Below are 107,038 nucleotides of genomic sequence, written 5' to 3' on the forward strand. Positions count from 1 at the left end.
TAGCTTTTTTTACAACAAACTGGAAATCAAACCGTTTTTTTTATAATAATAATCTTTCATCAGACAAACATTCATTAAATCGGGAAAAAAATGATTACACGATACCCTAATCATTGAGCCATTCAATGTTCTTTTTTAATCGCTTATGTTCTAAATCTCATAATTTCATGTTAGGTTTGTAAATACTATGAGCAATTTTTTGCCTTCTAAGCTTATCACAGCATTAAAGAAAGACTTCCAAATTGACGAGGAGGAATTCCGTCGTATACATCGGCAGCAGGAACAGATCACCTCGATACGCCTCAATCCGACAAAATGGACGAAAGCTTTTGAAAACAAAGATCACATCCCTTGGTGTCCTACAGGTTATTATTTGAATGAACGCCCTATATTTACATTAGATCCGCTATTTCACGCAGGCACATATTATGTTCAAGAAGCTTCATCTATGTTTATCGACCATATTATTCGCTCGCTCAATATAGATAAGAAAGCCTCTTTAGCACTCGATCTATGTGCTGCACCTGGTGGAAAAAGTACTTTATTAAATAGCGTATTACACCCTGATAGTTTATTAGTCTCAAACGAAATTATAAAAACCAGGGTTAACGTTCTGGCAGATAATTTGACAAAATGGGGAAATTTCAATGTTGTGGTTACTAATAATGATCCACAGTCTTTTAACAGGTTACCTGGTTTCTTCGACCTCATGCTGGTTGACGCTCCATGTTCAGGTTCCGGCATGTTCCGGAAAGACGAACAAACCATCAGTGAGTGGTCTGAGGAAACAGTAAATTTGTGCAGTCAAAGGCAACAGCGAATTCTATCAGATAGTCTTTCCACTCTTAAGGAAGATGGCATATTGATTTATTCCACTTGTTCCTATTCTATAGAAGAAAACGAAGAGATCGCAGATTGGTTGGTTGCCAATCATGATATGCAATCCATTCCAATCCCCCATGATCTTGCTTGGCAAATAGAGGAAACACGATCTCCAAAGTTTCAATGTCATGGTTATCGCTTTTATCCACACAAAGTGAGAGGCGAAGGTTTTTACGTCGCCTGTTTCCGTAAGAAAAAAAATCAGCCCACTTTTAATACGAAAAAAATTAAAATCGAAAAGACTCAATTAGATAAAGCATATTTAAAGAATTGGATAAAAACCGAAACCGAATTTACCGGACTCCTTTTTAAGGACGATATACTTATTATTCCGACACAACACGAACTAAATGTAAAAGCACTTCAACATGTTTTGTATCTGAAAAAGGCTGGAACAAACGTAGGAAGGCTTACAAAAAAAGAATTACTTCCACATCACGAGCTTGCCTTAAGTACAGCTATTAGTAATCAAATACCTCGCATTGAGCTTTCTTTAGAAACCGCCTTGCAATATTTAAGAAAAGCAGATATTCAGTTAACAACAGAAGTGAAGGGCTGGGTTTTAGCCTGCTATGACGGACATCCCTTGGGATGGATGAAAATACTACCGAATCGGGTAAACAACTATTACCCAAAAGAATGGCGAATTATTAACCTATAATCAGCTAGGATAATCACTATTATGACTTTACGAGATATAGCCAAAGCGTTGAACTTATCTACTTCAACCGTCTCTAAGGCGCTCCGAGACAGTTACGAAATCGGGGAAGACACAAAAAAGAGGGTGATAGCCTACGCCGAGCAGGTTGGCTATCAACCTAATACGCTCGCCAAAAGCCTTAAAGAGGGAAAAAGTCGCACCATAGGAGTAGTAATATGTGCCATTGACAACAGTTTTGTATCCCAAATGCTCAATGGTATTGACCGTGCCTGCAATGAACGGGGCTACAGTATCATGATCATGCAAAGTAAGGAATCGCACGTACAAGAAATAAAATGTACTGAGGTACTCTATGGTCGCTCGATTGACGGTTTACTCATTTCGCCAGCTTGCGAAACGCCTAATGTCGACCACTTAAAAAAATTTCAGCAATTAGGATTACCTATTGTCTTATTTGATCGATATAGCGATGAACTGGACGTTCCAAGAGTCAGTATCAATAACCTGGACGCCGCTTACCAAGCAACCGAACATCTTATAAAAAATGGCTATACGCGAATTGCCGTATTACATAGTAACACAAGTCTAAATATTAATATTCAACGCTTGGAAGGTTATAAAAAAGCATTACGTGACCATAGGATTGAATTGATGGATGAATATATACAACCCTGTAATTTACAGACTACAGCCCTATTAGAAGAGAGTATTCACCAAGCGATGCAAAAACTCAGCGCTTTAACTGTCCCGCCGACAGCGCTTCTTACCTTAAGCGACCAAATCAGCACTTCCAGCATTTCTATACTTCAGGAAATGGGTTATCAAATCCCACAAGATATGGCACTCATTGGGTTCACCAATACAAGCCTTGCAAATTCATTACACCCACCCCTCAGCACTATTTATCAACCCGCAATTGCAATAGGTGAAGCCGCCGCTAACCGATTAATTGATATTATCGAAGGTACAGACGAGGAGGAAAAGCAAACCGTTTACCTGGCTGCCCAACTTCATGAGCGGGCTTCCAGCAGGCGATTGGTATAACAAAGATGAAGAGGTCGGCGGAAAACCTCTTTATCTTGTGTCCTATAGAGGGAAATAATTTTTGGCATTATAATAACAGATGTCCTTAATAATTTTACCGATCCAATTGATATCTTTTGGCAGTAAGCCATTGTTTATATCGGAGGCAAACAGATTACAAAGTAAGCGGCGAAAATACTCATGTCGTGAATATGATAGAAAGCTTCTTGAATCTGTCAACATACCGATAAAACAAGCAATCAAACCGATATTTGATAAACTATTCATTTGATTCGTCATTCCTTCTAATTGATCTAAAAACCACCAGCCTGAACCAAACTGTATCTTACCAATAATGCCTCCTGATTGAAAATTGCCCGTCATAGATGCAAATACCTCATTATCAGAAGGGTTTAAATTATATAAAATAGTCTTTGTTAACTGGTTTTCGCTCTCAAGTAAATTCAAAAAGGCAGAAAGATTAGATGCTTGCTGAAAATCACCTATTGAATCATATCCGGTGTCGGGTCCCAGCTCTTTAAGTAATCGTGTATTGTTGTTCCGTAAAGCACCCAGATGAAACTGCTGTACCCATTCTTGTTGATGGTACATTTTACACAAAGCTTGAAGCACACATCCTGTAAAGGCGTCCTGACTAGCCAACGCTTTCGAATCGTTTCCTTGTAAAACTTCTTTGAAGACCTTTTCCAACTCAGCTTTGTTAAAGTGAATCGTTGGCATATGAGCCAAGCCATGATCAGCTATGCGGCAACCCTTGTCATGAAAATAAAACACCCGCTTCTGCAAGGCTTCTAACAACGAGTCGATATCTTTAATCACCACATCCGAAACTTCTGCTAACGAGGAAATGTACTGTCTGAACGTATCACCACCACTTAAATTGAATACCTTATCAGGACGAAAAGAGGGTAATATTCGGGTAGCGAAATCAGATGCAGCAATTTGCTCATGTTCAGTCAAATTAGCGAGCGGATCGTCCGTTGTTCCTACCATCTCCACATTAAAATGTGTAAGTAAGCCGCGTGGTGTAAACGCCGGATCTTGTAATTTATTGCCAGTTACTTCGTATATCCGATCAGCATTCTCTGTTGTTAGTATTTCTTGAACACCGAAAGGGTTTTTTAGTTCCATATGCGTCCAGTGATAAAGTGGATTTCTCACCGTGTAGGGCACACATGCAGCCCATTTTTTAAATTTCTCCTGATCGGACGCATTTCCTGTAATATATTTTTCATCGATTCCCAAAACCCGCTGTGCTCGCCACTTGTAATGATCACCCGCCAACCATATTTGCGTGATATTCGAAAAGTGTTGATTAGCAGCAATAACATCCGGGGGTAAATGGGAATGATAATCAATAATGGGTAAGTCTTTCGCGTACTCATTATATAAACGCACCGCCAGATCCGACTGTAACAAAAAGTCTTCGTCAAGAAATTCTTTCATATTCCCTACTTAATATCAATAATAAAATGATTAGCTAATCTATCACAATAGCCAATTAACTTCCGAGTATCCCTAATTCTAAACCACGTAATTCAGCCAAGCCACGTAACCTTCCGATGGCAGAATAACCAGGGTTCGAGGTCTTATGTAAATCATCAAGCATTTGATGTCCATGATCGGGCCTAAAGGGAATGGGCAGCTCACGCTTTTGATTTTCCTCTGTAAGAATCTTCATAACCGCGTACATATCCACATCTCCATCTAAATGGTCTGCTTCATAAAAATTACCTTCCTCGTCTTTTTTCACATTCCGCAAATGCGCGAAATGAACTCGGTTTTTGACCGATTCTAAAATGTCAGGGATGTTATTGCTTATACCGGCTCCCAAAGAACCGGTACAGAAACAAAGGCCATTAAATTCCCGAGGCTCTTCCTTCATCAAAAACAATAAATCATCCTTATTACTAACTACACGCGGCAAGCCCAAGATGGGATAAGGAGGATCGTCCGGATGGATGGTCATATGAATTCCATGCTTCTCGCATACTTGCGAAATAGCCGCTAAAAATTTAAGCAGATTTTTACGTAGGCCATCCGTACCAATCTCTTTATAAATTTCGATACTCTTTTGTAGATCACCTAAGCCGATTGGGTCTTCGGAAGGAATGCCCATCAAAACAACTTCACTCAACTTCGCTAATACATCCTGATTGGTTGTACTATACCGCTCCTTCGCCTTCTCCAATATCGATGTTGGGTAATTATGCTCCGCCCCTTTCCGTCTCAAAATAAACAAGTCAAACACCGCTAAATCTGTCCAATCAAAATATAAAGCCTTTGACCCATCCTTCATTACTAAATCCAACTGGGTACGGGTCCAGTCGAGCACGGGCATAAAATTATAACATATGGTTTTAATACCGCAGACTGCAAGATTTTCTAAGCTTTGTATGTAGTTTTTCAGGTATTTTTCTGCGTCCTCCCGATCAGTTTTGATGGCTTCATGTACCGGAACGCTTTCTACTACGGCCCAGGTAAGTCCCGCTGCTTCAATAATCCGCTTGCGTTCCTTAATATCCTCTAGCGGCCATACCTCTCCATGTGGAATATGATGAAGAGCCGTTACAATCGCTGTAGCACCTGCCTGCTTTACATCTTGTAAGGACACCAGATCATTTGGTCCATACCAACGCCAACTTTGTAATAACTTCATAGTTCTTTTTAGATTAAATTAAATGATATGACTATTAGGCGGAAACTTAAACTATAAACCGCTGTTACAGCTATCCAACGACTGATAGCCAACAGTGATTTCCAGAGCCCGCGCCTAAAGACTAAATACCCGGAATTTAAACGCCACAATAGGTGTTGAAACCACCATCAACTAAAATACTTGTTCCGCTCACAAAAGCAGAAGCATCGCTTAATAAATATACCAGGGTTCCTTTCAACTCTTCGGGATTACCCAATCGGCCAAAAGGAGTTCCATTTACGAATCGATTTGCTCTATCTGTATACGATCCGTCGGCATTGGTTAGTAAAGTTCTATTTTGCTCCGTGAGGAAAACACCCGGCGATATCGCATTCACACGCACACCATCACCATAACGTTGTGCTAACTCTACAGACATCCATTTCGTAAAACCTTCAATGGCAGTTTTGGCCATTGTATATCCCAATACACGGGTTATAGGTCGATGTGCCGAAAGAGAGGAGATATTCACAATAGAACCCCTTCCCTTCTCTGCAATTACTCTCCCGAATATAAACGTAGGTATCACTGTACCAAAAAGATTTAAATCAACTGCTTTTTTTGTATCAGCTATCTTGGCATCAAAAAGATTCTGATCAGGCGATATAGTCGCCCCTGGAATATTACCACCTGCAGCATTCACTAAACCATCGATGGTTCCGAAATGCTGCAAAATCTGCTCTTTGGCAAGAAGCACTTGATCCTCATCCATCGCATCTGCTAAAACAGCAATTGCTTCACCACCAACACCCTTAATTTGCTCAACTACCGCATCGGCGCGTTCTTTATTTCTACCCATGACAACCACCTTTGCTCCAGCTTCGGCTACGGCTAAAGAAAAGTGTTTACCCAACACACCGGTTGCACCGGTAATAACAATAACTTTATTTTCTAAAGAAAAAGGTGAAGTTTTATTCATTGCTTAGCTTTTTATATCAACTCATCAAAAAGATGCCTTGCAAAGAATTTAACAGCTTATAAAGGGCTCAGTTGTCTTTGGCAAGAATCAATAATGAACTATTAAGATTCAATTTTAGCAAATTAAAATCGATTTCAATTATTTTGCGAAAAGATTTTACGATATCGATTGCGTAGTTTTAAAAGGAATGGATATTTTTATACACGGGAATAATAACTATTTTCGACAAAAAAACTAGCCACTCTTGACAAGACACAACAGCTATGCTTTCCAGCAAGATACTTGTCATGATCTATTATCATTAGGCTTGCCTTAAAAAATTTAATTCATGAGTTTAAACGAAGGTAATCGGATAGCCGTCTTTGGCGAATTTCTTCTAAGGGTCAGCACACAGACCGGTCATTTTATCAATGCAAGCGAAGGCATTTCTATTTACGCTGGCGGGTCGGAAGCAAATGTAGCTTCTTCTTTAGCCTGTATGCATGCGCAAGTCTCGTACATAAGTTGTGTGCCCGACAATCAGTTGGCAAACCAAGCTCTTAACAGTCTAAAGGAGCGAGGCGTAAACATTAGCCAATGCCGATTTGCAGGTGATCGGCTAGGCCTTTATTTCCTTTTGTCGGCCAATGGGCTTAGCAAAGGAGAAGTGGTCTACGATCGGAAATATTCTTCATTCAGCGCGCTTAAAACTGGAGACATTGATTGGGACAATGTATTGGAAGGCCACAACTGGTTCCATTGGACGGCCCTTACTCCAGCCTTAAATGAAAACATGATCGCCGTTTGCGAAGAGGCTCTACAAGCCGCCAAGAAAAAGGGGCTTATTATATCGGTTGATCTGAATTACAGAAATAGACTGTGGAACTATGGCAAGTCCCCTATCGACGTAATGCCTTCCTTAGTCGATTATTGCGATGTCATTATGGGTAACATCTGGGCAGCCAACACCATGTTGGGCACTTCCATAGATCCCGACCTTGATCGTAACACTACGAAAGAAACTTATGTGGAACATGCCAATCAATCGGCCCAAGAAGTGTTCAAGCGATTCGAAAACTGTAAGCACATAGCCTATACTTTCCGATTCATGGATAACCCGTCCCACAATCTTTTCTATGGCACCTATCATACTCAAAAGGGGCATTATGTATCACAAACACTAGAGACGAATGAAGTGATCGATCGGATTGGAAGCGGGGACGCCTTTATGGGCGGACTCATTCGCGCGCTTACTACAGGAAAAGAAAACCAGGAGGTAATTGACATAGCAACTTCTGCCGGCTTTAAAAAGTTATTCGTTAAAGGTGATTTAGGAGACGGCAGTTATTAGTTATTGGTTATTGGTTATTGGTTATTGGTTGTTAGTTGTTAGTTGTTAGTTGTTAGTGTTAGTTGTTAGTTGTTAGTTGTTAGTGAAATTTACTTTTTACTTTTTACTTTTTACTTTTTACTTTTTACTTTTTACTTTTTACTTTTTACTTTTTACTTTTTACTTTTTACTTTTTACTTTATCCAAATGAAAACAATTGAAGAAAGTATTGTACAAATAAAAAAATATCCAGTCATTCCGGTTTATTACCATGATGACCTGCAAACATGTTTAGATACCGTGAAAGCATGTTATGATGGCGGTATTCGCGTCTTTGAATTTGTTAACAGAGGTGGTCAAGCCTTGGTAAATTTTAAAGAATTGAAAGCTTTTCGCGACGCGCAATTACCGGAATTACACCTAGGCATAGGCACCATTAAGTCGGCGAAACAGGCTGAAGACTACCTTTCCTTGGGAGCTGATTTTATCGTAAGTCCAATTGTGAAGCCGGAAATTGCTGCAATTACATTGGACGTAGACGTTCTATGGATACCCGGATGCATGACTCCTACAGAAATCAATACCGCAGAAGTTCTAGGAGCACCCCTGGTAAAATTGTTTCCGGGAAGCAGTTTAGGCCCAGACTTTCTAAAAGCTATTAAACCGCTTTTTCCTGACATGCTTTTTATGCCTACAGGTGGAGTTAATCCTGATGAAAATAGTATTTCCAAATGGTTTGCAGCAGGTGTTAGTGCGGTAGGTATGGGCTCCAAATTATTTGAAAAGCCAGCTGAGGCAGCCGGCTTTCAATGGCTAACTGACAAATGCAGAGAAGTTATGAACTTTGCTTCTGTCTAATTTGACTTGGATCCCAATGGACGATCCGCTTTTCGTTATAACTGATATTCGCCGCTAAAGCTGGTCCTGCGGTTCGCATGGCAAACTCAGGACCTTCTATGGCAACACCTTTAGTCCGTATAGCATTAAACCAGTCATCAAAGTGGTCCACGCGCATATCGTAACCCTTGGGCGCCTGAAAAATATTTTCGCCTACTGATAATACCTGTGGTCTGATGCCCTGATATTTCTCATTGTATTGAGACACAAATTCCTGTTGCACTTTCTCGGGAAAAGTTTCAAAAGTGTCCCAACCTCCGTAACCAGGTGCTTGTGGAAGCTTTTTATTTCGAATACTGACACTATTTCCATCCAAAACCATTTCTCCTTCATTACCTACAAGGCGCATGCTATCACCCCCTCCGGAACCATCCACAAAGTTAACGCGTAAAGAAAGGTTGAAAGCGGGATGCTGCTGCGTTTCAGGATAATCAAATAACCCCAACATCAAGTCCGCCACGTCACGTCCGTCTTTCCAATAATTCAGCCCTCCGGTTGCATAAATTCTCTCCGGCCCCAACGAGCCTGTAATGGTATGCAAGCGAGTAAACAAGTGCACAAATAAATCACCTGCCATGCCTGTACCATAGGCTTGATAATTTCTCCATCGGAAAAAACGTACCGGATCAAAAGGAAGCGCCGTTGCTCCGCCTTGAAACGTTCTCCAGTCGCATGTAGTTTCTGAAGCATTCGGTGGAATGGAATATTGCCAAGCGCCCTTTGCATCGAATCTATCGGTATAAACTTCCACAAAATTCAGCTTTCCGATGGCTCCTTGTTGGTATAACTCTTTTGCCTTATGAATAACAATAGAACTTGCCCATTGACTTCCTACCTGAAAGGCTACTTTTGTATTCCGATGTTCCCGAATCAAAGCTTCGCCTTCTTCAATTTTATGCACCAACGGCTTTTCACAGTATACAGCCTTCCCTTTTTTCATCGCAGCGATCGCTTGCCGGGCGTGCCAATGATCCGGTGTAGAAATGATCACCGCATCAATTCCCGGGTCATCTAAAATCTCCTCGTAGTGACGCGTTGTTTTAACATGGCTACCATACAACTCATTTAACTTTTGTAAATGTCCGTCATAGCAGTCGGCCCCGCTAACTAGCTCAATCCCCTCTCTGCTTAGTGCCGCTTTTAGGTTGCCAAACCCCATAATACCCAAACCTATTGCTGCAATATTAATCCGGTCATTAGCAGGTACTCTCCCCCGCTTCTTTAAGATTTGAACGTGCTTATCGGCAAAATTCGTTGCTGCACTTAATAAACTCGGACTTGCTGCTGCCAGCACAGCAGAACCACCCAATTTTTTCAGAAACTTTCTTCGGGAATTGTTATTGTCGGTTTTATTCATTGTTTAGCTTGCTTAAAATATCGACTAAAATAGATCAGGATATTCTTCGTCCTTGTTATTTAGCTGATTTTGTATTGAACGAGATACTTATCAGCCTACTAGAAGTGTTAAAGCTAAAATAAATATTTAAGCGAAACAAAAATTTCCCTCCATTTGCAACATCAATTTTACCAATCTTTACTTTACCTTTCAGGCTCCCGATGTTTTAGTTGCCCTTTAATTAGCCATATTTCCGTTTGACCTTTACCAAAGGCATTGGTGGCCGTCAGGGCAACAACAGTACCATCGGAGGTAACTGCTAGGCTATTCCATAAAGCCGATTTATCTGGAGGAATAAGAAAAGGCGTCGTGCAATGCTCAAAATTAGCAGCAAACCGATCTCCGACCACTACTTTCATGTCAGCATATTTCATTTTATTTTTTCGCCCTTCGGTCCCTTGGTAGGAAAGCAGCGTTAGCCCGTTTTGTGTTCGGCACAAATATGGGGCACCTGCATAAATCGTATCTGCCAGCTTATGCTTTAAGGCATAAGCACGATTCGAATCCTTAGCCAGCACCGGATAAGCTCGATCATTCTTTGCATTCCCATAAATTATATAGGGCTTGAATTGCTGCATTCCATTATCTTCGATTGCAATTGCCAACCTATGATCGTCAATTAGTAAGGGTACCGGCATACCATCACGAAAACCAGCTCTAAAACTTACAATCGTTGGCACTTTAGACCAAGTTAAGCCATTATCAAAGGATGTAAATCGCGAGATATTCTGTTCATCGCTGCTTAAGTACAAACCTTCGTTAGCAAAAAACAGTTGGATTGCTCCGTCTGGCAATTGTATAGCAGCTGGTTCCCAACAGCCGTTTTTAAATTCATTTCCCGCTTGATAAACTAAACGTTCATCATGCCAGGTTAATCCCAGATCGTTGCTTTTTTTTGTTCTGATCTCAAAGTGATGTTCCGTATTATTCTTTGTTGGTCTTGGGTTGTACATAGCTAAAAGTGAACCATCTTTCAGCTGAATCATGCTCGGAACGCACATATTCACGCTCGGTTTACGTTCTGCTACAATACTGATTCTTTTCCACGAATTGCCTTTGTCCACGCTTTCAGCGCATACGATATTCCCATCCGATTCGTAAATGCATAGCCAAGATTGATCCTGCAGCTCAATCATTCTAGGATAACTCGTGTAATGCTTGGCCGGGGCCGATACTTTTCGCATCGAGCCCCGATCCCAAACAATAGGCTGTCCATATATCTGCGTTGCACAAAAGCAAAATAGAAACACTAGAAGAAAGGCACCTCTCATTGATTTGATCGCTGATTAATATCCCGAATTCTGCTTTAAGTTAGGATTATTTAACACCTCGATTTGCGGAATTGGCAGACGAATATGTTTACCAACCACGAAATTCTTAAAATCCGGATCCCGCTCGGCAACAGCTGCCACCTTCTCTTGCGTTTCCAAATCACCCCAACGCTTCAAATCTGCCCAGCGCACACTTTCTCCACATAGTTCCAATTCCCGCTCCATCTTCAGTCGTTCTCTAAAAGCATTGGCATCTTGTGTTGCAGCGGCATGATTAACCGCCAAGTTTGGTAATCCTACACGGCTCCGCACCTGATCAACATAGGTAATCGCCTCGCTTGTACTTCCCAACTCATTCAAGACCTCTGCATAGAGCAACAAGATATCAGCATAACGTACCATACGGAAATTATTTTGCGCATAGTAATCCTCGTTATCGCGAAAGTAATCTCGGGCATATTTACGAAACCAAGCTTCATTCGCGTCCCATTGCCAACTTCTGCCATATACTTTATCGCCAAAATCCGCTTCCAAAGCGGGATAGAATAGGGTATAACGCAGTCGAGGATCAATGTTTCCGTCGACTGTTTTTTCCTTCTTAAACTCATCTACAATCCAGTAACGCGCCTGACCATCTGACCAACCGATACTCCTTGGCGCGAAGAATTGTGCACGCTGACTGCTCATCATTTGGCCGGGGCCATCGGCATCCTCCGGTGTTTTGTTTACGTCCGAAAATTGAATTTCAAATACAGACTCGCTATTATTTTCATTAGTGTGGGTAAAATTGTCCTGAAAATCGCTTACCAAGCTATATTTACCATTACCTTCACCGGTAAAGAAATAATCCAAGGCTTGTTTAGCTTCTGCCCATTTATGCTGTTGCATATATGCCCTTGCCAAATAAGCGTTGACAGCACCCTTTGTCGGCCGTCCGACATTATTGTCATCCCATTCAACCGGGAGCACTTCCAGGGCCTCTTTTAAATCCTTTTCAACCTGCGCCCAAACTTCTGCCAAGGTGCTTTGAAGAGGCAAATCATCAGGCTTAGAAGTTTTGAGAACCAGCGGAGCATTCTCCCATAATAAAGCCGCGTAATAATAATGTAATGCTCTTAAAAACTTAGCCTGCCCTAATATTCTGTCTTTTTTTACCTGGTCGGCAAAAGTGATATTTGGCACATTATCTAATACTTGATTGCATCGAAAGATAGCCTTGTACGTATCCTTCCAAGTGAAGACATTTCCTTCGCCGAAATTGTAATTCACATATTGAAATCGCGTCCAATCGCCTAACTCTATCCAAGGACTTTTGCTAAATCCTTCGTCAGAAGTAAGATCCAATCGAAAGTATATCCATCTCGACCACAAAGCCGGTTTATAAAACATAGCATAAATAGAGTTGACACCTCTCTGGGCATCCTCCTCCGTTTTCCAGAACACGTCCGTCGTCGGTGTGTTCGGGTTTTCTATATTCAATAGATCCTTTTTACAACTTCCACAAAGCGTTAAAAGGGAGATAAAGAGCAATATATATAAGCCTTTCATGATGTATCCTAATTAAATTTAAAATCCAAATTGCAAACCCAGCGAATAGGTCTTGAGATTTGGATAACTAAAATTGTCAAACCCGCGTTCGTATATATTCGTATTGTTAAACTCGGGGTCGAGCCCCTTATAGCCGGTAAAGGTCAGCAGGTTTTGTCCCGAAAGTGTTACCTGTCCGCTTTGGAAGCCAATGCGTTTCAACCAGCTTTCAGGAAGTGTATATGATAAACTGATGTATTTAAGACGCATAAAATTACCGCTTTCAAGCCAGCGGTCGGTGTCTCCGCGCGAGTTCAACGTAGAACCGTAGTACATTCTTGGCACATCTGTATTAGGATTTTCAGGCGTCCAGGGTTGTATGCCGGCGCGATAATTGGAGTTATCATCAAAACGATCTACTAAGCTGTGATAACCGTTGTAAACCGTAGCGCCGAAAGCACCGAACCAGTTCATGGTAAGAGAAAGGTTCTTATAAGAAGCACCTAGATTAATTCCCAGTTCAACATCTGCCCAAGGAGATCCTAGCACCAATTTATCATCATTTGTAATCTGTCCATCACCATTGTGGTCTTTGAACCGTATATCACCTGGTTTGGCCGAAGGTTGTATAACTCTTCCCTCTGCATTCTTATAATTGTCTACCTCCTCTTGGGATTGGAAAAGCCCATCCGTTTCCAGCACATACCACATACCGGCAGATTGCCCGACTTGCGTGACGGTATTCCCCACAAAAATGTTGTTCCGACCATACCCTAAGCTTGTCACTTTGTTTTTGAGCGTCGTAATATTGGTGTTTACATAATACTTAAACTCTCGGCTGCTTTCATTATAACCCAAAGAAAGTTCAAAACCGGTATTTTTTAGACTTGCAGCATTGGCTATTGGTGGTCTTCCATCATGGCCTGTTGTCAATGCAATAGGCATGGCCGTTAAGACATCCTTCGTATCGGCAATAAAATATTCGGCTGTTAACGTAATTTTATTATTGAATAACGTAGCGTCGACACCGAAATTCTTTTGCGTCAAGGTTTCCCAGCGAAGGTCAGGGTTAACCAGCGCGACCTGGGTAGCACCGGGATAAATCAACTGATCACGACCCATGGCGATAGTCGAAAATGTGTTGATAACCGCTAAGTAATCCCAATAATTGGCACTACTATTTCCAGCTAGGTCTGTACTCGTCGTGCTATTTCCAAGCCGTCCATAACTAGCCCTTAACTTTAAATCGTTAACCCATTCTTTCTGAAAGAATTTTTCATTACTGATTCGCCAAGCTCCTGATATGGAGGGAAAATTTCCCCATTGATTGGATCGACCCAAACGAGAACTTCCGTCGCGACGGATAACACCATTTAATAAATAACGATTATCGTAGTTATATTCAATACGCCCTAAGTAAGATAAAATAATAGCTTCTTGCCGATACCCCCCTGCTTGCGGCTCATTTCCCTGATCGAGCTCACTGTAATAGCCGCCCTTTCCATCAGGGACTAAATTCCTTTTCATCCCGGAGATACGTGCATATAAATCCCGTTGATAGGTTTGACCAACTACCGCGTTGACCGAATGTTTACCAAAGTCTTTATTAAATGCTAGCGTATTTTCTACTAATATCGATTGAAAGCGAGCACGATATTCATCGGCGATGGAAGGTTGAAATTCTTGATTTAAGGACCAGTTACCCTGCTTTCGTAAATGGGCATAATGATCGCTGCTAGTTTCGTAACCTAAGTTAAACCGATACTTTAGAAATTCAACCGGCTTCAACTCAGACCAGACATTTCCGCGAATGCGTAGATTTTCGTTATACCGATCATCCAAATCAGCAATCGCCACGGGATTGCTACCAAAGGTCCGCGCCCTCCGTTCATCACCATATCCATATCCTCCCGGGTTATTCGGGTTATATACCGGAATGGTGGGCAAAAGCCGTACGACATCTGCAATAGGGTTGCCCGACATTTCATCAGCTTTTGCATTGCTGATTGCTAGGTTCTCACCGATACTAAAAATACCCTTTGTACCTTGTGTATTTACGCGAAAGCTTATGCGATCAAACCCGGTGCTGATTACGGTTCCATCATTTTTGAAATAATTCCCCGATACCAGGTAATTACCACTCTCTCCACCGCCCGAAAAAGTGAGATTCAAATCTTGCATGTTCCCTGTGCGGAAAGCCGCATCCTGCCAGTCGGTATTTTGACTTAAATCTAAATCTTGTCTAGTAGCTCCTGCATTGTCATAGGCCATATAATTAAGTCTGGCAAACTCTTCTGTTTGCGCCAACTTGTAGCGAGGTGTAGTTTGCGCACTCGTTGTTCCCGAGAACTGTACCTTCATCGGCCCTTTGGCTCCCTTTTTTGTTGTGATGATGATTACACCGTTAGCAGCGCGCGAACCGTAAATTGCCGCAGCAGAAGCATCTTTCAAAATTTGTACGGACTCGATGTCGTTGGGATTAAAATCCCGATTGGCGGTTGTAATCATTCCATCAATCACGTAGAGTGGATTGGTACCGCTTAAATTTTTCAAACCACGAATTTCCACTCTGGCTTCCGCTCCAGGCCGTCCCGCTCCGCGCACTTTAACACCCGACGCCAGTCCCTGAAGCGCTTCTCCCATGGTTGTTACTTGCCTTTTTGTCAATTCAGACGTTTTTACCACCGAAACGGCGCCCGTTAAATCCCGTTTCTGTTGTGTACCATATCCTACTACTACTACCTCATCAAGCGAATTTTCTTCAGGCAAGAGGGTTACATTTATTTCCTCCTTTCCCTGTAAGGCAACCTCTTGTGTGGTATAGCTAACATAGGAAAAAACCAAAACGGCTTGTTGATTGGGAACTTCAATACGGTATCGCCCCTCTTGATTGGTTGAAACACCCGTATTTGTATTCTTAACCTTTACACTTACGGCGGCTAAAGGTGCGCCTGATTCGTCCCGGACTAAGCCGGTGATGGTGGTTTGCGCCCACAGGCAAACCGAAAGGCAGATGAAGAAAATCAGTAAAAAGAATACCTTCATTACACTGCCCTTTCCATTTAACAATTGACTAGTATGCATACGTTCTCATTGGTTAGTAAAAAAGGAGCGAAGAACTCCCTCGTCGATAACCAAAGGTAGGTGCTGCATGCTTGTTAATGCTAAACGAAGCGTATCAATATTTCAGCATATTGTGTCAATTTAGCTGTATCAAGAAGCTTCCAAATACCCATTCAATTGCACTCAGACGAATCTTAAGCAATCAACATACTGACAAGTTCCTACAAGAAAAAAAAACGGTTAGTTTCGCTGTTTAAGATTCTCTACATATTCTGAAGGAGAAACGCCGAATTGCTTGTGAAAATTCCTACCGAAATGGGTCTGCGAACTATATCCTACCATTTCAGCTATCTCATATATTTTCAATCCGCCTTCAGCCAACAATTCCGCAGCCCGCTTAAGTCGAGCAACATTAATCAGTTCATTCGGGGTTAAGTTAGATATTGCTTTAATTTTCCGATATAAGGTAGGCCTGCTCATACACATTAAGTCGGCTAAATGCTCCACGTCTAGATTTGGATTTTCCAATCGCTGATGAATCAAATCGTTTAATTTCTCGAGAAACAATTCATCTGACTTCGAATGGGCCATCGTTTTTATGTGTACCAATGGAGAGGATGCAAAGTACTCGCGCAACTTATTCCGATTGGCCAGCAAATTGGCAATTTGAACTTGCAGGTACTCTGGAGAAAACGGTTTTTCGACATAAGCATCCGCACCCAGTTCCAGCCCTTGTATCTTGGATTGCAACGTATTTTTTGCTGTTAGTAGAATAACGGGAATATGACAGTATTCAACGGTAGATTTGACGGTCTCACATAAAGCATAGCCATCCATTACGGGCATCATAATATCACTGATGATGAGCTGTACACTTTCATCCGCTAAAAAGTTCAAAGCCTCTCGTCCATCATTAGCGGTAAATACTTGATAATGTTCCTGCAGATCATCTGCTAAAAAATCCAAGATCTCACGGTGATCATCTACCAGCAGCAAAGCAGGTTTGTTTGTAGTGGTTTGTAGGGTATTTATCATAGATCAGATTCTTTATGGTTAAGTGGTAGCGATAATACAAATGTATTAAAGTTTTCGTTATTCTTAATATCTAAAATCAAGCTGCCTCGATGCATTTCGGCAAGCGAACGCGCTAAAGCTAGGCCCAGACCACTACCAACAGATTTCGTATTCCCTTTGATCCGGTAGAAGGGCTCAAAAATTTTCTCTTGTAGATGGGGAGGTATTCGTTCTCCATCGCTAGCGATAATGACTCGAAAAAAGAGTTCTTCCTTTTGTAAACGAATAACAATTTTACTAGCCGCATATTTAAGGGCATTATTTAATAAGTTGCTTAACATTTTGTCTAAGGCTTCTACATCAACATATACCCATAATTCCTCCTTTAACACTTCTAACTTAATCTTTATACGCAACTCCATCGCTGTTGGACCGAGCCTTTCTACTTGATCTTTTAGAAATTGTGTTACCTCAAGATGTTGATAAGTGAGCACAAAGGCTTGTTCCTCGGTTTTCCTAAAATCTAACAGTTGCCCCGATAGCTCCAACAAACGATTGGTATTCTTTTCCATTATCAACAAATTCTTTCGAATAGTCGGCACTTCGTCCACTTGTTTAATAATTTTCTCCATAGGTCCCTTTATAAGGGTCAAGGGTGTTCTTATTTCATGTGCAACTTGCGTGAAGAATTCTATTTTTGCGCGATACATTTCCTCTTCTTTTTTATGTGCAAGCTGTTCCAATTTTAACCTATTCTTTTCCCGCAGACGGCGGTGATAGGAGCCTACGATATAATAGATTAATACTATAATCAATACGGTATATAAAAGATAAGCCGCTTTACTAGCCCAAAATGGCGGTAAAATATGAATGGATAAGATTGCCTCCTTCCCGATACGGGCCCCTAAACTATTGATTGTACTAACCCGAAAAATGTATTCGCCGGGTGGTAATTCAGTAAAGTAAGCCTTTCGGTTTGCCTGAAGGTGGGTCCAGTCGGGATCCAAGCCATCCATCTTGTAAACATATTCTGTCATTTCAGGAGATGTATAGCTAAGCGCAGCGAAGTCGATACTAAAGGTAGATTGGTTATGTCTTAAAATGATGGTATCGGTAAACGTAATCGACTTTTTCAAGGGCGAGCCGTTTTCACCAATCGTCAGGTCTTTATTATAAACCTGAAATCCGGTAAAATAAACGGGTGGTACAAAGGATTTGTCTTGCAATCGCCGCGGATTGAAACGAATTAAACCCTTTACGGTACCAAAGTATAACATACCATTTTGTGCTTTATAAACGGAATTATAGTTAAATTGATCGCTTAAAAGCCCGTTTGCAACTCCAAAAAAACGACTGGTATTTGCGCGCGGATTAAAACGGATCAAGCCTTTTGATGTACTGATCCAAAGGTCCCCATGATTATCTTCTTGTACTGTACATACCAATAGGCTTTGCATAGATTGAGGAAATTGATACTGCTTAAACTTTCCCAACGACTTGTCCAGGCGACAGAGCCCTTCCTCGGTAGCGACCCAGAGCTGTCGGTCTTTTGTTTCCGTAATGTAAGTCACACGATTACTTGTCAACGTAGCGATATTGCCCGGTTGATGACTATACCTTCCTCTATTACCTGTTTTAGGATTGTAAAAGTATAAGCCATCTCGCCAAGAGCCCGCCCAAATCGTACCTTCCCGGTCTTCAAAAAGCGATGTATAAAAAATATTCGACGGAAAATTACGTACAAGTTGAAACCCCTCTCTTTCATATAAATATTCATAGATTCCTCTGTCTGTCGCCAATAGTACTTCGCCGGAACGGAGGCGTAACATGGTATAAATGAAATTACTTCCCAAATGGAATGGCGCATTGGAAGCAGTATACTGTTTAAAAACTTCGCCGGTGGATATACGCATAAGGTTTAAGCCTTGGTGAAAGGTTCCCACCCATAAAGTATCCCCAGTCGCTAATAAGCCATGAATATTGGAAGAAGATAGTTCTTGAGGTTTACCTTGAACCGAAAAATGTTCAAATCTTCCGCTTGTCAGCGACAATTTGTTTAATCCACCATTTTCCGTTCCGATCCATAAATTTCCATAGCTGTCTGCCGTTATTTCACGAACAGCACTTCCTATAAGACTATTCTCTCCTTTTTGCGGGAAAAATTTCTCAAAGAAAGTATGCTGCTTATGATAATAACTGACACCTCCAAACCAAGAGCCAACCCAAATACCGCCTTCGGTATCACGACAAATAGTATAAACAGCGTTATCACTGATGGACCATTGATTATTATCTTCCTTTTTTAAATGTACAAAGCGTTTGTGTCGATCTTCGTAGATGAAAACGCCCAGCTCAGTAGCTGCCATATATTGCCCCTCATCCGTCCTTTTGATATCATGCACATAAATGGGCAGTTGATTTTCACTTTTTTTTAATAGATCCTGATAGGATCCGTCTAGCGGGTATAATAACTTTAGTCCTTCCTTAGCCGTGCCGATCCAGAGCCTTTCTTTGTTCTCGTCCCATAAAAGACATGTAACCGGTCTCGAACCGATGGACGATTGTTTTCCGAAAACTTCAAAGCGTTTTGTCTTTTCCCATTTAGGTTCAAGCAGCTTAATTTCACCATTGCTAGAGCCGACCCATACACCCGTTTTACTTACTGACACTGCATCTACTGAACTCATTCCTAGCTTTCCGAAGTTCTTAATTTGCCCTGTTTGGGTCTGGTATCGGACTAAGGATGAAAAGGCCGTATACCAGATATTACCTTCCTCGTCTGCTTGAATATGAGCGATCGCCGCGTCTTGATGATGAACAAAGTGGCTGAATTTCTCCGTAAGTGGATCATAGATATAGATTCCTAAGTCGGTCCCAACCCAAATATTCCCGAGGCGATCTTCAAACAGGCTGTGTATAAAGTTATTTCCTAAGCTAAGTGAATCCTGTGGATTGTGGTTAAAGACCTTAAAGGTGTAACCATCGAATCGATTGAGACCATCGCGTGTACCAAACCACATAAAACCTTTACTATCCTGCATGCTGCAAATAACCGCATTATTAGAAAGGCCGTTTTCAACCTGATAATGCTTGAAGTAATAAGGTTGACAATACAGTAGTTTTACGAACAGGCAAAACAGGAATACGCTGATTAGTTTTTTTATCATGGCTAATTCAAACTTAATATTTCTTTTCATTTCGAACAAGGTCGCATCTGACTTTTAGTATGAATGACTATCAATAAAACAGGACTTTAGTCAGCTTTTATTCGGACCTTGTTCGGATCTCATTCGGATACAGACAAATAAGGTCTTATTTATATTCAAATAAATTAATAATTGGTTAAGTGGTGATATGCTCGTTGATAGTACCCGTTCTTAACGCTTCTATGCTACCTGGCCTGGGCGAGACATGTAGCGAAAGATAATTTGTCGAAAGTTTGATACAATCGGATGAGCCACTTTTCCTTTCATTTTACGTTATTTGAGGTCTAATAACCAATTATTACATGAGGCGCTTTATTTTTTCGATTCTATCGATTTTGTTCATCCATTATTCGTTCGGGCAGGCCATCAAGAACCCGATCATCAATAAAGATTTTCCTGATCCAACCATTATTTACACTGAAGGATTTTATTACGCTTATGCAACCAATAGCAATATCGATGATAAACTAGCCCATATCCAGGTGGCCCGTTCCAAAGATCTTCAAAATTGGACTATTTTAGGCGACGCTCTCCCCGAAAAACCAAGCTGGGCGGATCGCGATTTTTGGGCTCCTCACGTGCTATTTGATAGTGCCATAAATCAGTTTGTGCTTTTTTATTCCGGCGAATCGGGGAACGGAAAATGCCTAGGTGTCGCTTACGCTAAACACCCCGCTGGACCGTTTAAGGATTCGGGCAAACCTTTGTTATGTGGAGAAGGGTTTGTGAATATCGATCCTATGGCCTTTATAGACCCTAAAACCAAAAAGAAACTACTTTATTGGGGGTCAGGTCATGCGCCGATTAAGGTGCAAGAAATGACGGATGATTGGTCAGCATTTCGTGAGGGCTCAAAATCGATTGACGTTATGCATCCGGAACAAGAAGCACAATACGATAAATTAATTGAAGGAGCATGGGTAGATTACCACCAAGGCTATTATTATCTTTATTATTCAGGTGATAATTGCTGTGGGCCTCAAGCCAGTTATGCGGTGATGATCGCTCGTGCAAGAAACCCCTTCGGGCCCTTCGAACGATTGGGTTCCAACAATCATTCGAATAGAAGCGTTTTGCTTGAAAAGGATAGTTTATGGCTGGCTCCGGGGCATAATTCCATTTTCCGCGATCCGAAGGGCAATATCTTTATCGCTTATCATGCCATTCCCATCAATCCCAACACGGGCAAACCAGATGGCTACGGACGTGTAGCCCTTATCAAGCGAATCCATTATCGGGAGGGCTGGCCTAAGATCGAAGATGCGAGCACCCATTCCGCACCGCTTACTTTAGCTGATCCTCACATTTTCTATGACAATGGCACCTACTACTTGTACGGTACTGGAGCACCTGATGGTTTTCAAGTATATAGCTCCGTAGACCTCGAAAACTGGACAGGTCCTGTTGGTCGCGATCGTAACGGTTACGCTTTGCATAAAGACCATACATTCGGCACGATGGGCTTCTGGGCGCCGCAGGTCTTTAAATATAAAAACAGGTTTTACATGGCTTATACTGCTAACGAACAAATTGCGATCGCTAGCAGCGATAGCCCACTTGGTCCTTTTACGCAAGACACAAAACGCGCCCTCAATGGACCTACCAAACAAATCGATCCGTTTATATTTTTTGATAAAAACAAAGCCTATCTCTATTTTGTGCGCTTACATGACGGCAATCGAATCTACTGTGCGGAATTGTCAAATGATTTAAGTCAAATTAAAGAGGAAACTGCCAGCGAATGCCTTCGTGCTGATGAACCTTGGGAAAACACATCCGACGCGCGCTGGCCTGTTACGGAGGGACCTACCGTTATTAAACATGCCGGACTTTATTATCTTCTTTATTCAGCCAATGATTTTCGAAACCCCGATTATGCCGTTGGTTATGCCACTTCATCGCATCCCATGGGACCGTGGAAAAAGCATCGAGGCAATCCCATTATAAGTAGAAGATTAATTGGGGAAGATGGCACCGGCCATGGAGACCTTATTCAAGACAAGCAGGGTAACTTGCATTATGTATTTCATACCCATTTCAAAAATGAGCAGGTTGCACCTCGAAAAACAGCATTTATTGATCTTAAATTCGAGCATAGCGGAAATCCGCCCATCCTTCAAGTCGATTCGAATTCCTTTAGGTTTTTAACAGTAGGAATAAAATAAGGTAAATAGCTGTTAAAACAGCACGAGAAAGAGTTATTTAAATACAGGAGCCCTTTGTTTGACAGAAGAAGTTCCTTGCCCTTTTATTTCAGGCCAACCATCTTTCCAAAACAAAGGTTCCATAAGTAGAACTCGACGATCCGTACCATTGCTTAACTTTCCTTTCCGGGCATTGAAACCATGATACAAGAACCAGTCCTGCCCATTGTCATCGCGAATAAGACGGGCATTATGCCCTGTTCCTACAAACCGGTCATTCCCTTGAATCAGTAAAGTACCTCGTCCTCTTTCAGTAATTGGGTACCCCTCTTTATCTAGATAAGGTCCTAGTAAATGCTTTGATCTTCCAACAAGCACATGGTATTTGCTGTTTAAGCCTTCACAGCAAGAGCCCTTTGAACCGAAGAAGTAGTAGTAATCACCCTCCTTATGAATCATAACCGCTTCCCAATCGCCAGCTGCTATTTTTGTTTTTTTGTGGATATCAGCAACCGATCTACCATCTTCGCTAAGTTCAATGGCATAAGTTCCTTGTGTTGGTAAATCACTGAAACTTCCCCAAAAAAGGTATTTTTTACCTCGATCTTCAAAGAAGCATGGATCGATAGAATTTGGCACATCCACCTCTGCGCTGAGAAATATTTTTCCTTGATCTATAAAATCTCCATTTAAGGAGTCAGCAATTGCCAAACCGATACCGGGGTTAGGATCTCCCCAAGTAGAAAATGCGTAGTACATGTAATATTTCCCATTTACTCGATTTACATCCGGTGCCCAAACACCTCCTTTTTCTTTCCATTGCGGTTTTTGCCGCAAGGCATTTTTCACGTAACGCCATTGGGTTAAATTCTTTGATTGCAACATGGGTACCCATCGCGGCCCTTTTCCATCTCCCCAGTCGTCAGCGGTGCCGAATGCATAGAACAAACCCGTCTTTGGATCCCTTATGACGGATGGATCTGCCAGTACAGGTTCGAATACCGGATTGCTATATCGATCAGGCTCTTGAGCAGCACATTCGAGCGCAAAACAGAGCAGCGAAAAAAGGAGGAACTTACGCATTCTACACCCTATTTAGTAACGGAAAAGACGTACTCCGAAGTCGTTTTGTAGACCTTGCCCGGGTCCAGAATGATCGACGGAAAGTCCGGTTGATTTACGGCATCCGGAAAATGCTGAGTCTCTAGAGCAAAAGATGTTCGATAGTCATCCTTCACGCCGCTTTTCAGGGTATTTTGTCCCTTCATAAAATTGCCTCCATAAAACTGCAATCCCGGTTCGTCGGTAAAGATCTGCATAACAATGCCACTCTTATCACCCGTAACAGTAGCTGCTAAACCATACTTATTCCCTTTGTTGAGTACAAAATTATGATCGTACCCACCTCCGAATTTTAATTGCTCATTGTCCTGATCTACGCGGCTACCAATGGCTTGCGCTGTTGTGAAGTCAAAGGGCGTATTCTTGACAGAAGCTAAATTACCCAGCGGAATCAGGGTGCTGTCAACTGGTGTATATCTATTTGCGTTTATTTGTAAAAGATGATTATTAATGGTGCCCGAGCCTTCCCCGTTCAGATTAAAGAAAGCATGGTTCGTAAGATTAACGGGCGTGCGTTTATCAGTAGTTGCCTCGTAATCAAACCGCAATCCATTATTGGCGGTGGCGGTATAGGTTATTTTAACTTCTAAGTTTCCTGGAAAATTTTCCTCACCATCGGGTGAACGGTATCGCAAAACAAGTGAAGAGTCGCTTGCTTGTTCTGCATCCCACACTACATCCTGAAACCCTTTTTTTCCGCCATGCAAGGTGTTTTGCCCATTATTGGTAAAGATACTATATGCCTTTCCATCCAATTCAAATTTCCCTTTCGCTATCCGATTCCCTACACGGCCGATCGTAGCACCATAATATGGCTCTGAAGAGGCCTTGTATTCCGCCGCTGTCGCAAAACCTAAAACGACGTCGACAGGCTTACCATCTTTATCCGGTACGGTTAAACTGACAACTCTGCCACCATAATTCGTGAGTGTTGCGGTTAATCCCTTTCCATTGCTGATTGTATAAAGCTTCGCTTCTTTACCATCGATTTGGCTATCAAACGCTGTTGTTTCTTTTACGCTGTGCTCATTTGCGTTGTTTTCTCTTGCGGGGTTATTACACGAAAGGGCTATACAGCCCAAAATGTAATAAACATAGTATTTTATCTTCATATCTGTCTTCATGAGGTGGGACTAAATTTGATTCTTCATCTCGATTTAGTCCCATTTTCAATATAACCCTTATTGTATAGACTGTTGATAGAGCGTCTGATGCAGTTGATTCAACTGTGTTTCAGGAATCTTGATCACTTCACGATCATAAGTCATCATTCCGTTCGTTTCAACCTCCACATCCGTTGTTTGAGTATATACACCAGCCGATAATCCTAATGGGATCAATCGTTTTAAGTCTTCGATCAGTTTAGTATAACGCTTTAAAAGCTCCTCTTTATTTTTAAAGCTTTGGTATCCCCAGTTATTTTTTTCCTGCCAGGTATGACCTTCTATTGGCAAACCTAAACCACCAAATTCGCCCAGTACCAATACTTGTTTTTCGCCAAATAATGCTGGGTCGGGCATCGAAGGATCAGGATAGTTGTGAATATCCAAAATATGTCCTGTCTTCAAGAAATTGCCTCCGCTGGCACTATTAACCAAACGTGACGGATCGTATTGGATAGTCCATTCGGTAATCTCCTTGGTCTTAAATTGTCCCCAAGCTTCATTAAATGGAACCCACACAACGATACTGGGGAAGTTATGCAAAGCGTCCATGATAGCTTTCCACTCTTTCTTGTGATAGGCTTCTGATTCAGCGGAACGTTCTTTATCCAAGTTATACCCTGAGAGCTGCCCTGGATGATTGTCCCAACGGTTACCGCCTAAATCGCCACTTGGCATATCCTGCCATACCAGCAAACCAAGACTGTCGCAGTAACGGTACCAACGAGCAGGTTCTACCTTAATGTGTTTACGGATCATATTAAAGCCCATTTCTTTTGTCTTTACAATATCAAACAATAGCGCTTCGTCGGTTGGGGCCGTGTACAAACCGTCGGGCCACCACCCTTGATCCAATGGGCCATACTGGAATACGAACTCGTTATTTAACATTAACCGCTGAATACCTTTACCATCCTTGGCCATGGATATTTTACGCATGGCGAAATAGCTTGTCGTCTCATCTATTACCCTTCCTTTCCGAAGAACCGATACGCGTAGATCGTAAAGTTTAGGGTTCGATGGCGACCATAACTCTACGCCGGGGACCGATAAATTTGCTTCTGCCCCTGCCGTTACAGTCTGTTCAGCCAGAACTTTATCACCATCCAGTGCAAGCACTTTAACCTGATCACCGCTTTGGCTGCCCTCTACTTGCGCGTAGAATGTTAGCGATTTTTTGTCGACATCCGGAGTTTGCTTTGTATGAGCTATATAGGTTTTTGGAACGTTTTCCAGCCAAACAGTTTGCCATATACCGGTAACGGGCGTATACCAAATACCTTCCGGATTTTTCACCTGCTTACCACGTGGTTGAGGCCCTTCATCCGTTGGATCCCACACTCGGATCGCTATCTCTTGTGTCTTTCCTTTTTTAAGGTATTTGCTGATATTAAAATAAAATGGATCGAAACCACCTTGATGACTACCCACTTGTTGGCCATTTACGTATACTTCACATTGCCAATCTACTGCTCCGAAATGCAACAGTACATCTTCCTTGCTATTTACGGCTTCTAATTTAATGGTGTTTTTGTACCATAAAGCTTGATCTTTACCAACCGTTTTTCCAACGCCTGATAAAGCAGATTCAACGGCAAAAGGGACAAGAATCTGTCCTTGGAAATTACTTGGTATATTTTGTTCTGTTTTCGAAGTTATGGCGTATTGCCAAAGGCCGTTCAAGTTTTGCCAGCCCTTCCGTACAAGCTGCGGCCTTGGATATTCTTGTAGCGTTTCTTTCGGATTTACTTTCTCTGCCCAAGGCGACATGATTTTATCGCCAACAGGCTTCCAATTTGCGTCTTGCGCCACAGCGAACTGCGAACTAATTAAAAGTAAGGATCCAAAAATCAAGTTACGTGTCATGCGTTCTTTTATATGTGAATAAAATATTAATTTGTTGCTTTAGTAAGCGATTTGATGAAGGCAACCTCCTCTTTACTATAAGGTGTGCCATCTTTTCTTAAAATGTCGTGAAACCAAACCTTAGGCGGCGCGTCGTAAGACTTAGACCAGCTATCCCATGCATAAATGGTTTGTGTTTTCCCATCGACAAAACCCCAATTGTAAGCCCCTACATTATATTTCTTTGCAATGGGCAAACTACCTTCAAAAGTACTCTTGTTTGGCCGGGCCATGTATTCTGTACATAATATAGGCCGCCCGTACTTTTCCAACTGCTTAATGCGCGCCTCAAAAGATGCGGGATCTTCATAATTGTGGAAGCTAATAATGTCTGACGCTTCCAATTGCAAACGCTGTATTTCGGTCAGTGCCGTTGAATCAGACCAGTCGCCGCCATCCCATAAACCAGACGTTAGGGGCTGGCTTGGCTGACTAGCACGCGCCCAATCGAAGGTTTTTTTGAGCAACTCGTAAACATACTTGTCCTTATTCTCTAATTCTACTTTTCCGTAAGAACTTTTATTGGGATTATTGGGCTCATTCCAAACATCCCAACCTAAAATGCGATTGTCTTGGGCGAAATGCGTCACAACCCCTTTAATATAGCGTTCCAATTTAGGGTATTGGGTACTATCTTTTAACACTTCCGAACCAGGACTTTGCACCCATCCCGAGTTGTGGACATGTGGTTTTGGGGCGCGTTGCTTTCCTAATTTTGGAAAAGGGTCCCAGCAAGAGTCGAAAAATACAAAAAGTGGTTTGATATGATGCTTATCGGCAATTGCCAGAAAAGTTTCCATTCTATTCAAGAAGCCCGCACTGTCTTGCTCATAAAGTAAATCATGAAGATATACGCGAACTGTGTTAAAGCCTAGATCCGCCGCCCAGCCTAATTCCTTATTGATAGTCAAGGTATCAAAACTATCCGCTTGCCACATTTCCAGCTGATTAATCGCCGTACTTGGACTAAAATTGCAGCCCACAAGCCAAGCTTGCTTTTCATACCATTCGTTGGCGTCTTCTGTCGACCAGCGCGTTTCCGCAGCTTCCTCGGTATGTTCATTTTCTTTTTTATTATTGGTTGACGAGCAGCCCGTCAGCCATCCTCCGGCGAGAATAAATGAAATACCTAGTAATAATGTTGATAGCTTCATATCGATTTGCTAATTGGTTTGTCGTTTGATAAAAAATCTTCCAACCAAAGGAAATGATTATCGTACGATAAACCAATTAGCACTGTGTCAATTTTTCTTTATATTGTCTCAATTTAGCTGTCAGACTTCAGCAATCAGCTTTCAGATTTAATTTATTTTAAGAGTTAAAACTTCGTTTCAAACGGACTGTCGACTGCTGTTTACTTTTTCAACATTTCCTTCTCTAGCATCTTCACAAAATAGCCGCCTACCACCGATCGTGCACGAAAACCAACTGACTTACCATCGGTTGTTTCATGCCAATCGCTCAAGGGGATACGGTCCGGTGTTTCATTCACAAATTTCCACACCGGGCTTACGAACGTCTCAAAATCCGTATCATCCGCTAAGGTAGCGGTCCATAAAATCCAGTCAGATTTTGTATAGGTTTTTCGACTATCTAAGGGCAAACCATATGTTTGCTGTTTTGTCTTGTAATAAGCAATTTCCTTTTCTACCACTTCCTTAGGGAATATATCCAATTTCAACAGCTTATCCCAAATGAGGTTGTACTTTTGACTCCAAGTATCCTTTTGGCCAAAAGCAAGGGTATAATGATTACCGTTGTCGGCCAATTTCATCCACTGGGCGGCCATTTGTTTCGCTAATTCGAAATGCTTTTTTGCTACGTCCTCTTTTTTTAGCATCTCTGCTAGTTTCGCATAAGAAGCGATTCCCATAATCGCTTTCACAGATAAGTTAGCATTGCGCGCGAGATGTCCTGCAAAGTCATCGGTACAGAGCTGATTTGCCGGGTCGAGTCCTTCTTTCTTTAAAAATTCAGTCCAAGTGGTCAGGGTTTCCCAATGTTTCTCCGCAAAATTCGTATTGCCATCCCGCAAAGCTATAGCGGCGGTAAGGGTAATCATATTACCTGCCTCTTCCACCGGCATATCTTCTCCATAGGTTTGACCATTGGCTAAAGGATACGTTCCGACATCATGGGCAGGGAACGGCTTCTTCCATCTACCACTTTCCGAATATTCAAAAATAAAACGTAACAAACCTTTCGCAAGCTCCGTATTATACAAAATAAAAAGCGGCGCAGAAGGATAGGTAACATCCACCGTTCCGATGGAACCGTTTGAAAAGTTTTCTTTCGAGAAAAACAACAATTCCCCATTGGTATTTGCTACTACTTTATGCGCAGCGATTGCTTGTCGATAGGCAAGGTTACATAAGTCGGCATATTGCTCACCGCCTACCTTTTGAGCATCGGCCGATAATTTTTCATCGAAAGATTGACAGGCCTGCATTAAACGATCATAGTCTTTCTCCGCAGCTTGAATCATATCTAGGGCATTTGTCTTATTATCCCGACGCCACCACGGGCGCAAATTCTTTCCGAAATATTGTACCGAGTATTCATCGTCATAAGCAATCACCAAATGTTCTGAGATTGCATCCGTTATTTGCCCTAAGGTCATCTCCACACCGATCAGCATATCGGATGCAGCGCCAATTTTTGCTTCAGAAGAAGCACCCTTTTTTGCAATATCTGCGACAAAACCCTGCAAGCTGTTTGGAGTTGATTTAATAGAAGCCTTTTTCGTGGTCGCGATATATGCTTTTCCCCAATCAATCCGAACATTATCTCCTTTTTTACCTAATATTTGCTGACTCGTTGTCCCCACCGATTGTACCAGTAGTTGATCATGATCTTCTATAGCTGCTTTCACTTCCTGTTTAGCTTTATCAGCGCTCACTTTTCCCGATAATGCAAACCAGATTTTTACATCGTGGGCTTTCCCGTCTTTCGACACTGATTTAAAAGTTAGATAGGATGCGGGTCTAGCCAATACTTCCAATTGATCCATCAATAAAGGCGAAGTAAAAGTTAAATCAATGGCTACGCCGCCGGCATCAAAGGAGTATTCAGTCTGTGTCGCCGTTAGATGCACAGACGTCTGTTTTGCCAATTCGGTATCCAACAGTTTCCGTTCCTGTACCAAACCGACATCGATAAAGGCGCCACCCCGATCATTACGACAATGTACAGCTAAAGTGTTTTTACCTTGCTTCAGTGCTTTTATACTCGCGGGCGAAAGAGCTCTTTGTCCATAATCTAGAATAAAATTCGGGTCTTCATAAGCCAATACGCCATTGATAAAAACTTGCACCGCGTCGTCATGGCTAATCAGTAACTTCGGATCATTTGGAAGCTTGTCCAAAGTAAATTCCCTTTTATACCAAATTTCCTTATCATAACGTGATGCGGCTTTCATCGGATTATCCACGGAATTATCGCCAAAAGGTGCTGTTCCGGCCTCCCAAGACTGATTGACAAAATCAGTTGCTTCCCAACCCGTTCCCGGATTTGCATAGGTGTAGTGAACTTCATAAGGTTTTTTCTGTGCGGTAGGCACTACATCTTCCAAAAGCGAAATTGCTTTGCCCACTAATTGATATACTTTGCCATCCACCTGAGCCAGTACTACAAGTGGTTGATCCTCGCCCGTCCAGTGTTTAGTTGACTGTGCATTCAGCGTATCTCCGAAAGACCAGATACTAAAGTAAGGATCATGCGTAATCAAGGGATAAGCAGGTGCCCTTAAACCTTGTTTCTTTTCCGCTGAGGCCTGTTTATCTGCACCACTTCCACAACTTGACAGGAGGCCTAAGCTGATCATTAACGCACTAAAAATGATGTTTTTTTCATCTTCTATTGTATTGTTTGTTTTAGTATATCCATTGTTAGCTATTAGCTAATCCCTTAAAACTAATACTTAATCACCGGAAAAGCACTAATCCGCAACCTTGCTGCCCCCATGGGTATAAGTTCTAGCTCTTCTGCCTCCGTATTCACCTGTACCGGACTGGCTGGTAATACATCCGTTAACCCATATTGATCGATTTTCCACTCCGGAATTTGTTTACCTTTAACTTTTAATCTTACCGGGACATGGTCAGGCGTAAAAGGAAAGTTATCCTCCGGCCACTCGCTTTTTATTACTTCTATTATTTCTCCTGGTTTCTGGCCAGCATACACGATTCCGTAGTTCCAAGGCGAGTTAGGCAGTATCTCAAAAGATGGCCATTTTTCAGGATCTGCATTATCTTGCCATTTAGAATCCCCAATGGCAGAGGCCTTGCTGTCTTTTTTGATATATTGCTCTTGGATTTTTAAAGAATAAGTGAGCGGTCCTCTGTTAATACTGATACTTCCCTTATTCTCTTTCCATTTTGTAATAGAAAGTTCCATGGGCAATGTTAAGGTAATTTTATCGCCATCATTCCATGTTCGCTCGATCTTAACATAAGAACCCGCTTTAAAGGCTTGTTGCACCTTTTTACCATTAACCAGTACACTGGCTTGATTACACCAATTTGGAATCCGTATATAGTAGGGGAAACTTACCCCATTTGCTGTATGTACGGTAAAGGAAATCTGATCATCAAAAGGATAATGCCCGGCCGATTCAATGCTAATCTCCTGTCCATTTGCCACTTTTGCTGTCACAACAGCTTCCGCAAAAAGCAGGGCCGCCAAACCGTTATCCGGTGTGGCCATAAAAATATGCTCGGCAAAATAAGGCCATCCTTGTGCATGGTTGTGTTGACAGCATCGCGAACTGAAAGGGTTCATCATTAAAAAGGGGCCTTTATTATCAATGCCCGGATGATGGTTCTTGCTATCACTGATGGACATATTCGGACTCGTAATATAACGTAAAGCCTTGAAATCAGGCATTACGGCCGCAGGATAGGTATTAAAAGCAACCTCTTCGGCATGATCTGCCCAAAAGGATCACCGGTTATTCCCATTAATATTTCATCGGAGGCCATTTGTTCGACCATGCCGCAGGTCTCAACTCCTTGTCGTGGATCCGCATAGCCTTCCCGCGCATTTTCATCTGCGCCGAACATGCCCCCTGGTACATTGCCGAAACGTTCGCGGATAATATCAAAATTACGATAACTAGCTTCGAGATCACTCGGATCGCCAGTTTGCAAATAATAAGTAGCGGGTTCACGGAAGCATTGCGCAATATTCACATTATGCCAATTCGGAAGGTTATGTTGCTGCTTCCAATCGGCCGTATTTCGGTGGATTTTCTTTGCCAAGTCCAACAACCATTCCTTTCCCTGTGTTCGGTTATAAAGCCAATAAATGCTATAGAGATTATCCCCTCCCCGACTGTTCTCCCAGTAATCCTTGAGTAGCTTCTCCTCCGGAAGTTGATTTTGCCAGGCAAAATACTTTTCCATAAAAGATAGCACCCGCTCGTCACGACTATACTCGTAGTACGATTGTAAACACCACAGCATAATCATATTGCCCCAGAGGTCGGGTTTGCCATCTTTTAAAATCAATGGACCGAAGTAACCGTCTTCTCGCTGGCTTTCCAACGCGGCGTTAAGCCAGATCCTCGCTTCCTGAATAATCCGTTCGTCCTTTAAAATATAGCCAAGATTAGCATAACCTTTCAACCAATAAGGAACTTCTTCCCAGCCATGATCCCCACTTCCATCTTTACTTAACCAGGCATTATTTTTCTTTGCTAGCCAAGCACTGATTTCCCCGAGATGTCCCGTCAATCCGTCACGCTGTAATTCCAGGTATTTCCGAAGCCAACCTTTTGGTTGGATAGAACCCACAGGCAATTTAACGAAATAAGCAGATCGCAGCGGTTTCCGATTGGATACGTAATGCTTATTAGATGCACTTGTATCGGGGCGGCTTACATTGGTAACCTCCTCAATAGCCTTCGTCGGATTTAGGATCGATAGACTTAAACAGGATGCGACAATTAAGGATTTATAGAACATCATTGCAATTTTTATCTAAGGCGAACAACTGGTGAGTAAATTCCTTGATCAGAACCACTTGGCCAAACGCATATCCGCCCGAAGAGCGCACGTCCATTGACCGCGTCAGGCTCGTCTGAAAAATCCACATTTAAAGCCATCTGTCCGACCTGAACATCATCACCCGTATATTCGGCTCGTACAACGTTAGCCACTTCGTCAACGAAGGTGGTCGTATTGAGGAGCAGCATTACCCGATCGATCTGCGCGGCATCCACAATTTGATTAATCGTAAAAGAGGTATTCATCACATTACCGCTCAAGGAGATCGATGAATTAGAGATGGTGAAGTAAGGCGTTACTTCCAAATCCACGGAAGCCGTCCCTCTTAATTCCACTTCCGTGGTATCGCGGGTATTAAGCCAGGGACCATTACCGTCTCTGGTAACCAATTTATAGTGTCCGTCAAATAATTTAGCGGAAAAGCTGCCATCTTGGGAGACGAAAACGTCCAATGGCGTCCGAAAGTCGTAACCATCCTGAAATAACTGAACGCGTACGCTCTCATTAGTCCCTTTCAATTGCAAAGGTTCTCCCTGATAAACGATTCGACCCGTTAATGTAGAGGTGGGTTCATCATAATTGTCTTTTCCACAACCCGCAAGGAGCGTCACGAAAATTAATAAGCTATATATACAATACTTTTTCATATTCTTTAGTTAAACTATGTTACTGATAGGGGTTTCTTACCAGTTTCGGGTTGTTATTTAACCAACCGTTATCCAATTCACTGTAATAATGACGCAGTTCAAAATACAAAGGATTTGGATAAATAAAATCCATATTCCGTACCTCGAATGCCCACTTGCCATTGTTAGGATCCCCTGATGCGACAACCCGATAAGGCCACAAGCCTCTTCTGCCGGCTTGTTCATTACGTGGATTCCCGTTCCAAACAATATGCGCACGCCGCCAGCGTAACAGATCCCAATAGCGATGATCTTCGAATGCGAACTCGACGCGCCGTTCATGTACGATATTTTCAAAAGTAAGTACTGTCAATGGCTGTACACCCGCACGTGCACGCACGGCATTGATATTCGACAAGGCGACGGCATTACTACCACCATTTAATTCAAAGGCCGCTTCAGCTGCAATCAGGTAAGCTTCTGCCATGCGGAAACGGGGTTCCCACATTTCTGACCCTCTACCAATGGTTCCGGCAGCAGGCGTTTCATCTAAAAATTTGCGGATACCAAAACCAGTCTTATTAACTAGCCGAAGGGCAGAATTGAAAATCGGCCCATTTTCGGAAGTCAGCAACTGACCATTCGCCGTACTATTGGCAGCACCTTCTCGTTTCATCCACGCGTTGCCCTCTCTATTCAATTGCCCGGCCTGATAAACTACCTCGGCGCCTGCGAATGTAGACCCCGGATATAATACCGTCCCCGCTAACCGTGGATCCCGACTCTCGAATAATTCACTTGCCGTTTCGAAAAACTGCGGCGTTCCGCCGAAACTACCGACCTCAAATTTACTACCTTGGCCAGGCGTTGTTGTATTAATAGGTTCGAACTCCTCGACCAAATTTAAAAGGATGGACAAATAGCTGGTATTGGCATCCTGTGCCATCGATGTGGGGAGATTCGCTCCTGTAAAACCATGTGTTTGCCCAGGAAAAATATAGTCACGCGCCCAAATAACTTCGGTATTGGCCTCTTTAACGCATACTGCTTCATAAAAATTGAGCGCCTTGTCTTCCGGCCTCCGGTCTTGAAGTTCGTATGGGCTTTGTTCGATCACCTCTGTAGCTTCTGCAAGAGCCGTTTCATAATAACCATTAGCCCTTGCCGATTCAATTCCCACCTCTCTACCAGCTGTTTGTATAGGCGCCGGCATCATGTTGTTGTATTTCGCTAAGGAACCAGCATATAGAGCTGCCCGAGCTGCCAACATTTTTGCCGTCCATTTATTGGCGCGTGCATTATTAGTTGTTTTGTCTCCGCTCATCAGTTCAGCGCTCTCCTGGCACTCACTGATAATATAATCGTACATTTCCGCTTCCGTCGCTCTTGGAAATTGTAAAGCGGTAACGTCTACACCAGGCACATAATCAAAAACTTCATCGCCTACTATGGGCATGCCACCCAATGTTCGACACGTATTGAAATAGCACCAGGCACGTAATAATCGTACTTCTCCAATCAAGGGCGCTTTCTCGGTATCGGTCAGGGCATCTGTTTCGTTCAATCCTTGTAAAAACTGATTAAAACTTCGGATGAGCCCATAGTCGTAAACGCGCCAACGGTTACGGTCAAAACTATTAAACTGGTCGAAATCATACTTAATCGCTTCATCTAATACGGTATAATCATATTGTCCTCCTCCAGGCCGTTGCCCCCAGCTGATGCGATCGTAAAAATCTGCGAGTGCTGAACGAATTAAGTTGGGATCACCAAAAACCTGGTCGTTTGTTAATATGGTATCGGGTTTTTGATCAAGAAAATCCTGGCAGCTGCTATTTAGTAAAGCGCCCGCGAGGATTGCTATATAAAAACATCTTTTTTTCATGTGTTAGAATTGAAGGTTTAAACCGAAATTATACATACGCATGGTCGGATAGCCCAAGCCATTCTGATCTTGCTGCTCGGGATCGACCCCTTGCACATTTGTCAGGGCAAAGAGATTCTGCCCCATCATATATACACGGATGCCTGAAATTTTTGCTTTGCTTAACCACGTTTTGGGCAGGTTATAGCCGAGCTCAATATTTCGTAACTTCACGTAGACTACATTACTTTTCCAAAATGTACTACCCCAATAATTGCTATGGTCGCCTTGATTCAAACGTACCAAAGGGTATTTACCGGGAATTAATTCACTGTTGGGATCCCAAACATCAGCCAAATGCCAGGCGTCGTCAAAAATAAAAGTCGGATTATTACCATTGTTTTGGAATGGCACAGCTTGTTCCCAACGTTGATACCAAGAAGAGAATGCCGTACCCGAGAAGTCGAAGGCCAGGTCGAATCCTTTGTAGTTAAAAGCGAAATTCAAACCAAAATTCAAAATCGGTGTAGCATCTTCGCGGTAACCAATTGGACGTTCATCCATATTGTTAATTACCCCGTCACCATTGAGATCCGCGTATTTAATATCTCCTGGCATGAGGGTCGTGTTTCCGCGCCGATCATTGTCGATCGGATAATTGGCAATCTCTTCCCAACTCTGGAACTGTCCAATGGCTTCCAATCCCCAGTTAAGGTATCCGTAACGCTTGTATATGCTGTTTCGGTACATATCCCACGAGTTGCTTCTCCTATTGTCGTATTGCTCCCAATCGTAGAAGCGCGCATAGGTAAAGTTACCGCCAATACTATAATTAAAGTCGTTGATGTTGTCCGCCCAGCGCAACATCCCATCTACTCCTCTAATAACATCTGAATTTAAGTTTTCATTAGGTAACCCAAAGCCGAGCTCGGAAGGCAGTTGCACATCATAGCGCGCTGCGGGAATGCCCGTCGTTAAGCGATTAAAATAAGAAAACGTAGCCGTCATCCGATTTTTTAAGGTTTCCATTTCGAAACCTACGTCTAAGATGTGGGATCGTGTCCACGATAAAGTAGTCACCGGTAAGCCTCTTGGACGCGAACCGATCACATATTGGCCGTCTATTACTGAAGCACCGGCACCATTTCTGAAATTATATCCTGCAAGGAAATCAAAGGCACTGTAGCCGTTGACGTCATCGTTTCCAACCGTACCATAGGAACCTCTGATTTTCAAATTATTGATCACATCATGAATGCCGTGACCTTTCCAAAATTCCTCCTCTGAAATCCGCCATCCAGCTGAGGCCGATGGGAAAAAACCCCAGCGGTGTCCTGGAGGGTATTTCCAGGAACCATCATAGCGACCCGATAATTCCAGCAAATACTTACCTCTAAAATCATAATTGAAACGTCCCATAATTCCCATACGTGCTTGCGTATTCCTCCCTCTGTCGTTGAATGTCCGCAATTCATCAAAACTAATCAGGTTCAAACTGTTAGCTGTTGGTCTGCTGACAATCTGGCCTTGTGGGTCACTGCGCTGAATGGTTTCGAATCCCACGATTGTATTGATGTTATGGTCTCCAAAAGTTTTCTTATAATCCAATTGGACATTCGATGTAATCTCTTCGATCTCTTCATAAATTCGTTCACGATAAGGGTCGTCCATGGAATAATCCACGGGATAGCTGTCTGTCGCAGGATCATAGCGGTAAAGCTGATAGGTATACTCTTGGTTGTCAAATTTACGATTCCCATAATAATAGCCACCCAGCATTCTTGCCGTAAGACCATCCATGATTTCGTATTCGGCGTTAGCCTGCAATTGAATATGCCTCCAGTTCTCTGTCATTCGACCAGACCGCTCGTAGTTCAGAACAGCAAAATTTGTCTGCGGATCGTCGCCGGGACGTTGTGGATATAGTGGATTATCGTTTGCATAAGGACGGCGCGTAGGTAAATTACGAAGAACAGCAAATCGAGGCAACCAGTAGTCGTCTCCCCCCGGAACACCAGGGTTCACCCGTTCTTCCAGACGGCCATTCATACGAAAACCAACCTTAAAGCGATCATTAATTCTGCTGTCCAAGTTCATTTGCAGGTTGGTCCGTTCAAAACCACCGTAATTTTTGATAGTGGCATCTTGCTGCAAGCGTCCAATAGAAACATAATAATTTGATTTGTCCGTTCCACCACTAAAATTAGCATTCAAGTAATACTGGGGAGCACTTTCCCAAATAAAATCGAGCCAATTGAAACCTTGGTAACCTACCTCCGTTCCTGCCATCCACTTATCGTATTCTTCGCGGGAATATTGTCTATCGGTGCCGCGTAACGTTTCACCTTGTACATAATTGTGCACATAGGTTTTGGAGTCAGCAGGATCAACAAATTTAAAATTATCCTGCATACCAAAGTAGCTATTTATAGATACCGTGTTTTTTGAGTTATTAGCACCTTTTTTAGTAGTCACAACTATTACGCCATTAGCCGCTCGTACGCCGTAAATAGAAGCAGAAGCGTCTTTTAATACCGATATAGATTCAATATCGTTAAAATCTAAATTATTGAATTGCCCTTGATCTGACTGCATACCATCGATCACATAAAGGGGATTTCCCATATTCCGAATTCGTATTTGTGTACCCGAACCAGGTCTACCATCAGTTTGCCTCGTATTCAACCCAGCAACTTTTCCGACGAGCGCACCAGAAACGTTGGGCGCTGAAGAACGTGCAATATCTTTTGAACCGATCGTCGAAATCGCTCCCGTTACCGAGGCTTTCTTTTGTGATAATCCAAAGCCCGTAACCACCACCTCTTCTAAAGATTGGGCATCGGGTTTTAACATAATTCGTATTTCTTTATCATCACCGATATTTATAGTTTGGGACATATAGCCAACGAATGAAATCTCAATGACGTTACTTTTCTGTAGTATCAAACGGAAAGCCCCTTTTTCATCAGTAGATGTACCATTACTTGTTCCTTGCTCCTTCACACTTACACCGGGCAATGGTAAATCAGATTCGTCTACTACACTGCCAATAATCTCCCGCTGCTGTGCTTCTAAGTGTGAATTTGGCGGTGCAAAGAACGTTGATTTTGCATAAGTATTCTTCCAAGGAAAGCAAAGAATACAAATGATTGAGCACAAAAAATAGCTGCTCGGTTTTTTTAATAGAAATGGTGGATGCAGTGTTTTCATCAAAGGCAATTTGATGAGCAGCCACTCAGAATAAAAGCGCGTATTCCTCCTCATAAGAAATTGTTTAAGTTTATTGGCACATTAATTTTGTTCAGTTAGCATTAATAATTTAAAACGGTTTAGCACGGCTAGTGTCTGAATCACGCTTATTTGCATAAACATGACTCAGGATTCAAAGAAAACGATTTAGCAATTCTTTAAATACTCTATTTGTATCAATAATTCGCCAATTTGTCTTATAGAAGATTGAAGAAGGGGGAATGGTAAAAGACGATATAAGGGGCAAAAAAAAAAGCGACCTTTTGGTCGCATTTTTTTATTCGAGGATCAATTCGATAACCGGGATCTCCACATTCGGTTTCACCACCGGTAAGTCCACAATGAGATCGTTTTCACCGGCTGTTGCTGTTGTGTGTGCACCGGACGCGGCAGACGAACGCGAGGTGTACTTAATTTCGGAGCCGTCGTGCAGAAACTGCGCATATTTTACCTTGCCCTTATAGTCGGGTAAATACAGTGTTTTAAACGGCCATTGTAATAGGTGGACGTACAAACGCTTGGTATCCGGATTGTAGGTCAGAAAACAGTTATCAGGTTTTTTAAATGCTTCAGGGGCGGCCGTACATCCATAGATGGACCGGCTATTGTATTTCATCCATTTGCCCATACCAGCCAACCGATCAGTAGCCCGATCATCGAAATACCCTCTGGCAGTTGGCCCTACATTTAACAATAGATTTCCGCCTTTGCTTACGACTTCAATCAGCATAGCAATCAGCTGGTTGGTGCTTTTCCACGTATTTTCGTCGCGGTGATAGCCCCACGAACCGGAAAACGTTTGGCAGGTTTCCCACGGCACTCTTTTACCATTCACCTCCGGCCATTTGCTTGGCATAAACTGCTCCGGTGTTTTGTAATCCCAGCCCCAATCCGTATCGTTTATATCTAATCGGTCGTTCACGATAATTTCGGGTTGTAGCTTGCGGGTCAGCTTTAAAATCCCTTCGCTGTCCCAGTCATCATGTCCCTTACCATCCGGACCTGGATAGGAGAAATCATAGAACAAAAGATCGATCTTTCCATAGTTAGTAAGCAGCTCGGTAATCTGGTCTTTCATAAATTGCCGATACTTACTCATATCGCGCTTACTGTTGCTCTCGCGGGCTTCCTTTTTATTGCGCAAAGCATGCGTACCGTCTACCTTAAAATCCGGATGGTGCCAATCGATTAGCGAATAGTAAAAGCCAACCTTTAAGCCGGCCTCGCGACAAGCCTCGACGAAAGGTTTCAAAAGATCTCTTTTTGCAGGCGTGTTCGGTGCTTTGTAATCACTTACCTTGGTATCCCATAAACTAAAACCCTCATGATGCCTTGCGGTGAGTACAATATATTTCATCCCAGCCTCTTTTGCATACGCTGCCCACTCTTTTGGGTTGTATAAATCCGGATCGAATATATTGAAGTACTTGTCCTTATATTCTTCAGTACTCCGTTGTTCTATCTGCTGTACCCACTCATGTCTTGCCGATACAGCATATAATCCCCAATGGATGAACATCCCAAAGCGATCGTGCCTCCACCAAGCCAGACGCTGATCTTTATGCTCTTGGCTTTCCTTCGCCCATGGGGGCGTTTCAGTGCTGCCTTGTCCGCTCGCAATCGAAACTCCAAGATATCCAATGAATAGTAGATTTAATAGAAGGGTTCTCATAATATAATTTTTGGTTTATGCATAAATACACATCCCAAAGCAGATTCAATCAAACTATATTAGCATAGTATTGAGTTATTTTAGCACCCGCTTACGATCGGCACTTTTGCGTATCCACTTTTTGACAAGACTCCCTTTCCAAAGCCAGAATCCCGAAAGAATAATGATGGGTAAGAATACAAACTTTACGGCTAAAGCCGGATATGTTAGTGCTGCCACCGGCCCGTAAATGTAGCCGAGTATTGGAATACTTAATATAATGTGTATCCAACGTATGATTTTTCTTTCTATGTGAGCCTTCATGTTACTCCTCCTTTTGTTTATGACGAGGCCGCTTATTGAGTCGTCAATTTCCTGATCACAAGCTAAATTAGTAAGCTTCGTAAGCATTTAGCGAAGAAGTAGATGTAGCCGAAGAATTTGGAGACCAATCCCTAAACTTTTGAGACCTATCACTTGGCACTTGACTTTTTAATAACAAAATCAGAGGCTAAAGAAACCTGTTCTTCCTCTTTTTCCGGATTATTAATCTTCTTGAGTAAAATATTGACAGCCTGTTGTCCTACCTCTACTAAAGGCTGTTTCACATAAGTTAGCGGACAATAAAAAAAATCAAATGCGTCACACTCGTCAAAGCAGACCACGGCCACATCGTCCGGTACTCTTAGCTTTTTGCGGTTTAAATATTTCAGGCCATGAATGGAAAGTGTGTTGGTAGCAAAAAACAACGCATCAATTTTTTGCTTTCCGTTAATTAATTCGTCAATTTTATCCTGTATTTCGCCTTCACCCATTTCATAAGTAACTTCTTTTAATAAGGCTTTTCCATATGCAGCATCTTTAACTGCCTGTTTATATCCCCTTACCCGTTCTTTCATATGAATAAGCCCATTTTTATAAGCTATCATACCGATCCGTTCGAAACCGGCATCAATTAAATGCTTTGTTGCCCTGTAGGCAGCTCCAAAATTATCGGTAATCACATAATTGGTTTGAATTTTGGGAAAATACCGGTCAATCAAGACAAAAGGGATATTGGCTTTTTTTAAGCTCTCTATCTGTGACTCCGTTCGTTCTGTGGGTGCTATAATAAACCCATCAACTTGCCTTTCAATCAATACTTCAATTAAATCTCGGGATTTTTCAGCATTTTCATCTGAGCTACCGAAGATAACGGTATAATTATATTTTTTTGCCTCATCTTCTATAGTGCGGGCGATATTTGCAAAAAAGGGGTTGGAAATATCCGCCAATATCAATCCGATCGTAAATGACTTTCCACTCTTCAAGCTTTTCGCCAACTGATTTGGTTGATAATTCATTTCCATTGCCTTTTTACGAATCACTTCGGCTATTTCTTTGCCTACTCTCGCTTCTTTTTCCTTATTATTAAGTACATAAGAAACTAAAGCGGTAGAAACTCCTACAGCCTTGGCAATGTCCTTTAACGAAACTTTTTTATTCATATAATGGCGTGAATAATGATTTAGCTTAAAGAATCTTATCAGAAGATTTAGTTCGCAAGTTACTGTTTAAACGATTAAATCTCAAATTCCAATTAATTATTGTCTTCAATAACGGGACTAAAACCTGTCCAAAATTTCCTGAGGTGTGCGTTCTGATATTCCAAAAAATATCTTTTGACCGGATTGATAAGGTTGGCGCAGTTCAAAATTTTCAAAGGCTGCCCCTCCTGGGATTTTCATGTAATGGGTAGAATCCCGACTTCCACCGCTCCAATAACGATACCTGCCGTTCACTCTTACCATTAAACGATTATCACTTCCATTGTTTTGTTCGCTACGCCAGTATTGCGTAAACTTCAGGGGTGGGCGATACCTCCAGCCCAATTTGCTTTTCGCCAAGGAATCAACCGGCCAAGCTTTTAAGGCTTGTATATCTTCATTACCGGTTGCAAATGCGAAATAACTTCCGTCAAGACTACGGAGCATGCTGCTCGCTGGATAGCTTTCCTTTTCGATAAAATCTATTCCATTATAGCCTTTATAGAGCACTCGGGAATCAATCGCGCCTTCTTTTAAATGTAGCGATCGTAGTCGTGCATAGTTTCCCATCGTCGCTGTGATATTGCAATAATCCATTTGCTTACTATCCTCCCGATTGAATAACTGAATAGCCAATTCATCCGGTCGATCACTTCGAATCGAGAGTTTTAAGTAGGGATGCGCCCCCGAGTGATATTTTTCCAGGAATACATAAATAGACAATTCCTCCAACTCGGGACGAGCGTCATCAGGGTGACTAATAACACCACGGCAATTAGCCGTTGGATAAAATGCAGTGGGATTGGGGTGATCGCTTGCCCACATTATCTTCCCCCAGCGGTTATCAACTGATGAAGGCGATATTTCGCTAAATTCGATCTTTCCATCTACAAGTGGTTCAATAGCTAAAAAATTAAGTAGATAAATTTTTCCACTTCGCTCAACGCCAACACGTATCAATCCCCTAGGACCACCACCGTAAATCGCATGCGCATCTTCGAGACCGTAGGGCCATAAACTGAAAACAATGCCTTGCCGGATTCCCCATTTCGCCACATCGTGTACATCATTCGGTCTAATCCAACGATCTTGCGCATTTAATGAAATATGCAGCAAACAGAAAAACGTAAGGAAAAAAATAAAAGACTTCATTATTTTATGATTTATAGCAAACACAGTCTTCGTCGCAGTTGACTAGTTTCTCATGCAGGCCGCTTGCAATTTCCGCCTTATTAGCTAAGCGGACCGTATCGATAATCACTTCCAGCTCAAAACTATCATCAAGACCTTTCCCTACATTCTTTTCGAGCGTAATTTTCTTTTGATCTCCTTTTTGTAAACCCGCCAGCTCCTGCTCTAATTGTGGATCAATCTTTCCATCTCCATAGAGATATTCAATGGCCGGGCCATTCATCAAATCTTCAAGAATTTCACCCTTGCTATTTGACATTCTATAGCGCAAGCTCACCACCGTATTTCTTTTTATCTTCATAAGGATTTCTTACTAATCAATAATGATCTAGGTAATGATTCGATGTGTAGGTCTGGGATATCCAGGAACAAATATACTTGTCTTCAGCAAGGCTATTTTTACACCGTTCTGTTTTGCAACCCGCTGTAAAGCTTTATCGACAATACCTTGTAACGATTTAGGCCGACATTGGACGCGTGCATTTATAAGCATCCGAAGCTTGTCAAGCTTGCCTGATAGTTGTATACGAAAATCCGCTGTTTCCATGGTAGTAAAACTTAATTTCTGACTCTCTTCTCCGCCTTCGATTAAAAATTTCAGGTGTCCTATAGGCAAATTGCGCTCGCGAATCATCCTGTTTAACATGCTAATCAATAGCTCAGCAGCGTGGCCCGCACGCCCTTCCGAAGAAACCAGCTCCAAGTTGTAATCAAGCCAAGTTAGGGCTGCCTCACCTTTCCCATATATATCATAATCAATAAAAAGTGATCTTCTTTCCTTAAAATGCTCATATGTTTCCGTTTTCTGCAACCAATTCAGAATAGATTCACGCTGTAAGGAGCTTTGAAAGACCACCTGCTTATCGGGAAATTCTTTTTTGATCAACGAATCCAAAACAGCTAATTCGGTTGGCTCTAAAAGGTCTACTTTGTTGATGATCAGCAAGTCGGCCTCCTCCAGTTGACGCTTATAAATGTAATTTACACTATCTTTAAAAATTCGGGAATGTCCCAAAGCTATAGGCAAAAGCTTCGCATCGGCGAAAACAGATAAGGTTATTTTGATTTCACCATAATATCGACGTAAAGGATTAAGAATCGTCGAAATCAAATCCGTGCAAGAACCAACCGACTCCGCAAAAATCAAATCAACCTGATGCTGCTCAAGCAGCTGATTCATATTACGAGTAAACGACTCGAAGTTGCAACAGAAGCAGCTTCCCGTCACTTCCTCAGTGAGGATGCCTTCTCGAGCCATAAATTGGGTGTCTACTAATTCCGTTCCCTGATCGTTTGTAATAACACCTACTCTAAATCCTTGCATCTGCAATAATTTGCATGCATGGTTAATAGCCGTAGTTTTCCCACTGCCCAAAAAACCGCTTAAAAGATTTAAATGCATATGCCTTTATTTTAACCAAGTCTCACTTTTTTACCTGATAGTGAAATTTCTTTCGCTGGTATTTCACCATAAACAACGTCCAACTTTGCCTGACCATTTTTTAAACTCACCAATCCAAAGCCTTTGTCTGTAGACAAGAAAGAAGAGAAATCACCGATTTTGGAATCAATATAAAGCACTTTGTCCACTGCATCGTAGCGCACTCCCGTCATTGCCTGTAAACAAGCATAACTAGCCATTGCTCTGGCATACCAACTTCCACATTCGTATTCATTAAATGGGTTTCTTATACGTCCATCATACCGCTTTCTGCAAGCGCTGATAATCTCAAGTCCTTTATCAGTTTCACCGATCTGCATCAAGTGCGAAGCTACTTGATACTCGATACCTGTCCACACCTCATTACTATACACGAAAGGCAGCGAAAGCATGCCTCCTTTAGGCCAAGTACAGAGCAACAAACCACCTTCATGTCCCATCGCATAAGTCGGTCGCTGTGGGTTGATATGATCTGTTAAATCGTTTTTGAGATTGTATTGATGCACCGCACGTAAATGGCTGTTTACCTTTTCTTGGTCTAACGGATTTTCCAATCCGCACATCGCCGCCATCCAAGCACCGATTACACCATCCGAAAGACAGCCTGTACCATATTGATACTTTGGCCCCTCTTTTTTCAATATTTCGATGGCCTCGGGTGTATACTGTGTATGAAAGGATTGCGCTTTGGTTGGATCCGGGGCCTTCAAACCTGTCCACTGTATCTTTTGAATAAAATATTCGCCATTATACAGCTGATCTTCCATATAGGCCCTTCCGCGATCATACAAAGTCTCGTAACGTTTCATATTTTTCCTTTGATAGCGCCCCATTTCGATCAGTGCCTTCAGTGCTCCTAAATAAAAGCTTGTGCACATACCATTTGGGCCCCAAAATTCGATATCATAGGTATTATGATGCGGTTCTTCCAAGATCCCTTTGCCGTTGGGATCCCAAGTTTGAATGCAATAATCCAAACTCTTTTGTACCATCGGGTAAAGCTTTTTCATCCACTCATCATCACCCGATATTCGCCAATCTCGATAAACTTTCATAATCCCGCCCAATTGGCCATCAGCCGCAGCGTGAAAATCGTGTTTCAACGGACTGATCGGCAAATTAGCTCGAAAGCCCTGATGCCCTTCTGCATTTTGATTTTCACAAAATTCCGTGAGTCGTAAGCTTCTTTCCAAGGAGGGGAACAGATGAGGCAATGCTTGCGCATAGTTCCATACATGCGTACAAGACCCGTCACAGCAACCGTTATGCGGAAAGATTCCCTCGTAGGCCCAAAGACGACCGTCGTGCTGTCTTCTTACGGTCGGCGTTTTCAAAATGCTTAAATTAGCAGCTACTGCCTCCAATACTTCAGGCGGTAAAGTGGAAGCATAAAAGGTATCCCGAAATAAGGCCGTGTTTTTATAAAGTGTTGTGTAATTGGTTTTCCAATAGTCAACCAGCTCCTCCATATGCTTAAATCTTTGGCTATACCAAGGTTTATAATTTGTAGGAATCGGCTTATCTTCCCCCATACCTAAGGCGGCCGGTGTAGTGCAACAAGCTTCTTTGCCTGTTTTGTCGTCTGGCATGGCTTGCCCTGCTTTCTCATTTGATTCGGGCACATACCATGCCATAAGGATTCGGATTTCCTTCTCTTCATTCGCCCCTAATTGAAAAGGAATAAAGAGGGAAGCTCCAGGTGCATCCTTGTCAATAGGATCTACCGCTTTTACATTGGCATCCTTAATGGTATTCCACACCATGGTTAGGGGATCAAACCAGCCTCCTCTGAACCAGCAATAATCAACAATTACCTCGTCCCTGGTATCTGCAAAAATGGCAAAGTCGGTCGCTAAATTATTTTTACCCTCTGTTTTAGCCTGCGATAGGAGGAAGCCTTTTTGTATTTTCTTTATCGATCCCTCTCCTTCCGGTTGAACTACAAAGTTTCGGCTGTTGAAAGAAAAAACAGCCTCGAGGTTTTCTTGTGAAGTATTAATGAATCGGTACGTTAAAGCACCAACCGGCAGGCTGGAATTATCGGCATCAGAAGGAACGAAAGGACTCCACGCCTCCAGTCGTACTTGTAACGGAAACTTATCATCACGTAGCTGGATCTCCGCAAAAGGAAACCGTGCTAAAAATTCAGCTTGCTCGAAGTGAGGTAGGCCATAAGTTGTACCACCACTACCGCCACCATAATCCTTATAACCGAAAAGCTTCCAGTCCGGCACCGGTCCTTCCAACACTTTCGCACTGTTTGCTCGACCTTTAATGGCTACAGCGCCAAAATGGTAGGTTCATGAAACAGCTCCGGTTTATGACGGATGGAGACGTGCGAAATTGCGCCGGAGCCTTCCAAACAGAACATACCGGCACCGATTCCACCAATGGGAAAAGCAATCTTATCGAGGTGATGACCAACATATGGTCCGTTGAATACTCGGTCATGCTCCTCCTTCGTGAATTGTCTACAGCTTTGCTGTTCCTTTTCTATAGGGCTTTCATTGGTAGAGGCAAAGAGCGTTGAAGGTGCCGCACCTACGGCAACTCCTCCCAATGCGAGATTACGAAGAAAGTTCCGCCGATCTTTTTTCTGTTGCATAATTCATATTTTTAGGTTTAAAACTGGCTGTTAAGCCTTTTCTATACAAACGCCTAACTGATTATATCGCTGATAACGCTTTTCGTACAATTCGGTATATGTTATATTCGGATGGTAGACACGATCAAATCCTGGCCCCATCGCTTCCATCGCTTTTTCCACAGAAGGATAAATATCCGCTACGGTCGCCGCGAACATAGCAGCGCCAAGTGCACAGGTTTGCTCCGATCGATGCACTTTAAGTGGCATTCCTAGAATATCAGCTAACATTTGCATAATGAAGGGCGATTTTTGAGCGATCCCCCCTACACCAATTAGCCCCTTTACCGGAATGCCTTCTTCTTGAAATCGTTCTACTATCTTACGTGCACCAAAACAGGTTGCTTCAACCAATGAACGATATATACTAGGGGCGCTGCTTCCTAAAGTTAAGCCACTAACAAGACCTTTCAATTGCTGATTTGCGTCCGGTGTCCTTCGCCCATTTAACCAGTCAACCGCCAATTCGCTCGATTCGTCGAAAGTTAGTTTAGCAGCTTCATTTGCAAGTCCGTCCAATAATTGGTCCTGTAAACGAGCATACAGCTGGCGCGTTAAGATTGGGTCTGCAGAATTGGAGTTGGACAAATGTTGTACAGGCCATAAAAGCAGTTGTTTAAACCAAGCATATACATCCCCAAAAGCAGATTGTCCGGCCTCCAAGCCAATCATCCCCGGGATGATCGAGCCGTTTACCTGTCCGCAGATTCCTCTTACAACCCGATGTCCCAATTCATGGGGCGGCACGATTAACATATCACAAGTAGAAGTTCCCATCACCTTACTTAGAAAATAAGGTTCTATCTGCCCTCCTACAGCCCCCATATGCGCATCCATGGCCCCAATACCGATTAAAACCTGTGTGGATAAACCCAGACGATCAGCCCATTCCTCACTTAGGCTTCCGGCCAGTTGGTCAGCAGTATAAACCCTTTTGGGATAAGTTTTTACCACCTTCATCAAACGAGGATCAAGTGTCGCAAAAAAATCATCAGAAGGTAATCCATCATACTCACTTGACCAGAGCCCTTTATGTCCCGCTGTGCAGATCCCTCTTTTGATTTGATCAGCGTGCTTTCCACCTGTTAGTAAAAAAGGCATCCAATCGCAATGTTCAACCCAAGTATAACATGCCTTATACACCGCTTCATCGGACTTCACTACATGGAGTAGTTTAGCCCAAAACCATTCAGAGGAATATATTCCACCCACATACTTCAAATAATCGATATTAAATTTTTTTGCTAAAGCATTTATAGCAGCAGCCTCCTCTACCGCGGTATGATCCTTCCAAAGAACAAACATGGCATTGGGATTATCGGCAAAGCCCGGCAAAAGGGCTAGCGGCGTACCGGCAGCGTCCACTGCAACAGGTGTCGACCCTGTCGTGTCTACCGAAATGGCCCGAATATTAGCACGCACCACGCTGCCCGCCTGTTTCAGACAAGCCTTAATAGTTTGTTCTACGCCTTCTATATAATCTTTGGGATGTTGACGAAATTGATTACGAATAGGATTGCAATACAAACCGTCTCGCCAACGCGGATAGGGGTGTACGGCGGCAGCTATCTCTTCCCCGGAATGCGCATCAACAATGAGCGCGCGCACGGAATCCGTGCCAAAATCTACACCTATACAGTAATTGGAATTCATTTCTTCAGCTTTATGCCATAAGCAGTAAGCTATAGGCCATTGGTTATTTGTTGTTCGTTATTGGTGATTAGTTACCGGTTATTCGTTGTGCCTTTCAGACAGGAGTTGTTGAACAGTTGGTCGACTATTTAACCACTCAACTATTTAACTACTTAACGTATTAATGATGATGCAAGATAATCTCATTATCATGTTCTATTTTGCCGACCCCCCAGATCGCGTACCAAGCAATGAACGCAAAACATAGCATCGGAATGAAAAACGCTACAGACATACTTGAATGATCGGCAACTACGCCCATAATAGGTGGACAAAAGGCTCCTCCTGCTACTGCCATAACAAGAAAAGAGGATGCTTTTTTTGTAAGCGACCCCAAGCCGTGGATTCCTAAAGCAAAAATAGTTGGGAACATGACAGACATAAAGAAGTAGCAGCTAAATAAGGCGATAACAGAGCCCCAACCTAATGCTAACTGTACGAAAACCATTAAGGCTGTATTAATAAGCGCATAAATAGCCAGCAATTTTTTAGGTTTTAGAAATTTCATGAGATACGCCCCGGATATTCTCCCTATCCAGAATAAGCCCATGCCTCCGATTGCAAGAATTACGGAGGCTGCCTGCTCTGCATTCTTCGGCATAAAGACCTCTCCAAAATAACCTAAGTGTTGCATCATGTTAGCGACCGGGCCTGTTACGTTTGGAATTTCTTCCGTTACGTAGTTAATGAAGAAAGAATTAACACCAGTTTGGGCGGCCACATAAAGAAACTGAGCAATTACTGCAGCAATAAAGGCAGGATGTTTTAACAGTCGGCCCATTTTCGGGTTCTCTTCAGACTCTTCCTCGCTTTTTTCCTCAATATCGGGTAATTTAATCAACATAAAAATAACAGCGACCACTACAACCACACAGCCGATGCCCATATACGGTTTTACCAGCGAATCAAATTTTTCGGCGCCGTCCTGTTGTTCGGCACCGAAAATAAACAAACCACCCATCAAAGGTCCTAAAATCCACCCCAGTCCGTTGAACGACTGGGAAATATTGATACGCCGTGCTGCAAACTCCTCCTCTTGCGAGCCTAACACGGTAGAATAGGGATTCGCGGCTGTTTCCAAACAGGCCAGTCCGCAAGCAATTACAAATAAGGCTAGCAAAAAGGGAATAAAAGCTTCAAATTTTGCTGCCGGATAAAACAAAAACGCTCCTATCCCAAAAAGGGTTAGTCCCAGAATAATTCCCTTTTGATATCCGTAACGTTTCATAAAAATGCCCGCAGGGATGGCCATTGCCAAGTAACCGATATAAAGGGAAAATTGGACAAATCCGGATTGCGCCTTAGAAACCTGTAGCGTATCCTGAAAGTGCTTATCCAACACGTCCAATAAACCATGAGCAAAGCCCCATAGCAAAAAAAGACTGCAGATAAACATAAAAGGAACGAGGTAGTTTATACCATCCTTGGTTCGGAAAAGCGACCCTGTTGTTTTTTTATTCATAAACATGGCTTATTTATATAGTGGTCCATAACTGGCACAGGCGCGGTAATCAGCACCTTCATGGTCCATACCAAAGGCATTCCAGGCGCTGGGTCTAAAAATGCGAGGGGATTCAACGTTATGCATACAAACAGGGATCCGAAGCATGGATGCCAGCGTCAATAGATCGGCACCGATATGTCCATGACTAATAGCGCCGTGGTTGGAGCCCCAAGCAGCCATTACACTATAAACGTCACGAAACGCGCCTTCTCCTGTGGTTTTCGGTACAAACCAAGTAGTTGGCCATGTGCGATCCGTTCGTTCATCCAGTAACCTATTCACATTTTCCGGAAGCTCGACAGTCCACCCTTCGGCCAGTTGCAATACCGGTCCTACACCTTTCACCAGATTTAAACGACACATCGTAACCGGCATACCGCCCTCTGTCAAAAATTTGGACGAATAGCCGCCTCCTCTAAAATAATCGAGATTTGCCGGATGCCAAGTGGTCGCTGCTAAGCAAGCTTCCACTTCTTCATCGCTAATTTCCCAATGTGGTTTCATCACAGGCTCTCCTTCGTATTTCTGTTTACCGGTGCCATCCAGCGTAGCGGCTCCGGAGTTAATTAAATGGATAAAGCCATGTTGAGCAACACCTGTAGGCCGCCAACCCGAAACACGCTCAACCGCATCCGGGCTCCAAAAGGTTCGGACATCGGCAAAAATCTGCGCTTTATTCGTCAATAAGTAATTAAACAGCATGGACACCCCGTTCAACGAATCGTTTTCGGTAGCTACTATAAAGGGGGCACGTTTGCCATTCCAATCGAAGGAAGAATTCAGCAATGCTTCTGAAAAATCGCCGTTCGGCAGGAAATCGGTCCATTGGCGTTGCCCTTGGAAGCCCGATACCAAGGCATGATGCCCGTGTGCTTCTTCAGCATAGCCCATATCCTTTAACTTTTTGTTCCCGATCATGAGGTCGCGGATAATAAGGGTCATTTTCACTACAAATTCCCAATCGTTATCTTTTTCGGCGCGCGATTTTACTTTATGAGATTGATTAAAATCCTCACCTTCTTTACAGTATTTTTTTGTCCAAGCTAGCGCCCGTTCATATTCATCCTGATCAAACAAATTCAGTTGAATTCTGCGTAGCACTTCTGACGAATCAACGTATTCATTACGCATGCCTAAATAATTCTGAAAAAAGTCAGCATCAACGATTGATCCCACTATGCCCATAGAAACCGAACCAATGGCTAAATACGATTTTCCGCGCATGATGGCTACTGCTAAACCCGCGCGTGCAAAGCTCAACAGTTTTTCTTTTACATCATCCGGAATAAAGCGATCTCCCATATCTTGTACATCCTCGCCATAGATACCAAAAGCTGGAAGTCCCTTTTGGTTGTGGGCCGCAAGGGTAGCTGCCAAATACACCGCACCAGGGCGTTCTGTCCCATTGAAACCCCAAATTGCTTTCGGCAACAAGGGATTCATATCCATTGTTTCTGAACCATAACACCAGCAAGGTGTTACAGACAAAGAAACACCGACATTTTCGGCTTCGAACTTTTGTGCACAATCGGCGGCCTCCCTTACGCCGCCGATACAAGTATCGGCAATCACACATTGCACCGGACTTCCGTCAGGGTAACGCAACTCTGACTGAAATAAAGCAGCCACATCCTGCGCCATATTCATAGTCGTTTCTTCCAATGATTCGCGGATACCTCCTAAGCGGCCGTCGATAATGGGCCTAATTCCTATTTTGGGATAGTTGTTCATTTATTAATCGTGTTAAATTCAAAAGTCAAAAGTCAAAATTCAAAACCCTGTCAGTACGTGCTACTGCCACTCTTATAATCCAGTTGCCACTGCCACAACTCACTCATGACTCCTCATTCCAATCTACCGGCAGACAGGCATCCACTACTTAACTATTTTCCTACTCAACCATTTTACGATTTCCTACTCAATTTTCGCTTCCTTCAACGATATTCCGAGCACCTTTTGCGCAATGGTGTCTAAGTCCTCTTCCTCGCCGGTAAAATGAAAGACATAATGGTGATGTGTCAATTCTTCTTTAGGCTTTAAAAAAGCAGCCGGTGATACGCTTTCAATTTCATAAAAAGGCCCCATCTGACTGCCGTCTGCTAACGGACCATCATTATAAGCATTCATTGCATCGCCGGTAAAGGGGTCCTTATCCGGTGTCCACTCTTGGTTGAGATAAGTTGCTTTCGGGTGAATATCGAAATAAGTGATGGTTAACACTTTCGTGTCCGCAGCATAGCTGCCTGCAATTGGCTTAACGCGTTGAGGAGGTATGCCGAGCTTCCCTCGCGATTTTCCATCAGCCTTAAACAACAGCACGCTATCCTTTGCGATCAGTCTGTCCTTTGATATCTCTCCGAAATAATCCGTAGTAGCAATTTTACCCTTAACTTCCTTCTCAAACGGAATTATAATGACGGTTTTAGGCGTCGGAGTGAACATATCTAAGCTCCATAGACAAGGTGCGCCACTTTGCTTATCCCAAGCTTTGTCACCTTGATTAAGGATTTTATTAGTTGTTCGAAAACCTACTGTTTTTATGCTTTCACTCCAAGAAAGTCCCAGTACTTGCTCGATATCCTTTTTTTCAAGAATTTCGATGTTTCTCGAAAGTTGGATTTGTAGCTCAGTACCGGCATAATTCGTAATCGCAGTCTGCTTATGAAGCGTTACCTCTCTATCATTGGAAGCGCTGACTTCCCAAGGCTCTGTATCTACTGCCGACGGAGTATGCCAATTAGCAAACTCCATTGTGCTTTTCGGTTCAAAGAACAAAGAGAACTTCCCGCCTTCCGGCCCTAACCATAACCTATCTTCGCCTCCGTAAGCATTCATGTGCTCATCTTTCTTATCAAAAGCAGCGTAGTTGATCCAGCCAAAACTTCTACCCCTTTCTCCATCTGCCGTACTGGTAAATACCTTTGCTTGATATTTGGGCGAGACTACCACCTGCGCATCTCCGTGCACATCTTTAAGCACAATAACACTATCCCGTTTAGATAAAAAGGCAATATCATAACCGAACGAGCCGGGTTTATAGGTGGTCATTTCTTTAGAGGCTATCGTTGCTTGTTTATCTGATTTTTTTGACGATTGACTGCAAGCAACACTAAAAAGAGCCAGTATGCTTGAGACAATAATACGCTGCTTCATTCTTTTCATCTTAGTTAACTTCCAAATCGTTTTTCGCCGGTAATTTCGGAAAACGAGCATGGGGCTCGCGTTGATACCAGAAAGCAACGGTAATAATATCCGATTTTTGCGGTAAATATCGTCCCTCGGAACGCCATCCTAAGTCTTGAATCGTCACCTTCAGATCACTATCGAAGCGGATTGGGTCCATAATGTGCCAGCGATACATGCCAAAGCGTTGTTGCGCTTGATAGACACCGTCTGGACGGATCACCTGATGCAAACCGGCGAAGGGCGTGCAGTATTCCTGATATTGATGTGTTTTCTTATTTTCAAAATTGTAAGAACCGCAGAAGTAATCCTCGGTACCCGTACCTACAATAGTAGCGAAGTCTTTATCGCCATCCATAAAGAACTTAATCTCGCCTTCACCCCACCAGCCGTTATTGTTTACGCCTACGCCCATGTAGGTACCTACATAATGACCTTTTCCTTTGACGCCATCTAAAATGGTGTGAAGCGAAGTTGAATTTGGATTTGAACGGCGGTATTGTGCATGTAAATAAGCCTCCTCTTCCCCTACATCTGTTAACGTATAATCTACCTGATAATACAGGTTCATGGGTTCGCTGTTAATATTTTCAACCGTAATTCTACATTTTTTTCGGAACGGCATCTTCCAATAACAATTAAAGGCACTACCCGGATTCACCGTGACTGCCATAGAGCTCAACGGAGCGAATTCGTTCCAAGCCATTCCGAAAAAAGCACCAAACCGGAGCTTCAATAGAAGGCTCCGTTTCATCATCCCAATAGAAACGGATAATAGAGTAACTCCAATTGCCTGTAGGTGTCATCCAGATATGCTGCACCGCCCCTGGGCCTTCCATTTCAGCAATCGTGAAGGTCTCGCCTCCATTGATAGTAATATAAGGATTCACTTTCCAACCAAGACCTAAGTCACGTGCCTGAGAGGCGGAATTCGCTACATTTCGCTGACCTGCCTGCTTAACCGGATCTGCCATACCGCCCTTTCCTTTAGCACCGGAAAAATTTTCGGGACTAATTGAACGGGTTTTGGCATCCGATAACTTGGACAGCGTGCCCATGTTCATGTCGAGACCATTGAATGCGCCCTGTTGCTGTGCGTACGTAAATGAATAAATGAAAAGACCGATTAGCGCTGCCAGAAATTTTTTCATCATATTTTTCTTAAGGTTCATAAAAGCATTAGTTTAATAATTGGAAACCGATTGCCGGTTATCTTCATTTTGGTTTTACAATAGTAAGCTTAATCGTTTAAACAAACAAATAAAAGCCATTTATTTTTTATCATTTCTTCAACAATCCGTCTCACTGACCTTCGGCAATAACCGCCGTTTGGCCTAAAGAATAGATATTACTTGAATAGTTTACATCTTTTACTTTTGTCGAACCGTTTAGCTTAATGGTTATATGGTAAGTTTTAGCAATATCGGGAATTTCATAAATGAATTCTGAAGGTGCGTTTGACAATGTCGTATTGAAAACAGGAAGCGTTTTAGTCACGTTAACGATTTCCTTAACTTCAACAAAAACGTTGACCGGTAGTTCTATCTCGTTTGGAATATTGTCTGGAATATTCCATGTTAAGCGAACATGCTTATCATCTACTCGCTGCATAGTTAATCCCTCAACGGCAGGTAAACTTACTCCATCTTTTCTTTCCAGCATATCGCGATCGTTACAACCGGTAAAAAAGAGCGCGGACAGCGAGAATATATATATAAGTACTATTTTCATAATATGATAGTTTAATAGCCGGGATTTTGTTTATAACTACCTTTAGACCAATTCATCTGCGCTTGGGGGATCGGCAAAAATTCATCTCTACCTGCGGTAAAGCGCCCTTGATTATACCAATCAAATCGCGTTTTCTCTTTATTAATAAAAGCATTCATAACAGGTTCTAACTGTCCCCATCGCATCAAATCAAAAAAGCGTCGCCCCTCCATGGAAAATTCCAATCTGTTTTCCCACATCAAAGCCTGCCAAGCGAACTCTTTTGTCCAGGTCACGTTTACCCCAGGTTTATACGTTTCCACTTTATAATCCATCCACAAAGAACCATCCGGTTTATGCAAGCGCTGTGTACTGTTCGCGGCTCGTTGGCGTATACGATTAATCAATGGCAATGCTTCATTAAAGCGATCGAGCTGGATAAGTACCTCGGCCTTCCACAGTAAAACTTCGGAGTAGCGGATAACTTTTTCATTCATCGAATTCATTACATAAAATGGCCGAAAAATACAGTCGCAATCGGGATGAACCTGTTCTTTCATGGAGTTGAAGTAGCCATATTGGAAAGGAGCGCGTGACCCTGATTCTTGATACAATAAATTATTATCGTATTTCCAGGGATAGCCTGGTATAGCAGCTGTATGACTTAATCGTGGATCAAATTCATGACTTTTAAAAAATTCAACATAGGTATTGCCTTTCATTTCCGTATTGTTGTAGTTCTGGAAATCAGGCAAACCCGTTTCGTCTGTTTTAAAAGCATTGATCATTGTATGTGAAACTTTATTGAAGTCGCAGCAGGTAAAGTATGGCGCCCACCAGGGAGCATTGAGCTCATTACCTCGATTGATATGACCATCCGTTGTGCCGTCATCAATGGAATATTGTATCTCCCAAAGCGCCTCCTTGGTAGCGTTATCGAATTCAATCATAAAATTATCTCCAAAGTCCGCTTGTAAATCATAAACAGCCCCGTCTACGGCCATAATTGCATCTAAGTGGTCCAATGCTCTCTGCAGCGTTTCCTTGTTAATGTTAATCACTTGATGCCGATCGTTTTGTTCGTATGCTCTAAAAAGCAAGGCCTTTGCAGCTAGCGCGTGTGCCGCATATTTTGTTGGTCGACCTTTTTCAGCTTGGGTCTCAGGCAAAATAGCTGCCGCATCTTCGAAATTTTGAATAATCCAATCCCATAAAGGCAAATCATTCGCCATGCCATCCGGTCGATTCGAAATACCTTCTACCACTACTGCGTCAGAAGGTGTGTTCTCGTCAATTATGGGCACATATTTCCATCTTAGTTTCATACCAAGGTAGATCCATCCGCGTAGAAATTTCATTTCTGCGATTCGCTGATCCTTCTTTGGAAACGTGGACGCATCTACCGCATTCAGTAAACGCAAAGCAATGTTTGCTCGGCTAATCCCAACATAACCGCGGTACCAAGGACCGTCGTTATTGCCGACGTTTGGTGTTACACCGGTAAAGGTTTCCATTTCGTACCACGGTGTTTGATCACTCAAACCACCACCTCCCTTATAAGCGTCATCTGAACGAACAGATTGAATCCAGGGATTGTGTGTGTCTGCAAATCCCAACGAAGACATGTGTGAATAGGCGGCCACTACAAAACTTTCTATTTGAGCAGGGTCTTCTGCTTGACTTTGCGATAAAACACCCTTGGTGTCGACCTCTAAAAATTTCTGACACCCCGCTGATAAGATCAGTAAAGTCAGGGTTATATACAATTGAACTGTTTTCATCATAATAAGATTAGAATGTCACATTAACTCCTACAAATAATGTTCTTGGCATTGGGTAACCAAAACCCGGATTTTCGGGATCTCCCCCTGTAAACCGGTCATCTCCCCAAGTTTTCTTCAGCGTAAACAAGTTTTGACCTGATACGTAAAGTCGAAGTCTGCTTAAGTGCCAAGAATCCATCCACTTTTGAGGGAATGTATAGCCGATATCTAATGTTCGCAACTTGATATAAGATCCGTTTTCAATAAAGTAGGTTGATAACCTTTTTTCTCCATTTGCATCACGCCTAGATAAAGCAGGGATGTCTGAGTCCGGGTTATGAGGTGTCCACGCGTCTAGTATGCGACTGGGATGATTCCGGTCATTCTGAACTCCGATATTCCAGAAATCGCTTAGTTCTTTCCACGTATTACGAACATCATTCCCAAATACGCCTTGAAGGAAAAAGGTTATATCGAAATTTTTGTAACGCGCCTCGAAATTTAAGCCTGCCATTAAATCAGGATCGGTAATCGCAATCCATGTACGATCATAAATTTCGTTAATCACGCCGTCACCATCGAGATCCTTATAGCGAATCCTACCGACCCCTTTTCCTTGCTGTTGTGGCGCATTATCAACTTCTTCCTGGGTTTTGAAAATACCATCGGCTACCAATCCGTATAACGAGTTTAACGGCCGACCAATAATATCATCCGTTAAGCCATTTCCACCATAAGCAAAGCGAACATTTGCTGGTACATCGTGCACTTCATTTTTATAGGCCGAAAAATTCCCTGTGATCGTGTATGAAAAGTCATTTCTTGATTCCCCCCAGCTGAGCAAAAATTCGAAACCTTTGTTGGTCATATTGGCTCCATTCACCCACCGGTAACCTCCTTCTCCCAAGGCTGCAATGTAAGGCGGTTCAAAAAGCATATCCGTGGTCTTTTTGGTAAACCAATCAAAGGACCCCGATAAGCGATTATCAAGAAACGCATAGTCGACCCCTATATTGGTCTGCGTTGTTGTTTCCCATTTGAGGTCAGGATTCCCCAAACTACTCCTTCTGTAACCAGATGGAATATTACCTGAGGGATTCCCGCCTATTGCATAGGAGGTGCCATTCACATCCGGAACATAAATATCGGTGAATCTCCCCGTTAAAACAGGTTGTGAGTTACCATTTTTACCCCAGCTGGCGCGGAGTTTCAAATCTGATAAAAAATCAGCTTGTTTCAAAAATGCTTCATCTTTTAATCTCCATCCCGCTGAAAAAGCCGGGAAGTTACCATATCGATTATTCTCTCCAAAAACGGAGGCGCCATCACGTCTAAAAGTGGCCGACAGCAGATATTTGGATTTATAAGCATAGTTGATTTTTCCAAAGAAGGACAAAATACGCCGTTCGTTTCCCCCTCCCGCGAGGTCCCTTCTTTCTCCCGTAGCAGTAGATAGATAGGCATAAGCTCGGTCTTCCAGCAGAATCCCTTCGCGATATACATTTACACTTTCATTGGTAAATTTATAGGTTTCAATACCTCCTAAGATATCGAAGCGATTGTTATTCAACTCCAAGTTATAGACTAAGGTATTGGTCCAGGTTTGACCGATATCGTGCCAGTTGTTTTGTCTAACCCCATTTAAACTGCTGCTTTTGCCCCCTGCCTCTTCCCACTTCCGCTGGATATTTCGATCATACCACATACTGTAATCGACACCATATTGTGTTTTAAAGTTCAGGTTATCTAATATTTTCACATTAGCATAGGCAGTTCCCAAAACCTTCATAAAATTTCCAATGTTATCTTTATTAAGCATTAGGTCACGGATTGGGTTATTAAAGTCATCCATGCCTAACGGCATAGCTACACCACCCCAAGCTCCGTTGTTATCGTACACCGGAATGTTCGGAGGCATAACTAAAAATTCGTAAGTTCGGCTGACATCCCGAAAACGCAGATGGGTAAGCGTTAAATTTTCGCCGATCGTCACTCGTCCGTTGAGTAATTGGTATTCGTTATTAAAGCGTCCTGCCAAACGTTTAAAATATGAAGTAAGCTGTGTACCTTCGTTGTTATAATAATTCAAAGAAAAGAGGCTAGTCGATTTTTCACCTCCCCCCGTTATTGTCAACTGGTGATTGGTTTGAATCCCCTCCCTCGTCCCTTCCTTAAACCAATTTGTGTTTGATGAAGGCATTGTTTGAGCCGCATTTAACCACGGAATTGGTGTTACACTGTTTAGTACCGGGACACCATTGTTATCATAGTTCCAATCGTAATCATAAATCCGTATCGCAGTAGACGGATCATCCCCATCATTAACAGTAGCTTGCCATAGGCCACGCCCATAACCAACGGCATCGAGCATTTTTGGTACACCGGTAATCTTAGATGTTCCGACATAACCTTCATAGGTGATCTGTGTACCTCCTTTTTGTCCTTTCCTTGTGTTTACCAGAATAACACCCCCAGCTGCACGCGCACCATAAATAGAAGCGGATGACGCGTCTTTCAAGATCTGAATCGATTCAATATCATTAGGATTGATATCCCGAAGATTGATATTTACCGGTTGTCCATCAAGTACGATCAACGCCGGCGCAGAATTGAAGGAAGTAACTCCGCGAACCTGGATACCTACGTTTTCGGCCGGGTTACCATCGGTTGTGATCCGGACGCCCGGAATTTTACCTTGGAGGGATCGCATCACATTGGCGCTGGGTGTTTTCGTAAAATCTGCTCTTTTTATCAAGCTGACAGCTCCTGTTAAATCCGCTTTCTTTTGGGTCATGTAACCAGTTGAAACAACCACCTCTTCGAGTGCTTGCGCATCATCGCTTAAGGTAACCGTATACTCACGAACACTCGTCAACGTTAATTCTAAAACCTCTTTTCCGACATATGTAAATAGCAAATGCGTTGTGTTAATGGGCACATCCATTTCAAAACGTCCCAAGGAATCGGTTTGCGTGCTGGCGGCGATGCCCTTTACGGACACACTAACACCGGCCAACCGTTCCCCCGCTTCATCTAGTACACGACCAATGATTTTTCGGGTTTGCTGACGGGCATGCGCTTCGAAAGTTTGTGCACCGATCAGGTAAATGAGCAATGTGCCTACACATAACGCTCGTATAAAAGGTATAGGCAAAAGAGTCTCTCCTCTACAGCGCCATGCTGCGAGTCGTTGTAAAAAATTCATTAGCATAATGAGTTAAGTTTTCTAATTGGTTCGTTATTCGCTCCTATCGGGCGCAAGCTCAAACTTTCGATAGGAGCTTAACCTGAATTGAATGATTGTTTCATAAGTTTTTCATTAGCTTAATCGATTAAACAAATGTGTTTTAAATATCCCCGTTTCTAATTCTGTTTATCGTAATTTTATTAGCAAGTCTCTCTTTAAACGTTTAAGCAAACTGCTTCTGTGACCGTATCAAGGAGATTAGTAAGAAGAAAAATATTTGGCTTATAATGATACAATATTAAGCTTAATCGGTTAAGCAAGCAAATTTATTGTTCTACAAATTGTATCAATGATTCGTCTATTTGTCTCAAATAGAATAAATAGCAGAGAAGTAATAAAATAGTAAAGGGAGCGGTTAACCACTCCCCAATTACCAATTTCCTCATTTCCTATTTCAGTAAAAGCGATCTTTAAATTCCGGCGCCTACGGCGCGATCGAGATGCACATAACCGCCGTCTACATGGATTAATTGCCCCGTTGTATGGGAAGACTGGGGCGATAATAAAAACACGGCCATGGCTGCAATTTCTTCAGACGTAGTCATTCGATTTTCCAGTGGGATTCTGCTTGTTATTTGTCTAAGCGTTTCCTCTGGATTGTCTAAGGTTTGTATCCAGCTATCATATTGAGGTGTGGCACATTCTGCTACGACGATGGCGTTGACTCGAATATGATAAGGCAATAGTTCGACAGCCCATTCCCGCGTCAGTGCATTCCTTGCTCCATTGGAAGCTGCATAGGCGGATGTTCCTCCCTGTCCGGTTTCGGCCGTTTTTGAGCTAATGTTCAGAATCACCCCTTTATGCTCTTTGAGTGAAGGTAGCGCATAATGCGCCATAAGATAATAATGTACTAAACTATTATGAAGTCCTTTCAAAAACAACTCGTAATTTCCACTCTCTAAACTGACTCCATCGTTCAGTCCGGCATTGTTTACCAGCCCATCAATTCTACCGAACTTCCTTAAGGTCTGCTCCACAGCATTCTTACAGGCCTCTGCTTGGGTTAATTCGGCTTCCACACCGAAAGCCCGTCCACCCTGCGCAATAATTTCATCCACAACGGTATCATTGTCGGGCTTTTTTCTACCAATAATAACCGGTACAGCCCCTTCCTTTGCTAAGGTCACCGCTATACTTCGGCCAATACCTTTCGCTCCCCCTGTTACAATGATGATTTTATCTTTAAGTTTTAAATCCATTTGTTGTAGCTTTGAGCTATCAGCTTTCGGTTTTCAGCTTTCTGCTCAGCGAAATTAGCTGATGGCTGATATCCGATAGCCGACAGCTAATTAAAGTCTGTAAAATTCCTCTGCGTTTTTATACCATATCGCTTCTTGCTCCGCTAATGTTAGCGATCCGAGATGCTTATCTAACAAACTTACAACCTGTTCATATTGGGCCGCCACCAGGCAAACCGGCCAATCGGAACCGAACATAAGTCTGGAAGGGCCAAACGTATCCAAGAGATGATTGATATAAAATGAAAAATCATCCATCTTCCAGTGCTTCCAATTCGCTTCGGTCACCATGCCCGACAGCTTGCAATATAAGTTGTTATGACGCGCTAATAGGGCCATCTCGGTTGCCCAAGGTTCTGTCTTTTTAGCAGCGATGTAAGGCTTAGCTAAGTGATCGATTACAAAGCGTTGTTCACTATCGAAATGCGTAAGGAACTTAATGACAGCAGGTAATTGCTTAGGTTTAACCAATATATCATAACTAAATCCAAATTTGTGCAATGCTGCCACACCTCGGATAAAGGATGGACTCAACATAAAGTGAGGGTCGGGCTCTCCTTGCAAAATATGCCTGAATCCTTTCAATTTGGGAAACAGACTATAATGAGCCAAACGCTCTTCGATATGTGCAGTTTTCAAATCGACCCAGCCCACTACGCCTTTAATGAACGAGAATTGTTTTGCCAGATTCAGCAAAAAGTTAGTCTCCTGTTCAGACTGATCAGCTTGTACAGCTACGCAAGCATCGACTTCATTGGCTTGCAAAAGGCCCTCCAAATCCGTAGGTAAAAAGTCATGCTGGATAGCGGCCATGTCGTCTGTTATCCAAGCATCTTTCACAGCATTATAATTCCAAAAATGTTGATGCGAATCAATGCGCTTCATAAGCTTTTACTACTTGTTTAGAGGTGCCTAGACCTTCAGCTCCCAACTCCACTATATCCCCAGGCTTTAAGTATACGGGTGGATTAAATCCGAGACCCACTCCTGCCGGTGTTCCTGTAGAGATAACATCTCCAGGCAATAAGGTCATAAACTGGCTAATATACGAAACAATGAATGGTACTTTAAAAATTAGATTCTTAGTATTGCCATCTTGAACAACTTTACCATTAACACTGAGCCATAAACGGACATTATTTATATCGCTTATCTCATCTTGGGTCGCCAAAAAAGGACCTATAGGAGCAAAGGTATCGCATCCTTTTCCCTTATCCCATGTTCCGCCGCGCTCTAATTGATATTCTCTTTCAGAGACATCATTATGTAATACATAACCAGCAACATAATCCATGGCTGCTGTCTCTTCTACGTAACTCGCTTTCTTTCCAATGACAATACCAAATTCGACCTCCCAGTCCGTTTTAGTAGAACCTTTCGGTATAACGATCGCATCATTTGGTCCAACCATTGAAGTGGTCGATTTCATAAATATGATGGGTTCGGCAGGAATCTTCGCATTGGTTTCTTCTGCATGATCGCGATAGTTCAAACCAATACAGACAATTTTTGATGGCCTGGCAATCGGGCTGCCCAGTCGCGTTCCTTCGGGGACCTCCACTAAGGTTTCCTTATTTGCCTTTATAAACTCTTCTAAGCGAGCCAATCCATTTTCTTGGAAGAACTGCTCGTTAAAATCACCGCCGAAAGCGGATACATCGTAATTTTTTTCTTCTATCTGTACACCTATTTTTTCACGGCTAGGCTCACCGTAACGGATTAGTTTCATATTATTATTAGCTTTTAGCTTTTAGCTATCAGGCATCGGCCTTCAGCTTTAATTCGTTTTCAATTGGCCGAAAGCTGACTTCTGAAAGCAGAAAGCTGTTAATTATTCAACTTAATAAAGCCTCCATCAATTGGATAGTCATTGCCCGTAATGAAATCAGCTTCGTCAGAACATAGATAAAGTGCTAACGAGGCTATTTCCTCCGGTTTAGCCATCCGTCCAATGGGCTGGCTAGCGGCTAATTTAGCAAACATTTCTTCTTCTTTGCCCGGATAATTTTTAGCAATAAAGCCGTCCACAAAAGGTGTATGTACTCTTGCCGGCGAAATACTATTACAGCGTATCCCATAATCAATATAATCACGAGCAACCGACAATGTCATCGCAGCAATAGCACCTTTGCTCATGGAATAGGCAAATCGATCAGTAATACCAACCTGTGAGGCAATTGATGCCAAATTCAGAATGGCACCCTTTTTTCGCTCTTTCATCAAGGGGATAACACTAAACAAAGCATTATAAGCTCCTTTGACATTCACACTGTAAACACGTTCGAAATCTTCCACTTTACAGTTTTCTAAATTGCCGACATGAGCAATACCGGCATTATTCACCAAAATATCCACCGCTCCGATTCCCTGCACAACCGCTAGCATTTCGCTTTGATCGCTCACATTCACAGCGTGAGAGAAAGCCTTCCCACCGGCTTCCTTAATCTCGTCTCTAACAGCCGAAGCCGCTGACTCATTAAGTTCTAATATATGCACTTCAGCCCCCTGCTTTCCAAACAACAAGCTGATTGCTCTTCCGATACCACTTCCCCCTCCTGTAATAATCGCTTTTTTTCCAGTTAAATCAAACATCATATTTTATTTTTAGCTATCGGCCTTCAGCATTCAGCTTTCAGCCCCTTTATACCTCTCACCTTACACCTTATAAAGACACCCCCCGTCTCCAAGGGATAAAATCGTCTTGCCCTAATTTCACCGCTTTAGGCACTTGTTTCCCACTGGCCACCTCTATTACAAAATCCAAAATTCGTTCGGCAGCCTGCTCGATGGTTTCTGTACCTTCGATGATCGTGCCGCAGTTAATATCGATAATGTCTGGCATCTTTTCGAAGGTCTTTGTATTGGTCGACAACTTAACGACGGGCGCAATTGGATTGCCCGTAGGTGTACCTAAACCCGTCGTGAACAGTACAACATTCGCCCCTGCTGCCACCTCGGCCGTGGTACTCTCTACGTCGTTTCCCGGCGTACACAAAAGGTTCAATCCAGGTGTGTTGGCTAATTCCGGATAATCGATCACCGCTTGCACCGGCGAAGTTCCTCCTTTTTTTGCTGCGCCTGCGGATTTAATCGCATCGGTTATCAGACCATCACGAATATTTCCAGGTGAAGGATTGGCATAAAAACCACTGCCATCTTGCTCTGCCTTCGCATTGTAAGTTTTCATCAATTCCATGAACCGAAGGGCTGTTTCCTCGTCTTTACAGCGATCGCTAAGCTCCTGCTCTACTCCGCAAAGCTCCGGAAATTCGGAAAGTATAACAGATCCGCCTAAGGTTACCAGCATATCGGATAGATAACCAAGCGCAGGATTCGCTGAAATACCGGAAAACCCGTCGGATCCACCGCACTCTAAACCGATACACAGCTTATCTAAACCTGCCGGCCTTCTTTCTTGTTGATTAGCTTGAATCAGACCCGTGAAAGTATGCTTCAAGGCCTCCTGAAGCAGCACACTTTCAGATCCGATTTTCTGTTGCTCAAAAACATATAAGGGTCTATCAAAATGTGGATCACGTTTTGCAATCTCGGCTCTCAAAATACTCGCCTGCGCATGTTGGCAGCCTAAGCTTAGGACGGTGGCACCTGCTACATTAGGATGCGTTATATAACCTGCTAGCAGACCGCACAAAGCATCTGAATCCATGCGCGTTCCACCACAACCCATATCATGATTTAAAAATTTAATGCCATCTACATTCGGAAAAAGCTTGTGATGCCGGTGCGATTCCTTTACATCCCGCAGATCCACCGACAATAACTGCTCGATGGAGGCACCGGTCTTATAGAGCGAGATCAATTGCTCTACTTCCGGTTCATAACTTTTGGCTTTTTTAAAGCCAAGCTTTTCCTCAAAAGCTTCCTTCATTACCAATACGTTCCGATTTTCACAGAAAACTAAGGGGATAACCAACCAATAATTTCCTGTTCCAACTGTTCCGTTGCTACGATGATAGCCAAGAAAGCTACGGTTTGAAAAGCGGGAAACATCCGGTTTATGCCAGTCTAGTTTTCGTTTCCCTAGTTTAAAATCGTTTGCTGCGTGATAAATGTTTTCGGTGGTAATTGCCTCTCCTTTGCCGATTGCTCTATTCGTTTTTCCTACCAGAACGCCGTACATATGTATTTCCTGCTCCGGTGCCATCTCCTCTATCGTGAATTTATGCTTTGCAGCTACCGCGCCAGGTAGCACGAAACTATCACCATTAAAGTGAATTGATTCACCGGCAGGCAGGTCCTGCAACGCCACCAGTACATTATCCGATGGATGTATTTGCAAATATTTTCGTATTGTTGTCATTTCCAGTGATCAGCTGTCAGCCTTGGGCGATCAGCTTTTTGTTTCGATTTATTTTTGCCAATATGCCTATAGCATAAAGCCTTATAATTTAAAAATTTCCTCCATCAACAACCACTTTTCACCTTCTTTTGCTTGTGGCAACGGTTGTTGGTATTTCCACATTAAAGCTTCCCATTCCTGTACTTTCGGATTGTTTGCGTCCATCTCCGCTTTTTTATCAAAGCTAAAATCATCCGTAACCTCCATGATCATAAACAAACGGTTAGCCAATCGGTATATGCGCATATCGATGACTCCCGCTGTTAAAATCGACTCCCTGATCTCAGGCCAAATAGCCCGATGATGCTGCTCATATTCTTTTATTAGATGATCATCTTCTTTGAGATCAAGTGCCAATGCGTATGTTTTCATTTTGCAAAGTCAAAATTCAAAAGTAAAAATTCAAAAGCCTGCCTCCCGGAGGGATGGTAAAAAGGCCCATTCACTCATTCAACGCTCATCATTCCTCACTCATCACTCATCACTATTTAACTACTTCCCTACTCAACCATTTAACTGCTATTGAACTACCTAGATCCTATACCCTTTCCATCCATAGTAAAAGACAACCAAAAAACATATTAACGGAACCAGATAAGCAATTTGTATACTGTTTGCCGCAACGGAGACGAGCCCCATCAACAAAGGAACAACAGCCCCACCAATGATTGACATCACCAAAAAGGAAGAAGCAATCTTTGTTTCTTCACTTGTAAGATTTTGTATACCGAGTGAAAAGATGGTTGGATACATAATGGACATAAAAAAAGGAACGGCAACAAGTGCATACAAAGCCACGGTGCCTGAACTAAACACGGCCACCAACAATAGCAAAGTGCATAACAAACCATAAGCCGCCAATAAACTAGCCGGTTTAATATAACGCATTAAGAAAGTGCCGCTGAAGCGACCTAACATGAAACCAACCATCGCTACTGATCCAAACAAATAGGCCGCATTTTTTTCTCCCATATCGGTCACATGATTAGCATAGCGTATAAAAAAACTACCGACGCCCACTTGTGCACCCACGTAGAAAAATTGGCTGACAACTGCCCATAAAAAATGCTTATGCTTAAATATCTTCAATGAAAAATTCGTCCCAACAGTGTGCGTACCATCCGATTCCTCCTCTTGACTTTCCGGAAGCTTGGTGACAACGAATAAGAGTAAAAGGGCGACTACAATACCGGCGATAACAAGATAGGGTACTTTCACCGTATCGGCTTCCGACTGTAAATACGAATTCAACGACTCGGGGCTCATAGCGGCTAATTTTTCGGGACTATGTTCGATCCCTGAAAGAATGAATCTACCACCTAAAATAGGTGCTACCACGGCGCCCAAACCATTAAACGATTGAGCAAAATTTAGCCGTTGTGTGGCGGTTTCCTTATCACCTAGTACGGCTATATACGGGTTAGCCACCGTTTCCAGAAAGGTTGCCCCTGCTGCAATGACGAAAATAGCCGACAGAAAAAAGATATAGTTCCTTTCAGAGGCCGCAGGAATAACCAGGAGTGCTCCTATCGCGTAAAGAATCAATCCAAGTAAAACTCCCTTTTTATAACCGAACCGTTGCATATATAAACCCGCCGGAATAGCTACTACGAAATAGCTTATGTAAGCAGATGTGTCGATCAATGAAGACTGTAGATCGTCTAAGGCAAAGGCCTTTCTCAAGTGTGGAATTAATATGGGATTTAAGTTATGAAGCAGGGCCCATAGAAAGAACAATGAAGTAACTAAAATGATGGGTATCAGCACACCTTTTTTCGACATAAAATAATATTAGGTTCAGTTTTAATCAAAATAATTTATCCTTATTGGTAAAGCCAACTACAAATTAAGGAATTTCACTTTTTAAATCCCTTGCTCATTTTAGCCAATCATTAAGCTATTTTAGCATATTTGTTTTATATTTGCCTGATTAGCTGACCATACAACTGAATAGATTGGATATTGTTTCGCATTAAGCAGTTGACGTTAATCACCTAATATGTAAAATAATGAAACCTCAATTACTCAAGCTAAGTACGGCACCTACGCAATCTTTCAGCGTCCGCCAGGACTTTGTTCCCTATATTAATAATAGATGGCATTATCATGCGGAGGTAGAACTCATTCATTTTTACCGAGGAAAAGGAACACAGTTTATTGGAGATCAAATCAATCACTTTCATTCAGGGGATATCGTTTTGGTTGGATCTCAGCTACCCCACTATTGGCGATTTGACGATCACTATTTTGATGAGCAAAATGAGGATCGGGCCGATGTTCGAGTCGCTCATTTCAATGAACACTTCTGGGGTCGCGACTTTTTGGAACTTCCCGAAAACATAGCCATTAAGCAGTTGCTCGAAAAGGCACGAAGGGGCATTCAGGTAACAGGGCAAGCTAAACAGAAAGTAAGTACCTTGTTAGAACAAATGCTTCATTCGGAAGGAACCCGACGGATTATTTTATTAATGGAGGCCCTACATGCAATTGCTTCCGATTCCTCTTATCGGTTGATTTCATCCATTGGCTTTCATCCAAACTTGCAAGATGAAGAGAAAAAAAGAATCAACAGCATATTTGACTACACCTTAGCTAACTTTCGTCAAAAGATTAGCTTAGAAGATATATCAGCTATCGCCGGCATTAGTTCTAACTCTTTTTGTAGGTATTTTAAAGCAAAAACAGGTAAAACCTATTCTCGCTTTCTCTTGGAAATCCGCGTTGGCCATGCCTGTAAATTACTGATTGAGAATAAAATGAGTGTCAAACAATTATGTTACGAAAGTGGATTCAACAACTTCGCAAGTTTTCACAAATACTTTAAACAGATAACAGAAAAAAGCCCTTTGGCTTATCAAAAGGCTTTTTTGGAGAAAGCTTAGTTTTGCTGTAGGCAGTAAGCTGTAAGCGGTCGGCTATAGGCTTGTGCTGCTGCTACTACTTAACTACTCTCCTACTTAACTACAAACTAATTAAAGCCATTCATCGCTCATCATTCATAATTCAACACTAATAAAACCCTACTTAACGACTCAACTACTTAACTACTTAACGACTCTCCTACTTAACTACGAGCTCACCTTAACGTGTTCCATCACAGGCACCCCGGAAATAACCAACGGATTCGGCTATACCAGCTAATGGATCTTTCATATCTTTTTCATACTCCAAGCTACAAGAGCCTGTGTAGTTTACTTTTCGTAACATTTTCACATAAGCGGGGATATCAATCACCCCACGCCCCAGCTCGCAGGTTTTACCGTCCTTTGTTGCTGCGGTGACATTTTTTAAATGCATATCAAAAATGCGCTTGCTGTATTTTTGCAGGTCCGCTACCGAATCGCGACCGTCCCGTTTGTTGTGTCCCATATCAAAGCAGATGCCCAATCGTGGATCCAAATTCTTTATCAAATCATAAATTACCGATGCATTTGGGTAAAGCTTATCTTCCGGTCCATGATTGTGAATGGCATAGCGAATGTCATATTCCTTTGTTTTTTCGGCGACATACGCCAGATCTTCATGATTAGGGATACCGATAATTAAGTTTACACCAACCCGTTTAGCATAATCAAAACCTTTATCAATCTCTTCTCTGGTTTTCATATAAATAGGTCCTACCGCGTAACCGGTAACATCAAAGCTTTTCAGTTTCGCATGAAAAGTCGCTATTTGCTCGGCTGTACTATTATATGGTAAATGAAAATCCTTGATGCACAAATAGTGTACATCTACTTTCTTCATCATCTCCAGCGATTGATCTAAGTTAAAATTAACGAAACTATAACCTGCAATTCCAAGTTTGAAAGGTTCGTCTTTCGCATGCGCTCCTCCAAGTGGTTTAGCTTCGACACTATTATATACGCCGTCTACAAGTGTTGCACTTACTGCTCCTATTATACTTTTCTTTAAAAAATTTCTTCTCGGGTTCATTATCTAGATTTATTTCTTCTTGGCCAATTCCAAGGCCTTTGTGGTTACATAATATTTGGCGATCATATTAGGCACTTCCCAGTCGGGCAGTTTACCTTCTTTCAAATAACTTAGGTAGTTACTGGTCACTTGCCCAAAATGCTCCTCGTGATTAGTCTTTAACACTTCCGGTATATTAATCTTATAATAACCTGCTTTCAATTTTTCAGCAGCTACACCGGTGTATTGCTTAGCAATTTGCGCAACCGCTTCCTGTACAATTTTCTCGAAGTCCGCTTGCTCTTCCCCTACTGCTTCCAGATAGAGAACGGGCTTATAATTTTCTTCCTTACCTTGCTTAATGATCAAGTTCGCTTTTGATCCACGCATAATAGAATAGTGGGTATCGCCGGTACCTTCAGGAGCTTCAAAATTCCATTTCACCACCACTTTTGCATGCACATTCTTAATCGTATAGTTAATTTCGCCGTTAGCAAAAACCCCCAACTCGCCTTTCTCATTCATGTTACCTTTCAGCATATCGGGAAACTCTTCTTGCGTTGCTTTCTTGAATTGTGCGGCACCTAACCAGGTTGGCCAACGTTTAGCATTTAACAGCTTAATATCTTTTTTATAATCAATTACCTGTTCCGGAAATCCTTCCCATTGAACTAAATCGACCAAATGCGTAGTCACGTCCACAATACCCTCTCCCTGTTGATTCACATCAAAGAACCATGTAGGGCGGATGAGGGGCTTACCCGATACATTCTTGAAAAAATGATGCACACTTTCTTTGGTTATGGCCGGTTCGTCAAGCGTACCCCTTTGCAATTCGCCAAATAGCGCTGAAATTTGAGAGAACTCTTTTTGCAGGGTAGCTGTAATCTCAAAGCGTTCGGTCATAATATCATAAAGCAAGACCTTCTTCTCTTTAGCTGAGGCAAAAGCTTTTTCCAGTTTCTCAAAACCTGCTACATCGATGGCCATCGGTTTATCGGCCAGCACGTTCAATCCGGCGTCAATAGATTGGGTAATGTAATCTATTTTCTTTTGGTTATTTCCGGCGAGCACTACTACATTACCTTTTTTATCTGCTATCATTTTTTGAAGATAGTCCGTACCGGTATAAACTTCCTCTTTCCAATGAGTTGGATCTTCCATTCGCGTATTATAACTCTCAATTAGAGCTAAGTGCGCTTTTAGATCTTTACCATCTTCCGGTGCGTATACATGCACCACACTGTCAACATTCGGATACATAGACTTTTGCACCAGGGCGGCATGGAAATGTCCGGGATCCAGTGTAATTAAGCGGATGGCATTCGCATCGCTCTCTTGTTTTTCTTTACTCGACTGGTTATTACAGGCAACCATTGCTCCACCCAGTAGCAGCAGTCCCGCAGCCTTCATAAATTTGTTTTTAAACATTTGAATTTCCTATTTTAGCAAGTATTTGTTTTTCCTTTTAAAGCGTCGCGCTTTTTGCTTTTGAATTATTGATGCTTTGTTAGTTTTTTAAGGTATCAATGAGCCCTTCGGGGTTATTGATGCTTTGTTAGTTTTTTAAGGTATCAATGAGCCCTTCGGCATTTTTACCATCCCTCCGGGAGGCAGGCTTTTGAATTTTTAATTTTGAATTTTTACTTCTGAATTTATTCACCCTTTCACATAATTAGTTCCATAAGGAAAACGCTGCGGTCTAGCGAAGGTTGCATTCGCCTTTTCGTCACCAATAAAACGTTCTGTTTTATTATCCCAGGTTAACTTCTTGCCCAGTTTCATGGCTGTGTGTGCCACGATACAAGCCGAGCCAACACGTTGCGCCACCTCTACCGGGCTAATTGTCTCTTTACCATTTTTAATGCATTCGAGCCAATTGGTATGTTGTTCAGGACTTTCATAAAGATGTATCTCATTAGGTCCTATTTTCGAAGTTAATATTTTTTTGTCACTTGCGTAGAAAGCTTTATTTTCTTCACCGCTGGCGGAAGCGGTAGGATCGGTGGCGGTAACACCAACGTTTCCACGGGAAACGAAAATCCACCCATCCGTCCCTTCGAAACGAACCCCATTCGGAAAAGTATCACGCACTTCCACTTGCACCTTATTGGGATAAAGCGCATGAATCTCATATTTACCATGTACGTCCCACAGACCACTTGTCGGAAACTCCGCCTTTCCCTCAACTTCAAGTGGACCTCCGAGTTCCTGGTCCATGCCCCAATGTGCTATATCGAAGTGATGAACGCCCCAACCGGTAATCATGCCGGCACAGAACTGCTCGCAGCGCAACCAGCCCGGCCGTTCGCCGTCAATTTCCGTTTGAGAATGGACGCGATCTTTGGTATAATATACATAAGGAGTCGATCCCAACCACTTGTCATAATCTAAATTTGGGGGAACCGGCATTTGCGCTGTGTTGCCTCCGGCAGGATCGATGGGCAATCCGATTTGGATTCGCTTAAGTTCACCGATACGGCCATTTCTAACTAATTCGCAGGTCCGTTTAAATTGAGGCCAAGGGTTCATGGACCGTTGTTGCGTTCCAAGTTGAAAGACTACCCCTGATTTTTTCACCGCATCGGCCATGGTTCTACCTTCGGCAATGGTTAAAGCCGTTGGCTTCTGTAAATAAATATGTTTACCTGCCAGCGCGGCTTCCATAGCCGGTTGTGCATGCCAGTGATCGGGAGTACTAATGACAACAGCATCTATATCCTTTGCAGCAATTAAGTCTTTGTAATCATCATAGGTCTTTACATCAATAGATTTTCCAAATTTGTCCGTATGCTTCTTTTCTATCCAGGCTTTACCTTGCTTCAGTCGATTGCTATCAAAATCAGCAACAGCCACTACATGTACATAATCATGTTTCATTACTTCCGGCAGATCATGCGTCATACCTATTCTACCAAAGCCTATTTGGCCTATATGAATGCGATTACTAGGCGCATTTTTTCCAAAAACAGAAGCTGGTACAATTGTTGGAAACGCCGTTGCTGCAAGTAATACAGCAGAACCTTTCGCCGATTTTTTAATGAATGAACGACGGTTTAATTGGTTTTTGTTCATATCTTATCATATTTAGTTCTATAATTCGATTGGCTTTTTCATCTTTCCATCACTTAGCAAGCTGGTTAATCGCTCTTTCAACACGTTGAGCCTTAGCTTTACTGTAGTCTCGCTCCCTTTGTTCGCCTATAGCCCATTGGATGCCTCCCAAAATATGCTTCCGAAAGGCAGCATCATCATAATCTTCCTTCTGATGTCCTAATGACGTATACCAAGCCCGTCCACCGTCAAATTCATGACACCAAACGGATGGAAACTTATTACCGAAGGTGATAGGTCTTCGTTCGCGCACTTTATCTATTGTGTTGAGGTCATTAACCGCAATCACTTGCAGATTCACCTCCATTTCCTTTAAATAATAACATTCATCTTTTGCTCGCTTCCATCTAACAGGCAAATGCGATACAGAAGGGTGATCCTGCTGGATAAGCAGTACATCAAAGGCTTGTCCGGGTTCGTGCCAGTCGAAAGTCCCACCTAGCAAGCGTTTAAACCAGGGCCAGTTACGCTCGGTTCCAGATGCAGAATGAATGCCGACAAAAGCACCACCCGCCTGAATGTAGCGCATCAAGGCAAGCCGTTGCTTGTCGTTATCGAAAACGTCATTATTTGTGTTAGAGAAGATTAATACATCATACTGTTTTAATCTCTCATCCGTAAAATCTGCCGGATTCTCGCTAAAATCAACCTTGAAGCCTGTAGAGGCTGCTATCTCCTGTAGGGCTTTTTTGGAGTTTTCGATATTGTCGTGAACAAAGCCCTTACCGTTTTTGGTATAAACCAGCACTTTTACATCCTTCCAAACGATGGTCTGCATCGCTTTCAAGAATGTTGGTAAACACAAGAAGAGGAACAAATGAATACTTATTAGCCTTTTCATAAATATAGTACAATTTACATTGGTTTCATTTTTGATAGTCTATGTTTGGCTTAACACGAGGCTAGACGAAGATAGCCATGAACATCCTCCATGATCCACAATATTAAGTATAGCCGAACGGTTTTACACCACGGATGTCATTAAAAATTAACGATAACGATGTCGTAAAAAAGAGATTACCGAAATTAAGCGTTTCCAAAACATATATATTTCTTTGCGTCAACTTTAAATTTCTAGTCATGCCTAATAAACCTGCTACGATTAAAGATATCGCTAAAGCACTTAAGGTATCCATATCGACGGTATCAAAGGCCCTGCATAATCATCCAAATATAGGAGCCATTACCAAAGAGCGTGTGTTGGCCATGGCAAAGCAGCTTGATTATACGCCAAACATTACAGCCATTCAATTTAAGCAGCAAAAAACATTTACTTTGGGCATTATCGTTCCCACATTGCTCGATCATTTCTACATACATGCCGTAAATGGCTTTGAGGAAGTTGCATCCAAAGCGCACTACACTGTACTGATAGGCCAAAATCAGGAAAGCCTCCAGCGCGAAAAAGAACTCGTGTCAGTGATGCAGGGCAACCGCATTGATGGATTGTTAATTGCCATGTCGAAAGAGACAAGCAACCTCGATCATTTGCGAAAACTGGAACGTGCGGGGATACCCGTCATGTTTTTTGCACGAAAACCTGTCAATGAAACCTATAGCTGTGTAAGTAGCGATGTATACCACGCCGCTAAAGACGCCGTAGACCTTTTTGTATCGAGAGGCCATCAGCGTATTGCCATTATTAACGGACCATCACATTGGACAACCAGTCGGGATCGATACCTCGGCTATCGTGACGGATTACTTAAAAATGGTCTATCTCCTGATCAAGAATTGATATGCGAAAGCGATCTAACAACAACCGATAACTATAAGGTCTTACGAAAGCTTATGCGACTAACGGATCCACCAACAGCGATGCTATTGTTTAAAGACTACCTGATGCTCGATATTATGACCTGCCTACGTACAGAATTCCCCAATCGATATCTTATAACAGAACTGATCGGCTATGGTGCATTGCCTCTTTTTAGCCATTTCGAAAGACCACCGCTTGCCTCCTTAAAAGAACAACCTTTCCAGATTGGCGTCAAAGCAGGTTCGCTACTTCTTGATATGATCAAAAATCCGCATCAGTCCCGCAAGCCAAAGCTTATCTCACTCCCTTGTAAACTCCATTATTTTAAAGAACTCTAAGTAGCTTCAGCTTTTAAAGCTGTAGGCTATAAGCAATAAGCTTTAAGCACGACTTAACGATCAACCTAAACCAGCTAATTGGCTCATTATCACATCTGCTCATTAACTCATCGGCTAACCGACCGTAGGGAGCCCCATGAGTACCGAAAAAGCAAACACTTACGAATAATTAACGAGCTTTCAGTCGCGCTAGCCTCTCATTATCACATTGGCTCATCGGCTAATTAACTCATCGGCTCATTAACTATTCCCTACTCCCTACTAACTCCAATTAACTATTTTCTACTGCCCCGTAAATTTTTTCCAAAATTTCTCCGCTTCTGTCGGTTCCATTTCACCATCAAATACAATCATTCGATAACGGAGTATGTATTTCTTCCCGGGAACTAGCACCCAATCTTTATTTTTAGTTGGTGAAAAATTTACAAACACATCCCCTCTCCCTTTATTCTCTTGTTCCGGCCATACACGAATGGGCTCCGGATGATTATAATTCTCAGGAGAAGACAAGAAAAGGAGCCCTGCAGATGATCCATCAAGATCTCCTTCAGCGATTACCCAACGTGCTAAAGAGCCATCGGCTGTTTTACGGTCGTTTCCCTCTGAAGTAATGATTTTACTGTTCTTATTAGTCCACTGCTCACTTGCGCGAAAGCCAAGGCCAGCATAACGATATGCCTTTAACACGACGGTGTCTTGTCCAACGACTTGGAGTGTTGACGTCAAATCGCAGCTATACCTTTTATCATCAATAGGTGAAATGTGCGCCTCCCAGCTTTCGTCCAAAATCTGCACTTCTTTTTCTGACTGTGGGAATATAATATGCGCGTGTTTGGCTTTGAACCCAATCGTCTTCCCTTTACTTTTTATTTCCTCCACCCCTTGAGATCTGATGGTCCCCTGTTTATCTCCAATATTCCATAAATCGTACACCTTGCCTTTATAAGCAATTCGTGTCCAAGGATTCCATAATCCAAAATGATGGTAATGATCGGATGGCTGAATGCGTGTCAATGTTTTTCCGGACAAAGTATTAAGAGGATGGATAAAACCAGCTCGCTTGAACGCCGCGTCAACTCCGGGGGGAGGGCTTAAGATTTCATACTGATAGCCCAGTAAATAGTGTCCCTTTGCATCCATTAACTTCAGCACACCATCTTTCCTAACGGCCTGCTGTGCGAAACCGTAAGTAAAACAGCATAATAAATACGTCAATAAAAGATAATTTTTCATCACTGCTTGGTTAGTTTTCTCTTTAAATATAGGTCTTTCTTCATAAAATCAACTATATGACATCCACTAATTATTTCCTTCAGCCGGGATTTCCTCCAAAGGTGGAATATTGCTTTCCGAGCCCGCATAACCTTGATTTTGATTGATATGCCCCATTGGATTGGCGTTAATAGCGCTAATCGGAATAGGCCATAATACGTGATACGGACTAATTTTATAAGTAATCCCCAAATTGGTAGTTACGCCCTTATTATAAAAATCGCTCTTGGCCAAAATACGATCATAAAAGTAATTGTCTGTTGAAAAAGCCTGCAAGGTATATGACTTCCCATTCTCTGCCACTTTTCCGGTCATCGCAAAGATATAAGCAATGCGTGTCAATTCTGTCTTCCGCGGTTCTTCATAATACAATTCGCGTGCACGTTCGTCCAAGATGGTTCCTATATTGACGTCTGCTACCGAAATGGGAGCGGCTTGCGCCCGTATACGTACTTTGTTAATATCGTTAGCGGCACTTGCCAAATCACCTTTCCAAAAATAGGCTTCCGCACGTAGCAGATAAGTCTCTGCTAACCGAAAGACATACCAATCCGTATTTCCGCCGGCAGGTTGTACGCGATTCGGATCTTCTATGTACAGTTTGTAATGGGGCCATCCAAACCATTGGCGAATCGTGTCGCTCGACAATAACTTCCCGGCTTCGTTACGCAGCTGAAGATGCTTCCCATAATAAGGGTCATTATCTCGTTTCAAATTGGGGTGATTGTAAACGAGGTCTTCCATATCCATCCAATTACCGGGTGCATGTCGAAGATCGTTCGCGTCTGTCCAAAGCCCCTTTTGACTATAATAAGTTGGACGTAAACGGCCGATTCCTCTTCCATAGGCTGTTACCTGGTCAATTTCGATCCCCTTTGTATCCGAAGTACCACCACGGCCACTTGGCGTAACAATTCCTGAATTGGCCCAAAAAGGAACCGTGTTTCGCATGGTTTGACTACCCCCATCAAAATTTCCGTCGATATTCAGACGGTCAATAACAAGCATAAGCGCTTCGGTATTAGAAGCTAACGATTTATTCTCAGGTCGATGTAAATCCCATATCACATTTTTGGTAGGATCACCGGCGTCGGTACCGAAGCGATCGGTCATAAGCCGATACCGACCGCCATCAATAACGCGACTGGCTGAAGCAATGGCATCATCAAATAAGCCTAAAGCCAAGTTTACTTTCGTTAATAAATGACTCACCGCTCCCTTGGTAACTTGTCCTTTGTTCACGTCATCAGGCACCCATTCTTGTGCAAATTCAAGATCTTGCTTCATTTTGTGAAGAATGACTTCTCGTTTGGTACTGTAGAAATCCAATTTAGGTTCATCCAATACATTAAGAATCAAAGGAACATCCCCAAATTGTTGCGTTAATCGATAATATCGAGCGGCTCGATGAAAATAAGCAGCCCCTAAGAGATGGTTGCGTTCCGCTTCCGAGGCGTAGTCCGTCGGTTTATCAATATTCACAATGGCCGTATTGGCATAGCGAATACCACGATATCCTTCATTCCAGTACCAACCGATTTTATTATAGTCGGTATGGTTCAACTCAGCATCCGGCGTAATAGCCAAATCGAGATTTTGCGCCGGGCCCGGCTTATCGGTTGTACCCTCTACTGCTATTTCCGAAAAGATACCTTCGGTAACGATTGGAGGCGCATCGCCAAAAAACTCAATACGCATATTTCGCTCGCAAGAAACTAAGGTTGCCCACAAACCTTGCGCTGATTTAAAGGTTTCTTCCGGTGTAAAGAATGACAGTGGCCTAGGCTCTAAAAACTCTTTCTTACATGCTTGCGGTAGCATGCAGGCAAATAGGCTAACAACAATATATAAAGGTTTAATACGATTTTTCATTTCATCTAGTTTTGTTAAATCTCCAACTCTTCTAATCTCTTGATTGATCAAAGGCAATTTTATAACGTTACATCGAGTCCAAAAGTGAAGGTACGTGGAGTTGGCCCTGCACCATCGTTTGGATCCCACTCCGGATCCCAGAATTGCCATTCTTTGGTATATAGAGCAGCATTACGCACATTTAGATAAAGCCTTAAGTTTCGTATCTTGTATTTCTCAGTCCAGGCACTGGGCACGTTATAGGCTAGCGACACATTATCCAAGCGGATGAAAGACCGATCGCGATAGACATTGAAACCCGTTGCGCTGCCTTCGTTAGAACCGATACGGGCCCATTCCGTTGATTGATTTTCAGGCGTCCAGTAAGGATAATCATAGGAGTTCATCCGATCTGGAAAGCCATTTCTATTCTTCAACCAATTAAAAGAAGTTTTGTGCCCCCACAGCGAATACATCATGAAGGAGAAAGAGAAATTCTTATAAATCTGAAATTCATTTCGAAGTGACCATCTAAATCGGGGTTCGGTATACCCCAAAAACTGTCGATCTGCATTCGTAAATCGTCCATCGTCATCCACATCTTCTAGGCGGTAGTCTCCGGGTACCAAAGAATACCTCGCTGCAAGCTCCTCTTGTCCTAGCTGGTAAACCCCAAGCGCTTTCCAATCCCAAATGGCATCAATAGCATGCCCAATAAACCATTTATTGGCGATATCATCTACCTCCTTACCATTGCTATCGAAGTTGCGATAGATGTGTAAAATTTTATTTCTATTTAATTGGAAATTGAATGTAGTACGCCATGTAAAGTTGTCTCTCTGCATATTATTCGAGTTGAGGGTAATTTCGAAACCACGATTCTGCACTTCTCCTAGATTATCCATCACCCAGTCGAAACCGGAAACATTAGGCAAGGTTCTTCTAACCAATAAATCCGTTGAATTCATTTGATAAGCTTCAATCGTACCGTCCAATACATTATTAAACAAAGCAAAATCAAGCCCCACGTTATAGGACGTATTCCGTTCCCATCGCAAATTTTTATTTTGCATCCTATTCACCCAAAGCTGACTTGCCTGAATAACTGTTCCATCAGGCAAAACATATAAGTACTTTCCAGTGGTTAAATCAGCGATCGCATTATATAAGCCGTCTTCTCCCAGATCACGATTACCATTACTACCCCATGAGAAGCGTAATTTCCCGTAATTAAACCACTTACTTTTAAAAAACGCCTCCTCCGAGAACACCCAACCTACGGCCACTGAGCCGAAATTGGCCCGTGGATTGCGCTGTCCGAAAGCAGAATAACCATCGCGCCGAAAGGTACCGGTGAACATATATTTGTCTTTCAACGAATATACCAAGCGGGCCATCAAGGCATCACCGGTACTATATTGGTCGTTACTACTGATGATCGGTTTTATTCCCGATCCAATACCATGATATCCCAATTCATCCGTAGGATCGAAATTTTCGTTGGTCATGGTATTATCCCAGCGTTGGAACTTTTCCGCATTGACTAAGAATGTCACATCGAAGCGGTGTATGTCGTTAAAAGTTCGGTCCCATTTTAACAAATTATCCACCTGCCAATAATAAGTCTCCCGTTGCCTTCTGGACGCCCTACCACCAAACCCCGCCCATTCTTCGTGCTTTGCACTTTGTGCATTATATTGGTCCAATAACTCCAAACGAGGTGTAAAATTCAATTGATAAGTAATGCCAAAAGGGAGTTTAACACGACCAAAAATAGTGCTATTCAAACTATTTGTTCGGTATAAACGGTCGGTAAAGAAAGCATCGTAACCCAAGTTGACACCTCCGCTTGCTTCATTGTTTGGCCGCCACATCAGATTACCGTTCTCATCATAACGGCTACCCCAAGGTGATAAGCTTGTAATGGCGCCCCAATTGTATGGGATTGCACTTTCATTCTTAGTAGTAAACTGCGTATTCATACCAACCGTCAGAAACTTGGTTACATTCGCTTCAATATTGACTCGTGTTCGTATCGTCTTATACTGATCGTTCACAATGATCCCCTCATTATTTAAATATCCTGCTCCAACATAATAAGAGATATCTTTATTCTTACCTGAAAAACTAATATTGTGATCTTGGCGTAGTCCATTCTGAAAAGCGAGATCATACCAATCTACACTTTTACCCGCTATATAATTATCAATTTCGACAGGCTGCATGTTAAGGCGCCGCAACCAAGTGCGAACAGGATCACCACTGGCTCCGTCATACCCCATCCACTCTTCAACGCTGATATCGCTGGGCAATGTTCGCGGGTCGTTATATCGGTAAGGTTCGGCCTTCGGATTACTCGTTCTGAAGTAATCAGAACGCCATGTCGTGAAACTAGACGCATCGAACACTTTTTGGTTAACGGCCATCGTAGCAAGTCCGACATTTGAGCTTATGTTAATGAGCGGCTTTCCCTCTTTACCTTTTTTAGTAGTGACGATGATAACCCCCGTTGCAGATTTTGCTCCGAATACAGCCGCAGAGCTCGCATCCTTTAAAACATCCACAGTTTCAATGTCGTTAGGATTTATATCTTCCCATGCGCCATAATAAATGGCTCCATCCATTACAATCAGCGGTGATGTCCCGGCATTTAGCGATGTTCTACCCCGAATTTGTAAGCTACCTCCTCCCTTGGCGCGGGCGCTGAAGCCCACATTTACTCCCGCAGCATTCCCTCTTAATACATCTGTCAACTGCGCAGGCACTTCGTTTTCCAACTTCTGTGTGTTTACCTGAGAAACTGCACCTGTTAAATCTCTTTTACGCACAGTTCCATACCCCACCACGACCACTTCATCTAAATTAGCCATATCAGCTACGAGTTCCACCCGAATTGCTTCTTGAGCCTGTGCTACCCGCTCTTGCGTTACGTAGCCTACAAAAGAAAAGGTAAGTGTTGCATTGGGCTTAACATTTGATAGCACAAATTGCCCTTTGTCGTCCGTACTGATTCCATTGGTTGTTCCCTTTTCTTTGACGGCTACGCCAGACAGGGGAGCCTGATCTGTCTGTGAGATGACCACACCCTTTACGGTTATCCCTTGTTGGGCTTCAGCGGATACCACAGAGAATAAAAGCCAAGCCAATAACAGGCTTATCGATTTAAAATGGTAAAAAAGTACATGTAGAATCCTTTGTGGAAAAGTTTTCATCATAATTTGGTCTCCTTGTTTTTATGGGGTGGTTAAACCCAATTGGTTATCAATAATCCGTTGCAATGGATGGGATAAAATTAGAGACGTCAAGAGCAAGATGTTGCACAACAGGGCGAAACAAGTTTTAGATTTCGTTCAAAAACCGCGATAAAACTGCATTTCAAACGTTGTACTAAAATTTTAGAGAAACATCAAATTACGCAATCGATTGTGCTTTTTTACGCAATCGATTGTGTTTTCCGGTCGCTTTGAATGCTATTTTTTTACGATTATCATTGTTAGCCTATACGCTCATTATCGGTTGTATTCTGAGTGGTGTATAGTTTGATCAACTAATTAATAGAGAAGGACTACGATAACAGATGCCCCTGCGGCGGCCGATTTATCAAAACTAAACTAAAAACCATGAAGAGTAAATTTATTTTATTCTGCACATTCCTTGTATTTCTAGTTCATGCTTCTAGGGCACAGACAATGAAAGTCGTAGGAACAGTGCAAGATCAGCAAGGCATCCCCCTGCCGGGTGTCACCATTTCGGAAGTGGGCAATGAAAAAATTTCTACGCAGAGTAATGAAGTCGGACAATTTAGCCTAACTGTTAGCTCCGGCAAGGCCTCCTTACGCTTTTCCTTCATCGGTTACCTAACCAAAGAGGTAGTCGTTGACCGATCAATGAACGTAACGATGCAGGAGGACATGGCTCAATTAGATGAAATTGTTGTCACCGGTTACTCTACACAGAAAAAAGGGAACATCACTGCCGCAGTAGCAACAGTGGCTCCCGAAAAACTGAAGGATGCGTCCTCTCCCAGCGTAAGTAACCTCCTCCAAGGTAAAGTTGCCGGCGTGGATGTTGTTGCAGCCACAGGGCGACCCGGTGATAATCCCAATATCCGTATCCGCGGAAGAAGTTCGATACTATCCAGCGTCGATCCGCTTTGGGTTGTCGACGGGGTTATTATCCACGGCACACCTAACCTCAATCCAAATGATATTGAAACGATGTCTGTATTGAAAGATGCTGCTGCTACAACTCAATACGGTTCGCGCGGTAGCAATGGTGTTATTGTTGTCACCACCAAACGAGCTAAGGAAGTCGGTACCTCACAATTAACAGCGAATTTGAAAACCGGGTTAACCTATCTCAATCAAGGAAAATTCAAACTGATGAATAGTCGGCAATTGTATGATCAGTTTCAACTTTTCAATGAAGATACAGGCATTACAGACGATGTCTTGAACACCGACTATGATTGGGTAAAAAACGGTTCGCAGGCTGGTCAGCTTAATGATTTAAGTATAACGTATTTAGGAAAGTCAGACAAGGCAACCTTATATGCCGGTGGAAATTACTATGCTGAAGAAGGGTCTGTAAAAGGGTATAAATTTGAGCGTTGGGCCGGGCGTCTGAACTTGGATTATGAAATTAGCGACAAATTAACGATTCGTCCGAAAATCAACGCTACCTTTACTTCTAGCGACGACCGACAGCATGATTTATACCAAATGTACTTAAATATGCCTTGGGACAATCCTTATGATTATTCCGGCAAACTGGTTAATGCACAGGAGGCGTCCCTATGGTATGGAAGGGATCTGAGCAATTACTTATATGACTTGCAATATAACTATGGAAAGTCCGACATCTTTGATTTCCAATTCAATGGTGATTTTGATTATAAGTTTTCAGATCATTTCTCCTATGTTTCCACGAACAATGTAGCTTACTATAACTCAACCGGTATGTCTTATGTGGATCCTAAATCCATAGCCGGTCAATCCACTGAAGGTCGAATTACCAACAATTCTGCGCGGCGAATCGTGCGCTTTACGAACCAAATGCTTAAATACAATCAAAGTTTTGGCTTGCATACTTTTGGTGGCTTTATTGCCTATGAATACATGGATTATCAATATAAAGACCAGTCCGCAACGGGAAATGGTATCGTTGCCGGCTCAGAAATTTTAGATAATGCTGCCAGCATTGGGTCTTACAGCGGAACTAAAAACGACTACTCGGCCCAATCCGGAATCATTAATGCAACATATAGCTATGATGACCGCTACAACCTTCAAGCTTCTTATCGCTACGACGGATCCTCGCGCTTCGGTAGCGAACGACAGTATGGTAGTTTCTACGCTTTTAGTGCTGCTTGGAACGTACATGAGGAAGCTTTCTTTAAAACTGAAACTGTAAATTACTTACGTGTGCGGGCGTCCTATGGGAAAGTAGGAAACGTTCCTAATACCTATTATGGCTCCTATGATCTATTTAAGCTCGATGCACAGTATAATGGCCTGCCCGCCTCATACCCGGACCAATTGAGCAATCCACGACTTACATGGGAAACTTCTAAAGATGCCAATCTGGGATTTGAGTTCGGCCTTCTCAACCGACTCGACTTTACTTTAGACCTGTATAATAAGAACACCGATGGCTTACTACACTATGTACAATTACCGGTTACTTCTGGTTATAGTGGATATTATGACAATATTGGAGCCGTCCGTAACCGTGGTATTGAATTCAGTATCGGTGCTAATATCTTCAATGCTGAGAATCCTTTTCAATGGCGTATTGATTTCAATATTGCAAAAAATGTAAATAAAATTGTCGAGCTAGCGGACCATAAAGAACAAGCCGCCGGCAACAAGCGTTATGCAGAGGGTAGAGATATTGATTCGTGGTATATGCGTAAATGGATTGGAGTAGATCCGGCAAATGGCGATCCCCTTTGGGAAGTTATTGATCCCACGACAGGAGCTGTTTCCACCACCAATAGCTACAATGCAGCCACTTTACAGTTTGTTGGAACTGCAACTCCGGATTTTACAGGTGGGTTCTCTTCCTCCATGCAGTATAAAAATTTTTTCCTGAATGCCAGTTTTGCATTCAATAAAGGAGCGTATGCTTATTTTAGCGGACGTGAATTATTCGATAGTGACGGTGCCTACCCTTATTATAATCAAATGATTCTGCAAGATGGTTGGTCTAGATGGACACCGGACAATCCAAATGCCACCCATCCTCGTTTGGTTTATAATGGTGGCACGAACTCCAATAAGACCTCCTCAAGATACCTAGAAGACGCATCTTTTCTACGTATGCGGAACATCACTCTGGGATATCGCGTACCGAGTAAATTTATCCAAAAGCTAAAACTGAAAGCATTGGACGCTTATATCAGCGCTGACAACCTCTGGACCTTGACGAAATTTTCGGGTGTAGATCCCGAAGCCGCTCTCTATACAGGTGTAAGACAAGCCGATAATGGTAATGTTGCAGGCGACGCCACCAGCACTTATCCTGCCCCAAGGCGCTTTACCTTAGGTATCAATATTTCATTTTAAATGTAGTGGATCATGAAAACATACTTTAAATATATATTCCTTGCTTGCATTGCATTCAATAGTGCCTGCAGTTTAGACAAAAAACCTTATGACGCCATCACGTCCGATGAGCTTGATAACCTGGAAGGAAGTTTAGGATCGGTTACTTTAGGTAATTACAGTCGCCTTAAAGGCTGGGTTGAAAACTGGCATCGTGTTACCGAATATCCTGGAACCAACGTAGCTTTGAGTGGAACAACAACAGATAATTTATTCTATTCGTATAATTACAATCGATTGGTTACCAATTCAAGAGTCAACAATGTATGGGAACAATCGTACAAAATAATCGTAGGAACGAATATCGTAATAGAAAAATTGCAGGACAGCACAAATCCCGAGGATCAGCAATTATTGGCTGAGAACCTGTACATACGCTCTATGTTGTACTTTTATCTCACCAATATATTTGGCCGGCCTTATAATCAAGGATTAGATAATTTAGCGGTACCATTGAAGCTTTCGAGCGATCCTATGGATAATCCTCCAAGAGCAACTGTAGGTGACGTTTACACACAAATCGAAAATGATCTATTAAAAGCAGAAAGCCTCTTTACCCAAAGTAAAGAAAACATCTATGCCTCTCGCGAAGCAGTACAGGCGCTCTTAGCTCGTATTTATCTTTATGAGGGAAAAAATCAAGACGCCATTACGTACGCGAATAAAGTATTAAGCTCTGGTCGATTCTCACTTTTAGGTACATCTCAACTAGCAAATTATACGACAATAACGCCCGAATCAAATAGCGAAACAATTTTTGCTATCCGTTTTGTGAAGGATACTGACTATCCTGATAACGGTTGGTATACTGTAGGTTCTTTGTATGCGACTATAGATGGCGCCGGCTGGGGAGAGATGTATGCCTCAAGGCCTTACCTCGAACTGGTTCGAAAATATCCGTCAGACCAAAGAAATAAGTTTATAGCACCGAAGACGACGGGTTCTACTAACCTTTGGGCACTCTATGTAACCGACAATTATACTTACGCTCATAAAGTAGTTACCAAAGTAGGTGACGACTATCAATACAGCGAAGATGGAACCACCAAATCGCTCATCAAACGAAGCAATAACATCGGAAGTTACGATTATTGGATCAATGTAGCAGGTAAAGAAAAGAAGGTACTGATTGATTCGGAAATGGAAATGCGCAATGGATATCCAAAATACTATATTTTGAAATGTTCAGGGCAAGAAGGCCAAGGACATCTTTGGTCGCCCGTAATCTCGCGCTTGGCAGAAATTTATTTAATCCGTGCGGAAGCAAACGCTAAATTAGGCAATAATCAAGCCGCACTTGACGACGTTAATATTATCCGAACTCGCGCGGGCATTCCAGCAGCAGGTTTGTATAACCTTACTAATCTAGATGGCAAATCAGTTTTTGATATCGTGATGGAGGAGAGGCAATTGGAGTTGGCTTGGGAAGGGCATAACAAGTTCGATACTTTCCGAAATGGACTTGTTCTGAACCGTCAATACCCAGGAACACATCTTTCAGGAGCCTCTCCTAAATCCATCGTCGCACCGACATCTAACGACATTGTCGAATATATTCCGGAATCGCAGATTACGGCGTCAGGTGGGATTTTAGTGCAAAACCCATAAAGAAAAAAGATTAAAATCTGTTAGTAAAAGCCCGAACAGTACGCTCGGGCTTCTTTTTTTTATCAATTTATCAAAAGTCGTGAAATGATAGCTGGTATTTCTTCCCTGAAACAAAATCGATAGCCTTTGTTTTGCCTTTATATGTTAAGGTTTTTTGCCCACTTTTGTCTGCAATGATTTCTGCCGATTTTAATTGTCCAGCTTCCCAATTTAAATTAACGGTAAAACCGCCGCGCGCGCACAAACCGCTGATCCGCCCTGTAGGCCAGTTCTTTGGCAATGCAGGTAACAGTTCGATTTCGCCTGTTTGTGACTGCAATAGCATCTCCGCAACACCGGCCGTAGCGCCCATATTTCCGTCTAGCTGAAAGGGTGGATGCGCATCCAATAAGTTGGCATAAGAGCCTGAACCCTCCCCCTCGTAATTAATAGCGCCTGAACTTGACTTTGTTGCACCCGCGGGCTTAATAACCATTTTATACAGTTTCAAAGCACGATCACCATTTTTAAGTCTTGCCCAAAAATTCACTTTCCAGCCTAAAGACCAGCCGGTTGCTTCATCACCCCGTGCTTCCAGACTTACTTTAGCCGCTTCTGCCAGTTCAGGTGTTTTAAGAGGGGATATTTGACGTCCCGGGTGCAATGCAAAAAGATGAGATACATGCCGGTGTTTATTATTGGGATCATCCACATCCTCTTTCCACTCCTGCAGCTGGCCCCATCGTCCTATTTGCGGAGGTAAAATGCGATCCCGCACACGTTGTACCGTGTCAGCAAAAGCTTTATCATCCAACACCATGGCAGCTTCAAGTGAATTGTTCAATATATCCCACGCTATTTGATGGTCCATGGAAGCTCCTCCTGAAATACCACCATGCTCAGGCGAATAAGACGGCGAGGACACCAAGTGCCCGTTCTCATCGGGTGTCAGATAATCAATCCAGAAACGAGCAGCCTCTTTCATTATAGGGTAGGCTCGATTGCGCAAGTATGCCTTATCCTGCGTATAGGCGTAATGCTCCCATACATGCTGCGTCAACCATGCAGCACCTGCGGGATAAAAACCCCAAGGCAGCCCCCAATTTACAGCGGTATAACCAAAAGCGTTGTTCATCGTATTGACGATCCACCCCCTCGTATGGAAGAAATCATGAGCACTTTTTTTTCCCGGTTCTACCAAGCTTTCGATATAATCAATCAAAGGCTCGTGGCATTCGCTAAGGTTGGTTACCTCTGCCGGCCAATATAACATCTGTTCATTAATATTGGTGTGATAATCGGCTGCCCAAGGAGGATTTACACTGTTGTTCCACTTCCCTTGCAAATGCATTGGCATGGTTCCCGGCCTTGATGCAGCAATCATCAGATACCGGCCATATTGAAAATAAAGTTGCTCCAAACCCACATCTTCGGCACCTTCGAAAAAGGCTTGCTGTCGCTTATCAGTCGGTAAATGATCGGCTGATTTCCCCTGTAATTGAAAGGATACCCGATCAAAAAGTGGCTGATAGTCTTCTTGATGTATCTGAAAGAGTTGCTTATAACTCTTTCCTTTGGCCGCATCTAAACGCTTTTTGATAATGGCTCGAAAGTCGTTACCGTTATAATGCGGATACTGCATCTTATAAGCAGTTGCAGCCGTATGAATAATAAGCAGTGATTTCGCCTCCTCTACGGATACTGTTCCGTTAGTGTATTTTACTCTACCATCTGTAACCAGTTGATAAGCCGTTTCGAAAGCTAACTTATTGTTGGGCACATAGCCTACACAGGAGTAACGTAGTCCTTCAAAACTTTCCTTCTCTTTATATTGGGGTGTGCTAAAATGAAGTGTGTAGCTCTCCGATTTATCGGAGGTGAACTTATAAATCATTACGCCTTGGGGATAACTGCCAAAAAAACTACGTTGGTACTTATTTCCCGCCACACTGTAGGACACCTTTCCGATTGCTCTTTGTATATCCAACGTGCGTCGGTAATCCTGTACAGGGATCGATCCATGCCCTACCTTAATAAATAAATCACCCATTGTTTGCTGGGCACCATAATCGCCCCAATCTGTACTGTCGCCAGCCAGTTTAACCGGTGCCATGCCTGTCATCTGTTTCTCTACGAGTTCGTTTGCCTCCTTTAATTTTCCCTGCTTAATCAGCGCTCTCACCTCTCCAAGGTATTTCCAGGCATTGGGTCGGTTTCCGAAGTTATAATTTGGATTAGCACCTGGACCACCGGACCAAAGTGACCCCTCGGAGAATTGGATCTGCTCTTCACCAATTCCTCCGAAAAACATAGCGCCTATATACCCATTTCCGATTGGAAGCGCCTCCCGCATCCAGTCGGTAGCAGGCCTGTCATACCATAGTTGAAGCGCTTTTTGCTGAGAGAACGCCAATTTTATTGACAATAAAATACTGAAAAATAAGATTAGCACTGATTTATATCTTGACGGTATCATACATTTAGTTTAACTACATAGATAGCATAATCTGCCGGCAAAGCAAACAGTTATATCGGCAATTTATTCAGCTATTTTCACCTTTCGATACCGGTACCTGAAAAATAAATATGACCATCGGCTTTCCGTAGAATAGGAATGAACTCCCGTTGGTCAGTTCTCCTTTAACATACAGATGAAGGTGTTTATATTAAAAGAAGGATTATTTTAACTTCTTTCTTTCTCCGCGAAATAAAGAAGCAAAGAAAGCTCGTCGCTTGGAACTTTGCTACAACGGTAGTGCATCAACGTGCAAACCGCAAATTTCCTAGGCGACATTTTAGCAGAACGTAGGGTTTTTGCGGACAGCCAATAGGGCCCAGAGTGTCGGACAAAACGGCCTTGGAGGATACAGAGGCAACGAGCAGTAAAGCATTTGTGTGTCTGTTCATGTTGCAGTACCCAAGCGGATTGAAGAAGTGAAATGGCTCCAATACGCGCCAGTAATGCTTTGCCATCAGTTGCAAGGTAGCCTACACGGGCCTTGATTTTGCTCAACTTTTATCAAGAAAAGTTGATTAAGAAAATCCTTCCTTTTTAAGCAATCCTATTATATCCGGCAGTCATTAATAAATTTATTTGTTGGTGAAGTTCTGCATAATAGTAGCAACCTCTAAAGCATCATCTATGCTACAGGGATTACCACGTTCACCGCGTAGGTAACCAACTACTGCTTCGATCATTGGCTGTTGTACATGCTTTAACGCTTCGAAATGAAAGACTTGCACTCCCTCCCCATTCATTAACTCAATTGTATGTGGCGTAAAAAAAGAAAGAGTCAGCTTACCTTTGCTACCGAAAATCTCACATCGATCTACCTCTTCTGTTACATTGAAAGCCCATAAACCATTAAAAAGTACGTCATTTTCAAAAAGAATCCGCCCGGTTACCACATCGTCGGCAGGATATCGCTTACCTAGGTTTAAAGCCAGTCCTTCGCTTTTTTGAATAGGGCCAAAAAGTCGATAGATGATGTCCAGTTGGTGCGGTGCCAAATCATGGAATAGGCCGCCGCCGGATTTGGCCGGATCTAAACGCCACGCTATTTTAGGATCTTGCAGCATCTCTTCGGTCAACGACTTTTTCAGCAACTGTAATGATATCACTAGCGGTTCACCGATAAGTCCGTCGTCAATTATTTGTACAATTTTTTTAAAATAAGGTTGTTCTCTTCGATAATGCGCCACAGATAAACATCCTCCCACCTTTTGCACATAATTAGCTAAGCGCATCGCCTCTTCTACATTTAAAGTAACAGGTTTCTCGACATAAACTGCCTTTCCGGCTTGTAGGGCCATCATGCAATATTGAAGGTGGGTATCTGGAGGCGTGGCAATATAAACAGCATTTACTTCTTCATCATCGATCAATTGCTTCGCATCTGTATACCATTTACGAATACCGTGGCGACGGGCGTAATCTTGCACTTTAACTGCATCACGGCGCATGACGGCCACCAAATCGGAGTGTGGCACTTTCTTAAAAGCGGGACCACTTTTCACCTCGGTAACGTCTCCCGCGCCAATCATTCCCCATTTAATTGAATTTGTCATAGCTTATTGTTTGTCAATACACGAAGGTATTATTTTTATTTCACCAACACATCTGTTGATAGCAAGATATCAGTTCTGTTTGGTATTTCGCGTTCAAACATTTGGTAGACTGAAAATTCCTGTTCTCAAAACCTTCCGCTATATTTACTTGTTGATATACTTACCAAATAAGATTCCATGAAACGGCCTTCCTATTTTCTGCTTATAATGGTTTTCATCTCCCTAACCGGATATGCACAAAAGCATGATACTACAGATGCTTTGCAGCGGACTTTAAAACACCTGGAAACTTTTCAACAGAAACATCCACAAGAACGGGTTTATCTACAGACAGATCGGGCATATTATGAAGCCGGTGATGATATCTGGTTTAAGGCCTATGTAACGGTAAGTCAATTCAATTTACTCTCGGCCATTAGCAAAATCATGTATGTTGAGCTATTGAATGATCAACAGGAAGTAGTACAATCCAGGCGATTACCGGTGATTTCCGGCTTGTCAATGGGCGACTTTAAATTGCCGGAAACACTTGTAGAAGGCCAATACCATATCCGTGCTTATACCAATTGGATGCGGAACTTCGATGAAGGCTTGTTTTTTCACCAAGCAATTACCGTAAACAACAAAAACTCCGGCGGCATTATTAGCAGAAGCAACTTTATTTACAAGAACACAACGGAAAAAGACAAACAGGTTTATGGTACTGTCCAGCTGCTGGACTTTAAAGGCCGGATGATTCTAAATAGGCAAGTAGCCTTCGAGCTAAAGAATAACGGCAAAACAATTGCTAAACAGCAAGTGGCAACAGATGAGCTTGGCCGATTGCGTTTTCAGTTTCCTTATGAAAGTCGAAAAAAAGACCAACCGGATTTATTAATTCTTCATATCGACCACGGTAATCAAGGGACGATTGTAAAAAATATTCCGGTAATTATCCGTCCCGATAAACGTTCGATACACCTACAAGCAGAAGCAGGAACGCTGCTAGCAGGTATCCAAAACCGGGTTGGTGTCCAAGTAATCCGAAATTTTATAGATGAAAAACAAGAAGTGCAGGGGCAATTAGAAAGCAACGGGCAAGTAATCACAAAATTTAAAAGTGACGCTGCCGGTTTAGGTAGTTTCGACTTTATCCCGGAAAGCGACAAAGCCTATTCCGTACTGGTATATTTTGCTGACGGTGATACCATCCGTATGCCTTTGCCAGACGTGCAAACAGAAGGATTTCATTTGGCCGTCAACAATTTAATGGAGCAGGGGATCGTTGCTCAATTGACGGCCTCGCAAAGTCATATAAAAAATCAGCAAATCGCATGCATCATTCAAAGCCAGGGTATGGTATTCTACGCAGCGAAACAGTCGATGAGCAAACCAGCGATTACATTTAATATCCCTAAAAAAGATTTACCCTCAGGCATACTTGAGGTAGCTTTGTTAGATGAGCAAATGGATCTGATCGGCTCCCGCAAAATCTTCATTTTGAACCCCCGCGATACCCTTATACTACAAGCAAGACCAAATCAAACAAGCTATGGTACTCGCGAAAAGATTACCCTTGAAATAAAAGGGCTTATGCCTGATACAACCGATATAGGTGCTTTTTCCGCTTCAGTGGTGAATATCGACAAAATACCCCAAATTCCTAAAGCAGACAAGAATATATTTTCGACCTTATGGCTTCAAGCTAATACTTACAACACCTTTGATCAACCTCCGATCAACATTGTTCATCAAAACAAGCAGACTCAGCAGCAAATAGATGTGCTGATGCTCACTCAGTCTATTAATCGTAGCTTTTGGAAAAATGTAAAAGAGGGCAAGTTCCCCGAGATTGCCTATACACCTGAAAAAGAATTAAGGATCAGCGGTATTGTAACCAATAAGCAAGACGAGCCGGTCGCCAATGCAAAAGTGACCATTGCGTCCTTTAAACCAACTGCGACTGTTTTAGATACGGTGACAGACAGCGCTGGCCGTTTTAATTTCGACAAACTATTGTTTTATGATCAAACCGATTTCCTCGTTCAGGCAAGAGATGCAAAAGGCAAAAAAAATGTAAAAGTAAAATTGGATGAAGTCCCCAGTCAGGCCATATCCCAAGAAGATCGTGAGGGAGAAGTGAAAGTAACTGCGAAGGAAGGGGCTTCAAATCAAAATAGCGAAAAATCGCTTGATGAAGTACAACAATATGGTTTTTCCGGGAAAAGCATTGTTTTGGAGGAAGTGGAAGTCAACGCGAAAAAAGAGAACCCGGCCAAACATTCATCTAATTTGAATGGTCCGGGGAATGCCGACCAAGTTATCAGTGGTGATGAGCTATATTTTAACGGCTGTCCGACACTCGATATTTGTCTACAAGGACGGCTTGTAGGCGTACGTTTTGTTAATGGTATCCCATATAGTACCCGTTCCATGAACCGGCCAATGCAAATCATTTTGGATGGCATGTACATGGACGCTTCCGCGCTCAATATTATTAACCCTTTTGACGTGGCCTCCGTTGAAGTATTACGAACAGTAGGTAATACAGCCATTTACGGTATGTGGGGAAGCAATGGTGTGCTGGTGATCACTACAAGAAGAGGCGATCAGCCTAGACGTTTCGGTCCCGAACTCTATGCCCCCGGCTTGACAACCTTTAGTCCGCAAGGCTTCTATGAAATCCGTAATTTTGAATCACCGGATTACGAAGCAGCTGCAGATACTACGGGTTCCGATCGACGTACCACCGTCTACTGGCAACCCGGAATAGTCGTTCAAAAGGAGCATCCCGCCTCCATCTCTTTCTATACGGCAGACGAACCGGGAATTTATCGTATCGAAATAGAAGGACTTGATGTGAATGGAAGATTAGGTAAGTCAACGTCATATATTCGGGTAGAAAAGAAATAGGAAGAAGGGGGTCAATTCCCTGTTCTTATTTTACAACTTAACAATTAGCTTTAGGGTAAGATTGAGCTTGTCTGCCCCTCTGTTGGTTGGTGTTACTGTAGCTGCTACAGTTTTATCACTACCCACCTACTTTACGGTTTTACGGCTTAACTACTTAACTACCTTAAAATCGATATCAATACTTATTTCCCGGTTGACATCCATCTTCTTCCAAAGCGGGCCATTTCGTACGATCTCCACAGCTCGTTTATCATGTTTGGGATCCAGACTTTTAATAACCCGTATATTTTCCGGTTTACCATCTTTATCTAGCCAAAAAGCGATTTTGACTCGGCCCGCTCGGTCTTTAATGGCTCCTGTCGATTCCTCCAAATACTTCTCATAGGCCTTCCAACCAATGAGGGGCTCGGTGACTAATCTCGCGGAAGGTATGCTGATGGTTGAATCCTTAGTGATATGAACATCAAGAGTGCGGCTCGCTAATTTCGATGACACGCTCTTTTTTGTCCCTTGTCGGTTATAAGCCGAAACCACTTCCTCATTCAGGGTCGCATTTACCGGCTGCATGGCAATCATTACACTATCCTGATCTTTTACGGCGACATTTCGATTTTCATATCCCAAATAGGACACCTTTAATGTTTCGGCTCTTTGCGGATTTAAAGGGTGAATTGACCGTTCGAATCTGTAACGACACTTGTAAGTTTGGCTGCTTTCACGGTCACGCCTGCTAAAGGTTCTTCCGTATGTTCGTCCACGACACGTCCTCGAATAGGTGTAGGTTCGACCACTTGTTTGGGCGCTAAAGTCGCTAAGGCAGTTTCAGCATGTGTTTCCACAAGAGAGTCTACTACTGTAGCCTTCTGATGTGATGGTTCTTCTACTTGGTTCAAAGAAGATACCGGTTTACGACGTGCCGCTGATGAACGCGTCGGTACCGGGGCCTTGGCAGTGGTTTTAGGTTCTTTAACAGGTTTCATCGCAATCAAAGGCATAGAATCTCTTTTAACGCTAGTTTGCGAATCCCTTGCCTGGTTTTGTTCTTGCACCAAAGTGGGTTGTTGAATGAATTCTTTCTTTAAGATCCAATATCCCATAAAGAAGAGAACTCCCACAAGAGAAGCGGCCATCCACCAAAGAGACTGCTTTTTTCGATGAATAGCAGGCGTATTAAGCCGCTCCCGCATACGTCCCTTAATATCCGCTAAGTTCCCCACGTGCATCTGCTCATCCCCTTTCTCCATTCCCTGCAATAGATCCATCAACAAAGGATCGTTGTGTGCCCGCCGCTCCAGTTGATACATTTCTTCGCGGCTCAGCTCTCCTTTTAGATAGCTCTTAATTAACGCTATGTCAGATTTATGCTCTTTCACGGTGATTATCCATACAATTCTTTAAATTCCTCTTGCCATTTTGAATGTAGCTTTTTACCTCATTGAGCGAATACCCTGTTATATCCACAATTTCTTTATAGCATTTCTCATTCAGAAAAAAGAGGTCTATGCTCTTCTTTTGTTTTTCCGGTAGCGTTTCTAAACATTTTTCCAAAGCTACCAAAGCAATCTCTTTTTCTTCCCGGTCTTCAGGATGCACATCCATAGGAAATTCCACAAATTCTTCCATGGAAACCCATTGCATCTTTTTCTCCGACCGTAGCTGCATCAAACAGAAATTTCTAGTCAACACATAAAGCCAGGTGACAAATTTCTTAATTTCTTGCTTTTCTACCTTTACGATCAGCTCTTCAAACAGCTGCATGACCGCATCTTTTGCTCGCTCTCCATCCTCCAAATAACGAAAGCAAACGTAATATACCATTTCCGTATGCCGCTCATATAGCTCACCTAAAACCGTTAAATCTCGTGTATGGAGATAACGTTTTAACAATGACGCATCGTCTAGTGTCTCATTCGTTTTTTTTGAGCGTTGGAACCAATTCATGCCGAGCGTAAAATAATGCTTTTTTTTGATTAGTTAAGTAGTTAAACAGTTGAGAGGTTAATTAGCCAATGTGATAATGAGCCAATTAGCTAGCTTAGGTTGATCGTTAAGTCGTGCTTAAAGCCTACTGCCTATAGCTTACTGCTTATAGCCTAACGCCCTGTAAATAGTTATTATAAAAAAAATTATGGAATTATAGATAGCACTGCATCCTTGGGCAAAATTTACGATTATGAATACAAGAATATCAGTAATTCTACTCCTCTTTAGCCTGCTTTCCTTCAAGCCAAGCTCGGAACTGACCGTTAATGGCATCGTTTACAATCAGGCAGATCAACTAGGTATAGCGGGTGTTTCGGTTCTTATAGAAGGTACAACTATCGGTACGCTCACAGACGCAAAGGGTCGATATACTATTAAATTGACTCCCCGAGCAAAGTTTCTTATTTTTTCCAAACTCGGTTTCGAAAGTAAACGTGTCGCGATTGGGGCAGGGAAGCAGCTGGACGTGACATTAATACCTTCTGTCGCATTACAAGAGATCACCGTAGTGGAGCATGCGCATGTCAAAAAACGCGGCGCACAAACATTGATGGCCTATAGCCCTGGCTTACACGTGCGTCCCCCATCGTCACCTTTCTATATGCAGCATCTTCCATCGACGGAAGATTATCAAAAAATTAAAGAAAACGGGTTTGTCAGTCCAAAAAAAGAGCCCTTATCAACTTTTGCGGTTGATGTTGATGGTGCGTCCTATAGCAATATTCGCCGCTTTATCAATAACGGTCAATTACCACCAAAAGATGCCATACGTTTGGAAGAGATGATCAACTATTTTCAATATAATTTACCGGCCCCTCAAAATAATGAGCCCGTGGCGATCCACACGGAACTATCGCAAGCCCCTTGGAATCCTCACCATCGTCTGTTGCGTATTGCCTTGAAGGCAAAAGCCATTGATGCCGCGAAACTTCCACCTGCAAACCTCGTTTTCTTAATCGATGTGTCGGGATCAATGGACGGTCCCAATCGATTACCCCTAGTAAAATCGTCATTAAAGATGTTAGTCGATCAATTGCGCAAAGAAGACCGAGTGGCCATTGTGACCTATGCCGGCACCGCGCGAATCAAACTTGCGCCTGTTTGGGCTAACGAAAAGATGCGTATAAAAAATGCCATCGACGAACTTGATGCCGGTGGTTCTACTGCCGGTGGTGCCGGTTTAAAAATGGCCTACGACTTGGCGAGAGAACATTTTAAAAAAGACGGTAATAATCGTATTATCCTGGCTTCGGATGGCGACTTTAACGTAGGCCCTTCCAGTAACGAGGATATGGAAACATTGATTGAAAAAGAACGACAAAGCGGTGTCAGCTTATCGGTACTTGGCTTTGGGATGGTCAATTTGAAAGACAGCAAGATGGAACTTTTGGCGAATAAAGGACATGGGAACTATGCCTATATAGATAATTTGATGGAAGCAAAAAAGGCAATGATAAGCGAGTTCGGCGCCACCTTTTTTACGGTAGCCAAGGATGTTAAAATGCAAGTTGAATTCAATCCCGCTAAGGTAGAAGCTTATCGCTTATTGGGCTACGAGAATCGTTTGCTGAACCAAGAAGATTTCAACAATGATCAAAAGCTCGGCGGTGATATGGGAACCGGACATATCGTTACTGCCTTTTATGAAATTGTTCCCAAAGGCATTAAAGAGCCTTATATAGGCAGTGTAGATCCCTTAAAATATCAACCGGAGAAAAGTGTATTTGTCGCAAAAGCTTCCGATGAACTGCTTACGGTTAAATTTAGGTACAAGGAACCAAAAGAAGATAAAAGCAAAATGAAACAAGTTAGTGTTTTGGATAAGCCGATGCAGCTAGCCGAAACCAGCGATGATTTTCGCTTCGCAAGTGCTATTGCTGAATTTGCCATCTGTTGCGGAATTCCGATTTCAAACAGCAGGCTAATTACGATGCGCTTATTAATCGTGCGAAATCAGCTAGAGGGGCGGATTCAACGGGTTATCGTGCGGAATTTATACGATTGGCAGAAAGTGCTAAATTGCTAGCAAAAAGTAACGATATAGCGGCTAAAGAATAACAACAAGTAAATGAGGGAGCTATCTTGAAATAGATAACCCCTCATTTCCCGCTTATTTGTACCCAATGGAGAAAGGGAGTTTAGAGAAGCTTATTAGCTAAGTCCAGCTCTTCCCTCGAGATGCTATGTGCTTTGTTTTTAAAGAATTGCAAGGTAACATGTCCACCAAGATCTTCCAAGACCTTCGCTGTATCTGTCACACGTGCAACGGGCACATGCACATCCGGATCACTACTAGTTAATAGAATAGGTGTACCTTGAAAATTGCCTTGATAACGCTGATTAATTAATTGTTGTCCAATCAATCCACCTGTAAAAGCAATAATACCACCATATTTCTTTGCATTCCTTGCCGTATACTCAAGCGTTAGACAGGCACCTTGCGAGAAACCCAGAAAATAGATCTGCTCTTCTAAAACACCATTCACTTTGAGTTCTTCTACAACCTCTCCAATAATGGCTATTGCCGAATCAAGTGCAGGCTGATTATCCTGCTCAGGTGCCATGAAACTGTAAGGATACCAGCTATTGTTAGTAGCTTGCGGTGCGAAGATAGCCATATCATCAATCTTCAAAAAACGCTGAAGTGATATAATATCGGCCGCACTCCCTCCGCGTCCGTGAATCATAAGGATAGCCTTATCCGTTTCATTGAACGGTTTTCCCGCTTTTATAAATTGTTTATCGTGTGTGTACATGTTATTAAATGATGAGTGTTGAACGATGAGTTATGAATTTTTAGCCGTAGCACGGGCAGCGGCGGTTGCAGGAGCTTAAAGCGTACACCTTATACCCTAAACCCAACGCCTTTCTCCGCTTATCCCAAAGAAGGAAGCACTTTTTCCAATTGTTCCCGATAAGCTTCGTATTGCGGCGGCAGTTTTAATCCTTTACCTAGATCTTCCACCGTTTCATCCGTTGCAAAACCCGGATTGTCCGTTGCAATTTCGAAAAGTACTCCCCCTGGCTCCCGGAAGTAAAGTGAATAGAAATAGTTTCTATCTATCTTTTCCGTAATCTGTAAACCAGCTTCCAACACTTTTTGGCGATAATACATTAACACCTCTTCATTTTCTACCCTGAACGCAACATGATGTACCGAGCCGCCTGCTACATGGCCGGCACTTTCACCCGGCGCTTCAACCAAATCAACTAAATTGGCCTGTGCTGCATGATCGGTAATAAAGCGAAAACGGTTAACGTGCTGCTCTGTCAAGCGATAACCCAAAATGTCAGTCAACACCCTTGCTGTTGCTTCTGCCTTATTGGTGGTAATAGTGATATGATGGAATCCCCTTGTAGCTACTAATTCGCCTACTTCACTGGTTGTCCATGGTTTGCGCGTATCTTCATTCTTTGGAACCGTTAGCTCAAATTTAAGTCCATCGGGATCTAAAAAAGTGAGATACTGCTCACCAAATTTTTCTGCCACTTTATTATAAGTTACATTATTAGCTTCGAATCGCTTCATCCAAAAATCCAAGCTTTCCGCAGGCACGGAATAGCCGATTTCGGTAACCTGGCGTGTTCCTCGTCTACCTGCTGAAATCCCGCCCCAAGGGAAAAAAGTCAAAATAGTACCGGGTGTACCAACTTCATCGCCATAGTAAAATGATAGGTCTCCGGATCGTCGAAATTCACCGTTTTTTTCACTAATCGCAAACCTAGCACACGTGTGTAAAATCATAATTCTTTTTAGCATCACCTGCAATTGCTGTGATATGGTGTATGCCTCTTATTTGATTGTCCATGTCTTTGTCCTTTCTATTATCTTATGATACAAAGGTCGACATCCCATTGTTCAAAAAAATTAACCTATGACAAGAAATTGTAACGAGTTGAAGTTCTACCTATTTGGAAACCGCACATGATAGCAACTATGTTTTTGCTTTTTCATATAATACAGAACTTGCCTGCTCTTTATCTGTGCTTTCTAATACAATCACCATCGGTTGACTAGGCTTGTGTTTCAGGTGAATAAAAAACTCGTTACCATCCGCTTTACTTCGGTGAATTTCTTCGGGAGAATAGTTCCTGTTCGGTTCAGCCAGGTCATAGAGGCTCGCTATATCTGAGCCCGGAGCCAACTTGATTCGCAAGGCACCGGATACCGGTATATTGAAAACAATCAGATAATACTTGCCTGTTTTTCTATGTTTAGTGATATATCCCCAATCTTGCTTCTCCAAGCCAGCGTAGCCGCAATCGTAGATAGCTTCATGATTCACTTTCATCCACTCGCCAATTTCCTTCGCTAATTTGGTTTCTTCAGGACGGATCGCTCCTTGTCCATCCGGTCCGAAGTTAAGTACAAAGTTTCCGTCTAAAGCCACCGACTTGGCCATCATTTCAATAAGCTCTACGCTAGTCTTTACGTGACCACGCCATTCCGAATGATAACCCCATTGATTCTCCGGTATCGTCATGACACAATCCCAATCATTGCCATGTACATCTTCGATGGTATTCGGCAATTTGCGTTCCCACCCTTGTTCGTAATCACCCATCAAATCGCCGTTACTATCGAAATGCCTCCGACCAAATTCATCTGCTCGAAAACGGCTCCCAATGATCAAGCCAGGGCGCATTTCCCTTAGTTCAGCTTCCAGGCTATCGGCAAAAGCCGTTTGTTCTATCCAAGCCTTATCCCACGTTCCATCAAACCATAAGCCTTTCGTACTAGGATAATTGCGTAGTAATTCTTTGAGCTGATTGGCGGTAAATTTTTTAAAGTCCTCGTATGCCCGCTTTTCTTCCCCTGTTTCAGGAATGGCAGAACGGTATCCTTTATGATTCCAGTCTATAATGGAGAAATAGAGGTATACGTCGATTCCTATAGACTCATAAGCCTCCACAATTTCCTTCAGCGCATCTTTTTTGTAAGGTGAGTTAGCGATCGTATAATCGGTATATTGACTTGGCCATATACAGAATCCGTCGTGATGCTTGGTAGTAATAATCACATAACGTGCTCCCATATCTTTAGCCTGTTTAGCCCAAGCTTTTGCATTGAAATTTTGGGGGTTAAACTCTTTATAGAGATTATCATAGGCATCTTTGGGCATATCTTTCCAAGAGCGTATCCACTCGGCAGCACCTGCGTAATATTTCCCATTCCAATGCCCTCCCGGAATGGCATAAAGGCCCCAGTGAATAAATTGGCCTAAACCATAATTTCTCCAAGTTTCCATCTGTGCATCCGTCCGCTTCCCCAAACGATGGGCACCGTGTTCTAGCGTTATCGACGATCTTTTTTCAACCGCACCTGGAAATTGGGCCATTAAGGGCTGGTATAGCCCAAGGCAAAGGAATAAGGTTAGATAGGTTAGTTTTTTCATTTGTTACTTTGTTGAGTAGTTGAATTGTTAAGTAGTTAAGTCATTGAACAAACAACTACTTAACTATTATTACTATTCAACTATTTTTCACTAATTATTAATTCTCCTCTGCATTTAAATCCTTCCGATCTTTTTTAAAGTAAACGGGTTCGGGAATATCATTTGGCTGGAAGGGATTGTAGAAATAAAGATTCTGCTTCCTATATAGCAGCAAGTGTTGTTTTAAGCGTTCCTTAAAAGATGCATAGTCTTTCACGCTCTTATGGCTCCAAGCTGCTTCTGCCAGACCCGCCAGTCGTGGAAACAGCAAATAATCAACGCGGTTTAAATTGGTAACCGTTTCCGTCCAGAGGTTCGCCTGTATACCCAGAACCAGTTTCCTTTGTTCTGTATTTCGAACCAAGCTGTCCACGGAAAACTTATAGACGTTTTCGAGGGGACTGTATAATTCTCCCCATTTCCTGCCGGCACGATGGCTGCTGTCTTGGACAAAGTCAAAATAATAGGGCAACCGTGGGCAGAGAATTGTTTGATAACCCTTATCGAGTGACTTTTGCAATTGTTCCGGCTTATCATGGCGCCACCAACATATAATAGTGCTATCCTTTGGCAAATTAATGTCCGCCATTTCATCCCATACCAGCAGCTTCGCATCCAGTTGGTATACGGAATCGGCCATCCGCTCCATAAAGTAACGCTCCACATCCTTCAATCCCTGTAAATGATGTTTCTTCATTACCTTTTTTATCCCCTCATTTTCCATCCACTTGTCCGATCCAAAGCTCACCTCATCACCACCAAGGTGTAACATGCCGGAAGAAAACACGGCATTGGTTTCCCTTAAAATATTTGACAAAAAAGTGTAGGTCTCTTCCTTTCCCGGATCAAAGGTAAAATCAGGGTGCTGTTGACTTCCACCCCCACTATAGTATGGATAAGCTCGATTAGCGGCTGTAGCATGGCCTGGCATATCAATTTCAGGAATAATTGAAATATTCCGCTTAGCGGCATAGTCAATCACTTCGGCAATCTCTCTCTGCGTATAATAAGCCGCCGGTTTCAGCGGATTATTGTGATCACCAATCCCTCCGATCAGCGCCAGTTTGGGATATTTTTTGATTTCCAGTCGCCAAGCAGGTTCATCCGTCAGATGCCAATGCAGCTTATTTAATTTATAAAAGGCCATCCAATCGATTAAATCCATTACCTTTTCCTTTCCGATAAAGAAACGTGATTCATCCAACATCAATCCACGCCAGGGATATGCAGGTTCATCCTCAATTTGCCAAGCGGGGATTGACAACTTGTTATTGCTAATATCAATGCCACTAATTAATTGAACCAAGCTGGATGCGCCATTAAAGGCTCCGGCCACCGAGTTAGCCTCAACAACAATGTTCCGTTCTGTTATCCTCAAACGATAAGCCTCCTCTGCCATATTTTTCTTTTCTGCTAATCTTAAATGAATGCCGGCAGTGCACGACATTTTTTTGCTGCTCCGGGCCAAGGGTAAAAACTTCAGACGTAGCAACTCATGTTGCAGATAAGAAGCCACCTTCTCTAATGCAGGGTCCTCCACCCATAGCGGCGTATTCACATCCAAGCTAAATATACCTGCTTCAAGATCTGCCTTTAGTGGTGCAGGGATAATCGGGCATCGTTGCTGCGCATAACTTGGAAATGTTAGGGCTAAAAACGCAAGCCAGGTTAAAAATCGGTTTGTCATATTCGTTTATAGTTGAGCTGTTGAATAATCGAGTTGTTAAGTAGCTTATTACTTAAACAAGCAACAATTTAACTATTTTTTACCTACTAGCAAACCAACCATTACCGCGTAAGTCGCATGCCACGTCCACCGCCACCTCCACCAAATTGGCGTAAGTTGTAAGTGAAGCTTAATAGGAAATATTGTTGCAATATATTCGACTGAGAATCCTCAATATAGCGTTCCGTAATATTTCGGGTAATCTGCGTATTACTGTTAAGCAGGTCAAAGGCAGTAAGCGTTATCTCTGCTTGTTCCTTTTTAAATAACTTTTTACCGATGGAGGCATTCCATAGAAGAAAACTTTGGTCATAGCCGGCAGCAAGGCCGGTATTGTAGCGATAGTTTAAACTGGAAGCTACGCGCAATCCCTTCCAGAAAATATAAGTAATATCATTTCGTATCTGCTGATTGTATGAATTATTGCTTAGATCGCGGTTACTGTTATTCCGAACCATATTATAATTCCCGCTATAAGAAAGACTAAAAATAATCTTACGGCTAATATTACTGTTAATACCGATACGTTGATTAATACCAAAGGTATTCGTATGTGTGACCAGTTCATTCAATATACCTACATCCCGATTATGATGCACGGTCGTATTAGCATTCAAGTTAATTTTCAAGGCTTCAATAGGAATACCAAAAGAGCTATTGGCACGCACACTATAATACCCATTTACATTAACCAGACGGGTAAATTGCGCCCCCTTGCCCAACAACACATTGTCCAATATAAAGGTATCTATCGCTGCTATAATCGTCGAATTGACAATGCGATTATTGGTAAGTTCACCATTCACACCAACTGAAAAGTTAGCTCCCGACTCTCTATTAACACTATTATAGTGCAAGGAGAAGGCATGTCTGAACTCTTGCTTTAGGTTGGGATTGCCCCCTGTAATATTCAAAGGGTTCTGGTTATTCACTACATCTTGCAATTGCAAAACATTTGGCGGATTCGTGGATGTATTGTAGTTGAAGCGTACACGTCGATCACGTGAAAATCGATACATGAGGTTTGCATTCGGCAAATAGTTAACGAATTGATGAGACGCGCTCGTTACCTCCGGAAAAATCCGGTCATTTGCCATTTTCGCCTGTTGATAGTCGATCCCCAAATCAACTAGAAAACTTTCCGAAGAATATTGGTAGTTGAGCCCTGCCCCGTAAAATTTATAATCGTTCCTGAATTCATTAGAGAGTTCCCGATTCAACTCACTGTACTGACCCGTTTCCAATAAAAAGTCATACATTCTTCGATCGGAATAGCTATTATTACTACGGTAACTCGCATTTCCCATCAGTCGGGCATGCGCTCCGAAAGGCTCCGTATAAGTAAGTCGCGCATTCCAAAGCGTGCTGTTAGAACGACTATCATTTCGATTATTGACTGTATCGGATCGGCTCATCGTACCGCTATCATAGAACGTATTATAAGAAAGGGCAAAGGCTTCGTTCGTGTTTCGGTTGTAGTTATTCTCCAGATGCGCAGAAACCGATCGGCCTTCACTACTTAAGCGCAAACCATAGTCAATACTACCTCCCAAGGTAAACGCATGGTTATTTCCTCTGTTTTCCCTATCGGACGTATTGATCAACTGTTGTAAAATGTCCTGTGTACGCGTATGGTTGGTATTCGTTGTTTTCCCACTATTGAAATTGATACGTGGATTAACGGTTAAACGTTGCGTTGAATCACGCTTGTATACTACTCGTATGCTAGCGGCATGCCCTTGATTAGTTCGATTGGTTTGTTGCGAAGATATATTAAACTGGTTGGCCTCATCTGCCATAAGTACCTCCCGATTCGCTGTTCGAATTAAATCTTTATCGGACGTATTAAAATGATAATCTGCATTAAACTCCACCTCCTTCCACCACGTATTATTGTAATTTAAAGCAATTCGATGATTGGGGCCAATCCCTCCACCGCTACCACCGTCGCCTCCCCGACCTCCCCTACTGCTCGCTCCAACAAGCTCATTGCTCGAAAAACTTCCCTGATTGATATTGTTGGAAAGAATATTTCCACTAATTCGGCGGTCGCCCTTAAAAGCGTTTAGAAAACCGCCTGTATTATAGCGCTCCTGGTTACCGATAGCTCCCGCCATACGCCCGAAATAGCCACGCCGTTTCTCCGGTTTCGTGACAATATTAATGATTTTACGTCTGTTCCCATCGTCGAAGCCGGTTAGCTTTGATTGTTCGCTCTTTTCATCAATCAATTGTATTTTATCAATTACATCAGCAGGAAGCGTTTTTAAAGCTACGGCCGGATCGGAGCTGAAAAATTCTTTTCCATCTACAATTATTTTCTGTACATCTTCACCTTGTGCTTTAATTTTTCCATCCGCGTCAATTTCTACACCCGGGATCTGGGCAACTAGTGCATCGGCGTCAGCGTAAGCTTCCGTTTTATAAGCGGCGGCACTAAATTCGGTGGTATCCCCCTTTACCAACACAGGTGGAGGAGCGACCGTAATATTAACCGCATCAAGCATCGTAAAACTAGTTGTCAATGGAAACTTTAATTCCAAGTCTCGATCCGCTATTTTTATCCTTCGCTTGCTTTGTTTATAGCCGATATAGGTTAATAAAAGAGTATAGTCAGCGCTCGGCAGTTGATCTATTACAAAACGACCGTTCACTTGCGCAACTGCTTGCTTGATTATGGAGTCTCCGGTGTTCAACAAACTGATACGGGCGCCCTGCAGCCCGATACCATCAGCACTATCTACGACAGTACCGATAATCTTATGTTGGGAAAAGCCGGAAAAGAATGAAAAGCAAAAAATAAGGCAAATAACGACTCTTAAATGTATCTGACGCATTTATCATAAATTGGTTTGGATAAAAAGGGATGTCATAAATCGTCGGATTTGCCGACTCATTTAGACATGCCCTCCATTGCCTACCCGAGGCTCTATCCAGAAAAATTAATGTTCTGTTTGTTTTAGTATAAAGTAAGACAGAATCTTGCTTTTATAGTTTAATCGCCACTTAATTGTTACATTTTTTGTTAAACTCGATTTTACTTTCTCTTTTGGAAAAAGGATTAAATCAGCCCCTGAAAACCGGTATTTTAATTCGAAAAAGGCAAATTTGAAACTAAAAATTAGCCTGAATTTATTTAAATGCTTAGCTTCACTCTTATGAAATACACGAGTATACTCGTTCTCATTTGCACCATGCTGTGCAGCGTGAGTTCGGCGCAAGAGCAAAGAAAAATATTCTACTTTCTCTCACCTGATAGCTTACTAGGCGTTAAGGATAGTCAAGGCAACATCATCATTCCCGCCATGCATTACTTTCTTCCCATTGCATATGATGATTTTAGCTTGCCTATTCAGGATAGCATTATCATGCTGGTTCCAAAACGTTCCCATCACTTGAAAGATCCGAAGCCTTATGGTTTGGCTTATGATAGAAATGGAAAAGTACTATACGCTCCTTACCTATTCGACAACGGCCCTGATTACCTAGAGGAGGGGCTTTCTCGCTACGTCGAAAATAACAAAATAGGTTTTGTCAACCGCTATGGCGAAAAAATAATTAAGGCGCAATGGGATTGGGTTAGCCCTTTCGAATACGGTATCGCTCGAGCTTGCAACGGTTGCGCTATTGACTATAGTCAAGATACCGAGCACCCTCGCTTAGACATGTCGAATGCCAGCACCTTTTATATAGACAAAAAAGGTCGAATCTTACAGGCCCTGCCCGAAAAATCATCTGAACAAGACCAAGCGATAGATCGTGTTTATCTACCCTATCAATTTAGCTACAATCCATTTGAAGCTAAATTAATAAAGAAATTAGATAGTCAAGCCCTCATCAGCAAAGCTTATTTTGCAAATTATTACAACCGCTTAACGGAAAAGGAAAAAAATCTTCATTTTGAGATTGTGGAAAAACCGAGCAAAAGCTTCCCTTATTATGTGATCAATGCTTTCCGCTACGACGCCAATGGCTCTTATCACAGGGTAGACAATCCAGATCTATTGTTTTACGCAACGGGAAGCGGCGATATTTATCAAGTACCCTATGGAAATTTAGCGGAGAAGATGTCCTTAAAGGAATGGCTATCGAATTATGATGCAGCCGCCCGCCGTTACTTAAAAGAGCACCCCGATGCTCCCAATAGGTATCAATAAAAAAGGCCGCCTCAGAAAATTGTAGGCGACCTTACCAAACACATATTTTATGGCTGTCAGTTATCAGACATCAGCCTTCACTCGCTCTATACTAGATAATTTTGTTTTTCTTGTATTGAAAAGTCTTCTTGCATATCCTTTAAAAATTCGTCTAATTGCGTTTTTTCCACGCCCGGCATGCAGACAACATGGCTGCACCCATTTTCAGTTGCTAATTGCCATTTTTGACGCAGGTGTTTCGAAGGTTCCGGAAAAACGACTGTAATAGCCGAAGGGTTTCGCCAAGCTTGGATTCCCCGGTCCAATAGTTGGCTTTCCAGATAGGTTGCCATCGTAAGACTTTCCGTTGCCCTTCGTTGAAGTCCCTCGCGTCCCAGTTTCTTTATAGCATACCATAAAAAGACGGGACTATGACCATTTCTGCTCCCCGTGATGGTTGTATCCACCGTTCCAATATAAGGTATGGCCTTTCCAATCCGTTCTTTATAATTCCTTTTTACCAATACTAGTCCACAAGGAATGGGGGAGCCAATAAACTTATGCCCACTGATGGCCAAACTATCGGCTCCATGACCGAAGTCGAAACCCGGTTTTAAATTTAATAACGCACTGTATACCCCGGCTAAAGCGGCATCGCAATGGATATAATAATTTTTAATTGCCGCCATTCGTAGTCGACTTTTTATTTCCACTAGGTCATCTTTGGCCTCTGTCATCGTTGTACCGATATTGGCAAAAATAATAGCAGGCTGATCTTACTTTGCGTATACCTATTTCCTTCGTACGTTTAGCTGTCGTAAACGACGCCAGTCCGTAAAGACCAAGGCTGGCAACAAAAATGGAGAGTGCCGAAAAAATAGTCATAAGTGCTTGTTGCTGTATATCTTTCCTATAAAGCTCATCAAAACGTTGATCAAGAAAGCTGTATTCAAAAGGGTAATCCGGTGCCAACTTTCGGTACTCCCTTTCGATAGCATTCATCCCCAACTTGATATTCCCCGATTTCAGCGCAATCAATGCCACTCGGTTATCCTCATTCGGAGAAATAACAAGTGGCTCCACTTTGTCTTTGAGAGAAAGAAAGTTAAAGTCCTCCACTACTCCAATAATTCTGCGTCTGGAGTTATCCCTTATGGTATTCTGTATCCACTTACCGATTGCCTGATCCGGCGTATATCCCAGCGTGGCGGCCGCCGTTCTGTTAATCAGAACCGAGTTGGT

At 42.5% G+C, this 107,038-nt stretch carries 72 protein-coding genes and 2 pseudogenes; 12 read left to right on the forward strand and 62 right to left on the reverse strand.

What is annotated here, in order from left to right; translation table 11 throughout:
- Positions 1-187 precede the first annotated feature (187 nt).
- Together QT327_RS00005 and QT327_RS00010 are read left to right on the forward strand one after the other, a co-directional pair.
- A complete protein-coding gene (locus QT327_RS00005) occupies positions 188-1,543 on the forward strand; it encodes a methyltransferase RsmF C-terminal domain-like protein (protein WP_130858051.1) in 1,356 nt (451 codons plus the stop codon).
- 21 nt (positions 1,544-1,564) lie between these two features.
- Complete coding sequence (locus QT327_RS00010; RefSeq protein WP_013663885.1) at positions 1,565-2,587, forward strand: LacI family DNA-binding transcriptional regulator; 1,023 nt, start codon at positions 1,565-1,567, stop codon at positions 2,585-2,587.
- A gap of 42 nt (positions 2,588-2,629) precedes the next feature.
- Here QT327_RS00010 and uxaC read toward each other — a convergent pair whose 3' ends face one another.
- From uxaC to QT327_RS00025, 3 genes are all read right to left on the reverse strand, one after another.
- Entirely contained in the window at positions 2,630-4,033 is a 1,404-nt protein-coding gene (gene uxaC / locus QT327_RS00015) for a glucuronate isomerase (RefSeq protein WP_130858052.1), read from the reverse strand.
- 55 nt (positions 4,034-4,088) lie between these two features.
- Positions 4,089-5,246 carry a mannonate dehydratase gene (gene uxuA, locus QT327_RS00020; RefSeq protein ID WP_130858053.1) on the reverse strand — a complete coding sequence of 386 codons (1,158 nt, stop codon included), beginning with the start codon at positions 5,244-5,246 and terminating at the stop codon, positions 4,089-4,091.
- A gap of 136 nt (positions 5,247-5,382) precedes the next feature.
- Positions 5,383-6,204, reverse strand: coding sequence for an SDR family oxidoreductase (locus QT327_RS00025; RefSeq protein WP_013663888.1), 822 nt, complete (start codon positions 6,202-6,204; stop codon positions 5,383-5,385).
- A 328-nt stretch (positions 6,205-6,532) separates the two neighbouring features.
- Between QT327_RS00025 and QT327_RS00030 the strand changes: the two genes are divergently transcribed.
- Positions 6,533-7,534: a sugar kinase gene (locus tag QT327_RS00030; RefSeq protein ID WP_130858054.1), complete on the forward strand. Its 1,002-nt coding sequence runs from the start codon at positions 6,533-6,535 to the stop codon at positions 7,532-7,534.
- A gap of 186 nt (positions 7,535-7,720) precedes the next feature.
- Positions 7,721-8,371: a beta/alpha barrel domain-containing protein gene (locus tag QT327_RS00035; protein WP_130858055.1), complete on the forward strand. Its 651-nt coding sequence runs from the start codon at positions 7,721-7,723 to the stop codon at positions 8,369-8,371.
- Here QT327_RS00035 and QT327_RS00040 read toward each other — a convergent pair.
- The 6 genes from QT327_RS00040 to QT327_RS00065 all read right to left on the reverse strand — a co-directional run bounded on the left by QT327_RS00040 (position 8,349) and on the right by QT327_RS00065 (position 19,878).
- Complete coding sequence (locus QT327_RS00040) at positions 8,349-9,767, reverse strand: Gfo/Idh/MocA family protein (protein ID WP_130858056.1); 1,419 nt, start codon at positions 9,765-9,767, stop codon at positions 8,349-8,351. The genes QT327_RS00035 and QT327_RS00040 overlap by 23 nt on opposite strands.
- Positions 9,768-9,949: 182 nt before the next feature.
- The gene (locus tag QT327_RS00045; protein WP_168204604.1) at positions 9,950-10,942 is read right to left on the reverse strand and encodes a sialidase family protein; all 993 of its coding nucleotides are present in this window, start codon (positions 10,940-10,942) and stop codon (positions 9,950-9,952) included.
- A gap of 150 nt (positions 10,943-11,092) precedes the next feature.
- Positions 11,093-12,625 carry a RagB/SusD family nutrient uptake outer membrane protein gene (locus QT327_RS00050; protein WP_130858058.1) on the reverse strand — a complete coding sequence of 511 codons (1,533 nt, stop codon included), beginning with the start codon at positions 12,623-12,625 and terminating at the stop codon, positions 11,093-11,095.
- An 18-nt stretch (positions 12,626-12,643) separates the two neighbouring features.
- On the reverse strand, positions 12,644-15,688 hold the full coding sequence (locus QT327_RS00055) for a SusC/RagA family TonB-linked outer membrane protein (RefSeq protein WP_130858059.1): 3,045 nt from the start codon (positions 15,686-15,688) through the stop codon (positions 12,644-12,646).
- Between the two features lie 219 nt (positions 15,689-15,907).
- The gene (locus tag QT327_RS00060) at positions 15,908-16,702 is read right to left on the reverse strand and encodes a response regulator transcription factor (RefSeq protein WP_130858060.1); all 795 of its coding nucleotides are present in this window, start codon (positions 16,700-16,702) and stop codon (positions 15,908-15,910) included.
- On the reverse strand, positions 16,699-19,878 hold the full coding sequence (locus QT327_RS00065) for a ligand-binding sensor domain-containing protein (protein WP_130858061.1): 3,180 nt from the start codon (positions 19,876-19,878) through the stop codon (positions 16,699-16,701). Before QT327_RS00065 ends, QT327_RS00060 begins: the two co-directional genes overlap by 4 nt.
- Positions 19,879-20,189: 311 nt before the next feature.
- Between QT327_RS00065 and QT327_RS00070 the strand changes: the two genes are divergently transcribed.
- Complete coding sequence (locus tag QT327_RS00070) at positions 20,190-22,052, forward strand: family 43 glycosylhydrolase (RefSeq protein ID WP_242627383.1); 1,863 nt, start codon at positions 20,190-20,192, stop codon at positions 22,050-22,052.
- A gap of 33 nt (positions 22,053-22,085) precedes the next feature.
- Here the strand turns inward: QT327_RS00070 and QT327_RS00075 are convergent, their stop codons facing one another.
- The 34 genes from QT327_RS00075 to fucP (QT327_RS00240) form a co-directional block, all read right to left on the reverse strand.
- Positions 22,086-23,114 carry a family 43 glycosylhydrolase gene (locus tag QT327_RS00075; RefSeq protein WP_130858062.1) on the reverse strand — a complete coding sequence of 343 codons (1,029 nt, stop codon included), beginning with the start codon at positions 23,112-23,114 and terminating at the stop codon, positions 22,086-22,088.
- A gap of 8 nt (positions 23,115-23,122) precedes the next feature.
- Positions 23,123-24,277, reverse strand: coding sequence for an aldose epimerase family protein (locus QT327_RS00080; protein ID WP_246860331.1), 1,155 nt, complete (start codon positions 24,275-24,277; stop codon positions 23,123-23,125).
- Between the two features lie 57 nt (positions 24,278-24,334).
- Positions 24,335-26,182 carry a glycoside hydrolase family 2 protein gene (locus QT327_RS00085; RefSeq protein WP_130858063.1) on the reverse strand — a complete coding sequence of 616 codons (1,848 nt, stop codon included), beginning with the start codon at positions 26,180-26,182 and terminating at the stop codon, positions 24,335-24,337.
- Positions 26,183-26,208: 26 nt separating this feature from the next.
- Complete coding sequence (locus QT327_RS00090) at positions 26,209-27,375, reverse strand: endo-1,4-beta-xylanase (protein ID WP_130858064.1); 1,167 nt, start codon at positions 27,373-27,375, stop codon at positions 26,209-26,211.
- A 200-nt stretch (positions 27,376-27,575) separates the two neighbouring features.
- On the reverse strand, positions 27,576-30,044 hold the full coding sequence (locus QT327_RS00095) for a glutaminase domain-containing protein (RefSeq protein WP_289551537.1): 2,469 nt from the start codon (positions 30,042-30,044) through the stop codon (positions 27,576-27,578).
- An 89-nt stretch (positions 30,045-30,133) separates the two neighbouring features.
- On the reverse strand, positions 30,134-31,105 hold the full coding sequence (locus QT327_RS00100) for a glycoside hydrolase family protein (RefSeq protein ID WP_289551538.1): 972 nt from the start codon (positions 31,103-31,105) through the stop codon (positions 30,134-30,136).
- The gene (locus tag QT327_RS00105) at positions 31,105-32,187 is read right to left on the reverse strand and encodes a beta-L-arabinofuranosidase domain-containing protein (protein WP_289551540.1); all 1,083 of its coding nucleotides are present in this window, start codon (positions 32,185-32,187) and stop codon (positions 31,105-31,107) included. The genes QT327_RS00100 and QT327_RS00105 overlap by 1 nt, the downstream gene beginning before the upstream one ends.
- Before the next feature lie 8 nt (positions 32,188-32,195).
- A complete protein-coding gene (locus QT327_RS00110) occupies positions 32,196-32,873 on the reverse strand; it encodes a DUF3823 domain-containing protein (protein ID WP_130858067.1) in 678 nt (225 codons plus the stop codon).
- Positions 32,874-32,892: 19 nt separating this feature from the next.
- Positions 32,893-34,737: a RagB/SusD family nutrient uptake outer membrane protein gene (locus tag QT327_RS00115; RefSeq protein ID WP_130858068.1), complete on the reverse strand. Its 1,845-nt coding sequence runs from the start codon at positions 34,735-34,737 to the stop codon at positions 32,893-32,895.
- A gap of 3 nt (positions 34,738-34,740) precedes the next feature.
- Positions 34,741-37,980 (reverse strand): SusC/RagA family TonB-linked outer membrane protein, encoded by a 3,240-nt coding sequence (locus QT327_RS00120; protein WP_130858069.1) that lies wholly within the window; start codon positions 37,978-37,980, stop codon positions 34,741-34,743.
- Between the two features lie 262 nt (positions 37,981-38,242).
- A complete protein-coding gene (locus QT327_RS00125; RefSeq protein ID WP_289551542.1) occupies positions 38,243-39,637 on the reverse strand; it encodes an alpha-L-fucosidase in 1,395 nt (464 codons plus the stop codon).
- Positions 39,638-39,712: 75 nt separating this feature from the next.
- Positions 39,713-39,940, reverse strand: a complete 228-nt coding sequence (locus QT327_RS00130; protein ID WP_013663913.1) for a hypothetical protein — start codon at positions 39,938-39,940, stop codon at positions 39,713-39,715.
- 149 nt (positions 39,941-40,089) lie between these two features.
- Positions 40,090-41,103 carry a LacI family DNA-binding transcriptional regulator gene (locus QT327_RS00135; RefSeq protein ID WP_130858071.1) on the reverse strand — a complete coding sequence of 338 codons (1,014 nt, stop codon included), beginning with the start codon at positions 41,101-41,103 and terminating at the stop codon, positions 40,090-40,092.
- A 117-nt stretch (positions 41,104-41,220) separates the two neighbouring features.
- Positions 41,221-42,294: a hypothetical protein gene (locus QT327_RS00140; protein ID WP_130858072.1), complete on the reverse strand. Its 1,074-nt coding sequence runs from the start codon at positions 42,292-42,294 to the stop codon at positions 41,221-41,223.
- Positions 42,295-42,298: 4 nt separating this feature from the next.
- Positions 42,299-42,634, reverse strand: a complete 336-nt coding sequence (locus QT327_RS00145; protein ID WP_049794939.1) for a peptidylprolyl isomerase — start codon at positions 42,632-42,634, stop codon at positions 42,299-42,301.
- A 27-nt stretch (positions 42,635-42,661) separates the two neighbouring features.
- Positions 42,662-43,735 (reverse strand): GTP-binding protein, encoded by a 1,074-nt coding sequence (locus tag QT327_RS00150; protein ID WP_289551543.1) that lies wholly within the window; start codon positions 43,733-43,735, stop codon positions 42,662-42,664.
- An 11-nt stretch (positions 43,736-43,746) separates the two neighbouring features.
- Complete coding sequence (locus QT327_RS00155) at positions 43,747-46,023, reverse strand: GH116 family glycosyl hydrolase (protein WP_289551544.1); 2,277 nt, start codon at positions 46,021-46,023, stop codon at positions 43,747-43,749.
- A 29-nt stretch (positions 46,024-46,052) separates the two neighbouring features.
- On the reverse strand, positions 46,053-46,379 hold the full coding sequence (locus tag QT327_RS00160; protein ID WP_289551545.1) for a twin-arginine translocation signal domain-containing protein: 327 nt from the start codon (positions 46,377-46,379) through the stop codon (positions 46,053-46,055).
- 30 nt (positions 46,380-46,409) lie between these two features.
- Complete coding sequence (locus tag QT327_RS00165) at positions 46,410-48,071, reverse strand: ribulokinase (RefSeq protein WP_289551546.1); 1,662 nt, start codon at positions 48,069-48,071, stop codon at positions 46,410-46,412.
- A gap of 160 nt (positions 48,072-48,231) precedes the next feature.
- Complete coding sequence (fucP, locus tag QT327_RS00170; protein WP_130858076.1) at positions 48,232-49,572, reverse strand: L-fucose:H+ symporter permease; 1,341 nt, start codon at positions 49,570-49,572, stop codon at positions 48,232-48,234.
- Positions 49,573-49,581: 9 nt separating this feature from the next.
- Positions 49,582-51,345 (reverse strand): L-fucose isomerase, encoded by a 1,764-nt coding sequence (locus QT327_RS00175; protein ID WP_130858077.1) that lies wholly within the window; start codon positions 51,343-51,345, stop codon positions 49,582-49,584.
- A gap of 183 nt (positions 51,346-51,528) precedes the next feature.
- A complete protein-coding gene (locus tag QT327_RS00180) occupies positions 51,529-52,776 on the reverse strand; it encodes a DUF6786 family protein (protein WP_289551547.1) in 1,248 nt (415 codons plus the stop codon).
- A gap of 1 nt (position 52,777) precedes the next feature.
- A complete protein-coding gene (locus tag QT327_RS00185) occupies positions 52,778-53,368 on the reverse strand; it encodes a glycoside hydrolase family 172 protein (RefSeq protein ID WP_502910519.1) in 591 nt (196 codons plus the stop codon).
- A 76-nt stretch (positions 53,369-53,444) separates the two neighbouring features.
- Positions 53,445-53,969 (reverse strand): DUF2961 domain-containing protein, encoded by a 525-nt coding sequence (locus QT327_RS00190; protein ID WP_289551549.1) that lies wholly within the window; start codon positions 53,967-53,969, stop codon positions 53,445-53,447.
- A gap of 130 nt (positions 53,970-54,099) precedes the next feature.
- Positions 54,100-54,528, reverse strand: coding sequence for a DUF4945 domain-containing protein (locus QT327_RS00195; protein WP_130858079.1), 429 nt, complete (start codon positions 54,526-54,528; stop codon positions 54,100-54,102).
- A gap of 11 nt (positions 54,529-54,539) precedes the next feature.
- The gene (locus QT327_RS00200; protein ID WP_289551550.1) at positions 54,540-56,291 is read right to left on the reverse strand and encodes a RagB/SusD family nutrient uptake outer membrane protein; all 1,752 of its coding nucleotides are present in this window, start codon (positions 56,289-56,291) and stop codon (positions 54,540-54,542) included.
- 7 nt (positions 56,292-56,298) lie between these two features.
- Positions 56,299-59,475: a SusC/RagA family TonB-linked outer membrane protein gene (locus tag QT327_RS00205; RefSeq protein WP_130858081.1), complete on the reverse strand. Its 3,177-nt coding sequence runs from the start codon at positions 59,473-59,475 to the stop codon at positions 56,299-56,301.
- Between the two features lie 452 nt (positions 59,476-59,927).
- Entirely contained in the window at positions 59,928-60,719 is a 792-nt protein-coding gene (locus QT327_RS00210) for an L-fucose dehydrogenase (RefSeq protein WP_130858082.1), read from the reverse strand.
- 90 nt (positions 60,720-60,809) lie between these two features.
- A complete protein-coding gene (locus QT327_RS00215; RefSeq protein WP_130858083.1) occupies positions 60,810-61,643 on the reverse strand; it encodes an amidohydrolase family protein in 834 nt (277 codons plus the stop codon).
- Positions 61,630-62,487 carry a fumarylacetoacetate hydrolase family protein gene (locus QT327_RS00220; RefSeq protein WP_130858084.1) on the reverse strand — a complete coding sequence of 286 codons (858 nt, stop codon included), beginning with the start codon at positions 62,485-62,487 and terminating at the stop codon, positions 61,630-61,632. The genes QT327_RS00215 and QT327_RS00220 overlap by 14 nt, the downstream gene beginning before the upstream one ends.
- A gap of 98 nt (positions 62,488-62,585) precedes the next feature.
- Positions 62,586-63,350 carry an SDR family NAD(P)-dependent oxidoreductase gene (locus QT327_RS00225; protein ID WP_130858146.1) on the reverse strand — a complete coding sequence of 255 codons (765 nt, stop codon included), beginning with the start codon at positions 63,348-63,350 and terminating at the stop codon, positions 62,586-62,588.
- 70 nt (positions 63,351-63,420) lie between these two features.
- Entirely contained in the window at positions 63,421-65,079 is a 1,659-nt protein-coding gene (locus QT327_RS00230; RefSeq protein WP_130858085.1) for a UxaA family hydrolase, read from the reverse strand.
- Positions 65,080-65,160: 81 nt separating this feature from the next.
- On the reverse strand, positions 65,161-65,490 hold the full coding sequence (locus QT327_RS00235) for an L-rhamnose mutarotase (RefSeq protein WP_130858086.1): 330 nt from the start codon (positions 65,488-65,490) through the stop codon (positions 65,161-65,163).
- 159 nt (positions 65,491-65,649) lie between these two features.
- Positions 65,650-66,900 (reverse strand): L-fucose:H+ symporter permease, encoded by a 1,251-nt coding sequence (fucP, locus tag QT327_RS00240; RefSeq protein ID WP_130858087.1) that lies wholly within the window; start codon positions 66,898-66,900, stop codon positions 65,650-65,652.
- Between the two features lie 227 nt (positions 66,901-67,127).
- Here fucP (QT327_RS00240) and QT327_RS00245 point away from each other — a divergent pair, with 227 nt between their 5' ends.
- Positions 67,128-68,000, forward strand: coding sequence for an AraC family transcriptional regulator (locus tag QT327_RS00245; RefSeq protein ID WP_130858088.1), 873 nt, complete (start codon positions 67,128-67,130; stop codon positions 67,998-68,000).
- Positions 68,001-68,199: 199 nt separating this feature from the next.
- Here QT327_RS00245 and QT327_RS00250 read toward each other — a convergent pair whose 3' ends face one another.
- From QT327_RS00250 to QT327_RS00265, 4 genes are all read right to left on the reverse strand, one after another.
- Positions 68,200-69,051 (reverse strand): sugar phosphate isomerase/epimerase family protein, encoded by an 852-nt coding sequence (locus tag QT327_RS00250; RefSeq protein ID WP_130858089.1) that lies wholly within the window; start codon positions 69,049-69,051, stop codon positions 68,200-68,202.
- A 9-nt stretch (positions 69,052-69,060) separates the two neighbouring features.
- Positions 69,061-70,443 (reverse strand): putative oxidoreductase C-terminal domain-containing protein, encoded by a 1,383-nt coding sequence (locus tag QT327_RS00255; protein WP_130858090.1) that lies wholly within the window; start codon positions 70,441-70,443, stop codon positions 69,061-69,063.
- Positions 70,444-70,689: 246 nt separating this feature from the next.
- Complete coding sequence (locus QT327_RS00260) at positions 70,690-72,105, reverse strand: Gfo/Idh/MocA family protein (protein ID WP_130858091.1); 1,416 nt, start codon at positions 72,103-72,105, stop codon at positions 70,690-70,692.
- A 49-nt stretch (positions 72,106-72,154) separates the two neighbouring features.
- Positions 72,155-72,985: a ThuA domain-containing protein gene (locus QT327_RS00265; RefSeq protein ID WP_041387056.1), complete on the reverse strand. Its 831-nt coding sequence runs from the start codon at positions 72,983-72,985 to the stop codon at positions 72,155-72,157.
- A 239-nt stretch (positions 72,986-73,224) separates the two neighbouring features.
- On the opposite strand from QT327_RS00265, the gene QT327_RS00270 reads away from it, so the two are divergent.
- A complete protein-coding gene (locus QT327_RS00270) occupies positions 73,225-74,241 on the forward strand; it encodes a LacI family DNA-binding transcriptional regulator (protein ID WP_013663938.1) in 1,017 nt (338 codons plus the stop codon).
- A gap of 282 nt (positions 74,242-74,523) precedes the next feature.
- Here QT327_RS00270 and QT327_RS00275 read toward each other — a convergent pair whose 3' ends face one another.
- From QT327_RS00275 to QT327_RS00285, 3 genes are all read right to left on the reverse strand, one after another.
- A complete protein-coding gene (locus QT327_RS00275; RefSeq protein WP_130858092.1) occupies positions 74,524-75,474 on the reverse strand; it encodes a DUF6807 domain-containing protein in 951 nt (316 codons plus the stop codon).
- 66 nt (positions 75,475-75,540) lie between these two features.
- Positions 75,541-77,385, reverse strand: a complete 1,845-nt coding sequence (locus QT327_RS00280) for a RagB/SusD family nutrient uptake outer membrane protein (RefSeq protein ID WP_013663940.1) — start codon at positions 77,383-77,385, stop codon at positions 75,541-75,543.
- A gap of 59 nt (positions 77,386-77,444) precedes the next feature.
- Entirely contained in the window at positions 77,445-80,579 is a 3,135-nt protein-coding gene (locus QT327_RS00285) for a SusC/RagA family TonB-linked outer membrane protein (protein ID WP_130858093.1), read from the reverse strand.
- A gap of 405 nt (positions 80,580-80,984) precedes the next feature.
- On the opposite strand from QT327_RS00285, the gene QT327_RS00290 reads away from it, so the two are divergent.
- Together QT327_RS00290 and QT327_RS00295 are read left to right on the forward strand one after the other, a co-directional pair.
- Positions 80,985-83,930: a SusC/RagA family TonB-linked outer membrane protein gene (locus QT327_RS00290; RefSeq protein ID WP_149104978.1), complete on the forward strand. Its 2,946-nt coding sequence runs from the start codon at positions 80,985-80,987 to the stop codon at positions 83,928-83,930.
- A 12-nt stretch (positions 83,931-83,942) separates the two neighbouring features.
- On the forward strand, positions 83,943-85,577 hold the full coding sequence (locus QT327_RS00295) for a RagB/SusD family nutrient uptake outer membrane protein (protein ID WP_013663943.1): 1,635 nt from the start codon (positions 83,943-83,945) through the stop codon (positions 85,575-85,577).
- A gap of 70 nt (positions 85,578-85,647) precedes the next feature.
- On the opposite strand, the gene QT327_RS00300 is transcribed toward QT327_RS00295, so the two are convergent.
- Positions 85,648-88,032 carry a glycoside hydrolase family 95 protein gene (locus tag QT327_RS00300; RefSeq protein ID WP_130858095.1) on the reverse strand — a complete coding sequence of 795 codons (2,385 nt, stop codon included), beginning with the start codon at positions 88,030-88,032 and terminating at the stop codon, positions 85,648-85,650.
- A 614-nt stretch (positions 88,033-88,646) separates the two neighbouring features.
- Entirely contained in the window at positions 88,647-89,624 is a 978-nt protein-coding gene (locus QT327_RS00305; protein WP_130858096.1) for a Gfo/Idh/MocA family protein, read from the reverse strand.
- A gap of 177 nt (positions 89,625-89,801) precedes the next feature.
- Between QT327_RS00305 and QT327_RS00310 the strand changes: the two genes are divergently transcribed.
- Positions 89,802-92,516: an MG2 domain-containing protein gene (locus QT327_RS00310; protein WP_130858097.1), complete on the forward strand. Its 2,715-nt coding sequence runs from the start codon at positions 89,802-89,804 to the stop codon at positions 92,514-92,516.
- Positions 92,517-92,666: 150 nt separating this feature from the next.
- Here QT327_RS00310 and QT327_RS00315 read toward each other — a convergent pair whose 3' ends face one another.
- From QT327_RS00315 to QT327_RS00325, 3 genes are read right to left on the reverse strand one after another with little or no spacing between them, the layout of a single operon-like run.
- Positions 92,667-93,140: an energy transducer TonB family protein gene (locus tag QT327_RS00315; RefSeq protein ID WP_289551560.1), complete on the reverse strand. Its 474-nt coding sequence runs from the start codon at positions 93,138-93,140 to the stop codon at positions 92,667-92,669.
- A gap of 35 nt (positions 93,141-93,175) precedes the next feature.
- Positions 93,176-93,820 (reverse strand): peptidase associated/transthyretin-like domain-containing protein, encoded by a 645-nt coding sequence (locus QT327_RS00320; RefSeq protein WP_289551561.1) that lies wholly within the window; start codon positions 93,818-93,820, stop codon positions 93,176-93,178.
- A gap of 55 nt (positions 93,821-93,875) precedes the next feature.
- Entirely contained in the window at positions 93,876-94,457 is a 582-nt protein-coding gene (locus tag QT327_RS00325; protein WP_013663948.1) for an RNA polymerase sigma factor, read from the reverse strand.
- Positions 94,458-94,689: 232 nt separating this feature from the next.
- Here QT327_RS00325 and QT327_RS00330 point away from each other — a divergent pair.
- Positions 94,690-96,557: pseudogene (locus tag QT327_RS00330) on the forward strand (YfbK domain-containing protein).
- Between the two features lie 80 nt (positions 96,558-96,637).
- On the opposite strand, the gene QT327_RS00335 reads toward QT327_RS00330, so the two are convergent.
- The 5 genes from QT327_RS00335 to QT327_RS00360 all read right to left on the reverse strand — a co-directional run bounded on the left by QT327_RS00335 (position 96,638) and on the right by QT327_RS00360 (position 104,497).
- The gene (locus QT327_RS00335; protein ID WP_013663951.1) at positions 96,638-97,255 is read right to left on the reverse strand and encodes an alpha/beta hydrolase; all 618 of its coding nucleotides are present in this window, start codon (positions 97,253-97,255) and stop codon (positions 96,638-96,640) included.
- 119 nt (positions 97,256-97,374) lie between these two features.
- Positions 97,375-98,244 carry a ring-cleaving dioxygenase gene (locus QT327_RS00340; RefSeq protein WP_354004742.1) on the reverse strand — a complete coding sequence of 290 codons (870 nt, stop codon included), beginning with the start codon at positions 98,242-98,244 and terminating at the stop codon, positions 97,375-97,377.
- A 190-nt stretch (positions 98,245-98,434) separates the two neighbouring features.
- Positions 98,435-99,895 (reverse strand): alpha-L-fucosidase, encoded by a 1,461-nt coding sequence (locus QT327_RS00350; protein ID WP_130858101.1) that lies wholly within the window; start codon positions 99,893-99,895, stop codon positions 98,435-98,437.
- Positions 99,896-99,992: 97 nt separating this feature from the next.
- Entirely contained in the window at positions 99,993-101,621 is a 1,629-nt protein-coding gene (locus QT327_RS00355) for a beta-N-acetylhexosaminidase (protein WP_130858102.1), read from the reverse strand.
- A 101-nt stretch (positions 101,622-101,722) separates the two neighbouring features.
- Positions 101,723-104,497, reverse strand: a complete 2,775-nt coding sequence (locus QT327_RS00360; RefSeq protein ID WP_289551566.1) for a TonB-dependent receptor — start codon at positions 104,495-104,497, stop codon at positions 101,723-101,725.
- 321 nt (positions 104,498-104,818) lie between these two features.
- Here QT327_RS00360 and QT327_RS00365 point away from each other — a divergent pair, with 321 nt between their 5' ends.
- Entirely contained in the window at positions 104,819-105,817 is a 999-nt protein-coding gene (locus QT327_RS00365) for a WG repeat-containing protein (protein ID WP_289551567.1), read from the forward strand.
- A gap of 86 nt (positions 105,818-105,903) precedes the next feature.
- Here the strand turns inward: QT327_RS00365 and QT327_RS00370 are convergent, their stop codons facing one another.
- Complete coding sequence (locus QT327_RS00370) at positions 105,904-106,533, reverse strand: pyridoxal-dependent decarboxylase (protein ID WP_289551568.1); 630 nt, start codon at positions 106,531-106,533, stop codon at positions 105,904-105,906.
- Positions 106,514-107,038: pseudogene (locus tag QT327_RS00375) on the reverse strand (ABC transporter permease); the annotation flags it as partial. The pseudogene QT327_RS00375 and the gene QT327_RS00370, both read right to left, overlap by 20 nt.

Origin of the sequence: Olivibacter sp. 47 (assembly GCF_030372825.1) — a bacterium.
In the GTDB taxonomy this organism is placed as follows: Bacteria; Bacteroidota; Bacteroidia; order Sphingobacteriales; family Sphingobacteriaceae; genus Olivibacter; species Olivibacter oleidegradans.

Excerpts from the sequence above, each read along its gene's own strand:
- QT327_RS00105 (WP_289551540.1), bottom strand. The coding sequence starts at position 32,187 with ATGATGTTCTATAAATCCTTAATTGTCGCATCCTGTTTAAGTCTATCG.
- QT327_RS00025 (WP_013663888.1), bottom strand. The coding sequence starts at position 6,204 with ATGAATAAAACTTCACCTTTTTCTTTAGAAAATAAAGTTATTGTTATT.
- QT327_RS00100 (WP_289551538.1), bottom strand. The coding sequence starts at position 31,105 with ATGCCTGATTTCAAGGCTTTACGTTATATTACGAGTCCGAATATGTCC.
- QT327_RS00250 (WP_130858089.1), bottom strand. The coding sequence starts at position 69,051 with ATGAACCCGAGAAGAAATTTTTTAAAGAAAAGTATAATAGGAGCAGTA.
- QT327_RS00030 (WP_130858054.1), top strand. The coding sequence starts at position 6,533 with ATGAGTTTAAACGAAGGTAATCGGATAGCCGTCTTTGGCGAATTTCTT.
- QT327_RS00340 (WP_354004742.1), bottom strand. The coding sequence starts at position 98,244 with ATGATTTTACACACGTGTGCTAGGTTTGCGATTAGTGAAAAAAACGGT.
- QT327_RS00150 (WP_289551543.1), bottom strand. The coding sequence starts at position 43,735 with ATGCATTTAAATCTTTTAAGCGGTTTTTTGGGCAGTGGGAAAACTACG.
- QT327_RS00280 (WP_013663940.1), bottom strand. The coding sequence starts at position 77,385 with ATGAAAAATCGTATTAAACCTTTATATATTGTTGTTAGCCTATTTGCC.
- QT327_RS00370 (WP_289551568.1), bottom strand. The coding sequence starts at position 106,533 with ATGACAGAGGCCAAAGATGACCTAGTGGAAATAAAAAGTCGACTACGA.
- QT327_RS00035 (WP_130858055.1), top strand. The coding sequence starts at position 7,721 with ATGAAAACAATTGAAGAAAGTATTGTACAAATAAAAAAATATCCAGTC.
- QT327_RS00180 (WP_289551547.1), bottom strand. The coding sequence starts at position 52,776 with ATGAAAAGAATGAAGCAGCGTATTATTGTCTCAAGCATACTGGCTCTT.
- QT327_RS00235 (WP_130858086.1), bottom strand. The coding sequence starts at position 65,490 with ATGAAAACATACGCATTGGCACTTGATCTCAAAGAAGATGATCATCTA.
- QT327_RS00205 (WP_130858081.1), bottom strand. The coding sequence starts at position 59,475 with ATGAATTTTTTACAACGACTCGCAGCATGGCGCTGTAGAGGAGAGACT.
- QT327_RS00065 (WP_130858061.1), bottom strand. The coding sequence starts at position 19,878 with ATGAAAAGAAATATTAAGTTTGAATTAGCCATGATAAAAAAACTAATC.
- QT327_RS00075 (WP_130858062.1), bottom strand. The coding sequence starts at position 23,114 with ATGCGTAAGTTCCTCCTTTTTTCGCTGCTCTGTTTTGCGCTCGAATGT.
- QT327_RS00090 (WP_130858064.1), bottom strand. The coding sequence starts at position 27,375 with ATGAAGCTATCAACATTATTACTAGGTATTTCATTTATTCTCGCCGGA.
- QT327_RS00010 (WP_013663885.1), top strand. The coding sequence starts at position 1,565 with ATGACTTTACGAGATATAGCCAAAGCGTTGAACTTATCTACTTCAACC.
- fucP (WP_130858076.1), bottom strand. The coding sequence starts at position 49,572 with ATGAATAAAAAAACAACAGGGTCGCTTTTCCGAACCAAGGATGGTATA.
- QT327_RS00195 (WP_130858079.1), bottom strand. The coding sequence starts at position 54,528 with ATGAAAATAGTACTTATATATATATTCTCGCTGTCCGCGCTCTTTTTT.
- QT327_RS00300 (WP_130858095.1), bottom strand. The coding sequence starts at position 88,032 with ATGATACCGTCAAGATATAAATCAGTGCTAATCTTATTTTTCAGTATT.
- QT327_RS00200 (WP_289551550.1), bottom strand. The coding sequence starts at position 56,291 with ATGATGAAAACAGTTCAATTGTATATAACCCTGACTTTACTGATCTTA.
- QT327_RS00215 (WP_130858083.1), bottom strand. The coding sequence starts at position 61,643 with ATGAAGCGCATTGATTCGCATCAACATTTTTGGAATTATAATGCTGTG.
- QT327_RS00335 (WP_013663951.1), bottom strand. The coding sequence starts at position 97,255 with ATGTACACACACGATAAACAATTTATAAAAGCGGGAAAACCGTTCAAT.
- QT327_RS00165 (WP_289551546.1), bottom strand. The coding sequence starts at position 48,071 with ATGAATTCCAATTACTGTATAGGTGTAGATTTTGGCACGGATTCCGTG.
- QT327_RS00355 (WP_130858102.1), bottom strand. The coding sequence starts at position 101,621 with ATGACAAACCGATTTTTAACCTGGCTTGCGTTTTTAGCCCTAACATTT.
- QT327_RS00040 (WP_130858056.1), bottom strand. The coding sequence starts at position 9,767 with ATGAATAAAACCGACAATAACAATTCCCGAAGAAAGTTTCTGAAAAAA.
- QT327_RS00305 (WP_130858096.1), bottom strand. The coding sequence starts at position 89,624 with ATGACAAATTCAATTAAATGGGGAATGATTGGCGCGGGAGACGTTACC.
- QT327_RS00295 (WP_013663943.1), top strand. The coding sequence starts at position 83,943 with ATGAAAACATACTTTAAATATATATTCCTTGCTTGCATTGCATTCAAT.
- QT327_RS00310 (WP_130858097.1), top strand. The coding sequence starts at position 89,802 with ATGAAACGGCCTTCCTATTTTCTGCTTATAATGGTTTTCATCTCCCTA.
- QT327_RS00145 (WP_049794939.1), bottom strand. The coding sequence starts at position 42,634 with ATGAAGATAAAAAGAAATACGGTGGTGAGCTTGCGCTATAGAATGTCA.
- QT327_RS00350 (WP_130858101.1), bottom strand. The coding sequence starts at position 99,895 with ATGAAAAAACTAACCTATCTAACCTTATTCCTTTGCCTTGGGCTATAC.
- QT327_RS00005 (WP_130858051.1), top strand. The coding sequence starts at position 188 with ATGAGCAATTTTTTGCCTTCTAAGCTTATCACAGCATTAAAGAAAGAC.
- QT327_RS00060 (WP_130858060.1), bottom strand. The coding sequence starts at position 16,702 with ATGATAAATACCCTACAAACCACTACAAACAAACCTGCTTTGCTGCTG.
- QT327_RS00125 (WP_289551542.1), bottom strand. The coding sequence starts at position 39,637 with ATGAGAACCCTTCTATTAAATCTACTATTCATTGGATATCTTGGAGTT.
- uxuA (WP_130858053.1), bottom strand. The coding sequence starts at position 5,246 with ATGAAGTTATTACAAAGTTGGCGTTGGTATGGACCAAATGATCTGGTG.
- QT327_RS00320 (WP_289551561.1), bottom strand. The coding sequence starts at position 93,820 with ATGTATCAACTGGAGCGGCGGGCACACAACGATCCTTTGTTGATGGAT.
- QT327_RS00260 (WP_130858091.1), bottom strand. The coding sequence starts at position 72,105 with ATGAACAAAAACCAATTAAACCGTCGTTCATTCATTAAAAAATCGGCG.
- QT327_RS00175 (WP_130858077.1), bottom strand. The coding sequence starts at position 51,345 with ATGAACAACTATCCCAAAATAGGAATTAGGCCCATTATCGACGGCCGC.
- QT327_RS00245 (WP_130858088.1), top strand. The coding sequence starts at position 67,128 with ATGAAACCTCAATTACTCAAGCTAAGTACGGCACCTACGCAATCTTTC.
- QT327_RS00225 (WP_130858146.1), bottom strand. The coding sequence starts at position 63,350 with ATGTTTGATTTAACTGGAAAAAAAGCGATTATTACAGGAGGGGGAAGT.
- QT327_RS00115 (WP_130858068.1), bottom strand. The coding sequence starts at position 34,737 with ATGAAAAAAAGATGTTTTTATATAGCAATCCTCGCGGGCGCTTTACTA.
- QT327_RS00275 (WP_130858092.1), bottom strand. The coding sequence starts at position 75,474 with ATGAAAAATTATCTTTTATTGACGTATTTATTATGCTGTTTTACTTAC.
- QT327_RS00130 (WP_013663913.1), bottom strand. The coding sequence starts at position 39,940 with ATGAAGGCTCACATAGAAAGAAAAATCATACGTTGGATACACATTATA.
- QT327_RS00265 (WP_041387056.1), bottom strand. The coding sequence starts at position 72,985 with ATGAAAAGGCTAATAAGTATTCATTTGTTCCTCTTCTTGTGTTTACCA.
- QT327_RS00070 (WP_242627383.1), top strand. The coding sequence starts at position 20,190 with ATGAGGCGCTTTATTTTTTCGATTCTATCGATTTTGTTCATCCATTAT.
- QT327_RS00140 (WP_130858072.1), bottom strand. The coding sequence starts at position 42,294 with ATGAAGTCTTTTATTTTTTTCCTTACGTTTTTCTGTTTGCTGCATATT.
- QT327_RS00050 (WP_130858058.1), bottom strand. The coding sequence starts at position 12,625 with ATGAAAGGCTTATATATATTGCTCTTTATCTCCCTTTTAACGCTTTGT.
- QT327_RS00120 (WP_130858069.1), bottom strand. The coding sequence starts at position 37,980 with ATGAGGAGGAATACGCGCTTTTATTCTGAGTGGCTGCTCATCAAATTG.
- QT327_RS00285 (WP_130858093.1), bottom strand. The coding sequence starts at position 80,579 with ATGATGAAAACTTTTCCACAAAGGATTCTACATGTACTTTTTTACCAT.
- QT327_RS00360 (WP_289551566.1), bottom strand. The coding sequence starts at position 104,497 with ATGCGTCAGATACATTTAAGAGTCGTTATTTGCCTTATTTTTTGCTTT.
- QT327_RS00210 (WP_130858082.1), bottom strand. The coding sequence starts at position 60,719 with ATGGATTTAAAACTTAAAGATAAAATCATCATTGTAACAGGGGGAGCG.
- QT327_RS00230 (WP_130858085.1), bottom strand. The coding sequence starts at position 65,079 with ATGACAACAATACGAAAATATTTGCAAATACATCCATCGGATAATGTA.
- QT327_RS00185 (WP_502910519.1), bottom strand. The coding sequence starts at position 53,368 with ATGAACCTGTATTATCAGGTAGATTATACGTTAACAGATGTAGGGGAA.
- QT327_RS00080 (WP_246860331.1), bottom strand. The coding sequence starts at position 24,277 with ATGAAGACAGATATGAAGATAAAATACTATGTTTATTACATTTTGGGC.
- QT327_RS00110 (WP_130858067.1), bottom strand. The coding sequence starts at position 32,873 with ATGAAAAAGTATTGTATATATAGCTTATTAATTTTCGTGACGCTCCTT.
- QT327_RS00160 (WP_289551545.1), bottom strand. The coding sequence starts at position 46,379 with ATGCAACAGAAAAAAGATCGGCGGAACTTTCTTCGTAATCTCGCATTG.
- QT327_RS00325 (WP_013663948.1), bottom strand. The coding sequence starts at position 94,457 with ATGAATTGGTTCCAACGCTCAAAAAAAACGAATGAGACACTAGACGAT.
- QT327_RS00190 (WP_289551549.1), bottom strand. The coding sequence starts at position 53,969 with ATGAACCTTAAGAAAAATATGATGAAAAAATTTCTGGCAGCGCTAATC.
- QT327_RS00290 (WP_149104978.1), top strand. The coding sequence starts at position 80,985 with ATGAAGAGTAAATTTATTTTATTCTGCACATTCCTTGTATTTCTAGTT.
- QT327_RS00220 (WP_130858084.1), bottom strand. The coding sequence starts at position 62,487 with ATGAAACTAATCCGTTACGGTGAGCCTAGCCGTGAAAAAATAGGTGTA.
- QT327_RS00085 (WP_130858063.1), bottom strand. The coding sequence starts at position 26,182 with ATGACACGTAACTTGATTTTTGGATCCTTACTTTTAATTAGTTCGCAG.
- QT327_RS00055 (WP_130858059.1), bottom strand. The coding sequence starts at position 15,688 with ATGCATACTAGTCAATTGTTAAATGGAAAGGGCAGTGTAATGAAGGTA.
- fucP (WP_130858087.1), bottom strand. The coding sequence starts at position 66,900 with ATGTCGAAAAAAGGTGTGCTGATACCCATCATTTTAGTTACTTCATTG.
- QT327_RS00135 (WP_130858071.1), bottom strand. The coding sequence starts at position 41,103 with ATGAATAAAAAAGTTTCGTTAAAGGACATTGCCAAGGCTGTAGGAGTT.
- QT327_RS00365 (WP_289551567.1), top strand. The coding sequence starts at position 104,819 with ATGAAATACACGAGTATACTCGTTCTCATTTGCACCATGCTGTGCAGC.
- uxaC (WP_130858052.1), bottom strand. The coding sequence starts at position 4,033 with ATGAAAGAATTTCTTGACGAAGACTTTTTGTTACAGTCGGATCTGGCG.
- QT327_RS00095 (WP_289551537.1), bottom strand. The coding sequence starts at position 30,044 with ATGATCAGCTTAGGCCTCCTGTCAAGTTGTGGAAGTGGTGCAGATAAA.
- QT327_RS00045 (WP_168204604.1), bottom strand. The coding sequence starts at position 10,942 with ATGATTGAGCTGCAGGATCAATCTTGGCTATGCATTTACGAATCGGAT.
- QT327_RS00255 (WP_130858090.1), bottom strand. The coding sequence starts at position 70,443 with ATGAAGGCTGCGGGACTGCTGCTACTGGGTGGAGCAATGGTTGCCTGT.
- QT327_RS00270 (WP_013663938.1), top strand. The coding sequence starts at position 73,225 with ATGCCTAATAAACCTGCTACGATTAAAGATATCGCTAAAGCACTTAAG.